General features: G+C 72.5%; 99 protein-coding genes, 2 pseudogenes and 1 riboswitch (1 of these 102 running past the window's edge). Of the genes and pseudogenes, 59 read left to right on the forward strand and 42 right to left on the reverse strand.

Annotation, left to right across the window (positions count from 1 at the left end):
• Positions 1-27 precede the first annotated feature (27 nt).
• Positions 28-1026, reverse strand: coding sequence for an NADP-dependent oxidoreductase (locus PT931_RS21195; RefSeq protein WP_456247495.1), 999 nt, complete (start codon positions 1024-1026; stop codon positions 28-30).
• A gap of 54 nt (positions 1027-1080) precedes the next feature.
• On the opposite strand from PT931_RS21195, the gene PT931_RS21200 reads away from it, so the two are divergent.
• Positions 1081-1509 carry a MarR family winged helix-turn-helix transcriptional regulator gene (locus PT931_RS21200; RefSeq protein ID WP_456247496.1) on the forward strand — a complete coding sequence of 143 codons (429 nt, stop codon included), beginning with the start codon at positions 1081-1083 and terminating at the stop codon, positions 1507-1509.
• Between the two features lie 221 nt (positions 1510-1730).
• On the opposite strand, the gene valS is transcribed toward PT931_RS21200, so the two are convergent.
• The 3 genes from valS to PT931_RS21215 form a co-directional block, all read right to left on the reverse strand.
• On the reverse strand, positions 1731-4205 hold the full coding sequence (gene valS / locus PT931_RS21205; protein WP_456247497.1) for a valine--tRNA ligase: 2475 nt from the start codon (positions 4203-4205) through the stop codon (positions 1731-1733).
• Between the two features lie 290 nt (positions 4206-4495).
• Positions 4496-5287 carry an ABC transporter permease subunit gene (locus PT931_RS21210; RefSeq protein WP_456247498.1) on the reverse strand — a complete coding sequence of 264 codons (792 nt, stop codon included), beginning with the start codon at positions 5285-5287 and terminating at the stop codon, positions 4496-4498.
• Positions 5277-6179: an ABC transporter ATP-binding protein gene (locus PT931_RS21215; protein WP_456247499.1), complete on the reverse strand. Its 903-nt coding sequence runs from the start codon at positions 6177-6179 to the stop codon at positions 5277-5279. Before PT931_RS21215 ends, PT931_RS21210 begins: the two co-directional genes overlap by 11 nt.
• 65 nt (positions 6180-6244) lie before the next feature.
• On the opposite strand from PT931_RS21215, the gene PT931_RS21220 reads away from it, so the two are divergent.
• Complete coding sequence (locus PT931_RS21220) at positions 6245-6757, forward strand: GbsR/MarR family transcriptional regulator (RefSeq protein ID WP_456247500.1); 513 nt, start codon at positions 6245-6247, stop codon at positions 6755-6757.
• Positions 6758-6820: 63 nt separating this feature from the next.
• Positions 6821-7993, forward strand: coding sequence for a TDT family transporter (locus PT931_RS21225; RefSeq protein ID WP_456247501.1), 1173 nt, complete (start codon positions 6821-6823; stop codon positions 7991-7993).
• Positions 7994-8042: 49 nt separating this feature from the next.
• Here the strand turns inward: PT931_RS21225 and PT931_RS21230 are convergent, their stop codons facing one another.
• The 4 genes from PT931_RS21230 to PT931_RS21245 all read right to left on the reverse strand — a co-directional run bounded on the left by PT931_RS21230 (position 8043) and on the right by PT931_RS21245 (position 11566).
• On the reverse strand, positions 8043-8780 hold the full coding sequence (locus PT931_RS21230; RefSeq protein ID WP_456247502.1) for a CbtA family protein: 738 nt from the start codon (positions 8778-8780) through the stop codon (positions 8043-8045).
• Positions 8780-9016, reverse strand: coding sequence for a CbtB domain-containing protein (locus tag PT931_RS21235; RefSeq protein WP_456247503.1), 237 nt, complete (start codon positions 9014-9016; stop codon positions 8780-8782). Before PT931_RS21235 ends, PT931_RS21230 begins: the two co-directional genes overlap by 1 nt.
• Positions 9017-9048: 32 nt before the next feature.
• Positions 9049-9246: riboswitch (cobalamin riboswitch) on the reverse strand.
• Between the two features lie 32 nt (positions 9247-9278).
• The gene (locus PT931_RS21240) at positions 9279-10514 is read right to left on the reverse strand and encodes an MFS transporter (protein ID WP_456247504.1); all 1236 of its coding nucleotides are present in this window, start codon (positions 10512-10514) and stop codon (positions 9279-9281) included.
• A 260-nt stretch (positions 10515-10774) separates the two neighbouring features.
• Positions 10775-11566 carry a GntR family transcriptional regulator gene (locus PT931_RS21245; protein WP_456247505.1) on the reverse strand — a complete coding sequence of 264 codons (792 nt, stop codon included), beginning with the start codon at positions 11564-11566 and terminating at the stop codon, positions 10775-10777.
• A gap of 382 nt (positions 11567-11948) precedes the next feature.
• Here PT931_RS21245 and PT931_RS21250 point away from each other — a divergent pair, with 382 nt between their 5' ends.
• Complete coding sequence (locus tag PT931_RS21250) at positions 11949-12974, forward strand: glutaminase (RefSeq protein ID WP_456247506.1); 1026 nt, start codon at positions 11949-11951, stop codon at positions 12972-12974.
• Positions 12975-13017: 43 nt separating this feature from the next.
• Here PT931_RS21250 and PT931_RS21255 read toward each other — a convergent pair whose 3' ends face one another.
• Positions 13018-13872, reverse strand: coding sequence for a PAC2 family protein (locus PT931_RS21255; RefSeq protein ID WP_363725840.1), 855 nt, complete (start codon positions 13870-13872; stop codon positions 13018-13020).
• Between the two features lie 85 nt (positions 13873-13957).
• Between PT931_RS21255 and metH the strand changes: the two genes are divergently transcribed.
• The 3 genes and pseudogenes from metH to PT931_RS21270 all read left to right on the forward strand — a co-directional run.
• Positions 13958-17491 carry a methionine synthase gene (gene metH, locus PT931_RS21260; protein WP_456247507.1) on the forward strand — a complete coding sequence of 1178 codons (3534 nt, stop codon included), beginning with the start codon at positions 13958-13960 and terminating at the stop codon, positions 17489-17491.
• A 192-nt stretch (positions 17492-17683) separates the two neighbouring features.
• Positions 17684-18190 (forward strand): hypothetical protein, encoded by a 507-nt coding sequence (locus PT931_RS21265; RefSeq protein ID WP_456247508.1) that lies wholly within the window; start codon positions 17684-17686, stop codon positions 18188-18190.
• A gap of 329 nt (positions 18191-18519) precedes the next feature.
• Positions 18520-19360, forward strand: a pseudogene (locus tag PT931_RS21270) (IS256 family transposase); the annotation flags it as partial.
• Between the two features lie 116 nt (positions 19361-19476).
• Here PT931_RS21270 and PT931_RS21275 read toward each other — a convergent pair.
• The gene (locus PT931_RS21275) at positions 19477-19743 is read right to left on the reverse strand and encodes a hypothetical protein (protein ID WP_456247610.1); all 267 of its coding nucleotides are present in this window, start codon (positions 19741-19743) and stop codon (positions 19477-19479) included.
• Between PT931_RS21275 and PT931_RS21280 the strand changes: the two genes are divergently transcribed.
• From PT931_RS21280 to PT931_RS21325, 10 genes are all read left to right on the forward strand, one after another.
• Positions 19669-20010 (forward strand): polymorphic toxin type 24 domain-containing protein, encoded by a 342-nt coding sequence (locus PT931_RS21280; RefSeq protein ID WP_456247608.1) that lies wholly within the window; start codon positions 19669-19671, stop codon positions 20008-20010. The two genes, PT931_RS21275 and PT931_RS21280, sit on opposite strands and share 75 nt — an antisense overlap.
• Positions 20011-20035: 25 nt before the next feature.
• Positions 20036-20464: a hypothetical protein gene (locus tag PT931_RS21285; protein ID WP_456247509.1), complete on the forward strand. Its 429-nt coding sequence runs from the start codon at positions 20036-20038 to the stop codon at positions 20462-20464.
• Between the two features lie 750 nt (positions 20465-21214).
• On the forward strand, positions 21215-21715 hold the full coding sequence (locus PT931_RS21290) for a Pycsar system effector family protein (protein ID WP_456247510.1): 501 nt from the start codon (positions 21215-21217) through the stop codon (positions 21713-21715).
• Entirely contained in the window at positions 21712-22344 is a 633-nt protein-coding gene (locus PT931_RS21295) for a Crp/Fnr family transcriptional regulator (protein ID WP_456247511.1), read from the forward strand. The genes PT931_RS21290 and PT931_RS21295 overlap by 4 nt, the downstream gene beginning before the upstream one ends.
• A gap of 94 nt (positions 22345-22438) precedes the next feature.
• A complete protein-coding gene (locus PT931_RS21300) occupies positions 22439-23188 on the forward strand; it encodes a hypothetical protein (RefSeq protein WP_456247512.1) in 750 nt (249 codons plus the stop codon).
• Entirely contained in the window at positions 23185-25326 is a 2142-nt protein-coding gene (locus PT931_RS21305) for a hypothetical protein (protein ID WP_456247513.1), read from the forward strand. Before PT931_RS21300 ends, PT931_RS21305 begins: the two co-directional genes overlap by 4 nt.
• A 14-nt stretch (positions 25327-25340) precedes the next feature.
• Complete coding sequence (locus PT931_RS21310; protein WP_456247514.1) at positions 25341-26495, forward strand: hypothetical protein; 1155 nt, start codon at positions 25341-25343, stop codon at positions 26493-26495.
• Positions 26492-27955 (forward strand): protein phosphatase 2C domain-containing protein, encoded by a 1464-nt coding sequence (locus tag PT931_RS21315; RefSeq protein WP_456247515.1) that lies wholly within the window; start codon positions 26492-26494, stop codon positions 27953-27955. The genes PT931_RS21310 and PT931_RS21315 overlap by 4 nt, the downstream gene beginning before the upstream one ends.
• The gene (locus tag PT931_RS21320) at positions 27952-29196 is read left to right on the forward strand and encodes a hypothetical protein (protein WP_456247516.1); all 1245 of its coding nucleotides are present in this window, start codon (positions 27952-27954) and stop codon (positions 29194-29196) included. Before PT931_RS21315 ends, PT931_RS21320 begins: the two co-directional genes overlap by 4 nt.
• A 20-nt stretch (positions 29197-29216) precedes the next feature.
• Complete coding sequence (locus PT931_RS21325; protein WP_456247517.1) at positions 29217-29894, forward strand: vWA domain-containing protein; 678 nt, start codon at positions 29217-29219, stop codon at positions 29892-29894.
• A 108-nt stretch (positions 29895-30002) separates the two neighbouring features.
• Here the strand turns inward: PT931_RS21325 and PT931_RS21330 are convergent, their stop codons facing one another.
• From PT931_RS21330 to PT931_RS21340, 3 genes are all read right to left on the reverse strand, one after another.
• Positions 30003-31160 (reverse strand): hypothetical protein, encoded by a 1158-nt coding sequence (locus PT931_RS21330; protein ID WP_456247518.1) that lies wholly within the window; start codon positions 31158-31160, stop codon positions 30003-30005.
• Complete coding sequence (locus PT931_RS21335) at positions 31157-31657, reverse strand: SigE family RNA polymerase sigma factor (protein WP_456247519.1); 501 nt, start codon at positions 31655-31657, stop codon at positions 31157-31159. Before PT931_RS21335 ends, PT931_RS21330 begins: the two co-directional genes overlap by 4 nt.
• A gap of 102 nt (positions 31658-31759) precedes the next feature.
• A complete protein-coding gene (locus PT931_RS21340; protein WP_456247520.1) occupies positions 31760-32284 on the reverse strand; it encodes a GNAT family N-acetyltransferase in 525 nt (174 codons plus the stop codon).
• Between the two features lie 269 nt (positions 32285-32553).
• Here PT931_RS21340 and PT931_RS21345 point away from each other — a divergent pair, with 269 nt between their 5' ends.
• Positions 32554-32862 (forward strand): hypothetical protein, encoded by a 309-nt coding sequence (locus PT931_RS21345; protein ID WP_456247521.1) that lies wholly within the window; start codon positions 32554-32556, stop codon positions 32860-32862.
• 113 nt (positions 32863-32975) lie between these two features.
• Positions 32976-33671, forward strand: a complete 696-nt coding sequence (locus tag PT931_RS21350; RefSeq protein WP_456247522.1) for an NUDIX hydrolase — start codon at positions 32976-32978, stop codon at positions 33669-33671.
• Positions 33672-33688: 17 nt separating this feature from the next.
• Here PT931_RS21350 and PT931_RS21355 read toward each other — a convergent pair whose 3' ends face one another.
• Positions 33689-34399 carry an NUDIX domain-containing protein gene (locus tag PT931_RS21355; protein WP_456247523.1) on the reverse strand — a complete coding sequence of 237 codons (711 nt, stop codon included), beginning with the start codon at positions 34397-34399 and terminating at the stop codon, positions 33689-33691.
• 386 nt (positions 34400-34785) lie between these two features.
• Here PT931_RS21355 and fxsA point away from each other — a divergent pair, with 386 nt between their 5' ends.
• From fxsA to PT931_RS21370, 3 genes are read left to right on the forward strand one after another with little or no spacing between them, the layout of a single operon-like run.
• A complete protein-coding gene (gene fxsA, locus PT931_RS21360) occupies positions 34786-34977 on the forward strand; it encodes an FxSxx-COOH cyclophane-containing RiPP peptide (RefSeq protein WP_456247524.1) in 192 nt (63 codons plus the stop codon).
• Positions 34974-36158 (forward strand): FxsB family cyclophane-forming radical SAM/SPASM peptide maturase, encoded by a 1185-nt coding sequence (locus PT931_RS21365; RefSeq protein WP_456247525.1) that lies wholly within the window; start codon positions 34974-34976, stop codon positions 36156-36158. The genes fxsA and PT931_RS21365 overlap by 4 nt, the downstream gene beginning before the upstream one ends.
• Complete coding sequence (locus PT931_RS21370; RefSeq protein WP_456247526.1) at positions 36155-37474, forward strand: HEXXH motif domain-containing protein; 1320 nt, start codon at positions 36155-36157, stop codon at positions 37472-37474. Before PT931_RS21365 ends, PT931_RS21370 begins: the two co-directional genes overlap by 4 nt.
• Before the next feature lie 5 nt (positions 37475-37479).
• On the opposite strand, the gene fxsT is transcribed toward PT931_RS21370, so the two are convergent.
• The 4 genes from fxsT to PT931_RS21390 all read right to left on the reverse strand — a co-directional run bounded on the left by fxsT (position 37480) and on the right by PT931_RS21390 (position 43863).
• On the reverse strand, positions 37480-40782 hold the full coding sequence (fxsT, locus tag PT931_RS21375) for an FxSxx-COOH system tetratricopeptide repeat protein (protein WP_456247527.1): 3303 nt from the start codon (positions 40780-40782) through the stop codon (positions 37480-37482).
• Positions 40783-41159: 377 nt separating this feature from the next.
• Complete coding sequence (locus tag PT931_RS21380; RefSeq protein WP_456247528.1) at positions 41160-42395, reverse strand: phosphorylase family protein; 1236 nt, start codon at positions 42393-42395, stop codon at positions 41160-41162.
• 32 nt (positions 42396-42427) lie between these two features.
• Positions 42428-42961, reverse strand: a complete 534-nt coding sequence (locus PT931_RS21385; protein WP_456247529.1) for a hypothetical protein — start codon at positions 42959-42961, stop codon at positions 42428-42430.
• Between the two features lie 14 nt (positions 42962-42975).
• A complete protein-coding gene (locus tag PT931_RS21390) occupies positions 42976-43863 on the reverse strand; it encodes a hypothetical protein (protein ID WP_456247530.1) in 888 nt (295 codons plus the stop codon).
• A 176-nt stretch (positions 43864-44039) separates the two neighbouring features.
• Here PT931_RS21390 and PT931_RS21395 point away from each other — a divergent pair, with 176 nt between their 5' ends.
• Entirely contained in the window at positions 44040-44423 is a 384-nt protein-coding gene (locus PT931_RS21395; protein ID WP_456247531.1) for a DnaJ family domain-containing protein, read from the forward strand.
• Between the two features lie 59 nt (positions 44424-44482).
• Here PT931_RS21395 and PT931_RS21400 read toward each other — a convergent pair whose 3' ends face one another.
• From PT931_RS21400 to PT931_RS21415, 4 genes are all read right to left on the reverse strand, one after another.
• Positions 44483-45001, reverse strand: a complete 519-nt coding sequence (locus PT931_RS21400) for a GNAT family N-acetyltransferase (RefSeq protein ID WP_456247532.1) — start codon at positions 44999-45001, stop codon at positions 44483-44485.
• A 69-nt stretch (positions 45002-45070) separates the two neighbouring features.
• The gene (locus PT931_RS21405) at positions 45071-46189 is read right to left on the reverse strand and encodes an alpha/beta hydrolase family protein (RefSeq protein ID WP_456247533.1); all 1119 of its coding nucleotides are present in this window, start codon (positions 46187-46189) and stop codon (positions 45071-45073) included.
• A 285-nt stretch (positions 46190-46474) separates the two neighbouring features.
• Positions 46475-48922, reverse strand: coding sequence for an endopeptidase La (gene lon, locus PT931_RS21410; protein ID WP_456247534.1), 2448 nt, complete (start codon positions 48920-48922; stop codon positions 46475-46477).
• Positions 48923-49078: 156 nt separating this feature from the next.
• Complete coding sequence (locus PT931_RS21415; protein ID WP_456247535.1) at positions 49079-49717, reverse strand: dienelactone hydrolase family protein; 639 nt, start codon at positions 49715-49717, stop codon at positions 49079-49081.
• A 70-nt stretch (positions 49718-49787) separates the two neighbouring features.
• Between PT931_RS21415 and PT931_RS21420 the strand changes: the two genes are divergently transcribed.
• Both PT931_RS21420 and PT931_RS21425 read left to right on the forward strand, forming a co-directional pair.
• Complete coding sequence (locus PT931_RS21420) at positions 49788-50441, forward strand: NAD-dependent epimerase/dehydratase family protein (protein WP_456247536.1); 654 nt, start codon at positions 49788-49790, stop codon at positions 50439-50441.
• 190 nt (positions 50442-50631) lie between these two features.
• Positions 50632-51090, forward strand: a complete 459-nt coding sequence (locus PT931_RS21425) for an NUDIX domain-containing protein (protein ID WP_456247537.1) — start codon at positions 50632-50634, stop codon at positions 51088-51090.
• A 151-nt stretch (positions 51091-51241) separates the two neighbouring features.
• Here the strand turns inward: PT931_RS21425 and PT931_RS21430 are convergent, their stop codons facing one another.
• The 4 genes from PT931_RS21430 to PT931_RS21445 all read right to left on the reverse strand — a co-directional run bounded on the left by PT931_RS21430 (position 51242) and on the right by PT931_RS21445 (position 54521).
• Positions 51242-51658: a hypothetical protein gene (locus tag PT931_RS21430; RefSeq protein WP_456247538.1), complete on the reverse strand. Its 417-nt coding sequence runs from the start codon at positions 51656-51658 to the stop codon at positions 51242-51244.
• A gap of 22 nt (positions 51659-51680) precedes the next feature.
• On the reverse strand, positions 51681-53162 hold the full coding sequence (locus PT931_RS21435; RefSeq protein WP_456247539.1) for a HAMP domain-containing sensor histidine kinase: 1482 nt from the start codon (positions 53160-53162) through the stop codon (positions 51681-51683).
• Positions 53159-53854, reverse strand: coding sequence for a response regulator transcription factor (locus tag PT931_RS21440; RefSeq protein ID WP_456247540.1), 696 nt, complete (start codon positions 53852-53854; stop codon positions 53159-53161). Before PT931_RS21440 ends, PT931_RS21435 begins: the two co-directional genes overlap by 4 nt.
• 67 nt (positions 53855-53921) lie before the next feature.
• The gene (locus tag PT931_RS21445) at positions 53922-54521 is read right to left on the reverse strand and encodes a hypothetical protein (protein ID WP_456247541.1); all 600 of its coding nucleotides are present in this window, start codon (positions 54519-54521) and stop codon (positions 53922-53924) included.
• Positions 54522-54952: 431 nt separating this feature from the next.
• Here PT931_RS21445 and PT931_RS21450 point away from each other — a divergent pair, with 431 nt between their 5' ends.
• Entirely contained in the window at positions 54953-56026 is a 1074-nt protein-coding gene (locus PT931_RS21450) for a LysR family transcriptional regulator (RefSeq protein WP_456247542.1), read from the forward strand.
• A 121-nt stretch (positions 56027-56147) separates the two neighbouring features.
• Complete coding sequence (locus tag PT931_RS21455; RefSeq protein WP_456247543.1) at positions 56148-59207, forward strand: BTAD domain-containing putative transcriptional regulator; 3060 nt, start codon at positions 56148-56150, stop codon at positions 59205-59207.
• On the opposite strand, the gene PT931_RS21460 is transcribed toward PT931_RS21455, so the two are convergent.
• Positions 59160-60437 (reverse strand): sugar ABC transporter substrate-binding protein, encoded by a 1278-nt coding sequence (locus tag PT931_RS21460; protein WP_456247544.1) that lies wholly within the window; start codon positions 60435-60437, stop codon positions 59160-59162. The genes PT931_RS21455 and PT931_RS21460 overlap by 48 nt on opposite strands.
• Before the next feature lie 247 nt (positions 60438-60684).
• Between PT931_RS21460 and PT931_RS21465 the strand changes: the two genes are divergently transcribed.
• Positions 60685-61098, forward strand: a complete 414-nt coding sequence (locus tag PT931_RS21465; RefSeq protein WP_456247545.1) for a hypothetical protein — start codon at positions 60685-60687, stop codon at positions 61096-61098.
• Positions 61099-61108: 10 nt separating this feature from the next.
• Here the strand turns inward: PT931_RS21465 and PT931_RS21470 are convergent, their stop codons facing one another.
• Positions 61109-64522: a tetratricopeptide repeat protein gene (locus PT931_RS21470; RefSeq protein WP_456247546.1), complete on the reverse strand. Its 3414-nt coding sequence runs from the start codon at positions 64520-64522 to the stop codon at positions 61109-61111.
• Between the two features lie 175 nt (positions 64523-64697).
• On the opposite strand from PT931_RS21470, the gene PT931_RS21475 reads away from it, so the two are divergent.
• The 11 genes and pseudogenes from PT931_RS21475 to PT931_RS21525 form a co-directional block, all read left to right on the forward strand.
• On the forward strand, positions 64698-65678 hold the full coding sequence (locus PT931_RS21475) for a glycosyltransferase family 2 protein (protein WP_456247547.1): 981 nt from the start codon (positions 64698-64700) through the stop codon (positions 65676-65678).
• On the forward strand, positions 65675-66652 hold the full coding sequence (locus PT931_RS21480) for a hypothetical protein (protein WP_456247548.1): 978 nt from the start codon (positions 65675-65677) through the stop codon (positions 66650-66652). Before PT931_RS21475 ends, PT931_RS21480 begins: the two co-directional genes overlap by 4 nt.
• Positions 66633-67760: a glycosyltransferase family 4 protein gene (locus PT931_RS21485; RefSeq protein ID WP_456247549.1), complete on the forward strand. Its 1128-nt coding sequence runs from the start codon at positions 66633-66635 to the stop codon at positions 67758-67760. Before PT931_RS21480 ends, PT931_RS21485 begins: the two co-directional genes overlap by 20 nt.
• Before the next feature lie 95 nt (positions 67761-67855).
• Positions 67856-69172 (forward strand): aspartate aminotransferase family protein, encoded by a 1317-nt coding sequence (locus PT931_RS21490; protein WP_456247609.1) that lies wholly within the window; start codon positions 67856-67858, stop codon positions 69170-69172.
• Positions 69166-70206: an NAD-dependent epimerase/dehydratase family protein gene (locus PT931_RS21495; protein WP_456247550.1), complete on the forward strand. Its 1041-nt coding sequence runs from the start codon at positions 69166-69168 to the stop codon at positions 70204-70206. The genes PT931_RS21490 and PT931_RS21495 overlap by 7 nt, the downstream gene beginning before the upstream one ends.
• The gene (locus PT931_RS21500) at positions 70184-71128 is read left to right on the forward strand and encodes a UbiA prenyltransferase family protein (RefSeq protein WP_456247551.1); all 945 of its coding nucleotides are present in this window, start codon (positions 70184-70186) and stop codon (positions 71126-71128) included. Before PT931_RS21495 ends, PT931_RS21500 begins: the two co-directional genes overlap by 23 nt.
• Entirely contained in the window at positions 71125-72258 is a 1134-nt protein-coding gene (locus PT931_RS21505) for an endonuclease/exonuclease/phosphatase family protein (protein ID WP_456247552.1), read from the forward strand. The genes PT931_RS21500 and PT931_RS21505 overlap by 4 nt, the downstream gene beginning before the upstream one ends.
• A 128-nt stretch (positions 72259-72386) precedes the next feature.
• The gene (locus tag PT931_RS21510) at positions 72387-72773 is read left to right on the forward strand and encodes a VOC family protein (protein WP_456247553.1); all 387 of its coding nucleotides are present in this window, start codon (positions 72387-72389) and stop codon (positions 72771-72773) included.
• Positions 72774-72912: 139 nt separating this feature from the next.
• Entirely contained in the window at positions 72913-74064 is a 1152-nt protein-coding gene (locus PT931_RS21515) for a lactonase family protein (RefSeq protein ID WP_456247554.1), read from the forward strand.
• A 166-nt stretch (positions 74065-74230) separates the two neighbouring features.
• On the forward strand, positions 74231-75445 hold the full coding sequence (locus PT931_RS21520) for an ATP-grasp domain-containing protein (RefSeq protein ID WP_456247555.1): 1215 nt from the start codon (positions 74231-74233) through the stop codon (positions 75443-75445).
• Between the two features lie 69 nt (positions 75446-75514).
• Positions 75515-76405 (forward strand): annotated as a pseudogene (locus tag PT931_RS21525) (ADP-ribosylglycohydrolase family protein); the annotation flags it as partial.
• 108 nt (positions 76406-76513) lie between these two features.
• On the opposite strand, the gene PT931_RS21530 reads toward PT931_RS21525, so the two are convergent.
• The 3 genes from PT931_RS21530 to PT931_RS21540 form a co-directional block, all read right to left on the reverse strand.
• The gene (locus PT931_RS21530) at positions 76514-76663 is read right to left on the reverse strand and encodes a hypothetical protein (protein ID WP_456247556.1); all 150 of its coding nucleotides are present in this window, start codon (positions 76661-76663) and stop codon (positions 76514-76516) included.
• Positions 76664-76753: 90 nt separating this feature from the next.
• Positions 76754-77314, reverse strand: coding sequence for an NADPH-dependent FMN reductase (locus tag PT931_RS21535; RefSeq protein WP_456247557.1), 561 nt, complete (start codon positions 77312-77314; stop codon positions 76754-76756).
• Positions 77315-77531: 217 nt separating this feature from the next.
• Positions 77532-78650: an MFS transporter gene (locus PT931_RS21540; RefSeq protein WP_456247558.1), complete on the reverse strand. Its 1119-nt coding sequence runs from the start codon at positions 78648-78650 to the stop codon at positions 77532-77534.
• 110 nt (positions 78651-78760) lie between these two features.
• On the opposite strand from PT931_RS21540, the gene PT931_RS21545 reads away from it, so the two are divergent.
• Positions 78761-78946 carry a hypothetical protein gene (locus tag PT931_RS21545; RefSeq protein ID WP_456247559.1) on the forward strand — a complete coding sequence of 62 codons (186 nt, stop codon included), beginning with the start codon at positions 78761-78763 and terminating at the stop codon, positions 78944-78946.
• Between the two features lie 173 nt (positions 78947-79119).
• Here the strand turns inward: PT931_RS21545 and PT931_RS21550 are convergent, their stop codons facing one another.
• Positions 79120-79893, reverse strand: coding sequence for an IclR family transcriptional regulator (locus tag PT931_RS21550; protein ID WP_456247560.1), 774 nt, complete (start codon positions 79891-79893; stop codon positions 79120-79122).
• Positions 79894-80019: 126 nt separating this feature from the next.
• On the opposite strand from PT931_RS21550, the gene PT931_RS21555 reads away from it, so the two are divergent.
• Genes PT931_RS21555 through PT931_RS21570 form a run of 4 tightly spaced genes read left to right on the forward strand, consistent with a single transcriptional unit; the run spans position 80020 to position 84630 of the window.
• Positions 80020-81294, forward strand: a complete 1275-nt coding sequence (locus PT931_RS21555; protein ID WP_456247561.1) for an extracellular solute-binding protein — start codon at positions 80020-80022, stop codon at positions 81292-81294.
• On the forward strand, positions 81291-82190 hold the full coding sequence (locus PT931_RS21560) for a carbohydrate ABC transporter permease (RefSeq protein ID WP_456247562.1): 900 nt from the start codon (positions 81291-81293) through the stop codon (positions 82188-82190). The genes PT931_RS21555 and PT931_RS21560 overlap by 4 nt, the downstream gene beginning before the upstream one ends.
• On the forward strand, positions 82187-83023 hold the full coding sequence (locus PT931_RS21565) for a carbohydrate ABC transporter permease (RefSeq protein WP_456247563.1): 837 nt from the start codon (positions 82187-82189) through the stop codon (positions 83021-83023). The genes PT931_RS21560 and PT931_RS21565 overlap by 4 nt, the downstream gene beginning before the upstream one ends.
• Positions 83023-84630 (forward strand): beta-N-acetylhexosaminidase, encoded by a 1608-nt coding sequence (locus tag PT931_RS21570; RefSeq protein ID WP_456247564.1) that lies wholly within the window; start codon positions 83023-83025, stop codon positions 84628-84630. The genes PT931_RS21565 and PT931_RS21570 overlap by 1 nt, the downstream gene beginning before the upstream one ends.
• An 85-nt stretch (positions 84631-84715) precedes the next feature.
• Here the strand turns inward: PT931_RS21570 and PT931_RS21575 are convergent, their stop codons facing one another.
• Entirely contained in the window at positions 84716-85210 is a 495-nt protein-coding gene (locus PT931_RS21575; protein ID WP_456247565.1) for a helix-turn-helix domain-containing protein, read from the reverse strand.
• A gap of 56 nt (positions 85211-85266) precedes the next feature.
• On the opposite strand from PT931_RS21575, the gene PT931_RS21580 reads away from it, so the two are divergent.
• Positions 85267-86184, forward strand: a complete 918-nt coding sequence (locus tag PT931_RS21580; protein WP_456247566.1) for a S41 family peptidase — start codon at positions 85267-85269, stop codon at positions 86182-86184.
• A gap of 111 nt (positions 86185-86295) precedes the next feature.
• On the opposite strand, the gene PT931_RS21585 is transcribed toward PT931_RS21580, so the two are convergent.
• Genes PT931_RS21585 through PT931_RS21595 form a run of 3 tightly spaced genes read right to left on the reverse strand, consistent with a single transcriptional unit; the run spans position 86296 to position 90563 of the window.
• Positions 86296-86829 carry a type II toxin-antitoxin system PemK/MazF family toxin gene (locus tag PT931_RS21585; protein WP_456247567.1) on the reverse strand — a complete coding sequence of 178 codons (534 nt, stop codon included), beginning with the start codon at positions 86827-86829 and terminating at the stop codon, positions 86296-86298.
• A gap of 9 nt (positions 86830-86838) precedes the next feature.
• Positions 86839-87912: an ATP-dependent DNA ligase gene (locus PT931_RS21590; protein ID WP_456247568.1), complete on the reverse strand. Its 1074-nt coding sequence runs from the start codon at positions 87910-87912 to the stop codon at positions 86839-86841.
• 8 nt (positions 87913-87920) lie between these two features.
• Positions 87921-90563 carry an MGH1-like glycoside hydrolase domain-containing protein gene (locus PT931_RS21595; RefSeq protein ID WP_456247569.1) on the reverse strand — a complete coding sequence of 881 codons (2643 nt, stop codon included), beginning with the start codon at positions 90561-90563 and terminating at the stop codon, positions 87921-87923.
• A gap of 66 nt (positions 90564-90629) precedes the next feature.
• Between PT931_RS21595 and PT931_RS21600 the strand changes: the two genes are divergently transcribed.
• Genes PT931_RS21600 through glgB form a run of 3 tightly spaced genes read left to right on the forward strand, consistent with a single transcriptional unit; the run spans position 90630 to position 95998 of the window.
• Positions 90630-92597 carry an amylo-alpha-1,6-glucosidase gene (locus PT931_RS21600; protein ID WP_456247570.1) on the forward strand — a complete coding sequence of 656 codons (1968 nt, stop codon included), beginning with the start codon at positions 90630-90632 and terminating at the stop codon, positions 92595-92597.
• A gap of 12 nt (positions 92598-92609) precedes the next feature.
• Positions 92610-93917 (forward strand): glycosyltransferase family 4 protein, encoded by a 1308-nt coding sequence (locus PT931_RS21605; RefSeq protein WP_456247571.1) that lies wholly within the window; start codon positions 92610-92612, stop codon positions 93915-93917.
• A complete protein-coding gene (gene glgB, locus PT931_RS21610; protein ID WP_456247572.1) occupies positions 93914-95998 on the forward strand; it encodes a 1,4-alpha-glucan branching protein GlgB in 2085 nt (694 codons plus the stop codon). Before PT931_RS21605 ends, glgB begins: the two co-directional genes overlap by 4 nt.
• A gap of 146 nt (positions 95999-96144) precedes the next feature.
• Here the strand turns inward: glgB and PT931_RS21615 are convergent, their stop codons facing one another.
• Complete coding sequence (locus PT931_RS21615) at positions 96145-97062, reverse strand: alpha/beta fold hydrolase (RefSeq protein WP_456247573.1); 918 nt, start codon at positions 97060-97062, stop codon at positions 96145-96147.
• Positions 97063-97294: 232 nt separating this feature from the next.
• On the opposite strand from PT931_RS21615, the gene PT931_RS21620 reads away from it, so the two are divergent.
• The 4 genes from PT931_RS21620 (at position 97295) to PT931_RS21635 (ending at position 105374) form a co-directional block, all read left to right on the forward strand.
• Positions 97295-98830: a chitinase gene (locus tag PT931_RS21620; protein WP_456247574.1), complete on the forward strand. Its 1536-nt coding sequence runs from the start codon at positions 97295-97297 to the stop codon at positions 98828-98830.
• A 67-nt stretch (positions 98831-98897) separates the two neighbouring features.
• On the forward strand, positions 98898-100760 hold the full coding sequence (locus PT931_RS21625) for a chitinase (protein WP_456247575.1): 1863 nt from the start codon (positions 98898-98900) through the stop codon (positions 100758-100760).
• Between the two features lie 144 nt (positions 100761-100904).
• Positions 100905-102128, forward strand: a complete 1224-nt coding sequence (locus PT931_RS21630) for an alginate lyase family protein (RefSeq protein WP_456247576.1) — start codon at positions 100905-100907, stop codon at positions 102126-102128.
• Between the two features lie 96 nt (positions 102129-102224).
• Positions 102225-105374, forward strand: a complete 3150-nt coding sequence (locus PT931_RS21635; protein ID WP_456247577.1) for a glycoside hydrolase family 3 N-terminal domain-containing protein — start codon at positions 102225-102227, stop codon at positions 105372-105374.
• Positions 105375-105412: 38 nt separating this feature from the next.
• Here the strand turns inward: PT931_RS21635 and mgrA are convergent, their stop codons facing one another.
• Positions 105413-106447, reverse strand: a complete 1035-nt coding sequence (mgrA, locus tag PT931_RS21640; RefSeq protein ID WP_456247578.1) for an L-glyceraldehyde 3-phosphate reductase — start codon at positions 106445-106447, stop codon at positions 105413-105415.
• A gap of 143 nt (positions 106448-106590) precedes the next feature.
• Between mgrA and PT931_RS21645 the strand changes: the two genes are divergently transcribed.
• Positions 106591-107250, forward strand: a complete 660-nt coding sequence (locus PT931_RS21645) for a hypothetical protein (protein WP_456247579.1) — start codon at positions 106591-106593, stop codon at positions 107248-107250.
• A 14-nt stretch (positions 107251-107264) separates the two neighbouring features.
• Here the strand turns inward: PT931_RS21645 and PT931_RS21650 are convergent, their stop codons facing one another.
• Complete coding sequence (locus PT931_RS21650) at positions 107265-108185, reverse strand: NADP-dependent oxidoreductase (protein WP_456247580.1); 921 nt, start codon at positions 108183-108185, stop codon at positions 107265-107267.
• Positions 108186-108250: 65 nt separating this feature from the next.
• On the opposite strand from PT931_RS21650, the gene PT931_RS21655 reads away from it, so the two are divergent.
• Together PT931_RS21655 and PT931_RS21660 are read left to right on the forward strand one after the other, a co-directional pair.
• Complete coding sequence (locus PT931_RS21655; RefSeq protein WP_456247581.1) at positions 108251-108613, forward strand: winged helix-turn-helix transcriptional regulator; 363 nt, start codon at positions 108251-108253, stop codon at positions 108611-108613.
• Positions 108614-108762: 149 nt separating this feature from the next.
• The gene (locus PT931_RS21660) at positions 108763-109461 is read left to right on the forward strand and encodes a phosphatase PAP2 family protein (protein ID WP_456247582.1); all 699 of its coding nucleotides are present in this window, start codon (positions 108763-108765) and stop codon (positions 109459-109461) included.
• Between the two features lie 118 nt (positions 109462-109579).
• Here the strand turns inward: PT931_RS21660 and PT931_RS21665 are convergent, their stop codons facing one another.
• From PT931_RS21665 to PT931_RS21675, 3 genes are read right to left on the reverse strand one after another with little or no spacing between them, the layout of a single operon-like run.
• Complete coding sequence (locus PT931_RS21665) at positions 109580-110560, reverse strand: aldo/keto reductase (RefSeq protein WP_456247583.1); 981 nt, start codon at positions 110558-110560, stop codon at positions 109580-109582.
• Complete coding sequence (locus PT931_RS21670; RefSeq protein WP_456247584.1) at positions 110557-110871, reverse strand: L-rhamnose mutarotase; 315 nt, start codon at positions 110869-110871, stop codon at positions 110557-110559. Before PT931_RS21670 ends, PT931_RS21665 begins: the two co-directional genes overlap by 4 nt.
• Positions 110871-111581: a FadR/GntR family transcriptional regulator gene (locus PT931_RS21675; protein WP_363724411.1), complete on the reverse strand. Its 711-nt coding sequence runs from the start codon at positions 111579-111581 to the stop codon at positions 110871-110873. Before PT931_RS21675 ends, PT931_RS21670 begins: the two co-directional genes overlap by 1 nt.
• 188 nt (positions 111582-111769) lie before the next feature.
• Here PT931_RS21675 and PT931_RS21680 point away from each other — a divergent pair, with 188 nt between their 5' ends.
• The 4 genes in view from PT931_RS21680 to PT931_RS21695 are tightly spaced (each overlapping or abutting the next) and all read left to right on the forward strand, a layout consistent with a single transcriptional unit that may run on beyond the window.
• Entirely contained in the window at positions 111770-112606 is an 837-nt protein-coding gene (locus tag PT931_RS21680; protein WP_456247585.1) for a fumarylacetoacetate hydrolase family protein, read from the forward strand.
• Positions 112603-113904 (forward strand): enolase C-terminal domain-like protein, encoded by a 1302-nt coding sequence (locus PT931_RS21685; protein ID WP_456247586.1) that lies wholly within the window; start codon positions 112603-112605, stop codon positions 113902-113904. Before PT931_RS21680 ends, PT931_RS21685 begins: the two co-directional genes overlap by 4 nt.
• Positions 113901-114671: an SDR family NAD(P)-dependent oxidoreductase gene (locus tag PT931_RS21690; RefSeq protein WP_456247587.1), complete on the forward strand. Its 771-nt coding sequence runs from the start codon at positions 113901-113903 to the stop codon at positions 114669-114671. The genes PT931_RS21685 and PT931_RS21690 overlap by 4 nt, the downstream gene beginning before the upstream one ends.
• Positions 114668-115343, forward strand: the 5' portion of a protein-coding gene (locus PT931_RS21695; protein WP_456247588.1) for a sugar ABC transporter substrate-binding protein. The gene runs 365 nt beyond the window's last position; only the first 676 of its 1041 coding nucleotides appear in the window; the start codon lies at positions 114668-114670; its stop codon lies beyond the right edge, outside the window. The genes PT931_RS21690 and PT931_RS21695 overlap by 4 nt, the downstream gene beginning before the upstream one ends.

Consider the following 115343-nt stretch of genomic DNA (forward strand, 5'->3'; position numbering starts at 1 on the left):
ACTCCCGGGCCGGCCTCACCGCGCTGTCTACAGTCGGACCAACATCTTGCCGGTGTTGGCGCCCTTCATCATCCCGAGGAACGCGTCGACGGCGTTGCCGATCCCGTCCACGACGGTCTCCTCGGCCTTCACCTCGCCGCTCGCGAGCCACCCCGCGACCTGCTGGACGAACTGCGGGGCGAGGTCGTTGTGGTCGCCGACCAGCATGCCGCGCAGGGTCAGCCGCTTGCCGATCGCGAGGGCCAGGTTGCGCGGCCCGGGCACCGGCTCCGTGGCGTTGTACTGGCTGATCGCCCCGCACAGCGCCGCCCGGCCGTGCACGTTCAGCGCGCCGATCGCGGCCTCGAGGTGGTCGCCGCCGACGTTGTCGAAGTACACGTCGATGCCGTCCGGGGCGGCCTCGGCCAGCTGTCCGCGCAGGTCACCGGCCCGGTAGTCGATGGCGGCGTCGAAGCCGAAGTCCTTGACCAGGCGGGTGGCCTTGTCGGGGCCGCCGGCCGAACCGATGACCCGGCCCGCGCCGAGCAGCCGGGCGAACTGGCCGACCAGGCTGCCGACCGCGCCGGCCGCGCCGGACACGAACACCGTCTCGCCGGCCTGGAACCCGGCCACGGCGAGCAGGCCCGCGTACGCGGTGAGGCCCGGCATGCCCAGCACCCCGAGGTAGGCCGAGGCGGGGGCCAGGGTGGCGTCGACGACACGGACGCGGGCGGCGTCCACCAGCGCGAACTCCCGCCACCCGAGGCCGTGCAGCACCGTCGCGCCGACCGGCACGTCGGGGGAGTCGGACGCGACGACCTCGCCGACCGCGCCGCCGTCCATGACCGCGTCCAGCGCGAACGGCGGGACGTAGGACTTCACGTCGTTCATCCGGCCCCGCATGTACGGGTCGACGGACATGAACGTGTTGCGGACCACGACCTGGCCGGGGCCCGGCTCCGGCACCTCGGCGGTGACCAGGGCGAAGTCCGAGGGCTTCGGCTCGCCGACCGGACGGGACACAAGGTGGATCTCACGACTCAGCATGTGACCGACAGTAGCACAGTTGCGTGCGCACGCACATACATCTAGGCTGGGGTGATGTTCGATACGGAGGAAGACCGGGCCTTCTACGGGCTGATCTGGGCCGGCAACGCCCTGACCTGCCTCGTGGACAAGGCGCTCACCACCACGCACGCGATGCCCCTGTCCTGGTTCGAGGCGCTGTTCTGGCTCGACCAGCAGAACGGCCCCGTCAGCCCCACCCACCTGGGGGAGGCCGCCATGCTGTCCCGCAGCCGGCTGTCCCGGGTCCTCGACGAGCTCGCCGCCCGGGGCCTCATCGACCGCCAGCCCAGCCCCACCGACGCCCGCGCCGTCACCGTCGTCCTCACCGACGCCGGCCGCGCCCTCTACGCCGCCGCCGACGCCACCCGCCGCGCCGCCGTCGCCCCCTACTTCACCGACAAACTGGACGCCCGGGACACCGCCGACCTGATCCGCGTCTGGCGGAAGATCCGAAACCCCTAGCCGGTTACGGGTGCCGGAGCCCCCGGCAGGCATCAGCCACCCCTGCCACCGCCACCCCCGGCGGGCGCTCCGCACCCACCCCGCCCCACCGGGCATGCCCGCCCGGAGCCCCCGGCGGGGGCGCTCCGCACCCCCGCCCACCCCGGCATGCACCCGCACCGCGCCGTCGGGAGGCCGTCACCCACACCTCGGGCCACCGACCTCCCGCGCGCCGCCCCCGCCTACAACCGCACCTCCACCGCCGGAGCCCCCGACCGGAACGTCACCCTCTCCACCTTCCCGGCGGCCACCACGTCCGCCACCAGGTCCTCCGCCAGCTCCATCCCGGTCAGCACGAGCTCCGCCACCGGCGCCCGCATCGACACCCGCGCCGTCGACTTCGCCTTGCGCACCGCCGCGATCAGCTCCGCCGCCACCACGAGCCCGGCGTCCCCCTCGGAGCCCCCGGCCGGCGCACGACCCCCGCCGGAGCCTCCGGCCCCGGCCTCCCCGGCCCCGGCCTCCACGGCCCCCCACAGCCCCCCGGGCCAAGCCGCCCGATGCACCGACCCCTCCCGCCACCACGACCACACCTCCTCCGTGGCGAACGGCAGAAACGGCGCCAACAGCCGCAACACCCCGTCCAACCCGGCCCGCAACGTCCCCACCGCCGACGCGTCCCCCGAGTACGCCCGCTCCTTCACCAGCTCCAGGTAGTCGTCGCAGAACGTCCACAGGAACGCCTCCGCCGCGTTCAGGGCCCGGGTGTGCTCATAGGACTCCAACGCGGCCGTGCACTCGGCCACCGTGTCCCGCAGCCGCGCCAGCAACGCCCGGTCCAACGTCGCCGTCGCCCCCGGCAGGTCACCGTCCGACGACCCGGCCCAGGGCAGCGACAACACGAACCGCCCCACGTTCAGCAGCTTCGTCGCCAGCCGCCGCCCCACCTTCATCTGCGCCGGGTCGAACAACGTGTCCACCCCGAGCCGCCCCTGCGCCGCCCAGTACCGCGCCCCGTCCGGCCCGTACTCGTCCAGCAGCCCGAGCGGCCCGAGCGCGTTGCCCACGGACTTGCCCATCTTCTTGCGGTCGGGGTCGAGGATCCAGCCGGAGATGGCCGCGTGCTTCCACGGCAGCCGCTCCGGGTCACGCAGCACGGACGTGAACAGCCAGGTCCGGATGATCTCGTGCGCCTGGGCGCGCAGGTCCATCGGGTACGTCCGCGCGTACAGGTCCTCGTCGTCCACCCAGCCGCACGCGATCCGCGGGGTCAGCGACGACGTGGCCCACGTGTCCATCACGTCCGGGTCGGCCACGAACCGCACCCCCCGGTCGGCCTCGGTGAACCCGGGCGGGCAGTCCGTCGCCGGGTCCACGGGCAGCTCCGCCTCGGACGGCACCATGGGCCGGGAGTGGTCGGGCCGCCCGTCGGCCCCGAGCGGGTACCACACCGGGAACGGCACCCCGAAGTGCCGCTGCCGGCTGATCAGCCAGTCGGAGTTCAGCCCGGCCACCCAGTGGTCGTACCGCACCCGCATGTGCGCCGGGTGCCATTCCAGCTCCCGCCCCCGGGAGGCGAGCCAGTCGGCGTGCGCCAACGTCCGGTAGAACCACTGCCGGCTGCTCACGATCTCCAGTGGACGCTCGCCGTTCTCGTAGTACCGCACCGGGTGCGTGATCGCCCGCGGCTCCCCGAGCAGGTCCCCGGACTCCCGGAGCAGCTCCACCACCCGGGTCCGGGCCTGCCGCACGGTCAGCCCCTCGAACGGCGCGCCGAACCGCCCGTCCCTGCCGATCAGCACCCGGGTCTCCAGCTTCAGCTCCCGCCACCAGATCACGTCCGTGGCGTCGCCGAACGTGCACACCATCGCGATCCCGGTGCCCTTCTCCGGGTCGGCCAACGGGTGCGGGTGCACGGTCACCGCCCGGCCGAACAACGGGATCTCCACCTGGGTGCCGAACAGGTCCTGGTAGCGCTCGTCGGAGGGGTGCGCCACGAGCGCCACGCACGCCGGCAACAGCTCCGGCCGGGTCGTCTCCACCACGATCCCGGACCCGAACCGCAGCGTGTGGTACGCCCCCGGCACCTCCCGGTCCACCTGCTCCGCCTGCGCCACGGCCGTCCGGAAGTCGGTGTCCCACGCGGTGGGCGCCTCCGCCTGGTACGCCTCGCCGGCCGCCAGGGCCCGCAGGAACGCGCGCTGCGCCACCCGCCGCGCCCGGGCCCCGATCGTCGTGTACGTCAGCGACCAGTCCACCGACAGCCCCAGCCGCCGCCACAGCTCCTCGTACGCGCGCTCGTCGGCGGCCGTGATCTCCTCGCACAGCTCGATGAAGTTCCGCCGGGACACGGCCACCGGGTGCTTCGGCGGGGCGGCGGGCGGGGTGAACGCCGGGTCGTAGGGCAGCGCCGGGTCGCAGCGCACCCCGTAGTGGTTCTGCGCGCGGCGCTCCGTCGGCAGGCCGTTGTCGTCCCAGCCGATCGGGTAGAACACCTCCCGGCCGCGCATCCGCTGGTACCGGGCGAGGATGTCGGTGTGGGTGTAGCTGAACACGTGGCCCACGTGCAGGGTGCCGCTCACGGTGGGCGGCGGCGTGTCGATCGAGTACACCTCGGAACGCGTCTTGGATCTGTCGAACCGGTAGGTGCCGGCGGCCTCCCACCGGGCGGACCACTTCGCGTCCAGGGCGTCGAGGGACGGCTTCTCGGGAATCATGGTGGAACCTCTCGCGGGCATGCGTCGCGACCAGCACCGCGCGGCACCGGGGCGGCCGGGTCGGGACACGACACGGGGCCCGCCGGTGCGCGGCGACGGGTGGGGCGCGGAAACGGGAAAAGGACGAGCTGGGGGAGCGGGTGCTACCCGCCCACTACTCGCCGCATGCCCAGGGAACGGTGACGTGACGTGGTGATGGTCATCGGTCCTCCCTCAGGCGAGATCCACACGGTGGTGCCCGCCATCATACCCGGCGGGCACCACGTCCTTGAAGCTCACGCGTCAGGGGGTCACGTGTTGATGTCCCGCCGGTTGAACGCCCACAGCCCGATCCCGACGAGGACCAGCGACGCGGCGGCCAGGATCCCGGCGTCGGCCCACTGGAAGCCGTTCTTCAGCGGCGACCCGCCCAGGTAGTAGTAGAACGGGGACACGTTCCGGGTCCAGCCGAGGCCGAGCTGCGCCCCGAAGCTGTTCGCCGCGTAGGTGAGCACCCCGACGGCGGCCGTGGTCGCGAACACCAGCCCGCGCCGCCCCACGATGCTCCCCGCGCACAGCGCCAGCGCCCCGAACAGGATGCCCAGCAGGGCCAGGTTCAGGCACTGCGCGGCCAGATGGGTCACGGACACCGACCCCAGCTCCGCCGCGCCCCGGATCGCGACCAGCCCCGCGAACACCAGCACCGCGATCCCGGTCGACCCGGCGACCAGCGCCCCGAACCGTTGCAGCACCAGGCTCGTGCGGCTCAACGGGTGCGCCAGCAGCAGGTCGAGCTGGCCGGACTCCTCGTCCCCGGCGACGGCCCGCGCGCCGGTGGACGCGCCGTAGAACAACACGAGGAGGGGTACGACGATGCCGAAGGTGTTCGCCCCCAGGTACCCGGCGGCGGAGCCCAGGTCGTCGAGGTGGAAGCCCTCCTTCAACGCGTCGGGGAGGTTCTTCAACGCGTCGGCCATCGCGCCGCCGGACATGGAGGGGAAGAAGCTCGCGTACATCAGGGCGACCAGGGTCGTGCCCACCGACCAGCCCAGCAGGGAGCGCCGGGCGTCCCACAGGGTCTTCGAGAAGACGTTACGCGACATGGCCGGACCCCTCGTGCTGGTAGTAGGTGAGGAACAGCTCCTCGAGGTCGGGCTCCTCGCTGAGCAGCCCGGTGACGGTGTGCCGGGCGGCGGCCTTGACCAGCGCGTCCGGACTGCCGGCGACCCGGCAGGTCAGCACGTTGCCGTCCACGACCAGGTCGGTGACCCCGGGCAGGTCGAACTCCGCCGGGGCCACCGGCGCGTCGAACGTCAGCGTCACCGTGCGCACCGCGCGTTCGCGCATGTTCTCCACCCGGTCGAGGGCGACGAGCCGGCCTTCGCGCAGGATGCCGACCCGGTCCGCGACGGCCTGCACCTCGCTCATGATGTGCGAGGACATGAACACGGTCTGCCCGTTGTTGCGGGCCTCGGTGACCAGCTCCAGGAACGTGCGCTGCACGAGCGGGTCCAGCCCGGACGTCGGCTCGTCGAGGATCAGGAGCTCGGGGGCGTGCATGAACGCCTGCACCAGCCCGACCTTCTGCCGGTTGCCCTTGGACAGGCTGTGGATCCGCGCGGTGAGATCGAGGTCGAGCCGGTCGGCGAGCGCCGGGATCCGGGCGGCCGCGCCGTCGCCGCGCAGGGCCGCGAGGAACGCCAGGCACTCGCGGACGGTCTGCCGGCCGTCGACCACGAAGTCGCCGGCCAGGTAGCCGAGCCGGCGGTGCAGGGCGACCGCGTCGGCCCGGGGATCGAGGCCCAGCACGCGGGCGGTGCCGCCGGTGGGCCGGATCAGGTCGAGGAGGAGTCGGATGGTGGTGGACTTCCCGGCGCCGTTCGGCCCGAGATATCCAAATATTTCGCCACGCTGTACGTCGAGGGTGAGCTCCGTGAGCCCCCGCCGGCGTCCGTAGGTCTTGGCCAGCCCGTCGAGCTGGATCACCGTTTCCATAACTCGGACACTACTGAAGTTTCACAAACTTGTAAAGCTTCCGAAGCGTGTGGGAAGCTGGGATCATGACCGAGACCCGCCGGCCAGCTGACGCCGAGACCCGCCGCCCCGTGACCGCGCTGCACGACGCCGCCGAACGGCTCGCGCTCGTCTTCGTCGAGAACGGCATGCAACGCATGGCCGCCCGGGTCTTCTGCGCCGTCCTGTTCGCCGAGCGGGAGACCGTGACCGCCGGGGAGATCGCCGAACAGCTCGACGTGAGCGCCGGCGCGGTGTCCGGGGCGATCAAGACCCTGATCACCGTCGGCCTGATCCAGCGGGTGCCCGCGCCCGGCAGCCGCCGCGACCACTTCCGGTTCCAGACCGACGCGTGGGCCACCCTGCTGACCAGCAAGAACAACGTGCTCGACGTGATGCGGCAGGCCGCCGACGAGGGGATCGCGGCGGCCGGCATCGACAGCCCCGCCGGGGAGCGGTTGGCGGAGATGCGCAACTTCTACGCGTACATGCTCCAGGAGACGGAGCAGATGCTCGACCGTTGGCGCGAGTACGAGGCCCGGGGCCGAGCTATAGGGTAGCCCTATGTCCCGGTAGGCAACGGACACCTACCGACCTGCGGAAACGCGGCCGAGACTGGGTGCATGAGGAACTTCGGCCCGAACTGGTTCGCGTCCGTGATGGGCACCGGCATCGTCGCCACCTCGGCGGCCACCCTGCCGTACGCGGCCCCGGCCCTGCGCCCCGCCGCCGTCGCCGTCTGGTTCCTCGCGGCCCTCACCCTCACCGCCGTCACCACCGCCCACCTCAGATCCCGCCGCCGGGCCACCGGCACCCGGGGCGACCGCACGACGAAGGCGAACATCGCGGGCCACTCCCGCGCCGTGGCCTCCCCGGACCCCACCGCCGACGGGGGCCGGCCCGGATCCGATGTCGGCGGACCGGTCGACCACGCCGCCGCCCAGTTCTACGGCGCGCCCCCCATGGCCCTGCTGACCGTTGGCGCCGGCGCGCTCCTCCTCGGCCGCGACGTGCTCGGCACCGAACTGGCCGTCGCCGTCGACGCCGTACTGTGGACCGTCGGCACCCTGTTGGGCCTGGCCAGCGCCGTGGCCGTCCCGTACCGGATGATGAGCCGCCCCGGGCCGGCCCCGGCCTCCCCGACCTGGCTGCTGCCCGTCGTCGCCCCGATGGTCTCCGCGTCGACCGGCGCGCTCCTCGTACCGCACCTGCCCGCCGGCCAACCCCGCCTCGACCTGCTGCTCGCCTGCTACGCCCTGTTCGGGGTCAGCCTCGTCGCCACGCTCGCGATCCTGCCGCAGATCTGGGCCCGGCTGGTCCGGGAACCGCTGGCCGCCGCGGCCGTCCCGACCCTGTGGATCGTGCTCGGCCCGCTCGGCCAGTCCGTGACCGCCGCGAACCTGCTGGGCGACGCCGCGCACACCGCCGTGGCCGGCCCGACGGCGCACGCACTGGAGCTCTCCGGCCTGCTCTACGGCGTACCCGTCTTCGGCTTCGCCCTGCTCTGGATCGTGCTCTCCGGCCTGCTCACGGCGCGCGCGGCCCGGGCGGGACTGCCGTTCACGATGACGTGGTGGAGCTTCACGTTCCCGGTGGGGACCTGCGTGACGGCCGCGACGGGGCTGGCGCACCGGACCGGCTCCCACGCGTTCGCCGTGCTGGCCGTGGCGTTGTTCGTGCTGCTGGTGGCGGCCTGGGCCACGGTCGCGACCCGCACCGTGCACGCCCTGCTCCGCCCCGGGACACCCTCGGCCGGGACCGTCCCGCAGCCCCGGGTGCTGGAACACTCCCGCTGAAACGGGCGCGGCCCCCGTCAGGGAACCGCGCCCGCGGGCACTGCTCGTACTAGGAGGCCGCGACGGCCTCGGGAGCCTTGGCCCGGGCCGGAACGCGCAGCCCGGTCAGGCCGAGCACCGCGCCCATCCCGATCCACAGGATCACCATCGTGCCCGCCGCCAGGACCCGGAAGTCCCACAGCAGCTTCGGCGACACCTCGATCGCGTCCGGGTTGTTCGGCAGGATCACGAACATCAGCACCAGCGCCAGCACGGGTACCGCCGCGACGACCAGGTGCCGGACCGGGGTGGCCGCGCCCCGGCTGACCAGCCAGGAGTGCAGCAACAGCGCCCCGGCGACGGCGACGAGCCCCATCACCGTGGCGGCGAGCCAGGCGTCGGTCCGACCGTCCACCGTGTCGCCGTTGCCGACCCCGGGCGGGTTCGCCGGGTAGCGCAGGAACGGCAGCAGCCAGACGCCTACCAGGCCGGCCGTGGCGAGCCGCAGCGAACGGCCCCACACGTCGGTGTCGAGGTCGGAGCGGTGCACCAGGAAGTACACGAGGCCGAACAGGGCGCCGAGGGCCAGGCCGACGGCGAGCAGCGCCACCATGAGGCCGAAGTGCTGCTCACCCCGGGTGAACACCTCCTCGCCGACCTCGCCGGCCGCCGCCGAGCGGGCGGACTCGATGTCGACCGCCCGGTCCATGACCGGCTCGGCGACCAGCCGGGCGAACCCGCCCGCGAGCACACCGGCGGCGCCGCCGGCCAGGAGTCCCCGGCCGAGCAGCGACAGTACGGAGGCCATCAGTGGCAGGGGGCGCCGGCGACGTGCCGGGCGTCGTGGGCGAACTCGTGCACGAAGTTGCTGTCGAAGGACAACTTGCCGAGCAGCGGGGCGAGCAGCGCGCCCTGGTCGATGAACACCGCGTACAGCGTGAGCAGCGCGAACACGACCGCCATGGTGACGATGATCCCGTCGCGGACCGGGCGCAGGGCGGCTCCGGTGTCGGCGACGGCACCGGGAGTGGTCAAGGAAGCCATCTGGTACTCCTCCCCGGGGTGTCCCCGCCCCGGTATCGGGAGAACGACGGGTCAGTGTCCTGACTCCCGGATCGTCGTCACCCCTCGGCCTTCCCGCCCGTGGGGCAGTGGCCGCGTACGAGGGAGAACTCCCCGGTCACAGTGGCGGGACCGTCCCGGATTCACACCGGAGTTCCTGCGCACCGTCGTCTCATTGTTAATTTGTGCGCACCCAGCATCGACGCAGAGTGCTCCACAGTCAACCCGAACGTAGTGCTGTTCATCACATCCGAACGTGCGCGGATTCCCGTTCCCGGCCGAGCCTCCGCACGCCGCGCACGGCGAACAGCGCCAGCGCCGACGGCACCCCGACCAGCGTCATCACCATCAGCGTCGGATGCAGCCCGAACGCGTCGGCCGCGGGCCCGGCCAGCGCCATACCGACGGGCATCGATCCCACGGTGACGAGGAGATCGAACGACGTCACCCGCGACAGCGACCCCTCCGGAATGTGGGTCTGCAACGCCGTCTCCCACAACGTGAAGAACAACGACACCGCCACCCCGGTCACGCCCTCCAGCACCGCGATCACCACCAGCGACCCGCCCCCGCCGATGATCAGCGCCTGACACGACGCGACGGTCAGCGCGGCGGCCGCCACCAGCAGCGGACGGGCCGGCCGCCAGCGCAGCGCGATCACGTCGCCCACGATCGACCCGACCCCGAACGCGGCCACCACCACCGCCCAGCCCTTCGCCCCGCCCAGTTCCCGCTCGGCGAGCACCGGACCCAGGACGAAGACCGAGGGCAGGACGACCAGGTGGTACACGGCGGCGGCGGTCAGGGTCGACCACACCCAGGACCGGGTCCGCACCGCGCGGAACCCGTCGCGCAGCTCCGCCAGGAAGTTGCCGGCCTCCTCCACCGTCCCCGCCCGGGGCCGCAACCGGGCCAGGTACACCGCGCTGATCGCGAACGTCAGCGCGTCGACCGCGAGCGCCCCGCCCGGCCCGAACGCCACCACCAGCCCGCCCGCGACCGCCGGCCCCGCCACCAGCCCGGCCGACATCACGAACCCGCGCAGCGCGTTGGCCTCCTGCAACCGCTCCGGCGACACGGTCAGCGGCACGAGCCCGGACATCGCGGGACTGAAGAAGGCGTCGGCGGTACCGAAGATGCCCATCAGCACCACCAGGTGCCACACCCGCGCGTCCCCGGTGAACAGCAGCACCGCGGCCACCACCTGCGTGCCGCACCGCACGATGTCGGACACCAGCATCACCCGGTGCCGGGGCAGCCGGTCCGCCCACACCCCACCGACCAGCGTGAACAGCAGGAACGGCACCGTGGCCGCCGCGATCACCCAGCCCACGTCGGCCGCGCTCCCGCCGATGGACAGCACCGCGAACGGCAACGCCACGAACGTCACCCGGTCACCCAGGCTGGACCAGGCCTGCCCCGCGAACAGCAGCGCGAACTGCCTCTCCTCACGCAGGACGGCGGGCCACGGAATCCTCATGGCGGGATTCTCGCCGGCCCACCCCCACCGGGCCACCGGTTTAACCCCAGATCAACCCCCTCATCTGGGTACGGATCCCCGGGGCCTTCCGCGACGCCGGCACCGCGCCCGGCGGGTGCTGACCTGTGCCGGTCCGCGCGCGGGCGCCGGGGGCCGGCCCGGTCGGGGACCGGGGACGGAGATGTGGGAGAGGTGCCGATGCGCGGTGGTCGCCGCCCCACTCGTAGCCATATAAGGGTTTGGAGGGGTTGACCTGGGGGTCAGGCCAGGAAGACGTCGGGGCCGTCCGGGAGTTGGGCGCGCGGGCCCGGCACCTTGTAGTCGTCGGTGAGCAGCGTCGTCGGGCCCGGCCAGGTCGACTGGGTGACCTCGATGGTGCGCCGGTCCCCGTCGAACGCGGTGTGCAGCAGGGTCAGCACCGGGGTGTCGGCGCGGATCTGGAGCGTCTCGGCCTCCTCCCGGGTGGGCAGCCGGGCGCTGAGCTGGTCGGTCGCGTAGACGTAGCGCCGGCCGCTGGCCTCCTCCACCTCCTGGTAGAGCGGCCGGGTCAGCGGGGTCAGCCCGTCCAGCGGACTGCCCTGGACCTCGGTCGGCCGCAGCCAGCTCGCGCTGACCTCCACGACCTGGTCCTGGCTCGTGACCAGGGACCGCCGGACCAGCAGCTCCGCGCCGTCGGGCAGCCCGAACGCGCTGGCCACCTCGTGCGGGGCGGGGGAGCGGCCGACCAGGGTGACCTGCTGGCGGTAGTGCCCGTTGGGGTCGGAGTGGTAGCCGCGGGTGGTGCCGTAGCGGCCCCGGGCCAGGCGGGCCAGCTTGCGGCGCACGCCCCGGACATAGGTGCCGGAGCCGGGCCGGGTGATCAGCAGCCCCTCGATCCGCAGCTGGTCGATCGCGCGCTGGGCGGTCTGTTTCGCCACGCCGTAGATCTGGCCGATGTCGGGGATGGACGGCAACTTCTCGCCGGGACCCCAGTCACCGTGCTGGATCTTGGCACGGATCTGGTCGGCGATCTGGCGGTGGGGCCACTCGGCGGCCCCGGGGTTGACGGACACGGGCGCCTCCCTCGCAGGTTCCTAGGATGCCACAGATGTGTGACCGATGCCACGACGCAAGGGATTTCTCCCTATCGGTGGGTGGACAACCGGCCATAGCGTGGCCGTACCGCCGACCCTCGGCGTGACCTCCACCGCGCCGGGGCGTCAGGTCCCCGGCGGGCCGGGCCGGGCCTCGCGGGCGGTGCGGGTCCCGGCCCGTGGGCTGGACGTTCACTCGGCTGTCAGGGGTCGGTCAGGTGACGTTCCGCAACGTGCTGTCCGACCGGGACACCGTGGTCGGCGTACGCCACGGGTGGGTGGCGCGCGATACCACTCTGAGGGGGGTGGGAGGAGGGGACGGGTCCCGACCCGTCCCCTCGCCACCCACGGTGGGGACACAATGACCGACATGGAGTACCCGCAGATCCTGGAACAGGTCCGCGCGCAGATCGCCGGCGAGATCGGCGGTGGCCGGGTCGCCGACTACATCCCGGCGCTCGCCGCCGTCGACCCCGGCCGGTTCGGGATGGCGGTGGCCACCGTCGACGGCGCGGTGTACGGGACCGGGGACTGGCAGGTCCCCCTGTCCGTGCAGAGCGTGACCAAGGTGTTCAGCCTGGCCCTCGTGCTCCGGGAGGACGGGGAGAGGATCTGGCGGCGGGTGAGCCGGGAGCCGTCCGGGAACCCGTTCAACTCGCTCTTGCAGCTGGAGCAGGACCGGGGGATCCCGCGGAACCCGTTCATCAACGCCGGGGCGCTGGTCGTGACCGACCGGTTGCTGACGTTGACGGGGGACGCGCGGGGGGCGGTGCGGGACTTCCTGCGGGCCGAGGGCGGCACCGGAGGTGGGTCCGGCGGCCCGGCGTCACCAGCGGGGTCCGCCGGAGCCGGGGACCCGGGCGCCGGCGCCCGGAGCTGGGCCGGTTCGGGGCTGGCCGGGGTCGGGCCGAGCATCGACTTCGACCTGAAGGTGGCCGCCTCGGAGGCCGAGCACGGGCACCGCAACGCCGCCCTCGCGCACCTGCTCGCCAGCTACGGCAACCTGGAGAACCCGGTCGCGGACGTCCTGGAGCACTACACCTGGCAGTGTTCCCTGGTCATGACGTGCGAGGAGCTGGCGCTGGCGGGGCGGTTCCTGGCCCGGCACGGTACGGCCGCCGACGGGACGCGCCTGCTGTCCCGCAGCGACGCCAAACGGCTGAACGCGACGATGCTGACCTGCGGGACGTACGACTCGGCGGGGGAGGTCGCCTACCGGGTCGGGCTGCCCGCGAAGAGCGGCGTCGGCGGGGCGGTCCTGGCCGTGGTGCCGAACCGGTGCGCGCTGGCCGTGTGGGGGCCGGGACTCGACGCGAGCGGGAACTCGGTGGCGGGGTTGGCGGCGCTCGACGCGTTCACGACGCTGACCGGGTGGTCGGTGTTCTGACCGCGGGGCCGGCGGTGGGCGCGCCGGTACCCGTCGAAGGTTTTCAGGCCTGGGTCGGGCCGCCGCGACGGCGCAGGTACTTCTCGAACTCCTTGGCGATCTCGTCCCCGGACAACGGCCGCAGCCCCGCGTCACCCTCGCGCTGCTCCAGCTGCCGGACGTAGTCGCCCAGCTCGCTGTCCTCCTCGGCCAGGGCCGTGATCCGCCGCTCCCACTCGGTGGCCTCCTCCGACAACCCGGCCAGGGGCACGGGCAGGTCGAGGAGCTCCTCGATGTGGTGCAGCAGGGCCAGGGTGGCCTTGGGGCACGGCGGGTTGGAGGCGTAGTGCGGGACGTGCGCCCAGAAGGACACGACGTTGAGCTCGGCGCGGGTGGCGGCCTCGTGCAGGACGCCGACGATGCCGGTGGGGCCCTCGTAGCGGGCGCCGACCAGGCCCAGGCGCTCGGTCTCGGCCGGGTTGGTGGAGGTGCCCGACACGGGGAGCGGCCGGGTGTACGGCACGTCGGCGAGCAGGGCCCCGAGCAGCACGATCCGCTCGACGCCGAGGCTGTGGCACATCTCCAGGACGTCCTCGGAGAAGGCCTTCCAGCGCATGTTCGGCTCGATGCCCCGGATCAGCACGATGTCGCGCTCCAGCTCCGGCGGCGTGGCCACCAGGAACTGGGTGGTCGGCCAGTCGATCCGCCGGGCCTCGCCCTCGACGAGGGAGATGACGGGGCGGGTGACCTGGAAGTCGTAGTAGTCGTCGGGGTCCACGGCCGCGATGGGTCGCGCGTCCCACACGGCGTCGAGGTGTTCGATGGCCGCGGTCGCGGAATCCGCCGCGTCGTTCCACCCCTCGAAGGCGGCGATGGCGATGGGCGAGCGGAGCACCGGCAGGCCGTCGAATTCGGTCACCTGGTCAGACTACGTCGCCCGGGTGGGCTGGAAGTCACGCAGGTCCGTGAGGCGCCGAACTATTCCGCTCCACTAACCTGGACGGGTGACTGATTCTCTTCTCTCGGCACTGGGTTCCCGGGTCCTGGTCTGCGACGGCGCCATGGGCACCATGCTGCAGGAATACGACCTCCCGTTGGAGGATTTCCAGGGCCACGAGGGCTGTAACGAGATCCTGAACGTCACCCGGCCCGAGGTGGTCCGCGAGATCCACGACGCGTACTTCGCGGCCGGCGCCGACTGCGTCGAGACAAATACCTTCGGGGCGAACTACGGCAATCTCGGCGAATACGGCATCGTCGACAGGTCGTACGAGCTGGCGGAGTCCGGCGCCCGGATCGCGCGGCAGTCCGCCGACCACTGGTCGACCCCCGAACAGCCGCGCTACGTGCTCGGCTCGGTGGGCCCCGGTACGAAGCTGCCGACCCTCGGGCACGCCCCGTACGCGCTGCTCCGCGACTACTACCAGCAGTGCTGCGAGGGCCTGATCCACGGCGGTGTCGACGGCATCCTGGTCGAGACCTGCCAGGACCTGCTCCAGACCAAGGCCGCCATCGTCGGCGCGAAGCGGGCCATGGCCGCCACCGGCCAGCGGGTCGCGCTGATCTGTCACGTGACGGTCGAGACCACGGGCACGATGCTGATCGGGTCCGAGATCGGCGCGGCACTGACCGCCCTGGAGCCCCTCGGGATCGACTACATCGGGCTGAACTGCGCCACCGGCCCCGCCGAGATGAGCGAGCACCTGCGCTACCTGTCCCAGCACGCCACGGTCGGCCTGTCCGTCATGCCGAACGCCGGCCTGCCGGAACTCGGCCCGCGCGGCGCGGTCTACCCCCTCGGGCCGGCCGAGCTGGCCGAGGCGCTGAAGCGCTTCGTCGTCGAGTACGGCGTGGGCCTGGTCGGCGGCTGTTGCGGCACCACCCCCGAGCACATCCGGCAGACGGCCGACGCGGTCCGCGGCCTCACCCCCGCCGCGCGCACCCCGGTCATCGACGCGGGCGTGTCGTCGGTGTACCACCACGTGCCGTTCGTCCAGGACGCCGGCGTGCTGATGGTCGGCGAGCGCACCAACGCCAACGGCTCGAAGGCGTTCCGCGAGGCCATGCTCGCCGGGGACTGGCAGAAGTGCGTCGAGACCGCCCGCGAACAGATCCGGTCCGGCTCGCACATGCTCGACCTGAACGTGGACTACGTGGGCCGCGACGGCGCCGGGGACATGGGCGAGCTCGCCGGCCGGTTCGCCACCGCCTCCACCCTGCCGATCATGCTGGACTCCACCGAGCCGAACGTGATCGAGGCCGGCCTCGAACGGCTCGGCGGCCGGTGCATCGTCAACTCGGTGAACTACGAGGACGGTGAGGGGCCGGAGTCGCGGTACACCCGGATGATGCACCTGGTCAAGGAGCACGGGGCCGCCGTCGTGGCGTTGACCATCGACGAGGAGGGCCAGGCCCGGACCGCCGAGTGGAAGGTCCGGGTGGCCACCCGCCTGATCGAGGACCTGACCGGCAAGTGGGGGATGCGGATCCAGGACATCATGGTCGACTGCCTGGTGTTCCCGGTGTCCACCGGCCAGGAGGAGACCCGGCGCGACGCGATCGAGACGATCGAGGCGATCCGGCGGATCACGGAGCTGTACCCGGGCATCAACTTCACCCTCGGCCTGTCGAACGTGTCCTTCGGCCTGAACCCGGCCGCCCGACAGGTGCTCAACTCGGTGTTCCTGCACGAGTGCGTCGAGGCCGGCCTGACCAGCGCCATCGTGCACGCCAGCAAGATCCTGCCCATGTCGAAGATCCCGGACGAGCAGCGCTCCGTCGCCCTCGACCTGGTCTACGACCGGCGGACCTACCACGCCGACGGCAGCGTCGACTACGACCCGCTGTCCAAGCTCCTCGACCTGTTCGACGGGGTCGACGCGGCCTCCGCCCGGGCCTCGCGCGCCGAGGAACTGGCCGCCCTCCCATTGGACGAGCGCCTCCAGCGCCGGATCATCGACGGCGAACGCAACGGCCTCGAAGCCGACCTGGACGCGGCGCTCGAGAACCGCACCGCGATCACGATCATCAACGACACGCTGCTGGAGGGCATGAAGACGGTCGGCGACCTGTTCGGCTCCGGCCAGATGCAGCTGCCGTTCGTGCTCCAGTCCGCCGAGGTCATGAAGACCGCCGTCGCGTACCTCGAACCGCACATGGACAAGGCCGACACCACCGACAAGGGCACGATCGTGCTGGCCACGGTCAAGGGCGACGTGCACGACATCGGCAAGAACCTGGTCGACATCATCCTGTCGAACAACGGCTACACGGTCGTCAACATCGGCATCAAGCAGCCGATCAACGCCATCCTCGACGCCGCCGCCGAGCACAACGCCGACTGCATCGGCATGTCCGGCCTGCTCGTCAAGAGCACCGTCATCATGAAGGACAACCTGGCCGAGATGCTCCAGCGCGGCATGGCCTCCCGCTGGCCCGTCATGCTCGGCGGCGCGGCCCTGACCCGGTCCTTCGTCGAGGACGACCTCCGCGACATGTACGACGGCGGCGAGGTCTACTACGCCCGCGACGCCTTCGAGGGCCTGTCCCTGATGGACCGCGTCATGACCGCCAAGCGCGGCGGCGCCCCGGTCCTCACCGCCGAGCAGCTCGCCAAGACGGCCGAGCGCAAGGCCCGCCGCGAACGGCACCGCGCCATCGTCCGCGAGGCCGAGCCGGCCCTGGACGACACCACCCGCTCCGACGTGGCCTCCGACCAGGCCGTGGTCGTGCCCCCGTTCTTCGGCTCCCGGGTCATCAAGGGCATCCCCCTGGCCGACTACGCCGCGCTGCTGGACGAACGGGCCACCTTCCTCGGCCAGTGGGGCCTCAAGGCCGCGCGCGGCGGCGAGGGCCCGTCCTACGAGGAGCTGGTGGAAACCGAGGGCCGACCCCGGCTGCGGTACTGGCTGGACCGGCTCACCGCCGACCAGGTCCTCGAGTCGGCCGTGGTCTACGGCTACTTCCCGGCGTACTCCGAGGACAACACCCTCGTGGTCCTCGACGAGAACGGCCACAGCGAACGCGCCCGGTTCACCTTCCCCCGCCAGCGCCGCGACCGCCGCCTGTGCCTCGCCGACTTCTACCGCCCCCGCGGCTCCGGCGAACTGGACGTCGTGGCCATGCAGCTGGTGACGGTGGGCAACCCGGTCAGCGAGTACGCCAACAAGCTCTTCGCCGCCAACGCCTACCGCGACTACCTCGAGGTCCACGGCCTGTCCGTGCAGCTCACCGAGTCCCTCGCCGAGTACTGGCACCGCCGGATCCGGTCCGAGGTCACCCTGCCCGGGGGCGGGTCCGTGGTGGAGGCGGATCCGGCCTCGCTGGACGGACTGTTCAACGTGGACTACCAGGGCTGCCGCTACGCGTTCGGGTATCCGGCGTGTCCCGACCTGGAGGACCGGGCGAAGGTCGTGGAGCTGTTGGGGGCGGATCGGATCGGGGTGGAGTTGTCGGAGGAGTTCCAGCTGGTGCCGGAGCAGTCGACCGACGCGCTGATCACGTTCCACCCGGAGGCGAACTACTTCAATGCCAAATAACCGACAGTTACGAAATGCCTGGCGCGGTCTTCACGGTCTGTGACCAGGCGCCCGTAAATTCTGAGGTGAACGCCGGATCTGTGTGGTGTCAGCGGCCAGTTCGATTTCTCCACAGGCATCCAGTTAGCGGGGAGCCATCTGGCCGCGATAGTCACGGACCGTTGCCGCCAGTCGCGCTGGCAGACTATGGGGATGATCCGTTGGCTGCGTGGGGAAAGTGCTACGGCCCGTCCGCCGCTGGTCGGACTCGATCGGCTCGATTGGGCGCGGATGCGGGCGAACGACGGTCACGACGCCGGTGATATCCCGGAGTTGCTCTCAAGGCTCGCCTCGGCCCACGAGGGCAAGCCGCGCCGCTGGGCCGGTGCGCTCCTGGACGTCGTCCTGCACGGCCATTCCGGCCTGTACATGGAGCCGGCCGAGCACGTCCTGCCGTTCCTGATCGCGTTGTGCGGCTCTGCGAGCGAGGACGTAGCGGAAGCAGCCATCGAGGTGCTGTTGGAGATCGCCGACAGCAGCGCCTTCCACTCCCCGTCACGGCGGCCCTACGACAGCCACGAGCTCGCCGCGTTCGAGGCCCGGGTCCAGGCCGTCCTCACCGCTGGCGTACCCACCTACCGGCTGCTGAGTTCTTCGCGGCCCCCGCTGCGGGCATCCGCCCAAGAGCTGCTCGACATTGTGGAAGCCCACGAGCAATAGCCCTCGACCAGTCCACGAACCATGCCAGCCGAACATCGGCGACCACGGGCAGGGCATCCAAGATCGACTACATGCCGTGACATCACACCTGGCCGTACCTGGGGAATTCCCAACTGGCCGCTGACAGTGTGGCCCAGCCGTCTCACTCGGATGGACAGTGACCACCGCCGTCAACAGGTCATGCCAGAGTCGAAGTCCAACTCTTTGCGCGGATGCTCTCGCGGGACCACCATCTAGAGCTCGAACAAGGCCCCAATAGCACTTTGATCGGGACTGTAAAACCAACGGTGTAACTCCTGATCTTGGAGCAGCGCCTGATGTCTGATGTGATGATGGGCGGGACCGATACTGGCCTGGTGGAGGTCGAGAACGTGAAGCAGTCTGGGGTCGGCGGTGTGGATGCCGATCTGGTGGACCGTCTGGTGGAGCAGGCCCGGGCCACGGGCTTGCAGTTGACCGGCGAGGGTGGGCTGCTGCAGCAGCTGACCAAGCGGGTTCTGGAGTCCGCGCTTGAGGGTGAGATCACCGACCACCTCGGCTATGACAAGCACGACCCGGCGGGCAGGAACGGTGGCAACTCGCGCAATGGCGTGCGTGGAAGATGGTGCTGACCGAGGTCGGCCCGGTGGAGATCTCGGTCCCGCGTGACCGTGAAGGCAGCTTCGAGCCGCAGATCGTCAAGAAGCGCCAACGAAGGTTGTCCGGTGTCGAGGACATGGTGATCTCGTTGTCCGCGAAGGGATTGACGACCGGGGAGATCTCCGCTCACCTGGCTGAGGTCTATGGCGCTGAGGTGTCGCGGCAGACGATCTCCACGATCACCGACAAGGTCGTCGAGGGCATGGCCGAGTGGCAGAACCGGCCTCTCGACCCGGTCTATCCGGTGATCTTCCTGGACGCGATCCACGTGAAGATCCGTGAGGGAAGGTCGCCAACCGGCCCATCTATGTGGCATTGGCGGTCACGGTCGACGGCACCCGCGACATTCTCGGCTTGTGGGCCGGTGACGGCGGTGAGGGTGCGAAGTTCTGGCTCCAGATCCTCACCGAGCTGCGCAACCGGGGCGTGGCCGACGTGTGCATGGTCGTCTGCGACGGCCTGAAAGGCCTGCCGGACGCGATCGGGCAGACCTGGCCGCTCACCGTGACGCAGACGTGCGTGATCTACCTTTGGGCGGGGTAGCGGTGTGCCCCGTGTTCGTCGAATTTCACACGATAGCTCCAAGGGGTGATGGTCCCATGATACGGGGCCATCACCCTCGTATTTGGATCAATTCAATTCGACAATCAAGGTGCACGAATCAACAATGTGGGCTGGTTGTCGGTGGTCAGGCACTTGTTGCGTTCCGCCCCAACCAGCTCCACACGCCTAACGGTCAAACCCAACGCGTCACCGCAGCCCGCAACTACCAAGGCTCCCAGTAGATGCGCGACTTCACCGTCGCAGACATCCACACGTACTACGTCGTCGCGGGTAGCATGCCGGTGCTCGTGCACAACGATAATGCTTGTGCAGTTCCACTTGACGACGATGGGCTTCCAGTTGGTGGTCACACGTCAGGAACTGAGAAGGCCCCTGGAACTGGCGGGACGCCGAATTCAGTTCATACTCGAACGGGCCAGGCTGGAACCCCGGTCCAGAACACTATCTACGACGCAGATGGCAACGCAGTTGGTCACTGTGATTTCAAGTTCCATGGAACCGGCGGACCGCACGGACACGTTCTCGACCCGCCGGGTAACCTCGGCTCGGGGCACGGCCCAGGAGCAGAACATATTCCGGGCGACGAACTTCCGCCAGGCTGGGACCTGACACCGTGACCTGGCATCGTGAAGAGGGGTTGTAGTGGCGATGATCGAAGTTGGTGAAGCATCAGCGTTCGTTGACAGATTTCTCGGATTCGAGGATGCTCTCGTCACCGAAATGCGGCTCCACCTGCCAGTATTGCCCGCCAGTGAACGCGCCCTGGTAGTCGATATTCAGGCGATGGACACGACGCGCAAGAGCGAGGGACTGCCGGGAACCCGCTTGTATGAATGGTGCCTTGTTCGCCTGACGATCGGTGGCATATTGGAGTATCGCCTTGCTCAGCGTGAGAGGTACTTCAATACAGTCCTGTCGGACGGATTGCATCTACTATGCGATGAAGGGCGCTGGATTTTGGACCTCGATCCTAGCCCGGATGAATGGTCTGTTAAGCAACTATTGAGGTCTGAGCAGTATGTGATTGGCTCTTCGTGTGAGTACGAGGTACTCGATATTCCGACTCCCTGACAGTTGGTTTATGATTCGGCTCGTCGAGGCGCGGACCATCGCTTTGACGAGTCGAATCACACTTTCAACTCTAGAAAGACAACAGTCACGATGAGTGACGGGTTGTGTGGCACCGGCCGTCGCTGGGCTTGTGCAGTTCCGCTTGGAGACGATGGGCTTCCAGTTGGTAGTCGCACGTCAGGGGCCGGAAAGCCGGTGGAAGCGCGACAGGACGCAGCGCCGTGCGCGCGTCGCCCGTGCGACACGTGGTCCATAGGCGCGCCGAAGGATGCTCGCGCGAGGGAGAAGCCCATCACGCGAGCCCCCGTGGCATCGACATATTCGGAATTGTGTAGGTCGTGGCCCGGTCATCAGATGCTCGCTGTGGTCCACCATGGTTCATGGGTCGGGGCTCATGAAAGCGCTGGTAGTTCCGGACTTTCGCTGTTCACCGCGGCAGGCCCCGACTCCCTCTCCACTTCAACGCCAAGTAGCCATCGCGAGTTGTTCGCCCGGGCACGGTGCCGCTCGCCGCACCGTGCCCCGCAGCGGCGGTTTCCCGGACACTCCGACGGCGACACTGTCCGAAGTCTGTCAGTCCACACCACCCCAGGCGCCCGCCGCCCGCCCCGGACGCACGTCACCCCCGGGGACAAATAGAAGCGATCCGGGCCATGTCGGCCCCCAGGTAGCCACTGGCGCACCCAGGCACGACCCACCCACGCGGGGACGCAAGGGTTGATCTTCGTCAATCATGTCTAGGATCACGCCATGAACCTGGAACGCTCATGGGCGTCCCTGCAACAAGTCATCGAGTCCCAGAAATTCGCCGACACCAAGGCCGGAGCGATCCTGGCGGCGGACGGCCTCCTGGGTGGGTTCGTGCTCGCGGCGATGCTGCCACCGAACTCCCTCAGCGCGTCTCCGGTGCGGTTCGTGCTGCTCAGCGGCACGCTGGCGGTGGTGCTCGCCAGCATCGGCTACTGCCTGCGCACGTTGATCCCCCGGATCGAGGGCGGTGTGCCGGACTCCCTGCTGTACTTCCGCCACGTCGCCCGCGCGTTCCGGTACGACCAGCACGGGTTCACCCGGAGGTACCGGGAACTGATGAGCGATCCCGAGCTGATCGGCGCGGAGATCGCCCAGCAGTTCTGGGCTAACTGCCTGATCGCCCAACAGAAGTTCGCCGCGACGGCGCGCGCGATCAGACTGCTGGCGGCGGCCCTCGTCCTCGCCGGCACCGCCCTGGTGGCAGGTGGACTCGGATGGTGACCGGGGACGGATCGCTGTCCGTCGAATCCCGTCAGCTGCTCCGTGACGCCGGGGTCCGGGTCCGGTATCCGCGCAACACCGCCCTGTTCCACGAGGGCTCACCGTCCACCCACGTCCTGCTGCTGGAGACCGGGGACGTGAAGGTGACCAGCTCCTCGCCAACCGGTTACGTCTGCCTGCTCGCCATCCGGGGGCCCGGCGAGATCGTCGGGGAGTTCGGGGCCGCCGACGGCAAACCCCGGGCGGCGTCGGTCACCACGATCACGCCGGTCACGGCGTTCTCGGTGTCGGCGGACCGGTTCCGTGAGCTGCTCACACTGCCGGGCGTCGCGTTGGAACTGCTGCGGCTCGTCTCCGAGCGGGTCCGGGAGTCCGACCGCCGCCGGCTCGAGTTCGGGGCCTATCCGGCCGCTGAACGGATCATCCGGGTCCTGTTGGACCTGGCCGGCCGTCACCAGAGCCTGACGGTGACGACCTACCAGCACGACCTCGCCGGCGCCGCCGGCACCTCCCGTGAGTCGGTCGCCCGTACGGTCCGTGACCTTCGGCGACTGGGCGCGATCACCACCCACCACGGCCAGATCTCGATCTCGCATGTGGACGTGCTGCGCAAACTCATCGACCACTGAGCTCGACTCTCACCGTGTGTCACCTGACATACCAGGCTGGCCGCGTGCGGGATACACCTGTGCCACGACCACGGCGACCGCAGGAAGGTGACCTATGGAACTCATGCCGACCGCAGCAGGAATCGCGGCTCTCGACATCGAGGGTTACGGCCGACGAACAGAGACTGAGCAGGCAAGACTGCGCACCGCGATGTACCGGGCCACCGAGGCGGCCGTCACCGGGGCGGGGATGGACTGGGACGCGTGCGTGGCCCTCGACCGGGGTGACAGCATCATTCTGCTGTGCCCGCCGAGCGTCTCGCCGGTCCTGCTCGTCCAGGGGTTCCAGCAGCAGCTGCTGCTCGCGCTCCGTGAGCACGCCGCCGACCCGGACGCGCCGGCCATGAGGATGCGGCTCGCGTTGCACGTCGGCTTCGTCAGCGCCGACCCGCAGGGCTGGGTCGGCAACGCGATCAACGCGGCCTGCCGGCTGGTCGACCTGCCGAGCCTGCGCCGGGTGCTCGCCCAGGCCACCGCCTCCCCGCTCGCGGCGATCCTGTCGGACTCGCTGCACGAGGCCACGGTCGCCCAGCACCACGGCGGGCTGGACGCCGGCGCCTACCACCCGGTGCCGGTCGTGACGAAGGAACTGCGGACGACGGGCTGGGTCACCGTGCCCGGCTACCGGGTGCCGCCGGGCCTCACGGACCCGCCGGCGCCGCCCGACGCCCCGGCCGCCGGCGTCGCACCGACCGGTCCGGCGGCCCACTACGCCTCTGAGGGAGCCATGTTCAACGGACCTGTCACGATCAACGACACCGGTGTGCTGATCGGCCGGGACCAGTACCAGGGTGGTGTCCGGTGACCGACGAGACCCTGACGCCGACCGCCCCGGAGGCCGACCAGGTTCCGCGCGACGTCCAGGCCGCCGCGAAGGACCTGGAGTCCGGCGCGCACACCCCGGGCAGCGTCAGCATCACCAACCGGATGCGCCGGTCGGCCGGTGCCATGTTCAACGGCAGCGTGGACATCGACGGCGGGACACTGATCGGCCGCGACCAGCACAACTACTCCGTGCACCTCGGGGCGGAGGTGAGCCTGAAGCTGCTGCCGGTGGCCGCCTCCGAGGTCGACCTGCTGCGGCAGACCTTCCTGCCGCCGACCGGATACGACCGGCTGCTCACGATCGCCCGGAGCCGCCGGCTGCTGATCCTGCAGGCGCCTCCGGGCCACGGCCGGGCCACGACGGCGCTGCGGTTGCTGTGGGACCTGGGCGTGCGGGACCTGCACCGGGTGGCGCCGGGAGGGGACCTCAGCCAGCTGCGCCGGGACCAGATCCGGGCCGGATCCGGGTACCTGCTCGCCGATGTCTCCGATGCCGACGCCAAAGGGCTGCAGGGCGACCTGCTCCGGGGGATCGACGCGATGCTGGAGGCGGCCGACGCCCGGATGGTGCTCACCGTGTCCGCGCACGCCGCGGTGTCGGCACCCGAGGTGCAGTCCCGGCTCGTTCCGCTCGGAGCGCCCGCCGACGGGTTGGACATCGTCCGCCAGCACCTCCGGGTCCGGGTCGGGCAGCAGGTGGCCGACGCCCTGCTCGCCGACCGCGCCGCGGTCCACGCCCTGCAGGAGCTGCTCCGCGACGACCGTGGTCTGGGGCGCGCCGCCCGCCTCGCGCTGATCTGCGTGGAGGAGCGGACCGACTCCGCACTCGTCGTCGACCGGATCCGGGAACGCGCCGCCCGGGAGGAGAGCGCGGACTTCGCCGCCTGGTTCGACGACCTGGCCGACATCCAGTTGCGGTGTCAGGCCATCTCGCTGGCCGCGTTCCACGGTCTGGCGTACGGGTCGATGGCCGCGCTGGCCGAGTCGTTGCGGAAGGCGGTGGAGCGCCCGAACCAGGTGACGGGGGCGGTGGCCGGCTCGTCGGGCGGGGCGATGGACCCGTTCGGCCGCAGCAGGGCCACCCGGATGAGGCTGCTGCGCGCGCGGATCACCCAGGGCAGCATCCCCACCCTGCACGGGGACGTGCCGACGGAGGTGGTCACCTACCTCAATCCGCGGTACCCGGGTGCTCTGCTCCAGCGGATCTGGCACGAGTACGACGGCCTGCGCACTCCGATGTTGGAGTGGCTGCGCAACGCCGGCGGGCATGCCGACGAGTCCGTCCGGATCTGGGCCGCCGAGGCCGTCGGGCTGCTCGCGCACTTCGACTTCTCCTGGGTGCTGCGGTCCGTGATCACGCCGTGGGCCGCCAGCAGGGACGCCCGGCGGCAGGAGGCCGCGGCGTTCGCCCTGGCCCTGCCGGCGGCCGTCGACTTCTACGACCAGGTGTCCAGCGTGCTGCAGTCGTGGAGCACCGAGGACGCGAAGACCGGGTTGCAGATCACGGCCGCCCGTGCCTACGGGGCGAGCGTCGGCCGGAAGGCCCCCGAGCAGGCGCTGCGTCAACTCGCGGCCCTGGTCCGCAACGACAACTTCGACGTGGCGCTGGCTGTGGGCCGCAGCCTCGCGGATCTCATCGACCACCAGCGGTCCCTTGCGCCGCAAGTACTGTCCACATTGGACCGATGGGCCAGGGGTGGGAGTCAGCAGCAGCTCAACGCCGCGCAGCTGGCGTTCCTGATCGTCGCGGGGGAGACGGTCACCACCGACGACGAGGCGACCCCGTGGCCGTTGCTGCTCCGCCTCGCCGACGAGGACGACACGCTGCGCGGCACCGTCGCCGGTCTGTGGCGGACCGCCCTGAACGGCACCGTTCTCAACCGGCCCGCCCGGGCCGTGCTCGGCGAGTGGGCGGCCGCCGTGGAGCGGTACCCCAGGCCGCGCGCGGCGTTCGGTCGGCTCTGCTGGTCCATCGCCGCGGATCCGCGGTCGGCCGCGCTGGCGGTGCGTACCAAGAAGATTCTCTTCGTTCTCGCCGACTCCTGGTCGGGGGACGCCTCCGGCACCCGCGGGCAGGCACCCCGCGCCGCCGCCGCCCTGCGCGCGAACCTCTCCTGAAAGGACCACCCACCATGACCAACCCGCAGCCGGATCCTCGCCGGGCGCCCGCTCTGGCACCCCTCATCGTGTACCGCGAGGACCTGACCCAGCCCGGTTCCACCGGCGGCCGGCGGCCGATGGACCAGGCCGCCACCGCCGTCTACGCCAAGCGTGACAACACCTTTGTGCCCCTGGGGCGGTCCCTCCGGCCGATGGAACACACGTTCTCCGGCTACAAGGTCCGCTGCGACGTGAGCCTCGCCGAGCACGAGTTCAACAACGTGGACATCAGCTCGGCACTGCACAGCGCGAACGACGCGCTCACGTTCACCGGGAGGATCAGCTTCGGTTTCCGGGTGCACAACCCGGTGGAGATCGTCAGACGCGACATCACCGACGGGTACGAACGGGTGCTGTCCCGGCTCCGGGACCGGCTCGTGATGATCAGCAGCCGGTACACGATCGAGGAGTACGCGCAGGCCCAGCAGGACATGAACCGGACGCTGGGCGGCAGCCCCCTGGTACTCGACGAGGGCATCACGATCTACCGCTTCTTCGCGCACATCGTCCGGGACGCCACCACCCTCGAAGCCGCGAAGATGGCGGATGCCGCGCTCCGCCAGGTGGTCGTCGTGAAAGCGGAGCACGTGCTCAACACGACGACGCAGAGCAACAAGCACGCCCTCGAACAACAGGAGATGACGGCGGTCGGCCAGGCCCTCCAGGGCGACTACGGGCCACTGAGGCTGATCCTGGCCCGGAACCCCGACAACGTGCTCGGCATCATCAGTGCGCTGTCGGAGAGCCGCCAGGCCAGCGCGCAACAGCGGCTCGACGTGCTCAAGCACATGATGGACAACAACCTCATGCAGGACGTGGACATCGCCGAGTACCGCGAGCAGCTGGTCGCCCAGGTGATGGCCGCCGGCCGGGGGACGACCATCGGCCTGGACGCCGCGCTCGGCGGAGCCACCCAGCACGCGGCGCTGCCGCCGGCACCGGTGCCGGCACCGGCCGGCGGGCACAGGGTCGTGGAGTCCGTGCTGGTCGACTCCGGATCGACCGGCACGGCGGGGCAGGCCGCCGCCCACCCGGCCGCTCCCGCGGGTGCGCGCGGCGACAACGTGGTGGGCAGCCGGCCCCGGCGTGGCGCCCAACCGACCGCGCCCGACGGGTCGCAGCGATGACGCGGCAGGACGAGCGCGGACCCCGGCAGCCGGGGGTGATCCACCGGCTGGTCGACGGCGTGTGGTCGATCGTGCCGCGGGTGTGGAGCGTGCTGCGGGCCCCCGCGGAGGACGGCGAGGCCCGCGACGACGACCGTCGCGAACCGGTCGGGCCGCGTGGCCGCACCACCCGGGACCGGAGCCATGACGGGTACGGCCAGCGCGGCGACCTCGGTGGAGACCCTGACCGCGAACGCGGGTACACCCATCGGGACGGGCACCGCGGCGGCTACACCCAGGGCGCCCCGTATCCCCGCCCCGACCGGGACCGCGACGGTGGCAAGCGCCGGGACCGACCCCACGATGACCGGGACCACCGCCCGGGTCGGGTCGGGCGGGTCGACGGATTCCGCGAGCCGCCCGCCCGTGGCTCGGCGCCCGCGCCGCGCGTCGAACAGTTCCCCGACACCGGTCGGTCCCCCGGCCGCCCCGGCCCCTGGGGCGACGGGCAACCGGTACGGCCCGGGCACCAGGGCGGACAGCCGCCCGGCCCGGCCGTGTCCCCGGGGCCCGGCCCGGACGCACCGCGCCCACGTCCGTCGCGGAACCTGGACCCGCCGGTACTCGGCGAGGAGTCCCCGCTGGCGCGCGCGGCGTGGCGCCTGCCCCTCGAGCCGTCCCAGCCGGGGATCTCCGCCGACGAGGGTCTGCTGGGCGATGTGACGGTGCGGGCGGCCTCGGTCGTGGGGCCGGGGCACCGGCACAGTGAGGCGACCAAGCCGCGGCAGGACGCGTACCGGATCGGCCGGACCGAGGACGGCAGGTACCTCATCGCCGCCGTCGCCGACGGCATGTCCGACAGCGCCCGGGCCGACCTCGGCGCGACGGTCGCGGCCACCACCGCCGTGTCCTACCTCCGTACCCGGCTGGCCCAGGTCGACCACCTGTCGGAGCTGGACCCCGACGAGGTGTTCACGTACGTCGCGGGTGCCATGGTGCAACAGGCGAAGGCCCGCCACCTGTCCGAGGGCGACATCCGTACGACCCTCGTCGTCGCGGTCGTGCCCGCCACGGCCGGCAGGGACGGCGGCCGCGTCGTCTGGCTGGCCGCGGTCGGCGACTCGGCGGTGTGGCTCCGTCAGGGTGACGAGTGGGAGCTGGCGGCCGGCGACGCCAAGTCCACCGACGGTGACAACAGCGTCGCCTGTTACCTGCCGCACCGACCCAGCGGAGCGGACCACGTGGTGGCCACGTTCGCCGTGGGCTCGGTGCTGGCGCTGCTCACCGACGGCGTCGCCGACGCGTTCCACAAGTTTCCCGGCGCCGAGCGGTACTTCGCCGAGAGGTGGTCGCGTCCGGTACCCGCGACGGCGGTGCTGATCGACGTCAACTACGAGGCGCGCACGGCCCAGGACGACCGGACCGCCGTGGTCCTGTGGCTCGGCGAGCGCCCGGTCCTGGCGAAGGAGCCCCCGCGATGACCAGCCCGTTTCCGGCCATCGTGGAGAAGTCGGCCCTCGGTCCGCTGGCGGAGTCGATCACCGGGGCGAACGCCGGTGGAGAGAGCCTCGCGATCCGGCCCCTGGTGACCCACCCGGAGCTCTACGCGAAGTTGTACAACCCGCAGAGGCTCGTCCGGGCGGACATCGGCACCCTCGACCGGCTGGTCGCCTTCCCCGACACGTTGACCGTGACGGACCGGACCCGGCTCCGACGGCGGACCTCCTGGCCGGTGTCCCGGATCGTGGAGCGCGGCGTCACGGTCGGGGTGCTGATCCCGCGCGCGCCACAGGAGCTGATCACCCAGGTCAAGTCCCGGGTCAGCGACAAGATCGAGGTCCGGCGGGTCGACATGGACCTGCTCGCCCAGCCCGACGCGTACCTGTTGGGCCGCGGGCTGCCGCCCCAGGGGCTGCACGGCCGGCTCGCCATCGCCCGGCGGCTCGCCTCGATCGGGGCGATCCTGGAGCGCGGCGGGATCGTGTACGCGGACTGGTCCTACACCAACGCGTTCTGGGGGCCGAAGGACCAGTCGGCGTTCCTGATCGACCTGGACTGCTGCTCGTTCGGACCCCGGGGGCACGTGTTGACCCCCGGGTTCGAGGACCCGTTGACGCCCAAGGGTGTCCCGGTGGACAACGCCACGGACCGGTACCGGCTCGCGCTGCTCGTCAGCCGGTGCGTGACGGGCTGCCGGACGCTGCCGGACGTGCTCGGCGCGCTGCTGAAACCGCCGTCGGAGGCGTTCGCCCCGGCGTACGACACCCTGCGGGGCATTCTGCTGGCGACCGACCGGCGGCGCCGGACCAGCCTGACCGAACTGTGCCGCGCGTTGTCGGCCGCCGGGTCCGGGCAGAGGGTCAGCCCCCCGACGTCGGGGTCGCGCACACGCCGCCCGGCGCAGGCCCCGGCGTCCGGCGGCGCGCCCCCCGACAACGTGACCGGCTGGCGCCCCCGGAACCCCCCGCCGGCCCGGCCGGCTCCACCGCCGCCCGCCCGACCGGCGCCGCCGCCACCGCGGGTCCGCCTGCCGCCACCCCCCGCGCCCGCACCGGTCTTTCCGCTCAGGCGCCCGTCACAGTCCGGGCGGACGCCCACGCCGCCGGCTCCGGCGGCCCCCGCACCGCAGCGGCCGACCACGCCCCGTACCGGCGCGGCCGCGTCGCAGGCCACCACCAAGACGTCGTTCCTGAGCCGGCTCCGTCGGTTCTTCAGCGGCTGAGTACCCGAGAGGACCCACCGATGACCGACCCGTCTCCCACGATCCACTCCGACTGCCTGCCGACCTACATCGTCCTCGACACGTCCGGCTCGATGGGCAAGCACGAGCAGCTACTGAACGACACCCTGGAGTACGTGATCGAGTCCGTGGCCAACAGTCCACGGGTCGCGGAGTTCGCGCACATCTCCATCATCAGTTTCAACGACGACGCGCACGTGGTCGTCTCCATGACCGACGTGCAGAAGCTGGCGATGATCCCCGAGGTGAAGTGTGACGGGCTGACCGAGTACGGCAAGGCGTTCCGCCTGATCAAGAATCAGATCAACATCGACGTTCCCGCGCTGCGCGCCCAGGGCCGGGGTGTGCTGAGGCCGACGGTCTTCATGCTCACCGACGGCGGTCCCAGCGACAAGAACTGGGAGCAGGACTTCGCGGACCTGACCGACCGGCAGTGGCCCCGGCACCCGCACGTGGTCACCTTCGGGTTCGGGACGGCGCCGGCCGCCATCATCGGCAGGATCGCGACGAAGAAGGCGTTCATCGCCCAGGACGTCCTGGGCGGCAGCACCGCGATCACGACGTTCCTCGGCGAGCTGCTCAACACGCTGGTGAAGAGCAGTGAGCGCGGCCAGGTGGAGCTGCCCGCCGAGGTCGCGAACTTCAAGACGATCGTGCTGCCCCACGAGCACGTCGACTAGCGGTACGCGTCCGTGACCGCGGGCCGGTGAGCACCGGTCGAGGTCTCGCGGCCGCGCGTACCGGCGGGTCCCGGCGCCCGTCGGTACGCCGCCGGGAGCCCGGGCGGGTCAGCCCGGTCGCCGCACCGGCCGGGCGATCGTCGGATCCACCCCCGGCGCGCTCACCACCCCGGGCTTCGCGGAGTCCAACCGCAACCGGACCAGCCCGGTCCCGTCGTTCCCGAGGAGCGTGCCGTCGCCCTCCCAGGCCACCTCGTAGCTGCGCGGGTACACCACCACCGGCTCGGGCGTGTCCCACACGGTCGTCAGGTCGAACACGGCGGTGTGGGACGCCCCCGCGGTATTGGGCGCGAGGTACTCCGTCGCGAGGTAACGGCCGTCGGGGGACACCGGCCGGTCCCGGACCGGGTTGACACCGGTGCCACAGACCGATTTCACGGTGCGCAGCCCGTCCAGCGGGTCGAGCAGCACCAGACACCTGCCGGGCCGGACCGCGAGGAACTTCCCGTCCGGGGTGGGCGCGAGCACCGTGGTCTGGTCGCCGACCTGCCCGGGCGTGGACGTGTAGGCACCCCGGGCCGGGACCCAGATGTCGTGCCACTCCATGCCGCCGTTGTTGGGCCGCCCCAGGTAGACGGCGTCCCCGGTGTACGCGAGCGGGCCGCCCTCGGCCGGCGCCGGTGTCGAGTGTTCGACGACCAGCTTTCCGCCGCTCAGGGTGCCGGTCGACAGCAGCCCGGCGGCGCGCCAGGCCACCCGCCGGCCGTCGGGCGCGACGACGACGTAGGAGATGTCGGCGGGGAGGGGGACGCGCTCCAGGGTGGACCGTACCCAGAAGGAGGGTTCCGGGAGTCCGTAGTCGCCGAGGGTGAGCCAGCCGTCGGTGACCTTGACGACGTGGGCGGGGGTCTTCGGGAGCACGATGCCCCGCTTCTCCGCCGACCACAGGGAGATGTCCCCGTCGCCGCGGGGGAGCAGCACCAGGTCGAGGCGGGGCGAGTCGGTCGACGGCGGGGTCGGGCTGACGGTGGGGGCCGGGTCGGCGGGCGGCAGCGGTACGTGCCGGGAGCCGGCCCGGGTCGCCGCGAACACCCCGCCGGCGGCGAGAACCAGCACGGCGGCGCCGACGGCGAGCGCGCGGCGGCGGCGGACGGTCCGGGCGGCCCCGATCGCCCGGTCGGCACGGCCCTGGGTTCCGGGGGCTGTGGGTGGGACCGCCACCTGGCGGTTGAGTGAGCGGCGCAGGTCGTCCTCGGTCGGGGTCATCGGTCCATTCCTTCCGGGATGCGCGTGCCGAGCTGGACCCGCAGGGTGCCCAGGGCGCGGGAGGCCTGGCTCTTCACGGTGCCCACGCTGACCCCGAGCAGCCGGGCGGTCTCTGCCTCGGACTGGTCCTCGTAGTAGCGCAGCACCAGGACCGCGCGCTGCCGGGCGGGCAGCCGGCGGACCTGCTGCCACAGTTCGTCGCGGACCACGAGGGCGTCGAGGCCGTCCGGGCCGGGGGTGTCGGGCAGGTCCGCCGTCGGCCGCTCGCCGGTCCACCGGCGGCGCCACCAGCTGGTCGCCGTGTTCACCAGGACCTTGCGGGTGTACGCCTCCACCGCCCCGATCTCCCCGAGCCGGCGCCACGCGAGATACGTCTTGGTCAGCGCCGTCTGGAGCAGGTCCTCGGCCCGGTGCCAGTCGCCGACCAGGAGGTACGCGGTCCGCAGCAGCGCCGGGGACCGGGCCGCGACGAAGTCACGGAAGTCCTGTTCGTTCATCGAACCCTCTCTCGCATGGGTGTCCTGCGGTGGGACGCGCTGGCACCCCGGAAAGGTTGGCATCCGGGCTGGTCGAATGGGTGGCGGCCCGCCGGGAACGGGTCAGCCCAGTTCGATCCAGTAACGTCGCACCCGGTGGCCGAGCGCGTTGACGCGGATGCCCTCGAGGACGCCGCCGTTGCGTTCGATGGTGCGGGCCGAGGCGAGGTTGTCCGCGAGGCAGGGGATGAGGACGCGGTCCAGGCCGAGGGTGACGCGGGCCTGCTCGAGCATCTCGCCCAGGGCCCAGCTGGCCAGGCCCCGGCGGCGCGCCGACGGACGCACGCCGTAGCCGATCCGGCCGACCGTGTCGTCGAAGTGGTGCCGCAGGGCGATTCCGCCGAGGACCTGCCCGTTCTCGACGATCCACCGGGGTGAGCCGTGCGGCCCGTCCGGGCAGGGCGATCCGGCCGGGTGGTCGCCGCGGGTCCGGGCGTGGATCCAGGCGGCGAACCCGGCGGGGGAGTCCACGTCGTCGTCGACGGACAGGCCGAAGCCGTCCTCGTGGTCGACGCCGCGGCCCCAGTCGTCGCGGCAGTCCAGGAAGGCGGTGTGCAGGCGGGTGGTGGGCGGGATCAGCTCAGGCATGCGGCCAAGGTAGCCGCGCGTCGACAGCCGGACGAGCCCCTTCCGCCCGACCGCGATCACCTCCAGAGCCCGACTCCGCCCCGAAAACCCCAACACCATTCAGGGGAGTACGGGTCGGCACTCCCAGCCGCTTCCCTGCGGTCCTGGGGTGTTCTGCCGGCGACCTGGGCGCGGTGGAGCGCGAGCTTTCCGCGTCCTCGTCTGTGATCTGCGTCACCGGGTAGCCGGCGGGGGCGCGCCCGCCGTGTCGGCTTGACTTGTGCGTACACATGTTCGAGTATTTCGGGGTGGAGATGACGACGACGGCGCACTGGTGGAACGGCAAGCGGGCGGAGTTCGAGCGGGCGGAGGTGTTCGTCCGGTTCAACCCCTCCGGCGGCCGCTACGAGGTGCAGGTGACCGTCGCCGGGCAGAACAGGCTGGTGGAGTGCCTGGCCCGGGAGCGCGCCGACAACCTCGCGACGCTGCTCACCGCGGGCCCCGGCTGGGTCCGGCTGGACGACCCCGGCCCCGCCGCGCGGCCCGTCCGCCCGGAAGGGGCGGCCCGGTTGGCCGCGACCGGCGCGGTCGGCGTCTGACCCGGTGGCCGTCGCCGACAAATCGTCCGGATGACCAAAAGTTTTATGTAGGCGTGACCCTGGAGGCCGGGCTGCTTCGTGTCAGCCCGACTTTTAGTCGATAACCTGTAGGCATGAGTAAGAGACCGCTGGCGAAAATCATGGTCGCCGTGGACCTGGTGATCCTGACCGTGCGCGAGGGGCAGTTCCAGGTGCTGCTGATCGAGCGCGACAACGAGCCCTTCCGGGGGATGTCCGCGTTGCCCGGCGGGTTCATCCGCCCCGGCGAGAGTCCGGACGTCGCGGCGGTCCGGGAGCTGGAGGAGGAGGCCGGGCTCTCCGGGCTGCACCTGGAACAGCTCCGCGCCTACGGCGAACCCGACCGGGACCCGCGCGGACACATTCTGTCCGTGGCCTACCTGGCGATCCTGCCCAACCTGCCCGAACCCGTCGCGGGCAGTGACGCGGCGGGTGCCGTCTGGGCGTCGGTGGACCGTGCGCTCGCCGGGAGCCCGCTGGTGGCGTTCGACCACCGGACGATCCTCGCCGACGCCGTCGAGCGGGCGCGGACCAAGCTCGAACGCACGACGCTGGCGACCCGGTTCTGCCCGGACGTGTTCACCATCGGGGAACTCCGCCAGGTGTACGAGGTGGTGTGGGGGGCCGAGTACATCGACCCGCGCAACTTCCACCGCAAGGTCGTCGGCGCGGAGGGTTTCGTCGAGCCGACCGGGGAGAAGCGGTCCCTGGAGACCGGCCGCCCCGCCAGCTTGTACCGCCGCGGCACCGAAGAGATCCGTGACCTGTACCCACCCATGCTCCGGCACTAGCGAGCCGCTCCGACGGATCAGCGGGCGCCGCGCGGTTCCGCCGGGGGCGGCGGCACGGCATGGCGGGGGATCGGCGGGTTCAGGGTGCCGGCGGGGCCCCGGCGGAAGGTGCCGCCGGGCCCGCCGCAGCGTTCGACGAACCCGGGTGCCCCGGTGACGCCGATCCGGAACCGGTCCGGGTCGAGCGCCGCGTCCCAGACGGTCTCGTAGACCCGGCGCAGGTCCCGCAGCGTGAACACGGGCGGGCAGAAGCTGGCCGCGATCGTCGAGAACTGCAACGTGTCGCGCACGTGCCGCAGCGCGTCCCCGATCATCAGCCGGTGGTCGAACGCCACCGGTCGGGTTCCGTCGACCACCTCGGCCACCGGGACCCACCGGGCGGCGGCCGCGTCGCTCCCGGCGGTCGGCGCGGCCACGTCCGGGGAGAAGGCCACGAAGCACACGCTGATCATCCGGCCGCGCGGGTCCCGGCCGGCCGCGCCGTAGACGGAGAGCCGCTCCAGGCGCAGCGGTCGCGCCTCGAGGCGGGTCTCCTCCCGCAGTTCCCGTTCCGCCGCGACGTCCGGGCACTCGCCGGCCTCGACGAACCCGCCGGGGAGCGCGAGGGCGCCCCGGAACGGCGCCTTGGCCCGCTCGACCATCAGCACCTGGACGATGTCGTCGAGCAGGGTCAGGACGGCGAGGTCCACGGTGAGGGCGACCCGGGGGCGGCCGGCGGTGCTGGTCATGACACCACGTTATCTTTTCGTCACACTGACATCAAGTACCCTTCGAGAATTTGATGTCATGTTGACGAGAACGTGTCCGCATCGCTAGGGTGACGCTGACGGGAAGGTGGTCGCCCGACGGCGGGGGCGGACGCCCCGTGGACCGGTCGCCGGGGAGGGGCGTGGGGAGACGCCGCCCCGATGATCGCTGAGCGTGACTTTCCCCCTCTGTGAAAGTGAACGCCGCCGCAGTATCGTACATAGACGGGCATGACTCAGGAACTGCCCGCCGGGCCTGTCGGGAGAGGGCCCGTTCTCTGACCCCTACGCCCTTGGGTCGCGCGTCGTGGGCGGTGCGACCCGCGCACAGTCCTGGGCTGCCCTGTCTTCTAGTAGGAGGCCAGCGGATGCGTGACACCACCGACGACGAGGTCGTCCTTGCTGCCCGGGACGACGTCCTGATAGACGTGACCGATCTGCCCCTGCCCGAACTGATGGCCGCGGGGAACACGGTGCTGGCGAACGCGCTGCGACGGGTCCTGCGGGAGCTGGAGAGCCCGGTCGACGTCAGCGCGGGTTTCCAGAGCCATCAGCGATGAGCGAGCCGGCACCGGACACCGTGGACCGTGGACCGCCGGTGGGCTGGCGGCCCACGCCGTTCGGGGAATTTGTGCTGAAGGTGCACCAGCACTGCAATCTCGCCTGTGACTACTGTTATGTGTACACAATGGCAGATCAGTCCTGGCGGGACCGGCCGGCGGTGATGTCCGAGCCGGTGTGGACCGCCGCCGTGCACCGTGTCGCGGAACACGCCGCCACCCACGGGCTCGCCGAGGCGACAGTGGTCCTGCACGGCGGCGAACCCCTGATGGCGGGCACGGCCCACCTGGTCCGGCTGACGGACGCCCTCCGCCGGGCGGTGCCGTCCAGCACCCGCCTCGGCGTCTCCCTCCAGACCAACGGGGTGCTCCTCACCGAACCCATCCTGCGCGCGTTGGCCGACGCGGGCGTGCGCGTCGGCGTCAGCCTGGACGGCCCCGGCCCCGACAACGACCGGCACCGCCGGCACCTCGACGGCCGGGGCAGTGCCGAGGAGGTCCGCCGGGCCGTGGGACTGCTGTCGACGCCCCGCTACCGGCCACTGTTCACCGGCCTGCTGTGCACCATCGACCTGGCTACCGATCCGGTCGCCTGCTACGAGGCGCTGTTGGAGTCCACCCCGCCGGCAGTCGACTTCCTGCTTCCCCACACGAACTGGTCCGCCCCGCCCCCGCCGGGCGCGCGCTACGGCCACTGGCTGGCGCGGGTCTTCGACCGGTGGTACGGCGCGGCCCACCAGGAGACGGCGGTCCGGTTCTTCGAGGAGATCATCAATCTGGTACTGGGCGGGGACAGCCGCTCCGAGCAGGTCGGCCTGAGCCCGGCGAACATGGTCGTGATCGAGACCGACGGCGCGATCGAACAGGTCGACTCCCTGAAGTCCGCCTATCCGGGCGCCGCCGCCACCGGCCTGTCCGTGCTGACCGACCCGCTCGACGACGCCCTCCGCCACCCCGGCGTGATCGCCCGCCAGATCGGGCTGGCCGCGCTGTGCGCGGAGTGCCTCGCGTGCCCGGTGCACCAGGTGTGCGGCGCGGGGCACTACGCGCACCGGTACCGGGCCGGCACCGGCTTCCGCAACCCCTCGGCGTACTGCGCGGACCTGCTGTTCCTCATCCGGCACATCCAGCGCCGGCTCGGAACCGACCTGGCCGCGCGGTCCCCGGGGGGCACGGCATGATCGCCCGGCACCGGATCTCGCCGCAGGCCTTCGCGGCCCTGCCCTCCGGCGGGAACGACACGCACGTCGTCGAGGCGCTGCGCGATGTGGCCCTCAGTGAGAACCTTCTCCTGCTCCGCTTCCTCGCGCTCTCCAACCCGGGCGTGTCCCCGGCGGCGGTCGAGGTCCTGACTGAGGCGCAGCGGACCGCACCGGCCGTCGTGGCGCACCTGTTCGCCCGGCCCTGGACCGGGGCCTGGTTGGCCCGATGCTCACGACGGCTGCGGGGGACCGTGCGGATGTCCGGCCCCGTGCACGCCGATCTGGCCCACCTCGGCGCCCTCGCGGCGGTTGCGGCGTTCCGCAGCAGGTTCGACACCGATGTCGAGTCGAGTGTGCGCGGCGGGCTCGTCGTACTGCCCGACCTCGGCGCGGTCGCTGTCGAGGCACCCGAGTTCAGCCCGGCCCGGATCGCGGTCCGGGGCGAGCAGATCACCGTGACCACCGTCGACGACAAGCTGACCGTCCCCCGCGACCTGGGGAAGGAAGCGGGGCGCTGGTACCCGCTCCGCCGGCTGCGCGCGGACTGCGACGGCCGTGCGTTGACCGTCGACCTGGACGACCTGGACCCGTTCCGGGCCTGCCACGGCCATCCCGTCTCGGACCGGATCAGTCCTGGGGAGTTCGACCGGTGGCAGGGGCTGCTCGAGGAGGCCTGGCTGCTCCTCGTGCGCCATGTGCCCTGGCGCGCTGACGAGGTGGCCGCCGGCGTCTCGTCCCTCGTGGCGTTGACCCGGTACTCGGAGGGGCCGGTACTGAGCGCCACCAGCAGGGACGCCTTCGGCGGGCTCGGCATCACCCGCCCCGACGACGCGGTGGGCCTGGCCGCGACCCTCGTCCACGAGTTGCAACACTCGAAGCTCTACAGCCTGCTCCGGGTCGTCCCGCTGTACGGGGCGACCGGCTCCCAGCTGTATTTTTCTCCGTGGCGCCGCGACGCCCGTCCGCTGAAGGGCCTGTACCAGGGGGTGTACGCCTTTCTCGGCGTAGCCGACGTACTGGGCCGGCTCCGGTCGACGCCGCAGGCCGGCGCGACGGTCACCCAGGAGTTCGCCGACGTCGGGGAGCAACTCGCCCATGCCATGGACTCCCTCGAGGACTGCGGGCACCTCACCGCGGCCGGAACGTTGTTCCTGAACCGGATGCGCACGACGCTCGACCGTCTCGCGGACCCCCCGTTGCCCGCCGACGTCGTCCGGCGCGCGCGCGACACGTTGCTCGAGAACCAGGCCCGCTGGCGGTTGGCCAATCCCGAGGTGGCGTCACGACACCGGTGACCGCGTCAGATCGACGGGGCCTCGATGTCGCACTCGGCCCGCTTCTCCTGCCGCGCCTGCGACGTCTCCGGGTGGTCCGGGCCGAGGAGGACGCTCAGCTTGGCCACCGCCTCGGCGTGCAGTTCCTCGCCGGCCTCGACATCGCCGGTGGCCTGCATGTCCAGCGCCGCGTTGACCTGCAGAGCCAACGTGTACGGATGGTCCCCGCCCCGCAGCCGGGTGGCGGTCTCCAGGTTGGCCGTGCTGAGTACCCGTGCCGCGTCCAGCTTGTGGTCGTTCGCCAGGTTGTTGGCGACGCTGTTCGCGGCGCACAACGTGAACGGGTTCATCGCGCCCAGTACGTCGATCATGGTCTTGTGGGTCTTCTCGTCCCGCTGCCGGGCCCCGCGGCGGTCACTGGTCGCGCGCAGGATGATCCCCAGATTGACGGCGGCCATCAGCGTCAACGGGTGATCCGGGCTGAGAACCCTGCCGTAGGCGTCCACCGTCTCCGTGGCCAGGCTGAGCGCCTCCTGGAACCGGGACACCGCCCGCAGGGCGTTCGCGTAGCTGATCGCCGCGGCGAGCGCGTTCTGGTTGTCGGGTCCGAAGTGGGCGTGGTAGGAGTGGTACAGATCCCGCGCCTTGCGGACCGCCTCCTCGTGCCGCCCGGTCTTGCGCAGGCACATGACCTCCGTGCGGGTCGCCAGCAGGACGTCGTTGTGGTTCGCGGTCAGTAGCGCGCGGTGCGTGGGCAGGACCGCACTCTGGATCTTCAGCGCCTCGTCGTACCGGCCCAGCCGGTAGAGGTCCCGGGCCAGTCTGCTCACCGACCACAGGGTGCTCGCGTCGTTCGGCCCGAGGGTCTCCCGCTTGAAGCGCAGGGTCTCCGCGTCGATCTCGTAGGCGCCCTCGAAGTCGCCCAGTGCCTGTTTCGCCGCGGCGACGTTGGTCTTCGCGTTCAGGACGACCCGGTGGGTGTCGTCCCGGTAGACCCTGCGCGCCCGTTCGAAGTTCTCCAGGTCGCGCTCCAGCGAGGTGCGGAAGTCGCCCTCGATCCGCAGGCTGAAGCCGATGCCCAGACCGACGTCGACGGTGTGCTCGTGGTCCTCGCCGAACTCGGGACTGGTCCGGAGCCGTTCGAAGGTGTCCTCGAGAAGCTGGCTGGCCTGTTCGTGCGAACCGAGCTGCCGCAGGGCGTTGGCGAGGTGCCGGTTGGCGAGGAGGGTGTCGATGTGGTCCGCCCCGAGGCCGCCTTCGGCCTCCGGCGCCGACCAGCGCACGGTGGCCTGCTCGGCGAGCTCGCGGCTGGCCCGGTAGTCGCCGGTCACGTAGAGGTAGCGCATCTGGTCGAGGACGACCTGGCGGGCGTCCTTCCACGGCGCGCCGATGAGGTCGGCGGGTCCGATGTGCGGCCCGATCTCGGCGTGCGCCTGCCAGGTCCGGTCCTCGTCGGGGGAACCGGGATTGGCGGCGGCCAGGATGCGGCGGACGTTGGCCAGTGCGGAATCCTGGCGGTCGCCGCGCAGCTCGGTGCGCAGCACCATCTGGACGAGGCGGTGGACCTGGAGTCGCTGGCGTCTCGTGTCGACCCTGGCCAGGCTGTGGTGACCCAGCTCGCGGATCGCCCGGCCCATCTGGATCTCGTCGTTGAGGGCCGAGGCGAGCGGTTCGGTCACGTGCGCGCCCCGTCCGGCGCGCAGGGAGCCGGCCGAGATGGGGTCTGGGCTGAGATAGGCGAACAGTTCGAGGAGCTGTCCGGCCGCCGGCACGTTGCCGGCCCGGAGCTTCTCGAGCGCCACGCTGAGGATCGCCGACATCGTGGTCGGGTAGTCGGAGGACTTCTCCTGCATCAGCTCGTGGAGCCGGGCCTCGAGGAGTTCGACGTACCGGCCGACGGGCATGCCGGTGTTGCGGAGCCAGCCGGCGGCCTGGGCGAGCGCGAGGGGGAGGTCACCCAGGCGCTGGGCCAGCAGGTCGGCCTCCTCCTGGGTGATGCCCGTACTGCGCTTGCCGACGAGTTCGATGCTCTCCGCGCGGTCGAAGACGGTGACCTCGATGCCCTTGTAGACGTCGGCCCACTCCCGGTTGCGGGAGGTGATGATGACGTGCCCGCCGGCCGAGGGCAGCAGTTCGCGGATGTCGCTGTGCTCGTCGGCGTTGTCGTAGACCAGCAGCCACCGGCGTGGGGACGTGGCCAGCGCGTCGAGGACCGACTTGGCGGTCAGGTGCATGTCCTCGTTGGGTTGCAGGGCCAGCTTGTCGCCCAGCATCGCCAGGGACGCCCGGATCATCGACGGCTGCTCCGCGGGGATCCACCAGACGAGGTCGTAGGAGTCGGTGTGCTGGTAGACGTACTCTGCGGCGATCTGGGTCTTGCCGACCCCGCCCATGCCGTAGAGCGCCTGTGGCACGACGGCGGCCTTCGAGTAGTTCACCAACTGCTGCCGCAGATCGGAGATCATCGTGTCCCGACCGGTGAAGTCCATGTTCCGGGAGGGGACGCCTCCGCGAATCGGATCCTGACTCTCCACAGTCTGGGTAGATGTGATGACAGTCGTGCGGTTCACTACATCATCTCCCGACTGCTGCGAGCCGGCACCCGACGGGGCTGTCTCGATCTCGACACTTATGTCCGTATTGCTATCAAATAGTACTGTGGAATGCTGGGACTCGCCCAAGATTGCGCCTTGTGGAGCCTCGATGTGCAAAGTGATGCACAGCCTGCGGAGGGTTGACGGCTCGAGCCCCGCGGCGAGTCCGACAGAGACCATCCACCCGTGCATGTCCTCGGAGAGGTGTGGATTCTCCGTGCCGTGCGCCAGTCGGTCGATCCACATCAGGAACGGGGGCAGGCCGCCGCGCGCGGCGACGGAGAGCTCGGCCCTTTTGATGACGGCCAGGGTGTCGAACCAGTCCGGGGGCTCGCCCTCGGAGGGGGCGCCGATCCGGTCGTGGAAAGAATCCCGCAGCAGGGTGAGATCGACGGCGCCGATCAGGCCGGCGAGTGCGCGGCGCGCGTCCGAGGCCAGGATCAGCGGATCCAGTTCCTCCAGGAGCTGGTCGGCCTCGGCGACGGCGGAGTGCTCCTGGTTCAACTCCCGGACGACCTTGAAGAGGGCGTCCAGGGTGGCGCGGTCCTCGCAGCAGGCGTCCAGCAGGAAGAGGAGCGCCCACTTGGGGGACGAGTGGGACTTCACCGTCAGCGGTCGACCGAGGCTGGCCTGAAGATAGCTGATGTGGAACTGCCGAATTTCAGGATCGTGCAGATCCTTGATCTTGAAAAGGGCGTCCCCCAGCTTCGTCTTCAACTCATTGGAAATTTTCACGACACCCGTGTCCGCCCGTTGTCGTGATCCCCGGCAGTGAAATCACGGATTGGTAACGAGTGTCCGCGCGAGTGAGGTGTCGGCTGGCCGTCAGTGCTGGCGTCGGAATGCCGACACGGCGGACTGGACGGTGGGGTGGTGGTGGGCCGCAGGCATTCCCCGACTGGCGGACGGACGGGGAACTCCGGTGTGATCATCCTTGGGCGCCGTTCCCGAAAAAAAGGGGGACTGTGCGTAGGGTATCCACGATATCGCAGGCTGTCGATGACCGGGACCCCCTCGCAGATGCTGATTCTTCACACACAAAGGAAACTGCCCACCCCTGTGGGGGAGGACAGTTCCCGCGGTCCCATCAGACACCACAATGGACTCTGTTGTCACCCCTCTGAATGGGCGTCGTTCGGCCACAGTTCCTCGATCAACAGAACGGCTCTCGTCGATGCCAACGATTCCTCCGGCACGATCATGCGCAGGGCCTGCAGAAGTCCCGCTTTTCCCGCACGGTGCTGGGCGCAGGAGCGCACGATCGACATGGTGTGGATCAGTGGCCGGGGATTGTGCGCGACGGCCAGGGAGATTCCGCGCGGGAGGGCCGAGACGAACGCGCGGCGGTCGCCCTCGTCGCGGATCTGCTCGATGTCGAGGAGTGCGTCGACGATCAGCCGGAGACTCTCGTGCGACAGGTCCGCGCCCGCCGCCCGGACCGGTGCCGGTGCCGAGGGGCCCGGGAAAGGGTGGCACGCCGCGAGCAGGGCGCGGACGTAGGCGGCGGCGGTGAGTGCGGCGTACGGGTGCCAGAGGTCGTTCTTCAGGGCGTGGTCGCAGTAGTCGGCGATGCCGCGGACGGCGTACCACTGGGCGGAGCGCAGGGCGGCGCCGACGGCGATGCCGGAGGATTCCATCTCCACGGCGCGGATGCCGTGCCGGGCGGCGAGCGCGTCGCGGCGGACGACGTCGCGCAGTAGGCGGTCGGCGCTGCCGATGGCGCCCCGGTGCACGCGGGGCAGGCCCGGGGTGCGGCCGTACGCGCCGTCGTCGGGGTGCGGTACCACCCGGCCGGCGTGCAGCAGGACGTCGGTGTCGGCCGGTGGGCGGGCGAACCGGGCGGGCAGGGTGCCGCCGGCCAGCCACGGCTCCCACGGGCGGGTGCCGCCGAGCTCGGCGGCCTGCAGTTCCCGGTCGGCGCGCAGCAGGTCGGTGGACAGGCCGCTGACCGCGCGGCGGAGGTGGTCGGTGCCGTTGACGGTACGGACGTGGTCGAAGTCGACGACGCCCTCGGTCGCCGAGATGACGTCACCCAGGCGGACGTGCCGGGCCGGCGCGCCGGGCGCGGGCACCCCGCCGGCGATCCCGGCCATCACCACGCACCGCACACTGGGGAAGCTGCGCAGCAGGTCCGCGCAGATCGCCGCCGCGTTGCGGGTGCCGTCCTCGGGGAGCACGGTGACGACCACCCGGTGCGGGCGGCCGGGGTCGGAGCTCGGCAGCGTACCCGTCTGGTAGTGGTTGCGGTCGTTGTCGATCCTGCGGGGCAGCAGGTCCTCGACCAGGAGACGCATCGCGGCGTACTCGACGGGGAGTGCCGTGACGATGCCGACGCTCGCTGTGGCCATGCCCCATTCTCCCCCCGGCGCGGGGTATTCACTCATGTCCGATCACCGACCTCGTCGACCTCCGAGCCGTTGACGATGTGCCCGACGAGGACGGCCACGCCCGCGAGTTCGGCGAGGGCCAGGGCGACCAGGGGTCCCGCGCCGCCGTCCAGCACCGCGTAGGCGAGCGGGGCGAGCAGTCCGGGCAGGCAGAACACGAGCAGGTTCGCCGCGAGCTGACCGACCTTGCGGGTCCGGGCCCGGCGGTCGGTCCGGTGCACGGTCTCCCAGGTGAGCACCTCGCCGTCGAGCAGCCGGGTCAGCTGGGGGGCGATCACCAGCGTGATGTGGGCCCGGATGGCCGACACCTTCTGGTCGTGGGCGACGAAGTTGATGCCCAGGACCAGGGCGAGGGGCGGCCACAGGAGCAGGAGCGCCAGGGAACGGACCTCCAGGACGGCGCCCCCGACCGCGACCATCGCGGCGACCGCGGCGGACACGAGGTTGTCGCGGGTGGCGATCCGCAGGCGCTGTTCCTCCTTCAGGTGCTCGTACTCGCAGATCAGCAGGGGGGCGGTCGTCGACATCGGGTGCACTCCTCTCAGGGCTGGCGCGGGCCGTCGAGCTGTCGCCGGTACAGGTCGGTGACGGAGGCGAGAGCCCAGTCGATGACCCTGACCCGGTGGGCCGAGCCGAGGTCGGCCAGGGTGCGCAGGTGGGCGGTGCCGAGGCCGGGACTGTCGGTGGCGGGCAGGTCCACCTCGATCAGGAGGCGCACCGCGGCCAGCGGCCGGCCGTTCACGACGCGCAGCCCGGCGTCCGACACCTGGGAGGTCGCCGACCGCAGCGCCTCGGCCAGCGCCCGGATCTCCGAAGGGGACAGTTTGGAGCGCGGCAGGGAGCGCGCGGCGATCAGGAGCCGGTGCAGGGCACGGCAGCGGACGCGGGCGGTCCGGTACATCCCGGTGGCCAGCCCCGCCAGCCGGGGGTGCTCCGACAGGGGCGGGGGAGGGCGCAGGCTTCCCGCCGGGTCGGGTTCGCCGAGCGGTGGCCGGGCGGCGGCCAGGACCACGGCGGCGGTCACCGCGTCCGCGCGGTCGCCCGTGTGCGCGTAGAGCACGGTGCGCGGCTCGTCGACCTCCAGGAGCAGGCGCATGCTCTCGGCGACCAGGGCCCGGTCGGTGACGGACTCGTGCGGCCGGGTGGTGAGGCGGACGACGGCCCGGTGCACCCCGGACGCCGCCCGGTCGATCCGGACCACCGCGTCGAGGACGTCGCGCCCGGCGGCCCGGAACGTCGAGGGGGACCGCCGGAGTTCGGCGTCGAGGATCGCGCGCACCCGGGCCAGCACCCGCGCGGCCCTGGCGCGGCGGCGGTGATGCCAGCCGACGCCGATCGCGACCAGCGCCACGACCACGGTTCCGAGCACCCACCAGCCCATCGCTCTCGCCTCCGACCTCTTGGGGGAGTCGCCGAATAATATCGTCACGTTGACGATAAGGCGTCGGGATGGTTATCGTCAAGGGGACGAATACCTCCCGGATGTCGGGGTTCCGTCAGGCCCCCGCGGAGGGGGTCCGCCCCCCGTGGCCGACGGTCGCCGCTCCCTGCGGGCCCGCGAAGATCGAATACACTCGGGGGTACCCGAACGAGGCGGTGACACCCATGGACAGGCACGAGCTGCGCGTGGACAAGCAGATCCGTGAGGCCGAGGAGCGCGGCGAGTTCGCGAACCTGCCCGGTGCCGGCAAGCCCATCCCCAACCTGGGCACCACGTACGACGAGAACTGGTGGGTCCGGGAGTACATGCGCCGCGAGAAGCTCAGCTTCGTCGGGCCGCCCGCGCTGGCCCTGCGCAAGGAGGCCGAGGACATCCTCGACACGGTCGCCAAGGAGTACTCGGAACGGGCCGTCCGCGGCATCGTCGCCGACCTCAACGCGCGCATCCTCGAGGTGCGCCGGGGCGCGGTGGAGGGGCCGTCGATCGTGGTGAACACCCTCGACGAGGACGAGGTCGTGGCCCGCTGGAAGGAACACCGGGCCGGCTGAGGGCGGCGGTCAGCGGCGGGCGGCGGTCACCCGCGTGGGGCGGGCCGGCCCCGGGGCGCTCAGAGGTCCCGGACCATCACCTGACCCGGCCAGACCGCCCCGGACGGCAACGTGAACTCCACCGCCTCCGCGTGCGTGAAGCCCTGCCGTTCGTAGTAGGACACCAGGGCCCGGTCGTCGCCGCCGTAGCAGTCCAGCCGGACCCGGGTCACGCCCCGCGCGCGGGCCACGTCGGCCGCGTGGTCCAGCAGGCGCGCGCCGATCCCGAGACCGGCGTGCGCGCGGCTGGCGAGGAGGAACAGCACGTACACCTCGGGGACCGTCGCCGGGGGCAGGGTGTCCGGCACGTCGCCGAGGACGAGCGCGCCGACGGGAGTCCCGTCGAGTTCGGCCAGGTACAGCCCGCCGTCGCGGCCCCAGGACTCCGCCTGGCGGAGCCGCCGGGCACTCGTCGACTGCCGCCCGGTGCCCCACTGGCCGGGCCGGCCCTGCTCGACCAGCCACTCGGCGGCGCGATCGAGCAGGGCCAGCACGGTGGGTACGTCCCCGGGGCCGCCGGGCCGGATCGTCCACGTCACGGGTACCACTCTAGGAGCCGCGTACCCGTCGAAGGGGTTCCGTGGCACGGCTCTCCGCCCTGTCGCGATTCACGGCACCCGGGTCAGTTCCGGCCAGCCCGGTTCGTCGAGCGGCCAGCCCGGACCGCCCGACAGGAACCCGTCGAAGAACGCCCGCAGACACGCGCGCTGGGCGGCCACCGCCCGACCGTGACCGACCGTGCCGACCACCCGGTCGAAGAGCGGCCCGGGCAGCCCCGGGGACCCCTCGGCCGCCCGGTAGATCGTCGGGAAGTCGGTGAAGCCGTGGTGGGTCCCCCCGGACAGGGTCAGGTCCCGCTTCCAGCCGCGGTGCCGGGCCCAGAAGTCCGCCCAGCCCGGGTCGCCGCCCGGGGCGTGGCTGCGGGCCCGGTGGCCGCCCGCGCCGTCCGGACGGGACAGCGCCGCGCCGAGCAGCAGGAACGGGCGGTCGTGGCCGTGCCGGGCGACGTTGGCGGCGGGCATCGGGTTGCCGGGCGACGCGCCCAGCGGGCCGTCCAGGTCGGCCCCGGCGGCGAACCGGGCGTCCAGCGCCATCGCCTCGCACGCGGCGGTCCCGCCCAACGAGTGCCCGAACACCCCGACCGCTGTTCCCCCGCCGGTCAGCGCCGGCAGGCTGTCCAGGACGAACGACAGGTCCGCGACCCGGGCGTCCAGGGCGCGCCCGATGTACCCGGCCATCCCGGCCGGGTCGGCGACCATCTCCTCGGTGACGGCCCCGTCGGCGCGCACCCGGCCGTCGGGGAAGGCGACCGGCGACCCCTCCCCGGGATGGTCGACGGTGACGACCGTGTAGCCGTGGCTGGCCAGGTCGGAGACGAGCGCGGTGGTGGTGCCGCGGGCCATCCCGAGCCCGGGGGAGAACAGTACGACCGGGCCGTTTCCGGCGGCCGGGGCATCCCGGTGACCGGCGGTGGGGGAGGTCCAGTCCACGACGCCCGCCGGGAAGCCCCCGGCCGCCACGAGGGTGTCGAACAATCCCGCCGCCCCGCCCGGCAGCCACGGGGCCCGGGGCCGGCCGGTGACGTCGCCGGCCGGGTACCAGACGCTCACCATCAGCTCCCGGGCCAGCTCCGGCAGCCACGGGTCCGGCCGGGCGGCGTCGGTGAGGTGCGCGTCGGTCACGCCGACCGGGTGCGGTCCGGTCGGGGCGGGCAGAACGAACTCCATCGGGTACTCCGCTCTCGAAGGGTGCCGGCAAAGGTACCGGTTACGGATCAGCCTTCGCGGGTATCCGGAAGTTGTGCCGCCGCTCGCGCCCCCCGTCGCGGGCGGCGGCCCTCAGCGGCACGCCGAAGGGCGACAACCCGGCAAGGTTGTCGCCCTCGGTGGTCCCTCCGCCGTGCCGATCCGGAGCACGCCCGGCCGTCCCCGGCACCCGTGCGTCCTGTCCCGCGGTCCCCGGCACCCGCGCCGTCCGGGCACCCTGTCCCGCGGTGCCCGGCGACGTCGGGGTCAGGCCGCGTGCGCCAGGGTGGCGGCCTCCGCCGGCCGCAGCGCCAACCGCACCACGTCGGCGACGTCCGCCACCACGTGGATCGTCAGCTGGTCGCGGACGGCCGCCGGCAGGTCGTCCAGGTCCGGCTCGTTGCGGGCCGGCACGATCACCTCGGTCAGGCCCGCCCGGTGCGCGGCGAGCAGCTTCTGCTTCACGCCGCCGATGGGGAGTACCCGGCCGTTGAGGGTCACCTCGCCGGTCATCCCGATCTCCGGGCGGACCGGCCGGCCGGTGGCCAGGGACGCGAGCGCCGTGACCATCGTGATGCCGGCGCTGGGGCCGTCCTTCGGGACCGCGCCCGCCGGCACGTGCAGGTGCAGCCGCCGGTGCAGGGCCGCCGGGTCGACGCCCAGCTCGGGGCCGTGCGAGCGCAGGTAGGACAGCGCGATCTGCGCGGACTCCTTCATCACGTCGCCGAGCTGGCCGGTCAGGGTCAGCCCCGGCTCGCCGTCGGCCAGGGCGGTGGCCTCGATGAACAGCACGTCGCCGCCCGCGCCGGTGACCGCGAGACCGGTGGCCACGCCGGGGACCGCCGTGCGTTCGGCGGACTCCGGGGTGAACCTCGGCCGGCCCAGGTAGTCCTTCAGGTTCGCGAGCGTCACGTCCACGGTCGGGGATGCGGGCACGACGGCGTCCGGCGACGGCGCGGGGTCATCGGCCACTCCGGCTGCGAACCCGAACGGCGCGACCCGGGACTCCCCGGCCCCCTCCGGCGCCGTGCCCCCGGCGGCCGGACCGGCGCCCGGCCCGGTCGACAGCTCGACCGCCACCTTCCGCAGCACCCGCCCCAGCGCCCGTTCCAACTGCCGCACCCCGGCCTCCCGGGTGTACTCCGACGCCACCAGCCCCAGCACCTCGTCGGTCACGGTCACGTCGTCCGCCGTCAGGCCGGCCCGGTCGAGCTGCCGGGGCCACAGGTGCCCGCGCGCGATGGCGACCTTCTCCGCCTCCGTGTACCCGTCGAGCGTGACGACCTCCATCCGGTCCAGCAGCGGCCCCGGCACCGTGTCGGCGACGTTCGCCGTGGCCAGGAACAGCACGTCGGACAGGTCGAGGTCCACTTCGAGGTAGTGGTCGCGGAACGTGTGGTTCTGCGCGGGGTCGAGGACCTCCAGCAGCGCGGCGGCCGGGTCCCCGGCGTATCCGGCCGACAGCTTGTCCACCTCGTCGAGGAGCACGACGGGGTTCATCGAGCCGGCCTCGCGGATGGCCCGGACGATCCGCCCCGGCAGCGCCCCCACGTACGTGCGCCGGTGGCCCCGGATCTCGGCCTCGTCGCGCACCCCGCCGAGGGACACCCGGACGAACTTGCGGTCCAGGGCCCGGGCCACGGACTCGCCGAGGCTGGTCTTGCCGACTCCGGGCGGCCCGACCAGGGCGAGCACCGCGCCGGAGCCCCGGCCGCCGACCACCTGGAGGCCGCGGGCGGCGCGCCGGTTGCGGACCGCCAGGTACTCCAGGATGCGGTCCTTGACGTCGTCGAGCCCGGCGTGGTCGGCGTCGAGCACCTCGCGCGCGGTGCGCAGGTCGGTGTTGTCCTCGGTGCGGACCGTCCACGGCATCTCCAGCACCGTGTCGAGCCAGGTCCGGATCCAGCCGGACTCCGGGGACTGGTCGCTGGCGCGTTCGAGCTTGTCGACCTCGCGGATCGCCGCCTCGCGGACCTTGTCGGGCAGGTCGGCGGCCTCGACCCGGGAGCGGTAGTCGGCGCTGCCCTCGGGCTCGTCCTCGCCGAGTTCCTTGCGGATGGCGGCGAGCTGCTGGCGGAGCAGGAACTCGCGCTGGGTCTTCTCGACGCTCTCGCGCACGTCCTCGCTGATCTTCTCGGACACGTCCAGCTCGGCCAGGTGGTCGCGGACCCAGACGGTCAGCTTCTCCAGCCGCTCGGCCACGTCGAGGGCGGCGAGGAGCTCGGCGCGCTGTTCGAGGGACAGCCAGGGCGCGTAGCCGGCGGAGTCGGCCAGTTCGGCGGGCTCGGTCATCCGCTCGACCGCGTCGATCACCTGCCAGGCGCTGCGCCGCTGGAGCAGGGCGACGACCACTTTGCGGTACTCCGTGGCCAGCTCGCGGACCCGGTCGGTCACCGGCGGCTCCTCGAACCGGGTGACCTCGACCCACAGGGCGGCCCCCGGCCCGGGCACCCCGGAGCCGATCTTCCCCCGGGCCAGGCCCCGGATCACGGCGGCCGGTTCGCCGCTGGACAGCCGGCCGACCTTCTCGATGACGGCGACGGTGCCCACCGGCCCGTACTCGCCGTCGAGGCGGGGGACCGCCAGCAGGGTGTCGTCGCCGGCCGTGCGCGCCGCGTCGACGGCGGCCTGGGTCGCGGCGTCCAGGGTGACGGGGATGACCATGCCGGGGAGCAGGACGGACTCGGCCAGGGGGAGGACGGGAAGTGTAGCCATGAGGTCACCTCTGTAATCACGTAAACATGAGTCTCTTCGGCTCAAGTTCACGGGGGCCTCCGGTGTTCCCGGTGTGACGGCCGCCACGGAGGATTTCCGCCCCGGTGGGCGCGGTCCGCCCCGACGTGTCGGGCCCCGGTGGCCGCGCGGCCCGGGCTACTTCCGGCCGTCCGGCAGGTGCTCCACGAACCAGGCCGCCGCCCAGTCCGCCGCCTCCGCCAGGGTGCCCGGCTCCTCGAACAGGTGCCCGGCGCGGGCGATGACGGCGACCTCGCTCTTTCCGCCCAGTTCCCCGGCGGCGCGGCGGTTGAGCTCCAGTACCTCGGTGTCCAGCGCGCCGACGATCAGCAGGGTCGGCGCCCAGACCCGGCCGAGCAGCCCGGCGGCCAGGTCGGGCCGACCGCCCCGGCACACGACGGCCGCGACGTCCCCGGGTCGTTCGCCGGCCGCGATCAGGGCCGCCGCCGCGCCGCTGCTCGCCCCGAACAGCCCCACCGGCAGGCCGGCCAGCTCCGGCCGTTCCCCGACGGAGCGCACCAGGGCGGCGACCCGGCCGGCGAGCCGGGGGATGTCGTACCGGGCCTCCTCGGACAGGCTGTCGACCGGGGTGAGCAGGTCGACCAGCAGGGTCGCGAACCCGGCCCGGTGCAGCCGCTCCGCGACCACAGTGTTGCGCGGGCTGTGCCGGGAGCTGCCGGCACCGTGCGCGAACAGCACGACGCCCGAGGGATAGGCCGGCACGGAGAGGTCGGCGTCGAGGGCCACCCCGCCCGCGTCGATCAGGATCGAGGTCATGCCTCGATGCTGGCAGCCCCCACCGGCCCGCCGGGCGGGAATCGAGGACCTTGTCTGGTACTTGTTGACGGTGAAGATCATTCTGTTCGGCGCCACCGGCATGGTCGGCCAGGGCGTGCTCCGCGCGTGCCTGCTCGCCGACGACGTGGAGTCCGTGCTGGTCGTGGGGCGCACCCCGACCGGCCGGCACGATCCCAAGCTCCGTGAGCTCCTCCAGCCGGACCTGACGGACCTGTCGGGGGTGGCGGACCAGCTCGCCGGGTACGACGCGTGCTTCTTCTGCCTGGGCGTCACGTCGGCGGGGCTGAACGAGGCGGAGTACACCCGGGTCACCTACGACCTGACGATGGCCGCCGCCCGCCCGCTGGCCCGGCTGAACCCCGACCTGACGTTCGTCTACGTCTCCGGCGCGGGCACCGACTCCACGGAGCGCGGCCGGTCGATGTGGGCCCGGGTGAAGGGCCGCACGGAGAACGCGGTCCTCGACCTGTTCCCGAACGGGTACGCGGTCCGGCCGGCCGCCATCCAGCCGGTGCACGGCGAGCGCTCGAAGACCCGGTGGTACCGGCTGGCGTACGTGGTCGCGAGGCCGCTGTTCTGGCTGCTCCGCGCGGTCGCGCCGAGGTACGTGACGACGACGGAGGAGCTGGCCGGGGCGATGCTCGGGCTGGCCCGGGACGGGTATCCGCGCCGGGTGCTGGAGAGTGTCGACTTCCGGCAATGACTGAATTGGGTGTTTACAAGATGAATTAGTTGGATAAAATAAGTAATGGTTGTGTTGCAGCACAACCCTGAGGTCGCCCGGACGCCGTCGTGGTTGAGGGGCTGCGATGAGCGCGGCGACCTCGCCCGGCCGGGGGTGGCGTCTCAGGGGTCAGACGCCACCCCGCCCGCAGGGCCGGCACAATCAGGGCGTGGCTGACAGGCGAAGCGCGGGAATTCTGGTGTACCGGCGGGCCGGCGACGACGTCGAGGTCCTGCTCGGGCACATGGGCGGCCCGTTCTGGGCCCGCAAGGACGAGGGCGCGTGGTCGGTGCCGAAGGGGGAGTACACCCCGGAGGAGGAGGCGGTCGACGCCGCCCGGCGCGAGTTCCGCGAGGAGCTGGGGCTGCCCGTCCCCGAGGGGGACCTCGTCGCGCTGGGCGAGGTCCGGCAGGCCAACGGCAAGATCGTGACCGTGTGGGCCGTCGAGGCGGACCTGGACCCGGCGGACGTGGTGCCGGGGACGTTCACGATGGAGTGGCCGAAGGGGTCCGGGACCCTGCGGGAGTTCCCGGAGCTCGACCGGGTCGCGTGGTTCGGGGTGGCCGACGCCCGGACCCGGATCGTCGCCGCCCAGCGGGAGTTCCTGGACCGCCTGGCCCGGCTCTGACTCCCGAGGCGTGGCGACTGCCGAGGCGTGGCGACTGCCGAGGCGTCGCCGGCTCCGGATGGGCGCGGTCGGCGCTGGTCGCGGGAGCGGGCGACCTGATCCCGGGCGACGTGCGGGGACCAGCCCGGGTGGGCCGGCCCCCGCTCGCCCGTCAGGACGTCGGTGACGGGGCGGGCGACGCCGGACGGTTGGGGGCCGGGAAGGCCGGCCCGTCGCCGGGCCGACCGGGCTGGACGTGGCCGCGCCGCTCGTCGCGCCGCTCCTCCCGGTGCGAGTCCCGGCGGTCGTCGTCGAACCGGCTGACGCCGGGGCGGTCGGGTCCGCCGTGGTGGCCGACCGCCGCGCCGACGGCCAGGCCGGCCGCCCCGCACAGGCACGCGCCGAGCAGGAACGCGCCGATCAGGGCGCCGATCACCTTGCCGGAGGGCCGGCGGCGGGGAGCGGCGGGTGCCGGCGCGACCGGGGGCGCCGGGGGCGCCGGCGGAGCGGGGGACTCGGCCACCGGTGCGGGCTCGGCCGCCGCGGCGGGCAGCTGCGTGGTGGGCTGGTTCTCGGGCTCTGTGGTCATGTTCCCACCCTGACGGCGTTCCCTAAGGGTGGCCGCCGGGCTCTCTAAGAAAATCCGATGAGTCCGGGCCGCCGGGTGCGGCCGTCGGCAGGGTCACGGTCAGCAGCGCCCCGCCCGTGGCCGCCCGCCCTGCCGCGACCGTCCCGCCGTGCTGCTCGACGGTCTGCGCGACGATCGCCAAACCCAGGCCGGAGCCGGGCATCGACCGCGCCGCCAGGGCCCGGTAGAACCGTTCGAACACCCGGGGCAGGTCCTCCCGGTCGATCCCGGGCCCGGCGTCCGCGACGGTCAGGGTCGCCGTTCCGGCCGCCCCCGCGAGCCGGACGTCCACAGTGGCCCCCGGCGGGCTCCACTTCGCCGCGTTGTCCAGGAGGTTCAGCACCATGCGCTCCAGCGCGGCCGGCCGCCCGGCGACGGTCACCGGCTCCAGGCGGGTGGCGAAGACGACCCCCGTGCCCCGGGCCCGGACCCGTTCGACGGCGGCGGCCACGACCTCGGAGAGATCCACCGCCTCGACGGGTACGGGTCCCGGGTCCTCCCGTGCCAGCTCCACCAGTTCGTTGGTCAGCTGGGTCAGCTCGACGACCTGCACCTCCAGGTCGCGCAGCAGCCGGGACCGGTCGTCGGCCGACAGGGTGCGGCCCGGGGTGGCCTCGGCGCGGACCAGCAGTTCGATATTGGTACGCAGGCTGGTCAGCGGGGTGCGCAGCTCGTGCCCGGCGTCCTCGACGAGCATCCGTTGGGCGGTCCGGGACGCGTCCAGCGCGCCGAGCATCGCGTTGAACGACCGGGCGAGGCGGGCCACCTCGTCCTCGCCGTCGACGGGGATCGCGGCCTGGAGGTCCTTGGTGACCGCCACGTGCTCCACGGCGCGGGTCAGCCGCTCGACGGGGGCCAGCCCGGCGCGGGCCACGCTGCGGCCGAGCAACCCGGCACCGGCAACCCCCGCGAGGCTGCCGACGGCGAGCAGCGCGCCCAGCTGGCCGAGGGTGCGGTTCACCGGTTCGGTCGCCTGGGCCACCTGGACCGCCCCGCCGCCGGGCAGCCGGACGGTGAGCATCCGGTAGCTGTCCCAGCCGATGCCGACCCTCTCGCGGTGCTGGGGCAGGCCGGCCACCGCGACCCGCCGGGCGCCCTCGGTCACCGGCAGCACGGGCCGCACCCCGACCCCGGTCCCCGCGCCGTACGGGACGCCGGCGGGGTCGAGGAGCTGCCAGCGCGGGCCGAAGTCCTGCTGGTGGAACTGCCGGGGTCCGCGGCCGGGCCGGTGTTCGTCGTCGTCGCTGTCCGGGATCCTCGGCGGCTGGACGGTGTCGCGCCACCGTTCGGGCTGGGCGGCGATGGTGCGCGCGTCGGTCTCCAGCTGGCCGTCGAGCTGCCGGTACAGCTCGGTGCGGACCACGAGCCAGGACAGCACGCTGACCCCGACGACGGCCACGGCCACCGCCGCGGCGGCCAGCAGGGACAGCCGGGACCGCAGGGTGAGGCGGCGCCACCGGTTCACAGCGGCTGCTCCCGGAGCACGTACCCGACGCCGCGGACCGTGTGCAGCAGGCGGGGCTCGCCCTCGGACTCGAGTTTGCGGCGCAGGTAACCCAGGTAGACGTGCAGGCTGTTGGAGGACTCGCCGAAGTCGTACCCCCAGACCTGCTCGAACAGGGCCTGGCGGGTCAGCACCTGGCGGGGGTGGCGCAGGAACGCCTCCAGGATCGAGAACTCCGTCCGGGTCAGCCGGACCAGCCGGCCCGCCCGGCGCACCTCCCGGGTGGCCGGGTCCAGGGTCAGCCCCGCGAACCGCAGCTCGCCCTCGCCGGTGTCCGGCACGGCCCCGACGTGCAGGGTGCGGCGGAGCAGCGCCCGGAGCCGGGCCAGCAGTTCCTGGAGCGCGAACGGCTTGACCAGGTAGTCGTCGGCCCCGGCGTCGAGCCCGGCGACCCGGTCGCCGACGCTGTGCCGGGCGGTGAGCATCAGCACGGGGAGCAGCAGGCCCTCGGCGCGCAGGGTCCGGCACGTCTCCAGGCCGTCCAGGCGGGGCATCATCACGTCGAGCACCACCGCGTCGGGTTCGCCGCCCCGGACCAGCTCCAGGGCGCGGCTGCCGTCCTCGGCGGTGGTGACCTCGTACCCCTCGAAGCGCAGGCTGCGTGACAACGAGTCGCGGACCGCCGCGTCGTCGTCGACCACCAGAATCCGCACCGGCCCACCCCCGCTCCCAGCATCGCCGCACGAGCCGTGCGGTGTCTAAGAGAATCGTAGGAGCCGGCTAAGAAGTTCCGGCCCGGGCCGCGTAGTCCAGGTTGCCGGACAGTTTGCCGGCCCGGTGCGCGAGGTAGCGCAGGCCGGCCGGGTCGGCGTGCCGGGCGACGTCCTCGGCCTCGGTCATCAGCCGGACGGCGAGCGCGACGGCGCCCTCGGGGCTGGGGTCGGGGTTCGGGGGAAGGTCGGGGAAGGCCGCTGTCGCGGCGGGGCCGGCCGGGGGTCGGAGTGCCGCCCGGTCGGGGCCGGGCTCCCGCCAGGCGGGGGCCTCCCGCGCCGCGCCGGGCTCCCGCCAGGCGGGGAGTTCCCGCGCCGTGCCCGGCTCCCGCCAGCCGGGGGACCCCTGGTCGTCCGGCCCCTGGGTGTCGCGCCTGTCGGCGTTCCGGGACCGCCGGTCGCCCGCCGTCAGCCGGTTGACCACGGTCGCCGAGGCCAGGGCGAGGACCGCGCAGCCGCCGTAGACGGCGGTCACGGTGGCGGGGCCGGCCCCGGGGTGGTGCTCGGGGAGGTAGCCGAACGCCGCGTGCGCGAGGGCGGCGAAGTACATCAGGGCGTGCAGGCTCGACCGGTTCACCGCGAGGCTGACCCTTCCGGAACCCTTGTCCATGCCGAATCTCACGGGCAGGGCTAGGTGCCACTCGGTGGGCGGCGTAGGTTTGTGGTGGGACATCGGGGCTCCTCCGTTGGGCTCCGTGGTCTTTCCGTGGTCGGGTCCGTCTGCATCGGACCCGACCACTCCCGGTTCCGCCGGGGGATTCTGTGTAACAGCTCCGCGTCGTTTCGGATATGTGCGCCCCCCGTCCCTGGGGAACTGTTAGGTGCCTTGACGATGCGCTCGGCGTAGCGGGCGTTCACGGTCAGTCAACCTGTCGTTCGGCAGCGCGCACAGTGGACACTCGTCCTCACGCAGCGTGAGGATTTTTGCTCTCGGTGACCTAAATCACACACCTATAGTCCAAGGTCCAGTGGGGACGCGAATCTTGTCGCCTTCTGGACGACCACTGTTGGTGACCGGATCCCCGCGCCTACGCTGCGTCCGTGGGCACCCGTGACGACAGCGCACCCGACGAGTGGGAGTGCCGGCAGTTCATCGCCGTCGCCGAGCACCAGGGATTCATGAAGGCCGCGGACGAGCTGCGCCGGGAGACCGGCCGGCCCGTGCAGCGCCAGACGATCAGCCGCACCGTGGCCAAGATCGAGGAGTGGTACGGCGAGCGCCTGCTGACCCGGGAGGGCCCGAAGCGGCGGCTGTACCCGACCGGGCCCGGCCAGCGGTTCCTGGACTCGGCCCGGAGCGTGCTCGCGGAGTACCAGGTGATGCGGGGTGGGGAGTCCGCGACCGGCGGCCCGCGCACCCTGGCCTGCCTGCCGCACCACACGGGCTTCGTGGCCCGGGCCGAGGACCTGCTGCTCGAGCGGGGCGGCCCCGGGGTGCGGGTGGTCTACCTCGACCAGGCGAGCCGGGGCGACGCGGGCTTCCACGAGAACGCGCTGAGCCGGCTCCGCGAACGGCGGTACGCGTGGATCATCGGCCCGGACGTCCGCGACCCGGTCTGCGCGTCGGTCCGGCTGTACACCGCGCAGCTGGAGGCGATGGTCCCGGCGGACTACGACGGGGACGCGATGACGGTCACCGAGCTGGTCAACGAGCACCAGATGCTCGCCCCGCCCCGGGACATGCGGTCCCGCCGGCTACTGGAGGAGAGCATCCGGCGGTGGGGCATCGCGGATCCGGGGCCGAGGGTGCGGGTGCTGAGCGAGACGTACGAGAGCGCCACGAGCGTGATGCGGATCCGCAACGAGCACCACCGGCCGGGCCGGCCGAGCAGGGTCGTGGTGGTGCCGTCCGACGTGGCGCTCGCCTACAAGCGCGGGCGGGAGTTCGCCGGGCTGAACGCGGACAAGTTCCGCTGGGTGCCGCTGTACCACCGCGACGACGCCGGGGCGGACCACCTGTTGACCCTCGATGTGTTCGTCACGACCACCCGCAGCCGGGAGCCCGAGGTGCTCCGGGTGGTGGAGGCGCTCCGCGAGGCGGTGCGCGCCGTCGACGGGAGCGGCGAGGTCGGGCTGTCCGGGGAGCCGTTCAGGGTCCCACCAGCGGTTCTTTGAACAAACTTAACTGGGGGCTATGCGGCCTAGCGCCGGTTGGTTAGGCTACGCGTTATGGATCATGGTGGTGGGTGTTTCGTACCCCCAGGTCCGTGAAGTTCGGGGGAGCGGGGGGAAGCACGTGCAGGTTCGCGTCCTGGGACCGCTGGAAGTCCTGGTCGGGGGCGAGCCGGTGCCACTCGGCGGCCGCCGTCCGCAGATCATCCTGGCCATGCTGGCGCTGGAGGCCAACCGGGTCGTGCCCGTCGACCGGCTCGTGGACGCCGTCTGGGACGAGAGCCCGCCGTCCACCGCCCGGGGCCAGGTCCAGATCTGCGTGTCCGCGCTGCGCCGCGCCCTCGGCGTCCCCGACGCGATCGGCACCCGGCCGCCCGGCTACCTGCTCGCCGTCGGCGACCGGCAGCTCGACGCGCACGTCTTCGAGGAACGCCTGACCGCCGCCCGGCTGCTCGCCGACGCCGACCGGCTGGCCGAGGCCGCCGACCAGCTCCGCGAGGGCCTGGCCCTGTGGCGGGGCCCCGCGCTCGCCGGGGTCGACGGCCGGCTGCTGCGCACCGCCACCACCCGGCTGGAGGAGAGCCGGCTGACCGCGACCGAGGAGCGGATCCGGCTCGACCTGGCCCTCGGCCGGCACGACGAGCTGGTGGGGGAGCTGTTCGAGCTGGTCGCCGCGCACCCGCTCCGCGAACGGCCGCACGCGCACCTGATGACCGCGCTGTACCGCACCGGCCGCCCCGCCGAGGCCCTGGAGGCCTTCCGCCGGGCCCGGGCCGTCTTCGTCGAGGAGCTCGGCATCGAACCCGGCGAGGAGCTGCGCCGGCTCGAACACGCCGTGCTGTCCGCCGACCCGGCCCTCGACCCGCCGAGCGCCCCGCGGGCCGTCGTGACCGCGCCGGCCGGGACGCCGCGCCAGCTGCCCTCCGACACCGCCGACTTCGTGGGCCGCAGCCGCAGCGCCGCCCTGGCCGCCGACGTGCTGTCCGGGGCCGACGCGCCCGCCGTGCCCGTCCTCGCGATCACCGGTCCCGGCGGGGTCGGCAAGTCCGCGCTCGCCGTGCACCTCGCGCACCGGGCCAGCGCGGACTTCCCCGACGGCCAGCTGTACGCCGACCTGCGCGGCGTGTGCTCCCCGCCCGTCGGGCCGGCCGAGATCCTGGCCCGGTTCCTGCGCGCCCTCGGGGTGGCCGGCACCGCGATCCCGGACGGCCTGGCCGAACGCGCCGAGCTGTACCGGACCCGGGTCGCCGGCCGCCGGATGCTGATCGTGCTCGACGACGCGGCCACCGAGGAGCAGGTCCGTCCGCTGCTGCCGGGCTCGGCGGGCGCCGCCGTGGTCGTCACCGCCCGGGGCCGGCTGTCCGGGCTGGCCGGCGCGCGGCACCTCGCCCTCGGGGTGCTCGACCGGGACACCGCGCTCGGCCTGCTGGCCCGGATCGTCGGCCCCGAGCGGGTGTCGGCCGAGCCGCGCGCCGCCGAGGCCCTGGTCGACCTGTGCGGCGGCCTGCCCCTGGCGCTGCGGATCGCCGGCGCGCGCCTGGCGTCCCGGCCGCACTGGCGGATCAGCCGGCTCCTCGACCGGCTCCGGGACGAGACCCGCCGGCTCGACGAGCTGGAACACGGCAGCCTGGGCATCCGGGCCAGCATCTCGCTGAGCTACGAGGGCCTGGCGCCCCCGGCCCAGCGGCTGCTGCGCCGGCTGGCCCTGCTCGACGCCCCGGACGTCGCCGGCTGGGTCGGCGCGGCCCTGCTGGACACCGGGGTCGAGGAGGCCGAGGACCTGCTCGAACTGCTCGTGGACGCGCAGCTGCTGGAGGTGGTGGGCGGGGCGCGGTACCGGTTCCACGACCTGATCCGGGTCTTCGCCCGCGAGCGCGCCCTCGCCGAGGAGTCCGTGCCCGAGGTGCTGGGCCGGGCGTTCGGCGCCTGGCTGGGCCTGGCCGAGAGCGCGCACCGCCGCGAGTACGGCGGGGACTACACGGTCCTGCACGGCCCCGCCCCGCGCTGGTCGCTGCCGGCGGCCACGATGGACGACCTGCTGGTGGACCCGGTGGCCTGGTTCGACTCCGAACGGGCCGGGCTGGTGTGCGCGATCCGGCAGTCCTGCGCGCACGGCTGGGCGGACCTGGCCTGGGACCTGGCGATGACCTCGGTGACCCTGTTCGAGGCGAAGAGCTACTTCGACGACTGGCGGGACTGCGCGGAGAGCGCGCTGGCCGCGTGCCGGCTGGTCGGGGACCGGCGCGGGGCGGCGGCGATGCTGCACACCCTGGGCGCGCTGCACGTCTACCAGCGCAACTTCGCCGACGCGGACACCCTGATCGGCGGGGCGCTGCGCACGTTCGAGGAGTGCGGCGACGGGCACGGCAGGGCGCTCGTGCTGCGGAACCTGGCGTACCTGGACCGGATGCTCAGCCGGCCGGAGTCCGCGCGGGCCCGGTACGCCGACGCGCTGACCGGGCTGCGGGCCGCCGGGGACCTGATCGGGCAGGCGCACGTCCTGAGCAACATGGCCGGCCTCAGACTCGACGCGGGGGAGCCCGAGGCGGCCCGCGACCTGCTGGAGGAGTCCCTGGCGATCTGCCGGGACGTGGGCAGCCGCCGGGTCGAGGCCCAGGTGCGGCACCGGCTCGGGGAGGTGGCCCTGTTCCTCGGCGACCTGGACCGGGCCGCGCAGGACTTCCACTGGGTACTGCGGATCGTCCGGCACGCCGGCGACCGGGTCGGCGAGGCGTACGCGCTGTACGGGCTGGGCATGGTCCGCAGCCGCGAGGGCCGGTACGAGCAGGCCGAGGCGTCGCTGTCCCAGGCCAGGCTGATCGCGGAGGCCGTGGACGAGCGGCTGATCGTGGGCCGGGTGCTGCACGCGCTCGGCGAGCTGGAGGCCCGGCAGTTCCGGCACGAGCCGGCCATCGAGCGCCTGGCGGAGGCCAGAGACCTGTTCCGGGCGATCCCGGCGGTGATCTGGGAGGCCCGCAGTCTGCTGTCCCTCGGCGAGGTGTACGCGGGAGCGGGCGACCTGGCCTCCTCGGAGCGCAGCTACGACGAGGTGATGGAGCTGCTGTCCGGGGTGGACTCGGCGGAGGCGGAGCGGGTGCGGTCCCGGTTGGGGAGACGCCCCGCCCCGCCGCGACCGCTACTCCTTCATCCGCCGGGTGATCTCCGCGCTCGCCTCCGCCGCTAGCGCGTCGAGGTCCCCGCCCTTCAGTACCCCGATCATGTACTGCCGGATGATCTGCGGCTCCTCCTCCACGGCCGCCCAGCGCGGGTCGGTCGGCGGCACCTTGCCGAGCTTGGCGGCGGCCACCACGATGTTCATCACCGGGTCGTTGGCCACGGCCGCGCCGAGCGCCAGCTTGTTGGGCACGTACCAGTTGCCGGCGGACTGCACGAGCCGGGTCTGCCACTTCTCGCCGGTCATCAGCTTCACGTACTCGTAGGCCAGGGCCTGGTTCTTCGAGCTCTTCGGCACGGCGACGTTCGAGCCGCCGACGAACACGGAACTGGTCCGCTCGGCGGTGCGGCCCGGGATGGGGAAGACGCCGAGCTTGCCGTCCAGGGACGGGTCGGCCGCGATGGACTCCTTGTAGTACAGGGGGAGGGACAGCATCATCGCCGTCTTCCCCTGCGCGAACACGTCGGAGCTGCGCGGGTGGTCCTCGGTGCTGTCGGGCGCGAGCTTGGAGTACCTGAAGAGATCCTGGTAGTACTTCATGCCGGCCTTGGCCTGCGGGGTGTCCAGCGAACCCTTCCACGCGCCGCCGGAGTCCCGGACGGCCAGCTCGCCCCCCTGGTCCCACACGAAGCCGGCCAGCGCGAACCAGTAGGAGCCGGGCAGCAGCAGGGGCTGGAAGTTCGGGTCGCCCGCCGCGAACGTGTCCTGGAGCTTCTTCGCGACCGCCAGCCACTCGTCCTGGGTCTTCGGCGGGGTCACGCCGGCCTTCTCGAACATGTCCTTGCGGTACACGACGACCCGGTTGGACGCGTAGAACGGCACCCCGTACTGCCTGCCGTCCCACTTCCCGGACTCCGCGAGCCCCGGCAGCCAGTCCTGCCCGCCGAGGTCGGCCACCTTGTCGGTCAGGTCCGACAGGGCCCCGGCCTTGGCGAACGCGGCGTTCTGGGTGTTGCCCGTCTCGAACACGTCCGGCCCGGTGCCGTCCGCGAACGACTTCGTGAGCTTCTGCTGGATCCCGGTCCAGTACTGCATCTCGTACTTGACCTTCACGCCGTGCTTCTTCCCGAACTCCTCGTTCAGGTCCTTCATGATCTTGTCCGGGACGGAGTCCTCCATGAACCAGACCTTCAGCGTGCCCCCGCTGGCCGTGGCCTCGCCGGACCCCGCGTCGCCGCAGGCCGCGACCCCCAGCAGGGTCGCGGCCAGCCCGGCGGCCAGCAGCGCGCGGCGCCTCACCGCCGGCCCCGCAGCATCGGCGCGCTGCCCCAGTGCGTCTCATCGCGGAACATCGGTACTCCCTGTGTGTCGTCCCAACTGATCGGACACAGTGCACAACCCGGGACCATCGGCTCACTATCGTCCGGCTTTCGCGGGCCGCGATGGCCCGGCGATAGCGGATTGATACGGGTCACTGGGAGGGTCGCGAGTTCCGGGAGCCGGCGGATGGCCGCACCGTCCCGCCGCGTACCCGGAGGTCTCACCCATGCCCGACGCGTGGTCCCTCGTCGCGGCCGCCCGCGCGCTGCTGCCGCCGGGCGTGCACACGGTCGGCGTCCTCGGCCCGGCGCGGTCGACCCTGCTCCGTGCGCTGGTCAGGGGCCTGCCGTCCGTCACGCACGTCGCGTGGTTCGATCCCCCGCCGGGTACGCCGCCCCCGGCGCTCCTCGACGTGTTCCGGTGCCGGGGGGTCGGGCTGTGCGTCGCGGGCCACCCGCGCGAGGCGGTCCTCGGCGCGGACCTGGTCCTGCTGGCCGCCCCGGTGCCCCTGTGCCGGACCTGGCTGCTGCCGGGGGCGGTGCTGGTGACGTGCCCGACGGAGCCGGGGTCGGCGGGGCCCGGCCGACCGGGGACGGCCGCCGTCGCCGGTGTGCCCGGTGGCCCCCCGGCTCCGCCCTGAGCGGCGCCGGTCAGCCGTCCGGGTCGGATTCCGCCTCGAGGAGGGCGAGGTTCCCCCGGACGATGTCCAGGTTCGAGGTGTCGCCGAACTCCGTCAGGATGTCGATCGCCTGGCCGAACAGGCGGCGGGCCTCGTCCACCCGACCCCGCTGGTGCGCGACCAGTGCGAGGTTGTGGTACGACTTGCCGGCTCCGTAGGTGTCCCCGAGGGTCAGGCGGATCTCCAACGAACGCCGGTACCGCTGCTCGGCGTCGTCGAACCTTTCCAGGTCCGCGAGCATGTTGCCGAGCTGGCTGTAGGTGGTCGCGGCGTTGCGCCAGTCGCCCTGGGCGATGTCGATCTCCAGTGCCCGGTGATAGTGCTCCTCGGCCTCGTCGAACCTCTCCCGGAGGTTGGCCAACTCGCCGAGCTGGGCGTAACTGTGGGCGATGGTCCGGTGGTCGCCGAGGTCCAGGAGGGTCGCCAACGCGTGGCGGTAGTGCTCCTCGGCCTCGTCCAACTGGCCGCGGAGCTGCGCGATCGCACCGAGCCTGTGTCGGGCGACCGTCGTCCCGAACCGGTCGCCGAACTCCAGATAGAGCTCCAGCGACTCGGCCGTGTACCGTTCGGCGTCGTCCAGGTGCCCTTCCTCGAACGCGATCTGCGCGAGTCGGCCGTACGTGTTGGCGTAGGTGGACCGGTCGCCGACGGCCTGTTTGAGGGCGAGTTCGGCGCGGAAATGGGCTTCGGCGTCGCGGAGGCGGTGCTGGAGGATGGCGGTGCTGCCCGCGAGGTTGTGCAGATCGTAGAGCTCGAACCGCTGCTGGTCGGTGGTCGGCTCGGGACAGCTGGCGATCGCGTCCTCCAGGAACCGCCGCCGTGCCTCCGGTCGCTCGGCCTCGTTCAGGTAGCCGGCCACCGCCTTGACGATCACGTTGGCCGGCTGGCCGGTACGCATCGCGTGCGCGGCGGCGGAGGTCAGGTTCGGGTAGAACAGGTGTGCCAGTCCGGCCCCCGGGGCCCGCTCCTCGGCGACCTGCCGGGAGATCAGACTGTCCACCAGGTTGGCCAGGGCGACCATGAACCGGTAGTGCGCGTGGGTCGCGGCCTCACGGAGGGCGGGGTCGTGCTCCAGCCGGGTCCGCAGGAAGTAGGGCAGGACCGGAACGACCTGCACCGCCAGCGCGTTCATCCGGAGGGCGGGAGTGGCGAGGCCGACCCGGACGAGTTCGGCGACGGCCGTCTCGAGGTCGGTGAGCGCCGGAACCCCCGCGTCCCCGTCGGCAGCGAGGAACCTGTGGTACTCGCGCAGCAGCTCGCCGGTCGGCACCGTGCCGGTGAACGGCGCGAGGAGGAGCAGGGCCCTCTGCACGGCAGGGTCGAGCTTGCCGTGGCTGTACTCGACCGCCCGGCCGATCAGCCCCACCGGGTCCGCGTCGGTCCCGCCCTCGCTCAGGTCCGCGAGTACCCGGGTCGGGGTCAGCGTGGCCAGGGTGGGCAGCACCACGGTCATGGGCAGCGGGTAGCCGCCGAGCGAGGCGATCAGCGTCTTGAGCGCGTCCCGCTCGACGGGGTCCTCCTGGTGCCTGGTGGCCCCGTGCCGGCTCAGGATCCGCTCGGCGAGCACGGACGCGGCCTGCGGGTCCAGCCCGGGCAGCGGGTGCACGTTCCCCGCGAACGTCCCGTCGGCCAGCCAGGACTCGGCCTCCCGGGACCCGTAGAGCACCAGGGTCCGGCCGTCCCGCAGGCTCGACAGGAACGCGAGCAGCCGGCGCTGGTCGGCCCCGGTGAGCGCGTGCGGGATCGCGGTCGGGGCCGCCGTGACCGATTCGACGTTGTCCAGCACCAGCAGGTACGGCTCGGCCCGCAGCCTCCGGGCGACCCGCTCGGCCCGGACCGCCTCGGGATGGGAGTCGAAGTCGGCCAGCTCGGCGGGGGTGAGCAGGTCGCCGGCGATGGCGCGCACGATCTGGTCGCCCGTCCAGGCCCGGTCCTCGTAGCTGAACCGCCACACCCGGCGCACGAGGCCGGTGCGCTGCCACCACCAGCCCAGGTGCGCCAGCAGGGTGGACTTCCCGGCCCCCGCCATCGCCTGGACCAGCAGCTGGTTCGGCGAGCCCGGGGTGAGCAGGCGCCGTTCGACCCGCTGGATGTCCAGGTCCCGGCCGACGAAACCGTAGGTCGTGTGCGGCTCCTGGCCGATCGCCGCCTCGCGGGCCAGGAACGAGGCCTCCTCGGGTCCGCTCATCGTGGCCGGCCGCAGCTGGAGCGGCTGCTGCTGGAAGGCCACCGGCAGCAGCCAGTCCTCCAGCTGGATGTCCTGGTCGAAGTAGGCCCGGCGGGACCGGTCGTCGTGCAGGGCCCGCCGGGCGGCGTGCACCGCGGCGAGCGGTTCGGCCCCGGCGGCGAGCCGGCCGTAGAACACGGGCATCGCGCGTTCTGCGGCCGACACCGTCACCGAGTACGCCATGCCGACCGCCACGGGCACGCCCGCCCCGACCAGCTGCTGGGCGAGGCTGGCCTCGTCGCCGGTGTCCATGGCCGACTGGCAGGCGTTGAGCACCGCCACCGGGACCCGGTGCTCGGCGAGCAGCTCCGCGACCTGGTCCGCCGAGATGGGCTCGGCGCTGCCCTCCACCGCCGTCTCGAAGTGCAGGAACGCCCGGCTCGCCGGGAACGGCGCCGGCGCCCCGGACGGGAACAGCAACCGGCCGGCCCGCATCCCCGCCTCCATCGCCGGGTGGTCGCCGATCCCGCCGTGCAGGTCGAAGTGCACCACCTGGTACCAGCCGGTGCCGTGCTCGTCCGTGGCCGCCCGCAGCCGGTCCCGCAGCGCCGCCCAGGTGCCGGGCCGCACCAGGTCCACGGTCACCGGCAGCCGGGCCTGGCGCAGCGCGTCCAGCAGCGGGCGGGAGATCGTCCGGTAGCCCACGTCCCGGGCCCCGTCCGGGCGCGCGGTCACCACCAGGATGTTCAGGGTCGGCCGGGCCGGTGGCACGTCGAACCGGGCGGGTTGCCGGCGGACCCGGCGCACCATCGGCAGCCGGACGGCCAGCGCGGACCGGTCCGCCGGGTCGCGCAGCGCCTCCCAGTGCAGCCGGTGGAACTCCGCCGAACCCGACACCACGAGGCGGCAGCCGTCGAAGCCCGCGCGCCGCAGCACCTGGAAGTCGACGTGGGCGGGGCCGGTGAACACCTGGGCGAACAGGGCCTCGCCGTAGTGGGCGAGGTGCGCCACGGAGGCGTCGCGGCGGTCGTGGTCCAGGAACGGGTAGCGCAGGTACTCCTCGAAGTACCAGGTCAGTTCGCGTTCCACCGCGGGGCCGGCCGGATCGGTGACCCGCGCCTCGTACTCGGCGCCGTCGCCGAAGCCCACCCGCACCGTGAAGGAGCCGTCGGCCAGCCGGTCGTGCTCGGCGATCGTGACCGTCCGGGGTTCCGTCACGACCGCACCCGCCGCACCCGCCGCACCCGCTCCACGGTGTCCACCTCTCGCCGGCAACGCACACTGCACCGTCCACCCTAGATACCTCCGGCCGGCCCCCGCCGACAGCCGGGAGACGCATGGGCGACAGTGCCGCGATAACGGGCCGATAGCGGTGGGGCTTCCACTGGGTGGCGTGAAGACCGTTTCGGTGGTGATCCCCAACTACAACTACGCGAAGACCCTCGCGCTGTGCCTGGACTCGGTGTACGCCCAGAGCCACCCGCCCGCCGAGGTGATCGTCGTGGACGACGGCAGTACGGACGGCTCGCGGGACGTGATCCGCCGCTATCCGTGCACGCTGCTGGAGAGCCCCGGCAACCAGGGCGTGTCGGCCGCCCGCAACCGGGGGGTGGCCGCCAGCTCCGGGGAGGTGCTGTTCTTCCTCGACTCCGACGAGGCCCTCGCCCCCGACGCCCTGGCCAACGCGGTCGAGCTCCTCGCGGCCGACCCCGGGCTGGGCTGCGTGCACGGCATCCTCGCCGACACGCCGCTCGTCGACGACGGGCCGGTGGAGGCCTACAAGGTGCTGCACTCGCACTTCTGGCGGGCCCGGGGCGTGGGGGAGACGGCCACGGCGTTCTTCGCCCAGGCGGCCGTGCCGCGTGCCGTGTTCGACGCCGTCGGGCCGTTCGACGAGCGGCTGCGGGACTCGGAGGACCTGGAGTACAGCGAGCGGCTCGCGGCCCGGTACCGGATCCTGCTCACCGACCGGATCGTCGCGTTCCACGATGACGAGGACCGGCTCGGGCCGCTGCTGCGGGAGCAGTTCCGCCGGTCCCAGCAGCTCGTGCCGACGGTCCTGGCGGCGCGCCGACAACGCTCGGCAGGACTCAGGGCCAACAAGCCCCTGGGGGTACTCGCGGTCGGGCTCGCCCTGGTCACCCTGCCCCTGGTCGGCACCGCGCTGTGGTGGGTGCCCCTCCTCCTCGTCGGGCTCTTCGTCCTCGCCGACGTGGGGCTCGCCCGGTTCGTGGCGCACCGCAGGGGAGCACTGTTCCTGGCGTACTTCCTGGTCCTGCACCTGCTGACCCATGTCGCGCTGGTCGCCGGGGCCGTGGTCGGGGCGGTCCGCTGGGCCGCGCCGAAGCCGGGCCGGGTCCCGGTGCGGACATGACGGGCCCGGTCGGCGCGCCGGGGGCCGGGGCGGTCGGGTCCCGGCTCTCGACGGTGCTCCGGAGCCGCGCGTTCCGGCTCCTCGCGATGGCCGTCGTGCTCGCCGCCGTCGGGTACGCGCTGTGGTCGGCGCTGCGCCGGGACGGCCCCCGGGTCCTCGACCTGTTCGGCCGGCCCGGGGCCGCGCCCCTGCTGCTCGCCGCGTGCGCCGCGAACATCGCCGGCCTGGTGCTGGGCATGGCCTCCTGGCGGGCGCTGCTCGCCGACCGGATCGGCCCGGTACCCGGCGCGCGGATCTTCTTCCTCGGCCAGCTCAGCAAGTACGTGCCCGGCCGGGTGTGGGGCGTGCTCACCCATGTGCAGCTGGGAAAACGGCTCGGTGTCCCGCCGTCCCGGATGGTCGGGGCGTACGTGGTCAGCCTGGGCGTCACCACCCTCACCGGGGCGGCCGTCGGGCTCCTGGTCGGGCCGGCGGTCGGGGGCCGGAACGCGTTCTGGCTGCTCGCGCCCGCCGCGCTGGTCGTGGCCTGCGTGGTCCGGCCGGGGATCCTGCACTGGGCGCTCGTCCGGGCCGCCCGGCTGTTCCGCCGCGAGGAGCCGGCCCCCGCGCCCGGTACCCGGAAAGCCCTGGTCGTGGCCACGGTCTCCTGGCTGGTGTCGGGCCTGCACCTGTGGGCGCTGCTCCTGCTGCTCGGCGCGGAGCCGCTCGCCAGCCTGCCCGTCGGGGTCGGGGCGTTCGCGCTGGCCACGGTCACCGGCAGCCTCGCGCTGATCCTGCCCGACGGGTGGGGGGTCCGCGAACTCGTGATCATGGCGGCCCTGGCCACGGTCGTGCCGTGGTCCGTCGCCGGAGTCGCGGCCGTGGCCAGCCGCCTCATCTGCGTGCTGTGCGAGGTGCTGACCTCGCTGGTCGCGCTCGGCTGGGCCCGCGCCGTCCGTCCTGAAAGGAGTACCCGTGTCGTCGAAGCGGTTTGATCTCGCCGTCGTCCTGAACTACTACGCCCCCTACGTCAGCGGCCTGACCGAGGCCGCCCGCCTGCTCGCCGAGGGCTTCGCCGCCCGGGGCCGCAAGGTGGCGGTCGTCTGCCAGCGGCACGACCCGGCCCTGCCCCGGCACGAGGTGATCGCGGGCGTGGACGTGTTCCGCGCCCCGGTCAGCTTCGGGATCAGCCGCGGTCTGATCAGCGCCGGGTTCCCGACCCTGGCGGCGCGGATCGCCCGGGAGTCCGAGGTCGTGCACCTGCACCTGCCGATGCTGGAGGCCGGCGCCATCGCGCACCTGGTGGGCCGGACCCCGATCCTCACCACCTACCACCTGGACCTGTGGCTGCCCGAGGGGATCGTCTCCTCCGCCGCGTCGGCCGCCACCGACCTGTCCGCCCGGATCGCCCTGCGCCGGTCGGCGGCCGTCGTGGTGAACAGCGACGACCAGGCCCGGCACTCGCGGATCCTGCCCGCGCTGGAGAGGTCCGGCTGGCACGCGATCCCGGCGCCCAGCGTGGACCGGCGGGGCGGCGCGCCCGCGCTGCGGGAGTCCGAGGGGCTGCACATCGGGTTCATGGGGCGGGTGGCCGAGGAGAAGGGGATCGAGTACCTGGTCACGGCCTTCCGGCGGATCCCCGACCCCGACGCGCGGCTGCTGATCGCCGGGGACTACGAGAACATCGCCGGCGGCAGCGTCATCGACCGGGTACGCGCGGCGGCCGGCGACGACGGGCGGGTCCGGATCCTCGGGCTGCTCCGCGGCCGGCGGATCGACGACTTCTACGCCTCGATCGACCTGTTCGCGCTGCCCAGCCTGTACGAGTCCTTCGGCATCGTCCAGGCCGAGGCCATGATCGCCGGCGTACCCGTGATCGCGGCGGACGTGGCCGGCGGCCGGGTACCCATCCAGCTCACGGGTTTCGGCCTGCTCATCCCGCCCCGGGACCCCGACGCCATCCTCGCGGCCGTCGAGACCCTGCGCGCGACCCCGCCCGAGCGGCGCGCCGAACTGTCCGACCGGGCCACGGCCCTCTTCGGGGTCGAAGCCGGCCTCGACGCGTACGAACGACTCATCGACAAGATCAGGAGCAACGCATGACCGGGTTGATGACAGTGGAGGCCGCCGAGGCCCTCGACGTCAGGCAGGTGCACGACCTGTACCGCAGCTATGTCAACAGGTCCCAGGTGTCGCTGATGACCTCCTTCGGCTTCGGCCGGGAACTCGTCGACCACGCCGAGGGCGCCTACCTGCACCTGCGCGACGGCCGGAAGGTGCTCGACTTCACCGGGGGCGTCGGGGTGCTCAACCACGGGCACAACCATCCCCGGATCCTGGCCGCCCGGCGGCGGTTCCAGGAGAACCAGCGGATGGAGGTGCACAAGACCTACTTCTCGCCGTACCTGGCGGCCCTCGGGCACAACCTCGCCCAGCTGCTGCCCGGCGACCTGAGCATGTCGTTCTTCCCGAACTCCGGGGCCGAGGCGGTGGAGGGGGCGGTGAAGCTGGCGTACAAGTACCACGGCGGGAAGCGGAACACGATCCTGCGCTCCGACATCAGCTTCCACGGCAAGCTGCTCGGCTCGGGCTCGCTGACCGGCTCGTCGCAGAACAAGTTCGCCTTCCCCGGCATCCCCGGCGTGCAGGTGTTCACGTACGGGGACCTGGCCTCCGTCGAGGCGCTCGTCGCCGCGCACAGGGGCGACATCTACGCGCTGCTCATCGAGCCGTTCAGCGCGTCCACGATCCGGTGGTGCTCGGAGGAGTTCCTGCGCGGGGTGCGCGAGATCTGCACCCGGGAGAACATCGTGCTGGTCTTCGACGAGATCTACACCGGCTGGGGGAAGACGGGCAGCCTGTTCTACTTCATGCGCTACCCCGGACTCGTGCCCGACGTCGTCACCACCTCCAAGTCCTTCGGCGGCGGCAAGTCCTCGATCTCGGCGTTCGTGGCCCGCGAACCGGTGTTCCGCAAGGCCTACGACAACCTCAACGACTCCCTCGTCCAGTCCACCTCGACCACGTACTACGGCTTCGGCGAGGAGTGCGCCACCGCGATCGAGGCGGTCAACGTGGCGGTGGAGGACGACTACCCGGCCCGGGCCCGCGACCTCGAACGGGTCCTGAAGCCCGGCCTGGAACGGATCGCCAAGGCCCACCCCGACAGCGTGTCCTCCGTCGCCGGGGCCGGCGCCCTGTGGGGCGTGTTCCTCGACGGCGGCCCGAAGCTCCTGGACCTGGTGGCGAAACTCGCACCCGGCGGGATCGCGAAGGACCCGCAGTTCCGGACGAAGTTCATCACCACCTCGGTGATCAACGCGCTGTACACCGACCACGACATCTTCACCTACTACACCCTGAACGGGAAGAACCCGCTGGTCGTGGCCCCGCCGCTCGTCGCGACCCCGGCCGAGGCGGAGCGGTTCGTCGACGCGCTCGACGAGACGCTGTCGCAGGGCCTGGCCAAGCTGGTCCGCCGGTTCGTCACCCAGAAGGTGGGCTCGCTGTGGTAGCCCGGATCCTCGTCACCGGCGCGGCCGGCATGCTCGGCTCGCACCTCGTCCAGAGACTCGTTGCCGACGGGTACGACGTGATCGGGCTCGACCTGCGCCCCGCCGACGACCCCGGGCTCCGGCACGTGGTCGGGGACATCCGGGACGCCGCGCTGCTCCGGAAGCTGCTCGCCGAGGGTGCGGTCGACGCCGTCGTGCACTGCGCCGCGGCCCTGCCCAGCTACCCGGCCGAACAGATCCGCTCGATCGTGGTCGACGGCTCCACGGCCGTACTCGAAGCCGCGCACGCCGCCAAGGTCGACCGGTTCGTCTACATCTCCTCGACGGCGGTCTACGGCCTCCCCACGGTGGTCCCGACCCCGGAGGACTACCCGTACCTGCCCGTCGACCACTACAGCCGGGCCAAGGCCGAGGCCGAGCAGCTCGCGCTGTCCTACCGGGACAGAGGGATGCTGCTGCCCGTCCTGCGCCCCAAGACCTTCCTCGGGCCGGGCCGGATGGGCCTGTTCGCCATGCTGTTCGAGTGGGCCGAGGAGGGGCGCAACTTCCCCGTCCTCGGCAGGGGCGACGTCCGGATCCAGATGTTCGACCTCGCCGACCTCGTCGACGCCGTCGTCACCGTGCTCCGGGCGCCGGACGAGATCGCCAACGACACCTACAACGTGGGGGCCGCCGAGTTCGGCACCCTGCGGGAGGACTTCCAGGCCGTCCTGGACGCCGCCGGGCACGGCAGACGCGTCGTGTCCCTGCCGGCCCGCCCGGCGCTGGCGGCCCTCTCGCTGCTGGAGAAGTCGAAACTCTCACCCGTGTACGGCCGGCTGCTGCACAAGCTGATGGCCGACTCGTACGTGAGCATCGACAAGGCCCGGGACCGGCTGGGCTTCTCCCCGAAGTACTCCAACGCCGACGCGATCCTGCGCACCTACGAGTGGTGGCGGGAACAACGGACCGAGGTCCGCCCGCGCGGCAGTGGCCGAACCAGTCGAGATCCGTGGAAGCAGGGGGCCCTCGGTGTCGTCAAGTTCCTCTTCTAGCACCGTCCTGGAGCTGCCGGGCGACCCGCCCCGGGTCCGGCTCGGCACCGACCTGCTCGCCCTGATCCGCCCCGCCCAGTGGCCCAAGAACCTGCTCGTCGTGCCCCTGGCCCTGATCGACGCGCCCGCCTGGCACCTCGCCGGCCTGACCCGGCTGGCCTGGGCCGTCGCCGTGTTCGTCGCCGCCTCCGCGCTCGTCTACATCGTCAACGACATCGCCGACCGGCACCGCGACCGGGGCCACCCGCGCAAACGGGACCGGCCGGTGGCGTCGGGCCGGATCTCCGTACCCGTCGCCTGGGGTTTCGCGGGGGTGGTCGGCGCCGGACTGGCCGCACTGCTCGCGCCGCACCCCGCCCAGGCCTGGCCCGTCGTCGTCTACCTCGTCCTCAACGTCGCCTACAGCGCCAAACTCAAACACCTGCCCCTGCTCGACGTGTTCGTCGTGTCCGCCGGCTTCCTGCTCCGGATGGCCCTGGGCTACGTGGCCCTCGACGTCGCCTACTCCGGCTGGCTGCTGGTCTCCGTCTTCACCCTGTGCCTGCTGCTCAGCCTGGGCAAACGCCGCTACGAACTCGTCGTCGCCAGCCGTAACCACCGCCCCTCGCTCAGCGGCTACTCCCTGCCCCTCATCGACAACCTGCTCCTCCTCAACGCCGGCCTCACCGGCATGGCCTTCCTGCTCTACATGCGCGACGAGGCCCCCGTCGGGGCGCACGGCCAGCTCGCGATGCTGTGCTCCGTACCGTTCGCGCTGTTCGGACTGTTCCGCTACCTCCAGGGCGTGCTCGTCCGGCAGTCGGAGGGCGACCCCGTGCGGGCGCTGCTCCGCGACCGGGTGCTCGTCGTCAACTCGCTGCTGTGGGGCCTGCTGCTCGCCGGGTTCCTCGTGGCGGCCCGCTACCCGGAGCTGCTGTCGTGACCGCTGTCCTGTCCCAACCCCCGCGCGCCGGGTCCCGCATGCGCCGCGCGACCGCCCCGCCCCGGAAACGGAGGCTGGTCGGGCTGGTGCCGGCCCTCGCCACCTTCTGGTTCCTCTACGTCCTCGCCCACTGGGCCTTCAGCGGCACCTTCTGGGTGTGGCTCCTGTTCGACATCGCCCCGCCGATCGGCTTCGTCCTCGTACCCGTCGTCCTCCTCGGGCTGGTCCGGTTCACCGCGCGCCGCCGCAAGGTGGTCCTGCTGGCCGTGTTCTCGCTGCTCCTCGGCCTCCCGCACAGCGGGCTCAACCCGCACGCGGTGCTCGGCGGCGGCGACGGCCCCGCCCCGCCCGGCGCGCTCAAGGTGTTCTCCTGGAACACCGAGTACTGGAACCAGGCCGACGGGGCCGACGAGTTCTACGCCTTCCTCAAGAGCCGGAAGGCCGACGTGTACCTGCTCCAGGAGTACCTGAACTGGGACTTCCGGCCCGGCGTCGACGGGCTGTGGCGGGGCGCGCGCTCGGCCGCCGACCTGCACCGGCTCCGCCAGGAGTTCCCCGGCTACCACCTCGTCATCCGGGGCGAGCTGCTCACCATGACCAGGCTCAAGGTGCTCGGCGTCCGTCCCGTCGGCCCCGACCCGGGCGAACTGCCCGACGAGGACTGGTGGCAGGTGTTCGAGGCGGCCAAGGTCCTGCGCACCGACCTGCTGTACAACGGCTCGGCGCTGTCCGTCTACAACGTGCACATCCCGATGCACCTCAGCCAGCGCACCCTGGTCTCCCCGGGCTTCTACCTCGACGTCAACGACAACGACCTCAGACGCCGGGCCCAGTTCGAGGGGCTCAGCGCCGACGTGAAGGCCAACCCGCACCCGTCCCTGGTCGCCGGGGACTTCAACACCACCCCGGCGATGGGGGACATGCGGTGGCTCACCTCGGTGGCGACCGACGCGCTGCGGGCGAACCGTTCCGTGTACCCGGTGAGCTGGCGCGACGACTCCTGGATGCCGTTCTGGCGGCTGGACTGGGCGTTCACCCGGGGCGGGGTGAAGGTGCACCGGTACGAGTTCGGGGATCCGCGGGAGATGAGCGACCACCGGACGCAGGAGTTGACCGTGTCCGTGCCGTAGCACCGGGGCGGGCGCCGTGCGCGCGGCGCCCGCCCCGGGTCCCGGCCGCGCCCGCGCACCGCCGGGTCCGCCCGCCCGGTCCCGTCGACGGGTGGGCGCGCGGCCGTCCCTGCGGGGACAATCCTGGTATGCCGATCGAGTTGAACCACATCATCGTCAAGGTGCACGACAAGCGCCGGTCCGCCGCGTTCCTCGCCGACCTGCTCGGCCTGGAGGTGGGCCGGCAGTGGGGGCCGTTCATCCCGGTCCAGACGGGCAACGGGGTCACCCTCGACTTCTGGGACAACGATCCCGCCGAGGTCGTCGAGCAGCACTACGCGTTCCTGGTGTCCGAGGCGGAGTTCGACGCCATCCTGGGGCGGATCGAGCGGGCCGGCGTCACGTACTACGCCGATCCCGAGCGCCGCCAGGCCGGGCGGATCAACCGGAACGACGGCGGCCGGGGCGCGTACTTCCTCGACCCGAGCGGGCACAACATGGAGATCATCACCCGGCCGTACGGCAGCGGCGGGTAGCCGGGACCGCGTACCGTGGCGCGTACCCGTCGAGGCCGGTTTTCCGTCAGGCGGAAAGCGAGGGCCGGGCAATTCTGGGGCATGTTAGACACCGGGGGCATTCCATGCTGATCGTGACACCTCTGAGAGGACCGGTCCGATGCCCTCCACCGAACTGTCCCGCCGCGCCCTCCTCGGCACCGCCGCGGCGGGCTCCGCGCTCGTGGCCGGGGGCGCGCTGATGCCCGGCCCCGCCCACGCCGCCCCGGCCCCGGCCCCCGACGCCGCCCCGGCCCCCGACGCGCCAAAACCCACCTTCTACCTGGGCAGCTACACCTCCGACGGCGGCCACGGCCTGGGCGCCGGCACCCTCGACCCGGCCACCGGCACCCCCACCGTCACCGGCTGGCTCGACTCCGTCCCCGACCCGTCCTGGCTCGAACCCGCCCCGGACCGCCGCACCCTGTACGCGATCAGCGAGTCCGCCGGCACCCTCCACTCCTTCCGCCTGGACGCGGCCGGCCGCCCGACCCCGCTGAACGAGCAGCCGACCGGCGCGGGCCCGGCGCACATCGCCGTGCACCCGTCCGGCCGGCACCTGTTCGTGTCCCTGTACGGCGGCGGCGCGGTCGTCACCCACCCGCTGGGCCCCGACGGCCGGGTGGGCCCGCGCACCGACGTGGCGACCCACGTCCCCGGCCCGGGCCAGCCGGCGGCCCGGGCGCACCAGATCGTGCCCGACCCGTCGGGGCGCTGGCTGCTGTCCGTGGACCTGGGGCTGGACTCGATCTACGTGTACACCCTGGAGGCCGGCCGGCTCCGGCAGCGGAGCCAGTTCCGGCTGCGGACCGGCGCGGGCCCCCGTCACCTGGTGTTCCACCCGCGCGGCGGGTACGTCTACGTCGCCAACGAGCTGGACTCCACGGTCGCGGTGTGCCGGTGGCGGTCCGGGGAACTGTCCGTCGAGCAGGTGCTGGACCCGCTGCTCGCGCCCGCCGGTACCCGGAACTATCCGGGCGAGATCGCCGTGTCCCGCGACGGCCGGTTCGTCTACGTCACCAACCGGGGCGACAACAGCGTCGCCGTGTTCGGAGCCACCCCGCAGGGCCACCGGCTCCGGCTGCTCGCCACCCCGTCCTGCGGCGGCAACTGGCCCCGGCACCTGGCGCTCGACGCGTCCGGCCGGTGGCTGCACGTGGCCAACCAGCGCTCCGGCGACGTGACCTGGTTCCCCGTGGACCGCGCGTCCGGCCTGCCGGGCCCGCTCGCCGGCCGCCTGGCCGCCCCGGCCGTCACCCAGTTCCTCGCCTGAAACCCCAACCCCGATCAGAGGGTTACGGTGGGCCCCGACCCGGCCAGCGCCCGCGCGCCCAGGGTGCCGAGCACGGGGCCCCCGCACCCCTCTGATCGGGGGTTTTGACAGTCGGTGGACGGTGCCGCCAGGATGGCCGGGGTTCCGGTTCCACTGTGGAGGCATCGTGTCGCACGTCATCGTGATCAACCGTTTCACCGGCCCGTTCGCCGACTACGCCGCCTACCTCGACCACGACACCCAGCACGTCACCTACGTGACCCTCGACGCGTACCTCTCCGCCGTGCCGCCCACCGCCGCCGAGGTCCTCCTCGTCGCCGACCTGCACGACCACGCCACGGTCCGCGCCGCCCTCGACCCGGCCCTCGACAAGTACGGACCGCCCGCGCTGATCGTGGCCCTGCACGAACAGAACCACGCGGTCGCGGTCCTCCTGCGCGAGGAGTTCGACGTGCCCGGCCCGCGCACGGCCGACGTGCACCGCTTCCTCGACAAGCACGACATGCTGCGGGCGGCCGAGGCGGTCGGCGTGCCGGTCCCGGAGCACGCCCTGGTCACCTCCCGGGCGGAACTCGACGCGTTCGCGGCCCGGGTCGGCTGGCCGGTGATCGCGAAACGGCTGCGCGGCGCCGGCAGCACCGGCGTGACCCGCCTCGACGGGCCGGACCAGGAGATCCACGCGAGCCCCGACTCCCCGCTGGTCGTGCAGCGCTACCTGCCGCACACCGTGTTGCATGTGGACGGTTACTACACCGGCGAGAAACTGGGCCCCTGGCTGGCTTCGGAGTACATGAACGTGCCGGGCTCGGCGACCGTCGGCCCGCTGGCGTTCACCCTCGGCGAGGCGGTCGGGTCCGTGGAACTCGACGACCCGGTGCGACTCGCCGCCGTGGAGGCGTTCCTGGGCCGGATCATCCCGGGGATGTGCGCCGAGCCGTGGGTGTTCCACCTGGAACTCTTCCTCACCCCCGACAACGAGTGCGTCTTCCTGGAGGTGGCCCGGCGGCCCGGCGGCGGGGAGATCCCGTTCGTGTGGCGCGAGGTGCACGGGATCGACCTGATGGAACTGGAGTTCCGGCTCCAGTGCGCCGAGGTGCCCGAGGTGCCCGAGTTCGGGCCGGCCGAGCGGATCACGGGCCAGCTGCTGGTGCCGGCGCTGGCGGACGTGCCGTACCGGGTCACGGCCGCCCCGAGCATGGCCGGTGCCCCGGGGCTGTACGCCGAGGTGGTGCCCCCGGTCGGCACGGTGGTGTGGAACAAGATCTCGTACATGTACGCGGGGGGACGGTTCCGGTTCGTCGGCACGGACTCGAAGACCGTCGCGGTGCAGGTGATGGACGTGGCGGCCCGCTACACGGTGTCCAGCGAACCGGCCGACTAGCCGCGCCCGCCCGGGCCGGGACCCTGCGGGGTGGCGGCGGCCGGCCCGTGCGGGCATGATGGCCCGGGTATGACCGCATCCGATCCCGCCCGCGACTCCCTGGACGGCCTGTCCGTCGGCGACGCGCTGGGCGCCCAGTTCTTCGTTCCCGGCAGTTCGCTGCCCGACCTGCTCGCCGGCCGCCCACCAGCACCCCCGTGGGAGTGGACGGACGACACCGAGATGGCCTGCTCCGTGTACGCCGAACTCCGGCACCGGGGCGCCATGGACCGCGACATTCTGGCGAACGTGTTCGCCGACCGCTGCGAACCGTACCGGGGCTACGGCGGCGGGGCCGTCGTCGTCCTGCACCAGATCCGCGACGGGACGCCCTGGGCGGAGGCGGCCGGCGCGCTGTTCGGTGGCCGCGGCTCCTGGGGCAACGGGGCGGCGATGCGGGTCGCGCCGCTCGGGGCGTACTTCGCCGGGGACCCGGACCGCGCCGCCACCCAGGCCGCCCTGTCCGCCGAGGTCACCCACCGGCACCCGGAGGGGATCGTCGGTGCGATGGCCGTCGCGGTGGCCGCCTGCCACGCCGCGTCGACCAGGGGGACCGTCCAGGAGCCCGGCGCCCTGCTGGACGCCGTCGAACCGTATCTCGCCGACGGCCTGACCGCCGACGGCGTCCGCCGGGTCCGTGCGCTACTGGGCCGGTCCGTGGCCGAGGCGGCGTACGAACTGGGCAACGGGGCGCGGGTCACCGCCCAGGACACGGTGCCGTTCACGCTGTGGGCCGCCGCGACGTTCCTGACGGACTACCCGGCCGCGATCCTCGCCTGTGTCGAGGCGCGCGGTGACGTGGACACGACGGCGGCGATCGTCGGTGGCATCGTGGCCGCGCACACCGGCATCGGCGAGGCGCCCGGGGTGCGGGGCGTACCCGGAGCCTGGCTGGCGGCCAGGGAGCCGCTGCCTACCTGGGCGACGCCGGACGAACCGGTGCGGGAGGCGCCGGCGCCCGCGAAGGGGCTTCCGACACCTCCCGCCGAGGGTGGTGCTGTCGGGCCGTGAGGTCCCGGGTGCCGTGGGTCAGCCGCCCGACTGGAGGGCCTGGTCCCGGGTCGGGTTCACGTCGTCGGGGAGGTCCCGGGTGGCCCGGGTGTCCTTCGTCTCGACCATCTCCTCGGGGCGGATCCGCTCCGGGAGGGTGCTGAAGTCCCGCTCAGAGTTGGTTGTCATCCTTCGATCCTAGCCACGACCAGGGACGACGCCGGTCACGGTCGGGCCGGGGCCGGCCGCGAAGGTGACCGGCCCCGGGTCACGACCTGATCAGGCGCCGTACGGGCGGAGGGCCCTGGCGTCGCGGAGGGCCTCGCCCCACCAGGCCAGCTGGTCGAGCATCACCTTCGCCGCGCCCTCGGCGGCCGTGGGCTCGGCGAGCTGCCCCTCCGCGTCGAACAGGCTCCACACGCCGTGGAAGCTCACGGTGTCGCGGACGGAGACGGCGTGCAGTTCGGTGAACACGAGGCGGAGCTGCTCGACGGCGCGCAGGCCGCCGGAGACGCCGCCGTAGCAGACGAAGCCGACCGGCTTGGCCCGCCACTCGGGCTTGTGGGCGTCGATCAGGCTCTTCAGCGGGCCGGGGAAGCTGTGGTTGTACTCGGGCGTCACGACCACGAACGCCTCGGCGGCGTCGATCCGGTCGGCCACGGATGTCGGGCCGCCGCTCATGTCGGCGGTCACCGCGACGTCGGCGACGTCGATGAGGTCGATCTCGAACCGGGTGGACAGGGTCGCCTGCTCGGCGAACCAGCGGGCGACGGTGGGGGAGATCCTGCCTTCACGGGTACTGCCGATGATGACGGCGAGACGGATCGGGGACTGCGACATGCGGGCTCCTCGAACGGGGGGTGGGTCGGGAGCCACCGTAGAAGTTCAACCGGACTGGAAGTCAAGCCGGCGACCGGCACCGGGTGACCGGATCCGCGCCGCCGGTGCCGCGTCCGCCGTGACCGGTACGGCCGACGGGGGCCGTCGCCGCAGGTCACGGATCCGGGACGGGAGGCCGGGGCCCGCGCTCCGACCAGGTGCGGAGGACCCGGGCCGGTCAGGTGCGCAGGACGCGGGCGGACAGGGCCACCACCGCCACCAGTCCCGTGATCACCACGAACGACACTGTCAGCGAGGTCACGTCCGCGAGCCCGCCGATCACCCCGGGCGCGGCGAGCCCGGCGCCGTACGCGATGGTCGCCACGCCCGCGATCGCGTGGGTGCCCGAGGCGCCCGCCCCGCCCGTGCGCCCGGCGGCGGAGAACGCCAACGGCACCACGGTCGCGATCCCCAGTCCGATCAGCGAGAACCCGGTCACGGCCACCCAGGGCGCCCAGGCGACGACGACGAGTACGCCGCCGAGGGTGCCGACCGCGCCCGCGACCGCGGTGGTGCGGACGGGGCCGAACCGGTGCACGACGGCGTCCCCGGTGAAGCGCGCGAGGGTCATGGCGGCGGCGAACCCGGCGTAGGCGAGGGCGCCGGCGGCCTGGTCGGAGCCGAGTACCCGGACCAGGTAGATCGCGGACCAGTCGGCGGTGGCGGTCTCGGCGAACACGGCGCAGAACCCGACGAGCCCGATCGCGAGGACGGCGCCCCGGGGCAGGGCGAACGCGGTCCGTTCGCGGGTGGCCGGGCCCGGGGGCAGGGACCGGCCCGCGACGAGGCCGAGTACGACCAGGACCGCGCCGAGGACGGCGAAGTGCGCCCGGGCGTCGACCCCGGCGCGGGCGAGCAGCGCGCCCAGTCCGCCCGCGAGCAGGCCGCCGACGCTCCAGCCGCCGTGCAGGCCGGACATGACGGGCCGGTCGAGGAGCTTCTCGACGGCGACGCCCTCGGCGTTCATGGCCATGTCGGCGGTGCCGGCGCACATCCCGGCGAGGAGCAGCGCCGCGCACAGGGTGACGAGGTTCGGAGCGAGGGCGGGGAGTACCAGGACGGCGGCCCACGCGGCGATCAGCAGCTGGGTGGCGCGCCGGCCGCCGAGCCGGGCCACGATCCGGCCGGCGAACGGCATCGCGGTGAGCGCGCCGACGGCCGGCATGGTCAGGGCGAGTCCCAGTTGTCCGGGGCCCGCGCCGACGTGTTCGGCGATCCACGGCATCCGGGCGGCGAGGCTGCCGGACACGGTCCCGTGCACCGCGAACACGGCCAGCACCGCCCACCGGGGACTCATGCCGCACCCCGCCCGTTTCTCCGCATGCCCGTGACGATACCCAGCCGATCATTTCGGAGTTCGCGTCATTCGTACCTCATGCCCCGTCCTGTGGCGGTAGCCTCCGCACCATGACCGCCGACAGGGTCCCGGAACCGGTGGAGGTGCTCATCGCGGACATCGAGGCGCGCTGGGCGGCGGCGGATGACGCGCGCCGCCGCCGTCGCCGACGGTTACCGCCGCCCCGGCACCCGGTGGCACTACCCCTGGCCTGGTGGCCGATCCCTTCCCCCGCACCGAATCCGGCCCCGTCCTAGGGCCCCGGACGCGCCCCGGGCACGCGGGCTCATCCCCGTCCGCAGGTTCGCCGATCTCGACCCGCGCGTCCAGCCGGGCCCTCCGGGCTGTCGCCGCGCGCACCGCCCCGTTGGGCATCCCCGAATTTGGACACTCCGGCGGACCGTCGGGAACCGGTACCCGTCAAGGGGTTCTAGCGGGTCGAGCCCAGCCCCCGGGAGATCCGCAGGCACGCGGCCGTGACCGTCGCCCCCAGCTCCCGGGCCCGGGTCGGCGTGATCCGCGACGTCAACCCGGACACCGACATCGCGGCGATCACCATATTGGAGTGATCGAAGATGGGGGCCGCCACGCACCGGACCTCCTGCTCGTTCTCGCGGTCGTCCACGGCGTACCCCCGGGTGCGGATCTTGACCAGTTCGGCGCGCAGCGCGGCGGGGTCGGTGATGGTGTGCGGGGTGAGCGGCGGCATGCCGGCGGCGACCACGGGGGTCATGGCCTCGTCGGGCAGCCAGGCCAGGATCGCCTTGCCCACGGCCGTGCAGTAGGCCGGCATCCGGCTGCCGACCCGCGACGCCATCCGCAGGTTCGTCTGGTTCTCCACCTTGTCGATGTAGACGACGTTCGGGGCGTCGTAGACACACAGGTGCACGGTCTCGCGGACCTCGCGCATCAGCCGGTGCGCCTCCTCGGACGCGATGGCCCGCAGGTCCAGTGTGGAGAGATAGGCCTGGCCGAGGACGAGCGCGCCGTGCCCGAGCCGAAACGCCCCGGTGTCGCGGTCCCGGGCGAGCAGGCTGGCCTCCAGCAGGGGCGTGGCCAGGCGTAACACGGTGCTCTTGGACAGGTCGAGGGCCTCGGCCAGCTCGGTCAGCGACACCCCGCGGCCCACCCCGGCGTGCTCGCGGACGTGGCTGAGCACGGCGAGCGCGCGGCGGAGCGAGGAGGACTGGTTGCGCTCGGTCATGCCAGGACCCTACTTCCTCGGCACCACGTTTTGCATAGCAGAACGATTGAGGCAGAACCTTGTCCGTGCCGGCGCGGGGTGTCTAGGTTTCCGCCCAGCGGAACGACGCCCCCCTGGAGGTACCCCGTGAAGATCGTGAGATGGGCCGCGCTGGCCGCCGCCGGCGCCCTGCTGGCCGCCTGCGCCCCGCCCTCGGCCGCGCCGCAGAAGGACGCGGGGGTGGACGAGAAGACCGGGGCCCTGCGGGTGTGGCTCTTCCAGGAGCCCAACCAGCCGCCGAAGGAGAAGGTCGTCAAGGAGGCGGTCGACGAGTTCACGGCCGCGCACAAGGGCGTCACCGTCGAGATCACCTACATCCCGACCAACAACACCCGGCACGAGAAGTTCAAGGGCGCGTTCAGCGACCCGGCGAGCGCCCCGGACGTGGCCGAGTACGGCAACACCGACGTGGCCGACTACGTCGCGGCCGGCGGGTTCGCGGACCTCACCAAGGACGTCACCGGCGGGGACATCTCCAAGGACCTGCTGGGCAGCGCCACGATCGACGGCAAGCTGTACGGCATGCCGTGGTACGTCGGCCTGCGCGCCCTCTACTACCGCACCGACGTGTTCACCGAGCTGAACATCGCGCCCCCGACCTCCTACACCGAGCTCGCGGCGGCGGCCACCAGGATCCGCACCGCCAAGCCGGAGCTGTACGGCATCGCGGTCGGCGGCGAGTACACCTTCGGGGCCCTGCCGTTCGTCTGGGACGCCGGGGGCGACGTGGCCGCGAAGAAGGACGGCAAGTACACCGGGGCGATCAGCTCGCCGGAGTCGCGGGCCGGGGTCAAGGCCTACACCGACCTGTTCGCCACCTGTCCCGCCCAGGCCTGCGCCGGGCTGACCGGCGGCAAGACGGCCGAACTGTTCGCCACGGGCAAGGCCGGCATGGCCATCCTGGGCAACTTCAACAAGGGCGCGGTCGAGGCCGGCGCGGCCAAGGGCAAGTACGCGGTCGTGCCGCTGCCCGGGGCCAAGCCCGGCTCGGTGGCCCCCGCGTTCGCCGGCGGCAACAACCTCGGCGTGCTGAAGGGTACGAAGAAGCGCAGCCTGGCCGTGGAGTTCACGAAGCTGCTCGGCGGGCAGAAGTACCAGACGAAGATGTACGAGGCCATGGGCAACCTGCCGACCAGCTCCGCCGCGCTCGCCGACGTGGCCGGCAAGGACGCCTTCCTCAAGCCGTTCCTCGCCACCGCCTCGGCCGGCACCCGGTTCGTGCCGCTGGACCCCGCGTGGGTGAAGGTCGACAGCCAGAAGGTCATCCCGACGATGCTGCAGAAAATCGTCACCGGGCAGGCCAGCGTCGACAAGGCCACCGAGGAGGCCAACACCGCGATCAACGGCGCCTTCGGCCGATGACGACCGCGGTCCGGGTGGGTAGCAGGCGGGGGCGGTTCCTGCCGCTGCTGTACCTGCTGCCCACCGCCGTGGTGCTGGTCCCGCTGTTCGGCTACCCGCTGTACCAGCTGGGCCTGATCTCGGTCTTCGACTACCGCCAGCCGCAGGTCTCCGGCGGGCAGCCCGCCGAGTTCGTCGGCGCGGACAACTACACGACGCTGCTGTCGGACCCGCAGTTCTGGAACGTGCTCAGCACCACGGTCTGGTTCGCGGCGGCCTGCGTGCTCGCGACCCTGGCGGTCGGCGCGGCGCTGGCGGTCCTGCTCACCCGGGTCGGCCGGATCCCCCGGCTGTGCCTGTCCCTGGCGGCGATGGCGGCCTGGGCGGCCCCGGCGATGACCGGCTCCACGGTGTGGCTGTTCCTGTTCGACACCGACCTGGGGCTGGTCAACCAGACCCTCGGGCTCGGCGGGCACAACTGGCTCTACGACCGGTACTCCGCGTTCGCGCTGGTCGGGGCCACGGTCGTCTGGCACTCGTTCCCGTTCGTGATGGTCAGCCTGTACGCCGGCATCAAGGCCGTCCCCGAGTCCGTGCTGGAGGCGTCCCGGATCGACGGGGCCACGGTGTGGCAGCAGTTCTGGAAGGTGGTCGTGCCGATCCTGCGGCCCATCATCACCATCGTGGTCATCCAGTCCGTGATCTGGGACTTCAAGATCTTCACCCAGATCTACGTGATGACCGGCGGCGGGATCGCGGGCCAGAACCTGGTGCTCAACGTGTACGCGTACCAGAAGGCGTTCGGCTCCTCCGAGTACGGCCTCGGCTCGGCGATCGGCGTCGTCATGACCCTGATCCTGCTCGTCGTCACCCTGTTCTACGTCCGCGCGATCCGCCGTCAGGGGGAGGAACTATGAGAAGTCGCCCCCTGGCCAACACGGCCGCGATCCTCGTCGCCCTGGTCACCGTGTTCCCGATCTACTGGATGCTGCTGTCCGCGTTCAAGCCGGCCGGCGAGATCACGTCCACGGCGGTCCGGCCCTGGACCTGGCACCCCAGCCTGGACAGCTTCACCCGGGTGCTCAGCCAGGAGAACTTCGGCCGGTACTTCGTCAACAGCCTGATCGTCGCCGTGTCCGTCGTGATGCTGTCCGGGGTGGTCGCGTTCCTGGCGGCCGTCGCGCTCACCCGGTTCCGGTTCCGGGGCCGCACCACCGTGCTCGTGATGTTCCTGATCGCGCAGATGGTGCCCGTGGAGGCCCTGACCATCCCGCTGTTCTTCCTGATCCGCGACCTCGGCGGCACCGTGCCCGGCGTCGGCCTGAACACTCTCGGCGCGCTGGTGATCACGCACCTGGCGTTCTCGCTGCCGTTCGCGATCTGGATGATGCGCGGGTTCGTCGCCGCCGTCCCCGAGGCCGTCGAGGAGGCGGCGCTCGTCGACGGGGCGAGCCGGTTCACGGTGCTGTGGCGGATCACGTTCCCGCTCGCCGCGCCCGGCCTGGCCGCGACCAGCGTGTTCTCCTTCATCACGGCGTGGAACGACTTCATCTTCGCCCGGACGTTCATCATCAGCGCCAAGGACAACCAGACCCTGCCGGCCGCGTTGCAGATGTTCGTCAAACCCGACGAGAACGACTGGGGAGGCATCATGGCGGCGTCCACCCTGCTGACCATTCCGGTACTGGTCTTCTTCGTGCTCGTCCAGCGCCGGCTCGTCTCGGGCCTCGGCGGGGCGGTGAAGGACTGATGCTGCCGCTGCCGGGTTCGGTCACCTGGGGCCAGGGCGAGTTCGCGCTGACCCCGTGCGTCGCGCTGTCCGTGGGGGAGGGGCTCGACGGGGTCGCGCACTGGCTGCGCGGGGAGCTGGGGCCGGCCCTGGGCTGCTGGCTGCCGCCCGCCGGGGCGCTCCCGGACTCACCCGGCCGGGCGGTTCCCGGGCGTCCGAAGATCGCGCTGGCCCTCGACCCGGCGCTGCCCGCCTCCGGGTACCTGCTGGTGGTCACGCCCGACGGGGTCACCCTGCTGGGCGGCGACCCTGCCGGCGTCTTCCACGGCGCCCAGACCCTGCGCCAACTGCTGCCGCCCGCCGCCTTCCGCCGCGCCCCCGTGGCCGGCGGACCGTGGCACGTGCCCGCCGTGACGGTCCGGGACGCGCCCCGCTTCCCGTGGCGCGGCTGCATGCTCGACGTCGCCCGGCACTTCATGCCCAAGGCCGACGTGCTCCGGTTCGTGGACCTGCTCGCCGCGCACAAGCTCAACGTGCTGCACCTGCACCTCACCGACGACCAGGGCTGGCGGTTCCCGGTCGCGAAGTACCCGCTGCTCACCGAGGTCGGCGGCTGGCGCACCGAGAGCATGGTCGGCTCGCGGCAGCACGGCCGACACGACGGCCGACCGCACGGCGGGCACTACACCGCGGAAGACCTCAGGGAGATCGTCGGGTACGCGGCCGCGCGGTTCGTGACCGTCGTCCCCGAGATCGACCTGCCGGGCCACACCCAGGCGGCGGTGGCGGCATACCCGTGGCTGGCCCACGGGACCACGGCCCCCGGCGAGCCGGCGGAGGCCGTACCCGTCAGAACGGGGTGGGGGTTGTCCCCGCACGGCATCGCGCTCACCGAGGAGACGCTCGCGTTCTGCCGGGACGTGCTCGACGAGGTGTGCGCGCTGTTCCCCGGCACCCTGATCGGGATCGGCGGCGACGAGTGCCCGCCCGACCAGCCCGCCGACGCCCGCCGGGCCTTCGTGCGCGGCCTCGTGGACCACCTCGCCACCCACGGCCGGCGCGCCTACGCCTGGGACGAGATCCTCGAGGGCGGCGCGCCCGGGGACGTCACCGTCGCGGCCTGGCGGGGCCCCGGCGTCACCCGGTCCGCCGCCGAGGCCGGCCACGACGTCGTCGCCTGCCCGGACCTGTCCACGTACCTCGACTACCGCCAGTCCGCCCACCCGGACGAGCCGATCCCGGTCGGCACGGTCCTCACCCTCGACGACGTGTACGCCTTCGACCCGGCCGCCCTGGCCCCCGCGCACCCGGACCGGATCCTCGGCGCCCAGTGCAACGTGTGGACGGAGCACATGCCGGGCACCCGGGCCGTGGACTACATGGTGTTCCCCCGGCTGTGCGCGCTCGCCGAGGTGGTGTGGAGCGGGGCGGGCCGGGACCTGGCGGACTTCCGGACCCGGCTGGCCGCGCACCTGCCCCGGCTGGAGGCGCTCGGAGTGGAGTACCGACCCGAGGACGGGCCGCGGCCCTGGCAGCGCCGGCCGGACGCGCCCGGCTGGCCGAGGGACCGCGCCGACCGGGAGTCCGAACTGGACGTGATGGTCAACGGACCCCGCCCTCCGGCGTGACCCGGCAGCGCACCTGCGGGGCGCAGGGAGCGGCCCGACGCCTCCGGCGCACCGTGCGGCCAGCCGCGCGGGACGCCGGGGCGGCTCACGCGCGCGGGTCCTTCTCCCGGTACAGGCTGATCAGCAGGCCGTGGCGGGCCTCGGACGGGTCCGCCGGCTCCAGGCCGGTGGCCAGCTCGGTCAGGGTCGCGCGGAGCCGGTCCGCCTGGGCGGCGGTGAGCCGGATGTGCCGGAGCATGAGCAGCGGGTCGTCCTCGGCGGCGGCGAGCTCCTCGGCGACCGCGCCGAACATCGCCGCCGTCGGGCCGGGCTCCTGGGGCGGCAGGTCGAACCGGCGGGCGGCCCGCTGGAAGTACTGCTCCGTGCCGCCCCGGACCCGCCGGGTCGCCACGATCACGATCATGCCCGCCTCGCGGAGCACCTTGAGGTGGTGGGCGACGTTGCCCTTCTGGGCCCCGAGCCGGTCCGTGAGCTGCCGCAACGTCGTCGGCTCGCCGAGTGCGAACATCAGCCGCTGCCGGAGCGGATGCCCGAGCGCCTTGAACTGCTCGGCCGAGGTCACCGCCATCGATTCATGCATCCTGCAAGTGTCTACGTCTCTTGACGCTTGGTCAAGCCCATGATCTACTTCCCGGCATGCGACCCGAAGAGATCGACAACATCGTCAGGGAGAGCGCTGCCCTCGTGACCGGCAGCTACGTGTTCCCCGAGATCGGGGCACGGCTGGGCGAGCTCCTGGCGGACCGGCTCGCGGCGGGGCGGTACGCGGGGGCCGACTCCGCGGAGGCGCTCGGCACCCTGGTCACCGCGGACCTCCGGGAGGTGAACGGCGACGAGCACCTGCAGCTCAAGTACCACGAGAAGGAACTTCCCGATCTGCCCTCCGACGGGCTGCTGGCCGCCCAGGTGGCCGGGATGGCGGCCAGCACGCTCGGCGGCATCGGCAGGATCGAACGGCTGCCCGGCAACGTGGCGCTGCTGGAACTCGGCCCCGTGCTGCTGCCCGCCGAGGTCGTCGGCGACGTGTTCGGGGCCGCGCTGACCATCGTCGCCCGGGCCGACGCGCTGGTCCTGGACCTGCGCGGCACCGTCGGCGGCGAACCGGGCATCGTCGCGCTGATCTGTTCCTACCTGTTCGACGGGCGGGTGCACCTCAACGACGTCTTCGAGGCGGACAACGACCGCACGGTGCAGTCCTGGACGCTGCCGTACGTCCCGGGGGCGAAGTTCGGCGGCCAGAAGCCAGTGTGGGTACTGACCAGCTCCGCCACCTTCTCCGGCGGCGAGGAACTGGCCTACGACCTGCAACAGCTCGGCCGGGCCACGCTGGTCGGCGAGCGCACCCGGGGCGGCGCGCACCCCCGGATCGGGGTCCGGCTGCACCCGCACCTGGAACTCACCCTGCCGGTGGCCCGTTCCGTGAACCCGGTGACCGGGGGGAACTGGGAGGGCACGGGCGTGATCCCGGACATCGAGTGCCCGGCGTCCTCGGCGTTGGAGATCGCCCTGGCCACGCACTCGGCGCGGGTCACCGGGCAGCCGGCCGCCGCGTAGCCGTCGCTGTCCCGACGCCGTCGGGGCCCGGGCGGCGGTGGGGCCTGGCCAGCGGTGGGACTGGGCGGTGGTGCCGGTCACCCCGTGGGTGACCGGCACCGGAAGGTGTGGTTACGCCCAGCCGTAGTTGTCGCGGAGTTCGCGGGCGACCTGGTCGAAGCGGGACCTGTCGAGGACCGCGCCCTCGCGCCGGATCCCGGCCTCCGGCACGTCGAGGACCCGGTCGAGGCGGATCCAGCTCGGGCGCTGCTCGCGGTCCCAGTTGCCGGGGCCGAGGGCCAACCAGCCGCGCTGGCCGTCGCGTTCGCTCTGGCTGGACAGCATCAGGCCGAGGAGCTGGTCGCGGTCCCGGCCGACGACGAGTACCGGGCGGTCCTTGCCCTGCGACGGGTCGTCCTCGTACTCGACCCAGGTCCACACGATCTCGCCCGGGTCGGCCTGGCCGTCGAGCTGGGGGGCGTAGACGAGCTTGCGGCCCCGGGCGGGCACGGGACCCGGGCGGGACTTCGCGCGCTGCCCCGCGCCGGGCACGGTCCCGGGCGTCGGACCCGGCTTGGCGGCCTTCTCCGGCCTGGTCGCGGGCTGGGCGGCCGGCGCGGTCTTCCGGCGGAACGGTGCGGTGACGGCTTTCCACAGGGTGCGCATGGCGGCACCCTATCGGGAACCGGCGGCGAGCACCTCCCGGAGGTCGTACCGGACGGGTTCCTCCAGCTGGGCGTACGTGCACGAGCGCGGGTCGCGGTCCGGGCGCCACCGGCGGAACTGGGTGGTGTGCCGGAACCGGAGCCCCTCCATGTGGTCGTAGGCGACCTCGACGACCCGTTCGGGGCGCAGCGGGACGAAGGACAGGTCCTTGGTGGCGCTCCACCGGCTGCGTTCGGCCTCCAGCGGGGTGCGGGTGCCCGACTCCTGGGCGGCGCGGGTCCACGGGTGGTCGGAGGCGTCGGTGACCAGCGGGGCGAGCTCCTCGAACAGTTCGCGGCGGCGGGCCATCGGGAACGCGCCGATCACACCGACGGAGGCGAGGGTGCCGTCGGCGTCGTACAGGCCGAGGAGCAGGGAACCGACGACGCCCGGGCCGGAGGTGTGCACCCGGTAGCCGGCGACCACGCAGTCGGCGGTGCGTTCGTGCTTCACCTTGGACATCAGGCGCTTGTCCGGCTGGTACCCCAGATCGGGTCTCTTCGCGATCAGCCCGTCGAGCCCGGCCCCCTCGAACTGCTCGAACCAGCGCGCGGCCACCGTCTCGTCGGTGGTGGTGGGGGTCAGGTGCACCGGACCGTCGAGGCCGGCCAGGGCGTCCTCCAGGGCGGCGCGGCGGGCGCTGAACGGCTGGTCCATGAGGCTGGCGGAGCCCAGGGCGAGCAGGTCGAAGGCCACGAACAGCGCCGGGGTCGTGCCCGCGAGGAGCTTCACCCGGGACGCGGCCGGGTGGATCCGCTGCTGCAACGCCTCGAAGTCCAGCCCGGAGTGCTGGGTGGACGCCACGATGATCTCCCCGTCGAGCACGCAGCGCGCCGGGACCTGGGCCAGCACGGCCTCGACCACCTCGGGGAAGTACCGGACCATGGACTTCGTGTTCCGGCTGCCGATCTCCACCTCGTCGCCGTCCCGGAACACGATCGCGCGGAAGCCGTCCCACTTGGGCTCGTAGTACTGGCCGGGCGGGATCTTCGGCACGGGCTTCGCCAACATGGGCAGGAGCGGCGGCATCACGGGCAGGTCCATCGGTGCTCCTACCGTCGTCGGGTCAGGATCAGGTCGGCGATCAGGGCCGTCCAGCCGGTCTGGTGCCACGCGCCGAGGCCGGCCCCGTTGTCCCCGTGGAAGTACTCGGGGAAGACGACCAGGTCCCGCCAGTCGGGATGGCTCTGGAACAGCTCGCACGCACCGTACATCGGGCGGCGGCCGTGCGCGTCCGGAACGAACAGGCTGATCAGCCGGTCGGACAGGTCGTCGGCCACGTCGTCGAGGGTGACGGTCCAGCCGCTGCCGGTCGGGTACTCCACCTCCAGCTCCTCGCCGAAGAACTCGCCGAACCCGCGCAGCGCCCCGATCAGGAGATAGTTCATCGGCATCCACAGCGGGCCGCGCCAGTTGGAGTTGCCGCCGAACAGGCCGCTGCTCGACTCGGCCGGCTCGTACCCGACGGTGTAGTCCGTGCCGCCCAGGGTCACCGAGAACGGGTCGGCCAGGTGCCGGCGGGACAGGGTACGCAGGCCGTGCGGGCTGAGGAACTCGTCCTCGTCGAGCATCACGCTGAGGATCCGGGTCAGGTTCGTCGGCCCGACCACGGACAGCAGGCGCTGCTGGTGCCCGGCCTCGTACGCGCGGTGCACCCCGATCAGGTCGGCGTACTCGGGCCGGTTCGTCACGAACCACTGCAACCGGGCGGCCAGGTCGGGCAGCCGGGACACGGTCACCGAGTCCAGGGTGGTCGTCGCGCACAGCGGCAGCAGGCCCACCACCGAGCGCACCTTCAGCGGCAGCCGGCTGTCGTCGGGCAGGTGCAGCACGTCGTAGAAGAAGCCGTCCTTGTCGTCCCACAGGTCCTGGTGGTACGCGGCGGCGGCGATGTACGCGAAGTGCTCGAAGAACTTCGTCGCGATGTCGGTGTACGTCGCGTCGCGCACCGCCAGGAGGAGCGCCATGTCGAACAGGTTCAGCGCGTACATGGCCATCCAGGCCGTGCCGTCGGACTGTTCGAGCACCCCGGCCGTGGGCAGCGCCGCCGACCGGTCGAACGGGCCCACGTTGTCCAGGCCGAGGAAGCCGCCCTCGAAGACGTTGTTGCCGGTGGTGTCCTTCCGGTTCACCCACCAGGTGAAGTTGATCAGGAGCTTGTGCATCACCCGGGCCAGGAAGTCGTGGTCGCGCGCCCCGTCGAGGTGGAAGACCTGAAGGGCCGCCCACGCGTGTACCGGCGGGTTCACGTCGTCGAACGCCCACTCGTAGGCGGGGATCTGCCCGTTGGGGTGCATGTGCCACTCGCGGAGCAGCAGCAGCACCTGTTCCTTGGCGAACGCCGGGTCGATCCGGGCGAGGGTGACGCAGTGGAACGCCAGGTCCCAGGCCGCGTACCACGGGTACTCCCACGGGTCGGGCATCGAGATGACGTCGGCGGAGTGCATGTGCCACCAGTTGACGTTGCGGTGCCGGCCCTCCGGCGGCGGGGCCGAGGTCGGGTCGCCGGTGAGCCAGCGCGCGACGTCGAAGTGGTAGAACTGCTTGCCCCACATCAGGCCGGCGAACGCGGCCCGGGCCACGGCGCGCTCCGGGCGGCTGGCGTGCGGGGGGATCAGGGCGTCGTAGAAGGCGTCGGCCTCGGCGAGCCGGTCCCGCAGTACCCCGTCGAAGCCCTTGCCCAGGTCGCAGTCGCGGTCGCCGGGGGTGCCGGTCAGCGCGCCGGTGAGTTTGAGCCGCAGCCGGATCCGGGTCTCGCCGCCGGCCGGCACGGTCAGCGTGTAGTGCAGCGCCGCCTTGGTGCCCTCCTGCTCCGGGTTGACGGTGTCCGCGCCGTGCACGACGTGGTCGTTGATGCCGTCCTTCGGGTACGCCGTCCGGGGCTCCTGGCCCCACAGCCGGGGCGCGTTGGACTCGTTGTCGCAGAACAGCCGGCCCGGGTCGCCGTCCCCGGCGAGCGTGATCTCGCCGAGCAGCTGGTGGCGGCCCACGAGCCGGCCGTCCTCGCCGGAGATGGTCGGCACCCGGTCCCGGAACGGCGTGCCCCAGGACCACGTGTTGCGGAACCACAGGGTCGGCAGCACGTGCAGGGTGGCCTCCTCCGGCCCCCGGTTGGCCACGGTGACCAGCACGCAGAGGTCCGTGGGGGAGTCCTTGGCGTAGTCGACGGTGACGGCCCAGTACCGGTCCTCGTCGAAGATCCCGGTGTCCACCAGCTCGTACTCGCTGTCCTCGCGGCCCCGGGCGTGGTTCACCGCCACCAGGTCGTCGTACGGGAACGGCCGCTGTGGATAGTGGTACCGCCAGCGCATCCACGAGTGGGTGGGCGTCGAGTCCTGGTACCACCAGTAGTCCTTGACGTCCTCGCCGTGGTTGCCGCCGTCGCCGCCGACCCCGAACATCCGCTCCTTGAGGATCGGGTCCACGCCGTTCCACAACGCGAGGGCGAAGCAGAACCGCTGCCGGTCGTCGCAGACCCCGGCCATGCCGTCCTCGTTCCACCGGTACGCGCGGGACCGGGCGTGGTCGTGCGGCAGGTACTCCCAGGCGTTGCCGTGTTCGCTGTAGTCCTCGCGGACCGTGCCCCAGGCGCGTTCGGCCAGGTACGGGCCCCAGGCGCGCCACGGGACCCCGGCCTCGTCGGCCTCGGTCAGCCGGCGGCGTTCGGCGAGCTGCACGTCGTCGGTGAAGGTCACCCACTGAGTTTGCCTGGTATTGCGGTAAGAATGTGGATTGTTCGCTTTTCGGATTGCGGGGGTCACGTGCTGTCGATCGGATTCGGAACCCAGGTCTGCGGCGACCTCGCCGAGGGCGGCACCCGGGAGTGGCTGGTCCCCGACGGGCTCGGCGGCTACGCCATGGGCACCGTGTCCGGGCTGCGCACCCGCCGGTACCACGGACTGCTCGTCGTCCCCGGCGCCCGCCCCGGGGCCCGGCACCTCGGGCTCGCCGCCCTGGACCCCGTGCTCACCTGGCCCTCCGGTACGCGGGTCCGGCTCGGCAGCCACGAGTGGGCGTCGGGGGCGGTCGAGCCGGCCGGGCACGCGTACCTGGAGAGCTTCGCGCTGGTGGACGGGCTGCCGTGCTGGCGGTGGCGGATCGGGGACGTCCTCCTCGAACGGACCCTGGCGATGGAGACCGGCCGGTCCTCGCTCGCCGTCCGGCACCGGCTGCTCGCCGGCGGGCCGGTGCGGCTCGTGCTCGACGCGCTGTGCACGTGGCGGGACGCGCACGGCGAACGCACCGCCGGGGGCCCGCCGCCGGAGGTGGAGCAGGTCGCCGACGGGGTGCTGGTCGACGGGGCCTACCGGCTGGCCGGGCCGAGCTGGGCGTCCGCCGGGGACTGGTGGCGCGGCGTGCACCACCGGGAGGAGAAGGCCCGGGGGCTGGCGGCGGACGAGGACCTGTGGCACGCGGGCACGTTCACGGCGGACCTGGCCGGGCCCGGGGCGGTGCTGGACGTGTCGGCCTGGGCCGGGGAGGAGAGCGGCGGGGCTGTGGGCGGCGCGGGCGCCTTCGGGGGCCTCGACGTGCGCCCGCCGCCCGCCGAGGTCGTCCTCGACACCGCCCGCCGCCGGCTCCGGGCCATCGCGGCCGGCGCGGCCGGCGACCCGGTGGCCGCGACCCTGCGGGTGGCCGCCGCGTCCTTCATCGTCACCACCCCGACCGGCCCCGACGTGGTCGCCGGCTACCCCTGGTTCGGCCCGTGGACCCGCGACACCCTGACCTGCTACGAGGGCCTGTTCCTCGCCACCGGCTGGACCGCCGAGGGCCGCGAGCTGCTGACCTCGTACGCGGCGACCCTGTCCGAGGGGATGCTGGCGAACACGGCCGACACGGGGGCGGTGGAGTACAACAGCGCGGACGCGAGCCTGTGGTTCCCGCACGCCGTGGCCCGGCACGTGCACGCCACCGGGGACCTCGACCTCGCCGCCGAGCTCGGGCCCGCCCTGCGCGCGATCGTCGAGGCCCACCTCGCCGGCACCCGGTACGGGATCGGGGTCGACCCGGTCGACGGCCTGCTCCGCCAGGGGGCGCCCGGCGTGGCCCTGACCTGGATGGACGCCAGGGTCGACGGGGTGCCCGTGACGCCCCGGACCGGCAAACCCGTCGAGGTCAACGCACTGTGGATCAACGCCCTCGCGGCGGTCGCCGACCTCGCGGCCCGGGTCGGGGAGGCACCCGGGCCGGCGGGCGCCGCACACGCCCGGGCGGTCGCCTCGTTCACCCGCAGGTACCCGCGCCCCGACGGGCTGCTGTACGACGTCGTGGACGGTCCGGCCGGCGACGACCCGAGCGTCCGGCCCAACCAGCTGCTCGCCTGGTCCCTGCCCGACGGGCCGCTGCTCCCCGAACCGGGCCCGCTCGCGGCGCTCGGCGCGCGCCTGCTCACCCCGCTCGGCCTGCGCAGCCTCACGCCGGGCGCGCTCGACTACCGCCCGGCGCACCGGGGCGGCCCGGGGGAGCGGGACGCCGCCTACCACCAGGGCACCGTGTGGCCCTGGCTGCTGGGGCCGTACGCGGGGGCGTGCGCGCGGGCCGGCGTACCCATCAATGATCTTTTTGGGGGTGTCGAAAAGCATTTGTCGGAATTTGGACTAGGCTCGATCAGCGAAACCACGGACGGAGATCCGCCCCACCGAGCCACCGGCTGCCCCTTCCAGGCCTGGTCGGTCGCCGAAGTGCTGCGCACCCGTCCGTGGCGCTCAGCTGACACTCGACAGTCGTAGGGGAACCGCGTCATGACGCCCGAAACGCCGACCGTGCCCACCGGACCGCTTCGGGTTCTGATCCTGGCCTGGGAATACCCGCCCGTCATGGTCGGCGGCCTCGGCCGGCACGTGCACGCCCTCGCCACCCAGCTCGCCGTCGCCGGCCACGAGGTCACCGTCGTCACCCGGCACGCCCCCGGCCTGCCCGTCGACGAGATGCGCGGCGGGGTCCGGGTCGTCCGCGCCCCCGAGGACCCGCCGCCCTTCCCCCTCGCGACGTCGTCGCTGCTCGCCTGGACCATGGCGTTCAACCACGCCCTGACCCGGGCCGCCCTGCGCGCCGCCGCCACGGCCGAGTACGACGTCATCCACGCCCACGACTGGCTCGTCACGCACACCGCCGTCACCCTCACCGAACACCTCGGCCTACCGCTGGTCGCCACCATCCACGCCACCGAGGCCGGCCGGCACCAGGGCTGGCTGCCCGAGGAGATGAACCGCTGCATCCACGCCGTCGAATGGTGGCTCGCGCGGGAGGCCAGCCGGGTACTGGTGTGCTCCGAGTACATGAAATGGGAGGTCACCCGCCTCCTCGAACTGCACGACGCCGCCGTGGAGGTCATCCCCAACGGCGTCGACGACCGCCGCTGGCGCGCCCCCCGCAAGGCCGTCGAACGCGCCCGCGAGCGCTTCACCGCCCACGACGGCCCGCTCGTCGTCTACGCCGGCCGCCTCGTCTACGAGAAGGGCGTCCAGGACCTGGTCACCGCCCTGCCGGTACTGCGGGACCGGCACCCCGGCCTGCGGCTCGTCATCGCCGGCGACGGCCCGCACCGGCCCGAACTCGCCGAGCTGTGCGCGCGGCTCGGCCAGGACGTCGAGTTCTGCGGGTTCATGGAGGAGGTCGACCTGGCCGCACTGCTGGCCGTCGCCGACGCCGTCGTCGTCCCCAGCCTGTACGAGCCGTTCGGGATGGTGGCGCTGGAAGCCTCCGCCGCCGGGGCGCCGCTCGCCGCCGCGGCCACCGGGGGGCTGCTCGCGATCGTCCAGCACGGCCGGACCGGGCTCGCGTTCCCGCCAGGAGACGCCGCCGCGCTCGCCGACGCCGTCACCCGGCTGCTGGAGGACCCGAAGGCCGCCAAGCGGATGGTCGCCAAGGCCCGGGCCATGATCCGCAAGCACTACCTGTGGCCCACCATCGCGGCCACCACCGCGCAGGCGTACGCCGCCGCGATCGACGAGGCGTCCGTGCTCAGCCCGCGGGTGCCGCCGATCGGGGAACGGCCACCCATCGTGGTACCCGAGGGGAACCTGCTCGCCCTCACCACCACCCCGTGACGACGGCGCACCGGCCGCGCGGGCCGAGGACGGCCGACCGGGTCAGCCATCCGGAACCGGCCGAGGTGGCCGCCCCGGACAGCGCCGGGCCGGCGGTGCCCGGCGACGCGGCGAGCGCTGCGGGGGTGCCCGGCGACGTGGCGAGCGCCGGGCCGGAGGCGCTCGCGACCAGCCACGCGCGGGACGCCGAGGCCCCTCGACTGCCGGAGTGGGCGGCCGGGCCCGGGGACCTCGACCTCTACCTGTTCGGCGAGGGCCGGCACGAACGCCTGTGGACGGTCCTCGGCGCGCACCCCGACGCGCACGGCTGCCGGTTCGCCGTGTGGGCCCCGCGCGCCCGGGAGGTCCGGGTCGTCGGCGACCACAACGGCTGGGCCCCGCACGACGGCGTCCGCCTCGAACCCCTCGGGACCAGCGGCGTGTGGGCCGGCCACGTCGCCGGGATCAGCCCCGGGCAGCGGTACAAGTACCGGATCCACGGGGCCGACGGCTCCTGGCGGGACCGGGCCGACCCGATGGCCGCCGCCACCGAATGCCCCCCGCACACCGCCTCCGTCGTGCACGAGTCCCGGCACACCTGGGGCGACGCCGACTGGCTCGCGGGCCGCACCGCGGACCACCACGCACGACCCCTGTCCGTGTACGAGGTGCACCTCGGCTCCTGGCGCCCCGGCCTGTCCTACCGCGACCTCGCCGAGCAGCTCGTCGGCCACGTCAGCCACCTGGGCTTCACGCACGTGGAGTTCATGCCCGTCATGGAGCACCCGTACGGCGGCTCCTGGGGCTACCACGTCACCGGGTACTTCGCCCCCACCGCCCGGTTCGGCGACCCCGACGACCTGCGGTACCTCATCGACCGGCTGCACCAGGCCGGCATCGGCGTCCTCCTCGACTGGGTGCCCGCGCACTTCCCCGCCGACGACTGGGCGCTGGCCCGGTTCGACGGCGAACCCCTGTACGAGCACCCCGACCCGCGCCGGGGCACCCACCCCGACTGGGGCAGCCTGATCTTCGACTACGGCCGCCCCGAGGTCCGCAACTTCCTCGTCGCCAGCGCCCAGTACTGGTGCGAGGAGTTCCACATCGACGGCCTCCGGGTCGACGGCGTCGCCTCGATGCTCTACCTCGACTACTCCCGCGGCCCCGGCGAATGGGAACCCAACCACCACGGCGGCCGGGAGAACACCGACGCCATCGGCTTCCTCCGCCAACTCAACACCGCCGTCTACCAGGGCTCACCCGGCGTCGTCATGATCGCCGAGGAGTCCACCGCCTGGCCCGGCGTGTCCCGGCCCGTCGAATGGGGCGGCCTCGGCTTCGGCCTGAAATGGAACATGGGCTGGATGCACGACACCCTGTCCTACCTGGCCCGCGACCCCGTGCACCGGCGCTACCACCACGACGACGTGACCTGGCCGTCCGTGTACGCCTTCGAGGAACAGTTCCTCCTCGCCATCAGCCACGACGAGGTCGTACACGGCAAGGGCGCCCTGCTCGCCAAACTGCCCGGCGACCGGTGGCAGCGCCTCGCGGGGGTACGCGGACTGCTGGCCTACATGTGGGCGTACCCCGGAAAGAAGCTGCTCTTCATGGGTTTCGAACTGGGCGCCGAGGGCGAGTGGAGCGAACACCTCGGGCTCGACTGGTCCGGGGCCGACGAGCCCGGGGCGGCCGGCGTCCGGGCCCTGGTCCGCGACCTGAACCTCCTCTACCGGGACCGCCCGGCGCTGTGGGCGCGCGACACCGACCGGGACGGCTTCCAGTGGATCTCCTGCCAGGACCGGGACAGCAACGTGCTGGCGTTCCTGCGCTGGGGGCCGGACGGGTCGGTCGTCGCGTGCGTCGTCAACTTCGCCGGGACCCCGCAGGCCGACCACCGGGTGGGGCTGCCGTTCCCCGGGCGGTGGCGGGAGGTGCTCAACACGGACTCCCGGCTGTACGGGGGGTCCGACGTGGGGTGCTGGGGGAGCCTGCTCGCCGCGCCGACGCCGTGGGACGGGCAGCCGGCTTCGGCGTTCGTGCAGCTGGGGCCGCACGCGGCGGTGTGGCTGGTGCCGCACCGCGAGACCGCCGGGGCGTGAGCTGAGCCTGGCGGGCGTGGCCTGAGCCAGGCTGGTCGGCCGCCGACCGGGGCGCCGTGCCCGCCCACGCGCGCCGCCGCGCCACGGGATCCGGAGAGAATCTCGTGACGCGGCGCGGCTCGCGGGCCAGCCCGGCGGTGACGGACCTAGACGCCCGCCGCCCGGTTCACCACGTCCCGGATCGCCGCCACCACCGCGTCCGCCCGCTCGGTGATCAGCTGGCTGTGGTTCGTGTCCGACAACACCCGCTGCTCACCGTGCGTGACCTGGCCGACCAGGTTCGCGTCCAACCGCGACTTCCCGTCGTGCACCTTCCGCAGCGTCTCCTCCGACATCAACGACGCCTGCACCGGGTCCACCCCCAGCGGCGTCAGCGCGATCACCGGCACGTCCGGCACGGCCGGCCCGGCATTGAGCTCGGCGGCGAGCGCGGTCGTCGAGGCGCGCTCGACGATGCCGACCTCGATCCACCGGTCGCTCACGTGGTACTCGACCGCCGCCTCCCGCACCTCCGCCGGGAAGTCCACGAACATCGCGCCGACCATGTCGCGGATGAACGGCAACGCCTGCCGGAGCTGCTCCTCGGACGGCGCCATCTCCTCACCGGCGGCCAGGCTCGCCTCCGCCGGCAGGAACGCGTCCCACTCCCGGTGAAAGGCGTCCAACCAGACCAGCCCGGCGACATCCTGGGGGTACAGCTGCGCGAACCGGTGCGCGTAGGCCCCGCCGAGGGAGTGCGCCACCAGCACGTACGGGCCGGGGACGCCCTGGGCCGCCAGCAGCTCGCGCAGCTCCGTGGCGACCGCCGCACCGGTACGCGGCAGCTCGGCGTCGTCGCTGAAACCGGTGCCGGCGCGGTCGTACACGACGGCGGTGCCGAACTCCGCGACCAGCTGCTGGAGGCCGAAGTAGTCGAGGCCGATCGCGCTGGCACCCGGCAGGAACACGACGGCCGGTCCGCCGGTGCCGGAGCTGTGCACGAAGAGGCGGCGGCCGTCGAGCTCCTGGAAGCCTCCGACCGGCGGGGTGGTGGTCTGGGTCGAGGGGGTGCTGTTCTGCGTCATGCGGCAACTATCGGCGGCCGGTCGGACACGCCCCTGACACCGCCCTGACACGTCGCGAGGGCCGGTGTCCGGCGCGCCGAGCACCCCGGGCGATCCCACCGACGGGAAGGTCGGGCCGGCTCCGGGCGTACCCGTCGATCATGGATCTGGAATGTTGGTGCGCCAAATTGTTAACAAACCTTGCTGAGGGGAGGGATCATGTTCTTCTACCCCTCAGCCCAAGGAGCATCCCGTGCGAAGAGCGACACTCGCCACCGCGGTCACGGCGGCGGCCCTCGCGGTCGGCCTCGCGATCCCGGCCCTCGCGTCGACCGCCGCCCCCCTCGCGGCCCCGCTCGCGAACAACGTCACCAACCCCGGCTTCGAGACCGGCACCCTGGCCCCGTGGACCTGCGACCCGGCGGCCAGCGTCGTCACCGGGCACGCGAACTCCGGCACCTACGCCCTGGCCGCCGCGGCCGGGGGCACCACCGCCGAGTGCCGGCAGACGGTCTCCGTCGCGCCCAACACCAGCTACACGCTGTCCGCCCAGGTCAACGGCTCCTATGTCTACCTGGGGATCACCGGCGGCGCGTCCACCTGGACCCCGGGCACCGGCGGCGCCTACAAGCCCCTGTCGCTGACCTTCACGTCCGGCAGCGCCACGACGGTCACGGTCTACCTGCACGGCTGGTACGGGCAGGGCACCTACTACGCGGACGACGTGAACCTCGCCGGGCCGGGCGGGCCGTCGCCGACCGCGAGCCCGAAGCCGACGGCCACGGCCAGCCCGACGAAGAGCCCCACGCCTAGCCCGAGCCCGACGAAGTCCCCGAGCCCGAGTCCCACTCCGACCCCCACCCCGACCGGCAACCCCGACCCAGGTCCACTGCCGAAACACGCCCTCACCGGGTACTGGCAGAACTTCACCAACGGCGCGCGTCCCCTCAAGCTCGCCGACGTGCCGGTCAGCTACGACCTGGTGGCGATCTCCTTCGCCGACACCGACCCCTCCAAGCCGGGTGGCGTGACCTTCACCCTCGACTCCGGACTGTCGAGCGCGCTCGGCGGGTACACCGACGCCCAGTTCCGGGCGGACGTCGCCACCCTGCACGCCCGGGGCCAGCACATCGTCCTGTCCGTCGGCGGCGAGAAGGGCACGGTGTCCGTCAACAGCGCAGCGGCGGCGACGAACTTCGCGAACAGCGTGACGTCGATCCTGACCCGGTACGGGTTCGACGGGGTGGACATCGACCTGGAGAACGGGGTGAGCGCCACCTACATGGGGCAGGCGCTGCGCTCGATCCGGGCGTCGGTCGGGGCCAACCTGATCATCACGATGGCCCCGCAGACGATCGACATGCAGAGCACCGGTTCCGAGTACTTCAAGCTGGCGCTCACCATCAAGGACATCCTCACGGTCGTGCACACCCAGTTCTACAACTCGGGCGCGATGCTCGGCTGCGACCAGATGGCCGCGTACAGCCAGGGCACGGTGAACTTCGTGACCGCGCTGGCCTGCATCCAGTTGCAGAGCGCGCTGCGGCCCGACCAGATCGCCCTCGGCCTGCCCGCGACCACCTCGGCGGCCGGCGGCGGGTACATCTCGCCCGGGACCATCAACAACGCCGTGGACTGCCTGGCCAAGGGCACGAACTGCGGCACCTTCAAGCCGCCGGCGACGTGGCCGGGGCTGCGGGGCGTCATGACGTGGTCGATCAACTGGGACGCGTCCAACGGGTACGCGTTCGCCAACTCGGTCAAGCCGCACCTGAACACGCTGCCGTAGCAACCGCTTCTGACCGGTGCGGGGCGGCCTCGCGGTCGCCCCGCGCCCCCTCCCGAGAGGAAGCACCATGCGTAGGAAACCCCTGGCGGTCCTCGCCGCCCTCGTCCTCGGCGCGGCACTGTCGCCGGCCGCCACCGCCACCGCCGGCCCGTCGGGCGCCCCCGCCCCGGGAGCCGCGCCAGCCGGGGCCGCCCCGGCCGGCGCGCTCGCCGCCAACCTCGCCACCAACCCCGGCTTCGAGAACGGCCTGACCGGCTGGTCCTGCCCCGCCTCCGCCCGCACCGTCACCACCCCCGTGCACGGCGGCACCTCCGCCCTGGAGGCCACCCCGCAGGGCGGCGACTTCGCCCGCTGCCAGCAGTCCGTCCGGGTCAAGCCGTCGTCGACCTACACGTTGTCGGCGTGGGTCCGGGGCGCGTACGTGTTCCTCGGCGCGACCGGCACCGGCACCACCGACGTGAGCACCTGGGGCCAGCCGGGCCCGACCTGGGCGCAGCTGTCCACGTCGTTCACCACGGGCGCGACCACGTCCACGGTCACGATCTACCTGAACGGCTGGTACGGCACCGGCGCGTACCTCGCCGACGACCTGGTGCTCGACGGGCCGCCGGTGGCCGCGGACACCACCCCGCCCACCGTCCCCGGCACCCCGGCGGTCGGCGGCGCGACGTCGAGCACCCTGGCCGTGAGCTGGGCGGCGTCCACCGACGACTCCGGCGCGGTGCGCTACGACGTGTCCCGGGACGGCGCGGCCCCGACCTCGGCCGGTGCGGCCACGAGCTTCACGGCCACCGGGCTGACCGCCGACACGACGTACCGGTTCAGGGTGCGGGCGTGTGACGGGGCGGGCAACTGCTCGGCGTACACCGCGGAGAGTTCGGGAAAGACGAAGCCGACGGGTACGCCGCCCAGCGGTGACCTGCCCAAACGCGTACTCGTCGGGTATCTGCACGCGTCCTTCGCCAACGGTTCCGGCTACATCCCGATGCGCGACGTGCCGGCCGAGTGGGACTTCGTCAACCTGGCGTTCGGCGAGCCGACGTCGGTGACCTCGGGCGACATCCGGTTCCGGCAGTGCCCGGCGACCGAGTGCGCGAACGTGGAGAGCCAGGCCGACTTCCTCGCCGGCATCCGGGCCAAACAGGCCGCCGGCAAGAAGGTGCTGATCTCCATCGGTGGCCAGAACGGCCAGGTCCAGCTCACGACGACGGCGGCGCGCGACACGTTCGTCACCTCGGTGGCCGCGATCATCGACACCTACGGGCTCGACGGGCTGGACATCGACTTCGAGGGCCACTCGCTGTCGCTGAACGCCAACGACACGGACTTCCGCAACCCGACGACCCCCGTGATCGTGAACCTGATCTCCGCGCTGAAGACGCTCAAGGCGCGGTACGGGGCGAAGTTCGTGCTGACCATGGCGCCGGAGACCTTCTTCGTGCAGCTCGGGTACCAGTTCTACGGGCCGGGCACGAACGGGGGCGACGCGCGGGCCGGCTCGTACCTGCCGGTGATCCACGCGCTCCGCGACGACCTGACCCTGCTGCACGTGCAGGACTACAACTCGGGGCCGATCATGGGGCTGGACAACCAGTACCACACGATGGGCGGGCACGACTTCCACGTGGCCATGACGGACATGCTGCTGGCGGGCTTCCCGGTGAAGGGGAACGCGTTCCCGGCGCTGCGGCCCGAGCAGGTCGCGTTCGGGCTGCCGGCGGCCTCCCAGGCGGGCAACGGGTACACGACCGTGGCGGAGACCCAGAAGGCGTTCGACTGCCTGGCCAAGGGCACGAACTGCGGTTCGTACCGGCCGCGCGGGGTGTATCCCGGCCTGCGCGGGCTGATGACGTGGTCGGTGAACTGGGACCGCTTCAACGGGTACGAGTTCTCCCGGAGCCACCGGGCGTACCTGAACGCGCTGCCGTAGCCGGGGCGGCGTTCCCGGGCGCGCCGCGGGTCGGCGGCGCGCCCGCCAGTGGCATGCCCTCGGGCGTCCCGGGGGCGTGCCACCCCTTTCCGCAGGGCGGGAACCGCTGTTGACCCAGCGGAACATCCGCTCGCATTCTCAGGCATGGCACGCATAACGCACCTGGTCACGGCCGTCCTGGCGACCGCCACCCTCCTCCTGCCGACCCCTGCCGCCGCCCATCAGGCATCGGCCACGCACTCGACACCGGGCGCCGCCCCGGCCGCCGGACAGCCCTCGGCCGCCGCCTTCCAGCACCCCGGCGTCCTCCTCTCCCGCCCCCAACTCGACCTGGCCCGCTCCAAGGCCCTCGCCGGCGCCCAACCCTGGAAGTCCGCCTACGACGCGATGCGCACCAGCTCCTACGCGTCCCTGTCCTGGACCCCGAGGCCGCGCGCCGTCGTGGAGTGCGGCTCGTCGTCCAACCCGAACAACGGCTGCTCGGACGAGCGCGAGGACGCGATGGCCGCGTACACCCAGGCGCTGCTCTGGTATGTCACGAAGGACCCGAAGCACGCGCAGAAGTCGATCGCGATCATGGACGCCTGGTCGGCGGTGATCCGGGACCACACGAACACCAACGCCCCGCTGCAGTCCGGCTGGGCGGGGGCGAACTTCTCCCGGGCCGCCGAGCTGATCCGGCACACCTACACGTCGTGGCCGCAGGTCAACCGGTTCGCCTCGACGCTGCGCACCGTCTACCTGCCCGAGGTGACGAGCAACGTGGGCTGCAAGAACGGCAACTGGGAGCTCATCATGACCGACGCGGCCATCGGGATCGCGGTGTTCCTCGACGACCGGGCCGTCTTCGACCGGGCGGTGGCGACGTGGCGGGCCCGGCTGCCGGCGTACATCTACCTGGCCTCCGACGGCGCGCTGCCCCGCTACCCGGCCAACTGTCCGTCGATCGACACCAGGAGCGAGCTCATCGGGTACTGGCAGGGCCAGTCCACCTTCACCGACGGCCTGGCCCAGGAGACGTGCCGGGACTTCGGCCACACGGGCTGGGGCCTGGCGGCCATCGCGCACGTCGCGGAGACGGCCCGCCACCAGGGCCTGGACCTGTACGCGGAGGCCCAGCCCCGGCTCACCCAGGCCCTGTACTTCCACGCCCGCTACGAGCTGGGCACGGCCGTACCCGCCTCGTTGTGCGGGGGCTCGGTGAAGAAGGGGCTGGGGCCGGTGACGGAGGTGGGGTTCAACGCGTTCCACACCCGGTCCGGGTTGGACATGCCGACCACGCAGCGGTACACGGAGTCGAAGCGGCCGGCCGGCGTGAGCCACTTCCTCGCGTGGGAGACGTTCACGCACGCGAACAACCCCGCCTGACAGCGAACGGCGTCAATGCTTGACCGGTGGGTACGGGGACCCCTACTCTGCGCCAGAGAGCGCTCTCTCACTCTGGTACCCGGAGAGGTGTGTCCCATGTATCCACGTATTCCCGCCCGGCGACGGCTGGCGGCCGCGCTGGCCGGCGCCGCCCTGGTCGCGACACTGGTCTCCTCGGTGCCCGCCCAGGCGGTGCCGGCCCCGGCCGTGGTCGCCGACTTCGAGGGCACGCCGCCGATCACCGAGACCAGCCCCGGCATCTTCCCGTTCGGGGCCGACGCGGCCAGCCGGCCCAAGCTGACCCAGGCCCCCGCCGCCGACCGGCCCGGCGCGGGGGCCGACAACCACGCGCTGAGCGCCGTCTACACCGTCGGCGCCTGGGGCGGGTTCAGCCACAACCTGCCGGCGTCGGGGGACTGGACCACCTACGGCGGCTTCAGCTTCTGGGTGAAGGGCACCGGCTCGGGCCAGCGGGTCGAGTTCGAACTGAAGGACGGCGGGACCGACGGCGAGCACTCGGAGCTGTTCCAGGCCTGGTTCACCGACACGGCCGCCGGCTGGCAGCAGGTGAGGGTGCCGTTCGGCGGGTTCGTGAAGCGTACCGACTACCAGCCGTCCGGCGCGCCGACCGACGGCAGCCTCACCCTGACGGAGATGTGGGGCTACGCGGTCAACCTGCCGGGCGGCAGTACCGGTGAGCTGCTGTTCGACGAGGTCGCGCTGTACGGCTCGGCGGTGTCCAGCGTGGGCGTGGCCACCGACGCGTACGTGACCGACGCCGGGGGGACCGTCCAGGTCGGGGTGACCGTGACCCAGCCCGGCGGCGGCCCGATCGGCGGGGACGTGACCGTGCGCTACGTCCTCGGCGGCGGTACGGCCGTGCCGGGCGTCGACTACACGGCCGGCGACGGCACGCTCTCCTTCCCCGCGGGCACCCCGTCGGGGACCACCCGCACCGTGCCCGTCGTCACCACGGCCGGCACCCCGGCCTCGATCGGGAAGACCATCCCGGTGACGCTGACGGCGACCGGCGCGACGCTGGGCTCCGGCACCGCCACGGTGGTGATCAACGCGCACGGCCTCCCGTACCTGGACCGGAACCTGCCCGTCGGGCACCGGGTCGCGGACCTGATGTCCCGGATGACCCTCAAGGACAAGGTCGGCCAGATGACCCAGGCCGAGCGCGCGGCCGTCGGCAACGGCGGCGACATCGTCACCTACCGGCTCGGTTCGCTGCTGTCCGGCGGCGGCTCGGTGCCCAGCCCGAACACGCCGGTCGCGTGGGCCGACATGGTGGACGACTTCCAGCTGCACGCCCGCGCCACCCCCTTGCAGATCCCGCTGATCTACGGCATCGACGCCGTGCACGGCAACAACAACCTGCTCGGCGCGACCGTGTTCCCGCACAACCTCGGGCTGGGCGCGACCCGCGACCCCGCGCTGGTCAAGGAGACCGGCCGGGTCACCGCGACCGAGACCCGGGCGACCGGGGTGCCGTGGGCGTTCGCGCCGTGCGTGTGCGTGACCCGCGACGAACGCTGGGGCCGGTCCTACGAGGCGTTCGGGGAGGACCCGGCGCTCGTCCAGCAGCTGGCCACCATCATCGACGGGTTGCAGAACGACGGCCGGCTCGCCGACCCCACCGCCGTACTCGGCACCGCCAAGCACTTCCTCGGCGACGGCGGGACCGCCTACGGCTCCTCGACCACGGGCACCTACACCACGGACCAGGGCGTCACGCGGGGTACGGCCGCGCAGCTCGACGCCGTGCACCTCGCGCCGTTCCGCACCGCCGTGGACAAGGGGGTCGGCACCGTGATGCCGTCCTACTCCAGTCTCCAGGTGCTCGGCACCGACGCCGCCCCCGTGAAGATGCACGCGCGGGCCGACCAGATCACCGGCGTCCTCAAAGGGGATCTGCGGTTCAAGGGTTTCGTGATCTCCGACTGGCAGGGCATCGACCAGATCCCCGGCGACTACCGCAGCGACGTGAGGACCAGTGTCAACGCGGGCATCGACATGGTGATGGTGCCCTACGCGATCAAGGACTTCACCGAGAGCCTCACGGCCTTGGCGGGTACGGGTGAGGTGTCCGGCGCGCGGATCGACGACGCGGTGGCCCGGATCCTGACCCAGAAGTTCGCCCTCGGCCTGTTCGAACAGCCCTACGCCGACCGGACCCACCTCGGCGAGATCGGCAACGCGGCGCACCGCGACGTCGCGCGCCGGGCCGCCGCCGCGTCCCAGGTGCTGCTGAAGAACGACGGCGTGCTGCCCCTGTCGAAGACCGCCAAGGTGTACGTGGCCGGCTCCAACGCCGACGACCTCGGCAACCAGACCGGCGGCTGGACCCTGACCTGGCAGGGCGGGTCCGGCAACGCCAACCGGGGCACCACCATCCTCGCCGGCATCCGCCAGGTCGCCCCGAAGGCCACCGTCACCTACAGCCGCGACGCGTCGGCCCCGACCACGGGGCACACGGTCGGCGTGGTGGTCGTCGGCGAGACCCCGTACGCCGAGGGCCTCGGCGACGTCGGCAACGGCCACTCGCTCCAGCTCTCGGTCGCCGACCGGGCGGCCGTGGACACCGTGTGCGCGGCCATGAGGTGCGTGGTCCTCACCGTGTCGGGCCGGCCGCTGGACATCACCGGCATCGTGCCCGCCGCCCGGGGTGTCGTGGCCTCCTGGCTGCCCGGCAGTGAGGGCGCGGGCGTCGCCGACGTGCTGTTCGGGGACCGGCCGTTCACCGGAAGGCTGCCGGTGACCTGGGCGCGCAGCGAGAGCCAGCTGCCGTCCAATGTGGGCGACGCGACGTACGACCCGCTGTACGCGTACGGCTGGGGGCTGCGGACCGACCCGGCGAAGGACCGGTTGCGGAAGGTGCGCGACCAGCTCGCCGGAATCCATGGTGACCGGGACATCGCCACCGCGGTGAAGGCCCTGGACCAGGCGCTGAAGGCCCGGCTGTGGAACTCCGACGGTTCGGTGCGCACGCCGAAGGAGGTGCTGGCGGCGCTGCGGGACGCCGGGGTGGCGCTGAACCGGTCCTCGCGGGACTCGTTCGCGCAGGACGACGTGGTGGTGTCCGTGGCCCGGGACGTGGCGCAGAAGGCCATCGCCGAGGGCGGGCCGGCCGCGATGCCGTCGACGGCGAAACTCACCTCGGACGCGGAGCACGCGGTGCTGGTGGGGCGGGTCGACCAGGCGGTCACCTGGTTGACGGAGGCCTACAACGAGGCCCGGTAGTGGTTGTGGGGCACGCCCGTCAGGACGTGCCCCACACCTCATGCGTCGCTGGACTCCTGCCACAGGTTCGCCCGGTCGGTGGCGTGCCGGTCGATCTCCGTCAGCTCCTCCGCCGTCAGCTTCGGCCCCCGCACCGCCGCCAGGTTGTTCTCCAACTGGGCCACCGACGACGCCCCGATCAGCGCCGAGGTCACCCGGTCGTCCCGCAGCAGCCACGTCAGCGCCAGCTGGGCCAGGGACTGCCCGCGCCGCTCCGCGATCCCGTTGAGCGCCCGCAGCTTGCCGATCATCGCGTCGGTCAGCGCGTGCGGGTCGAGGGACTTGCCCTGGGCGGCGCGCGAGTCCCCGGGGATCCCGTTCAGGTACCGGTCGGTGAGCAGCCCCTGCTGGAGCGGCGCGAACCCGATGCACCCGGCGCCCACGTCCGCGAGGGTGTCCAGCAGCCCGTCGTCCTCGATCCAGCGGTTCAGCATCGAGTACGACGGCTGGTGGATCAGCAGCGGCACCCCCAGGTCGGCGAGGATCGCGGCCGCCTCCCGGGTCCGTTCGGCGCTGTAGGAGGAGATCCCGACGTAGAGCGCCTTGCCCTGCCGCACGGCGGTGGCCAGCGCGCCCATGGTCTCCTCGAGCGGGGTGTCCGGGTCGAACCGGTGCGAGTAGAAGATGTCCACGTAGTCGACGCCCATCCGGGCCAGGGACTGGTCGAGGCTCGCGAGGAGGTACTTGCGCGAGCCCCACTCGCCGTACGGGCCGGGCCACATGTCGTAGCCCGCCTTGGTGGACAGCACCAGCTCGTCGCGGTAGGGCCGGAAGTCCTGCGCGTACAGGTGCCCGAAGTTGGCCTCGGCGGCCCCGTACGGCGGCCCGTAGTTGTTCGCCAGGTCGAAGTGCGTGACCCCGAGGTCGAACGCGCGGCGCAGGATCGCCCGCTGGGTGTCGAGGGGCTTGTCGTCGCCGAAGTTGTGCCACAGGCCGAGGGAGACGGCGGGGAGCTTGAGGCCGCTGCGCCCGGTGCGCCGGTACTCCATCGTGTCGTAGCGGTTCTCGGCGGCGCGGAACGGCGCGGGAATCATCGAGGGGCCCTCTCGTCGGCGGTCATCGCAGCCCATTGTCCCGGCTGAGGCGTGCCCAGTTCCCCTCTCTCCCATACTTCATCACGCCGCAGAACGGAAAACAAGACTTGATCTTCGCAAAAGCGCTGGTCAGAATCGTGCCCATGACCTGGGACCCCTTCGGAACACTTGGCCGCGCCCTCTGGATCGGCGGCGGCCAGTGGGCCGGCAAGTCGACCGTCAGCAACCTGCTCGCCCACCGCTACGGCCTGTGCGCCTACCACTTCGACTACCCGAACATCCGGGGCCACCAGGACCGGCTGGCCGCCCGGGGCCTCGCCGACCTCCGCACCGACGACGAGATCTGGGTGGACAACACGCCGGAGCGGATGGCGGCCGAGGTGCTGGCCGGGTTCCCGACCCGGTTCGAGTACACCCTCGACGACCTGCGCGCCCTCGTCTCCGGGCAGCCCGTCCTCGCCGAGGGCTGGGGACTGCGCCCCGAACTCGTCGCCCCGATCGTCGCCGACCTCCGGCAGGTGCTCGTCATGGTGCCCACGGAGGACTGGCGGCGGCACCAGCTCGTCCACCTCGACCGGGCCCGCGAGTTCACCCACGACGTCGCCGACCCGGAACGCGGCCAGCGCAACCGGATCGCCCGGGACGCGCTGATCACCGCCGACGCCGTCGAGCGGGCCACCGCGCTCGGCATCCGGGTCCTGGAGGTCGACGGCTCCCGCGACGCGGAAGGGGTGGCCGACCTGGTGGCCGAACACTTCAACCCCTTCCTTTCACGGGTACCGGGCCCGGCGGCGTCTCGATGATCCCCGCCGCGCCGTCACAGGGTCAGCACGAGCTTCCCGCGTACCCGGCCGGTGGCCAGCGCCCCGTGTGCCAGGGCGGCCTCCGCCAGCGGGAACACCCCCGCGAGCTCCACCCGGAGCGCCCCTGAGTCCACCAGGGCCCCGAGCCGGGCCAGCCCGTGGCCGTCCGGGTGCACCAGGTGCGCGGCGATCCCGATGTCGCGGGCCCGCGCGGCGGCGGCCAGCTCCTCCGACACGTCCACGTGCAACCAGCCGAACACCCCGCCGTCCCGGACCGCCGCCACCGCGCCCTCGGCCCCGGCCGCGTCGAGCACCACGTCGGCGTCGAGGCCGTCGAGCGCGCCGGGCACCGTGTAGTCGACGGGTTCGTCCACGCCCAGCGACCGGAGGAACCCGTGGTTGACGGCCCGCGCGGTGCCCAGCACGTACGCGCCCCGGGCCTTCGCCAGCTGCACCGCCAGGTGCCCGACCCCGCCGGCCGCCGCGTTGACCAGCACCCGGTGGCCGGCGGACACCCCGGTCAGGTCCAGCAGCTGGAGCGCCGTGAGCCCGGCGAGCGGCAGGCCGGCGGCGTGCGCGTGGTCCAGCCGGGCCGGTTTCGCGGCGAGCTGGTGCGCCGGCGCGGCCACGTACTCCGCGTAGCCGTGCGCCGGGGCCGGGAACCGGGGCATGCCGTACACCTCGTCGCCGACCCGCCACGACGCCACGCCGGGGCCGACCGCCGCCACCGTGCCCGAGATGTCCCAGCCCCAGACGTGCGGGCCGGCCCCGTAGAACTCCGCCGACTCCCCGGCCCGGGAACCGAGGTCCGTCGGGTTGAGCCCGGCCGCCGCCACCCGGACCAGCACCTCGCTCAGGCCGGGGACCGGAACGGGCAGGTCGACGAGGTGCAGGACGTCGGGTGGGCCGTAGCTGTCGGCCTGGATCGCGCGCATTCCCCCATCCTCGGGTCCCCGGTCACTCCTGGTAAGGAGGCACAAGATTGTGCTATGGGTACCGGATGGAAACCACCTGGGACGACAGCTACCGGGAGGACTGCCCGGCGCGGCTGGTCCTCGGCATGGTCGGCGACAAGTGGACCCTCCTGACGATCAGCGCCCTCGGCGACGGGCCGGTCCGGTTCGCGGACCTGCGCCGCCGGCTCGACGGGATCAGCCAGAAGGTGCTGACCGCGACCCTGCGCGCCATGGAACGCGACGGGCTCGTGGACCGGACCGTGCACCCGACGACCCCGCCGAGCGTCGAGTACGCGCTCACGGAGCTGGGCCGGGGCGTGCGGGTACCCCTCGAGGCCCTCCAGGTCTGGGCCGAACACAACACGGCCGCCGTGGAGGCCGCCCGCACCCGCTTCGACTCCCGCTGACCTGCACTGATCCAGCCCGGTGCGGCGGCCCCGGCCCGCTGGTCGCCCGACGGGGCGGCCCCGACCCCGTCACTGGGCGCGCGCTGCGGGACACGCGCGGATTCCGCAACCTCCACCCCTCTACCAGGGCGAATCGGGAGGATGGGGGGATGGACAGGCGCAGCGGGGCCCGGGTCGCGGTCTCGGCGGGCCTGGCGGTGCTGTTCCTCGCGGTGTGGGTGTGCGTCCGCGCCGACCTCGGCCCGGCCCGCCTCGACGTCCCGGTGCTGGACTTCCTCGCCGGGCACCGCACCGGCCCGCTGACCGCGCTGATGACGGTCGCCACCACCCTGGGCAGCATCTACTTCCTGATCCCGCTCGGGATCGCCGGCGCCGTCACCCTGAGCCGGCGGGCCCGGTCCTGGTGGCCGGCGGGGCTCGTCGCGCTCGCGGTCGGCGGCAACGCCCTGCTCACGTTCGCGGTGAAGGTCCTCGACGGGCGGGCCCGGCCGCCGTTCAGCGAGGTGGACGTGACCGGCCCGGACTTCTCGTTCCCGTCCGGGCACACGTCCAACACGACGGTCACCCTCGGGGTGCTCCTCTTCCTGGTGTACCGGCAGGTCGGGCCCTGCCGGGCGCGCACCGTGCTGTCGGTGGGCGCGGCGGTCCTGGCGTCCACGGTCGGCCTCAGCCGCCTGTACCTGGGCGCGCACTGGCTCACCGACGTCCTCGCCGGATACCTGCTCGCCGGCTCCTGGCTCGTCCTGGTCCTCGTCGCGGCGGACCGGCGCGCGGGCGTCCCGGACCACGGCGCGTTCCGCCCGCACGAGGACCCGGCCCGGACCACGGAGGCCCGGCACCTGCCGTGACCAGGTCCGCACCGCGCAAGCCGTGACCGTGCCGGGCCGCACCGCCGTGCAGCGCGGTGGCGGTGCCGGGCCGCACGGTTGTGCGGGGGCAGCGACCGACCGTGACCGCGTCGAGCCCCTACGGCGTCGGCACGCCCTCCGGCAGCAGCCCGGCCGTCCGCAGGTCCCGCCACAGCCCCTCGGGGATGTCCATGGCGAACATCGCCGCGTTGTCGTCGACCTCCTCCGGGGTGCGCGCCCCGACCACCACGCTCGTCACCGCCGGGTGCCCGAGCGCGAACCGCAACGCCGCCGCCCGGAGGGGCACGTCGTGCCGGGCGCACACCTCCGCCATCGCCAGCGCCCGGTCGAGCAGGTCCGCGGCGGCCGGCCCGTAGTCGTACCGGGCACCGGGGCGCGGATCGGCCAGCAGGCCCGAGTTGTAGACGCCGGCCGCGAGCACTCCGACCCCCTGCCCGGCGCACAGTGGCAGCAGCTCGTCGAGGCCGGACTGGTCGAGCAGCGTGTACCGGCCGGCGAGCATCACGCAGTCCACGGCCATCTCGCGCACGAACCGGGCGAGCATCGCGGCCTGGTTCATCCCCACGGACACGGCGCCGATCACCCCGTCGGCCCGCAGCTCGGCCAGGGCCCTGAACGCGCCGGCCACCGCGTCGTCGTAGTGCTCGTCGGGGTCGTGCACGTGCAGGACGTCGATCCGGGCGAGGCCGAGCCGGTCGAGGCTGGCGGCGAGCGAGTCGTGCACGCCGGTGTACGAGAAGTCGATCCGGGGCGCGAGGCCGGTGGGCGGGCCGGCCCAGAACTCCTGGGTGTCGCCGCCGCCGGGGACGAGGAGCCGGCCGACCTTGGTGGCCAGCACGTACTCGTCGCGGGGGCGGGGGGACAGCGCGCGGCCGGCGAGCTGTTCGGAGCGGCCGTAGCCGTAGAGCGGGGCGGTGTCGTAGAGGCGCAGGCCGTGCTCCCAGGCCCGGTCGACGGTGGCGAGGGCCTGTTCGTCGGGGACGGCGGTGAACAGCCCGCCGATCGGGGCGAGCCCCAGCCCGAGCCGGGTGACGCTCAGGTCGCTGTGACCGAGCCGGACCCGCTCGCCCGGGTTCACGGCAGCTTCCATGCGACCGGAAGGCCGGCGGCCGCCCCGTCGGCCGAGTAGTCGTGCGCCACGTCGAGCAGCTCCGCCATCCGCGCCTGCCACGCGATGTTCACCGGCAGCCCGGCCAGCGAGCGGAGCAGCAGGTCGTAGTCGGCGCACTCCACGAGGTGGAACAGGTCGAGTCCGGAGCGCCAGATCGTCCACTCGGTGGCCCCGGCGGCGCGGATGGCGGCGAGCAGCTCCTCCGGTACCCCCTGATGGGCTCTGAGGTATTCCTCCTCGGCACCGGGCCGCAGCCGGGTGTGCAGGGCGACCCGCATCAGTGCTCGCCCTCCGCGGCGACCTGCCGGCGGACCCACTCCTCGACGGAGGTGATGTGCACGGCGGCGGCGGTGCGGGCGTCCTCGGGGTCGCGGCTGGCCAGGGCGCGGTAGATGTGCTCGTGCTCCTCCAGGGTGCGCGGGATCGCGCCCTCCTCGCGCCGGCCGCGCCAGACCCGGGTCCGCAGGGTGCGGCTGCTCAGGCCGCCGAGGATGGCGGTGAGCACCGGGTTGCCGGCGGCCTCGTTGATGATCCGGTGGAAGGTCAGGTCGTGGCCGATGAACTCCTCGGCGGTGTCGACCCGGGCCATCGCGGCCATCTCCTCGCGGAGCCGGGCGAGGTCGACCTCGGTGATCCGGGCGGCGGCGGTGGCCACGGCGGCCGGTTCCAGGATCTTGCGGACCCGGACCAGGTCGAGCAGCGTGGCGCCCTGGGAGATCTCGGCGACCACCCCGAAGGCCTCCAGGAGGTCGGACGGGCCGAGCTTGGTCACGTAGACCCCGGCGCCGTGCCGGGCCTCCAGGATGCCCAGGACGGTCAGGGCGCGGATGGCCTCGCGCATGGAGCTGCGGGACAGCCCGAGCGCCTCGGCGAGGTCCTTCTCGACGGGCAGGCGCTGGCCGGGCTCCAGCTCACCGCTGGCGATCATCTCCTTGATCCGCGCGAGCGCCCGGTCGGTGACGGTCGTGCGGGCCTGGTCCTCGGTCACTCGGGTGCTCCTTCGCTGGATGGTCTGCCCATCATCCTGCCTGCCGCCAAGTCATCTGACCAGTTACCTCAATGTAACGAATTTATTACGGGGTCTTGCGCTCAGAGGCCTGGTAGGTGCTTGGATGATGCCATCAAGACATCAGATGACTTGCCAAGTGATCGGATTACTCAAAGGAGGCCCTCCCCGTGAAGTTACTCCGCGTGGGACCCAGCGGCGCCGAACGCCCCGCGCTGCTCGCCGAAGACGGCCGCCTGCTGGACCTCTCCGGCCTCACCGGCGACATCGACGGCGCGTTCCTGGCCGGCGGCGGCCCCGACCGGGTGCGCGCCGCGCGTTCGCTTCCGGAGATCACCGGCCCCGTGCGGTACGGGTCGCCGGTCGCCCGCCCCGGCAAGGTCGTCTGCGTCGGCCTGAACTACCGCGACCACGCGGAGGAGAGTGGCGCTGCGATCCCCACCGAACCCGTCGTGTTCATGAAGGCCGCCAACACGGTGGTCGGGCCGGACGACGAGGTGCTCGTCCCGCGCCGCAGCCGCAGGACCGACTACGAGGTCGAGCTGGCCGTCGTGATCGGCGCGACCGCCCGCTACCTGGAGCCGGGCGCCGCGGCCGGCGTCATCGCCGGGTACGCGGTCAGCAACGACGTCTCCGAGCGCGAGTTCCAGCTGGAGCGCGGCGGCACCTGGGACAAGGGCAAGTCCTGCGAGACGTTCAACCCGCTCGGCCCGTGGCTGGTCACCGCCGACGAGGTGGGCGACCCGCAGGACCTCGGCATGCGGCTGTGGGTCGACGGCGAACTCCGCCAGAACGGCAACACGAAGAACATGATCTTCGGGGTGTACGAGGTGGTCGAGTACCTCAGCCAGTTCATGGTGCTCGAACCCGGGGACGTCATCAACACGGGGACGCCCGCGGGGGTCGCCCTCGGCATCGGCGAGTCCGCGTACCTGCGCGCCGGCATGACCGTCGAGGTCGAGATCGACCGCCTCGGCCGGCAGCGCCAGACGGTGGGCCAGGCATGAGAGTCACCGTCACCGGCCTCGATGTCCGCGACATCCGGTTCCCCACCTCCCGCGAGCTGCACGGCTCCGACGCGATGAACCCCGACCCCGACTACTCGGCCGCGTACGTCGTCCTGCGCACCGACGCCGGCGAGGGCCACGGCTTCTGCTTCACCATCGGCCGGGGCAACGACGTGTGCGCCGCCGCGATCCACGCCCACGCCCCCCTCGTCGTCGGCCGCGAACTCGACCTCGACGACCTGGGCGAGTTCTCCCGCCGGCTGACCGGGGACTCGCAGCTGCGCTGGCTGGGCCCCGAGAAGGGCGCCTCGCACATGGCCGTCGCCGCCCTGGTCAACGCCGCGTTCGACCTCGCCGGGGTCGTCGCGGGCAAGCCGGTGTGGAAACTGCTCGCCGACTACTCCCCGGAGAAGATCGTCGACCTGGTCGACTGGCGCTACCTGACCGACGCGCTCACCCCGTCCGAGGCCCTGGACCTGCTCAAGAGCCGGGTCTCCGGGCGGGCCTCCCGGGAGGCCCGGCTGCGGGCGACGGGCTACCCCGCCTACACCACCACGCCCGGCTGGCTCGGCTACACCGACGACAAACTGGTCCGGCTGGCCCGGGAGGCCGTCGCCGACGGGTACACCCAGATCAAGCTCAAGGTCGGGGCCGACCTCGACGAGGACCTGCGCCGCCTCGCCCTCGCCCGCGACGCCGTCGGCCCGGACATCCGGATCGCCGTCGACGCCAACCAGCGCTGGGACGTCGACCAGGCCATCGAGTGGGTGGAACGCCTCGCGCCCTACGACCCGTGGTGGATCGAGGAACCCACGTCCCCGGACGACATCCTCGGGCACGCCGCGATCCGCCGGGCCGTCGCCCCCGTCAAGGTCGCCACCGGCGAGCACACCCACAACCGGGTCATGTTCAAGCAGCTGCTGCAGGCCGGCGCCGTCGACGTCGTGCAGCTCGACGCGTGCCGGGTCGGCGGGGTCACCGAGAACGTGGCGATCCTGCTGCTGGCCGCGAAGTTCGGGGTGCCGGTGTGCCCGCACGCCGGGGGAGTGGGCCTGTGCGAACTGGTCCAGCACCTGTCCATGTTCGACTACGTGGCCGTGTCGGGCACCGTCGAGGACCGGGTGATCGAGTACGTCGACCACCTGCACGAGCACTTCGCGGACCCGGTCCGGATCGTCGACGGGCACTACCTCGCGCCGACCGCGCCGGGGATGTCCGCGCGGATGCTGCCGGAAGCCCTGGCCACCTACTCCTACCCGGACGGCGCGGCGTGGCAGCTCGGCGGGGAGGCCCGATGAACGACTTCGCGGGCCTGTCCGCCCTGGTCACCGGCGGCGCGTCGGGCATCGGCCTGGCCACGGCGCTGCTGCTCGCCGAGCGGGGCGCGAACGTCGCCACCCTCGACCTGGGCACCGACGTCCCGGCCCCCCTGCTCGGCCTGCGCGCCGACGTCGCCGACGACGCGTCCGTCCGGGCCGCCGTGGCCGCCGCCGTCGCCGCGTTCGGCGGACTCGACATCGTGGTCAACAACGCCGGCATCGGCGCGGCCGGCACCGTCGAGGACAACGACGACGCCGAGTGGGCCCGGGTGTACGACGTCAACGTGACCGGCATGGTCCGGGTCTCCCGGGCGGCCCTGCCGCACCTGAGGGCGTCGGCGCACGCCGCGATCGTCAACACCTGCTCGATCGCGGCCACCGCAGGCCTCCCGAACCGCGCCCTGTACTCGGCCACCAAGGGCGCCGTCCTCTCGCTCACCCTGGCCATGGCCGCCGACCACGTCCGCGAGGGCGTCCGGGTCACGTGCGTGAACCCGGGCACGGCGGCCACACCCTGGGTGGAACGGCTGCTCGCCGCCGCGGCTGACCCCGAGGCGGAACGAGCGGCGCTGGCCGCCCGCCAACCCAGCGGACGGCTCGTCACCGCCGAGGAGGTCGCGCACGCGATCGCCTACCTGGCCAGCCCGGCCGCCTCCGCCGTCACGGGGATCTCCCTCGCCGTCGACGGCGGCATGGCCGGACTACGGATCCGCCCCACCCCGCCCCCCGAAGGAGCACGATCATGAAACGCATCGCGACAGCGGTACTCGCCGCCTTGGCTCTCGTCGTCACCGGCTGCGGCAACTCCACCGACAAGGCCAGCTCCGGAGGCTCCGTCGTCGGGGTCGACTACCCGCGGTCGGACTCCGACTTCTGGAACTCCTACATCAAGTACGCCCCGGAGCAGGCCAAGTCCCTCGGGCTGGAACTGAAGACCTCCAACTCGGAGAACGACGTCGCCAAGCTGGCCGCCAACATCCAGGCGCTGATCAGCCAGGGCGTCAAGGGCGTCGTGATGGCCCCGCAGGACACCGCCGCCATCTCGCCCACCCTCGCCCAGCTCAAGGCGAAGAAGATCCCGGTGGTCACCGTCGACACCCGGCCCGACGTCGGCGACGTGTTCATGGTGGTCCGCGCCGACAACCGCGCCTACGGCACCAAGGCCTGCGACTTCCTCGGCGCGAAGCTCGAGGGCAAGGGCAAGGTCGCGATGCTCCAGGGCGACCTTGCGTCGATCAACGGCCGGGACCGGACCGAGGCGTTCAACGACTGCATGAAGAAGAAGTTCCCGAACGTGCAGGTCATCGGCCTGGCCACGGACTGGAAGGGCGACGTCGCGGCCAACAAGCTCCAGACCACGATCGCCGCGCACCCCGACCTCAAGGGCATCTACATGCAGGCCGGCGGCGTGTTCCTCA

This window comes from Longispora urticae (assembly GCF_053902585.1).

Coding starts and splice junctions, on each gene's coding strand:
- PT931_RS21345 (WP_456247521.1), top strand. CDS start 32,554: ATGTTCGAGTATTTCGGGGTGGAGATGACGACGACGGCGCACTGGTGG.
- PT931_RS21330 (WP_456247518.1), bottom strand. CDS start 31,160: ATGACCCCGACCGAGGACGACCTGCGCCGCTCACTCAACCGCCAGGTG.
- PT931_RS21405 (WP_456247533.1), bottom strand. CDS start 46,189: ATGGAGTTCGTTCTGCCCGCCCCGACCGGACCGCACCCGGTCGGCGTG.
- PT931_RS21625 (WP_456247575.1), top strand. CDS start 98,898: ATGCGTAGGAAACCCCTGGCGGTCCTCGCCGCCCTCGTCCTCGGCGCG.
- PT931_RS21530 (WP_456247556.1), bottom strand. CDS start 76,663: ATGACAACCAACTCTGAGCGGGACTTCAGCACCCTCCCGGAGCGGATC.
- PT931_RS21535 (WP_456247557.1), bottom strand. CDS start 77,314: ATGTCGCAGTCCCCGATCCGTCTCGCCGTCATCATCGGCAGTACCCGT.
- PT931_RS21230 (WP_456247502.1), bottom strand. CDS start 8,780: ATGGCCTCCGTACTGTCGCTGCTCGGCCGGGGACTCCTGGCCGGCGGC.
- PT931_RS21395 (WP_456247531.1), top strand. CDS start 44,040: ATGGACAGGCACGAGCTGCGCGTGGACAAGCAGATCCGTGAGGCCGAG.
- PT931_RS21630 (WP_456247576.1), top strand. CDS start 100,905: ATGGCACGCATAACGCACCTGGTCACGGCCGTCCTGGCGACCGCCACC.
- PT931_RS21550 (WP_456247560.1), bottom strand. CDS start 79,893: ATGACCGAGCGCAACCAGTCCTCCTCGCTCCGCCGCGCGCTCGCCGTG.
- PT931_RS21365 (WP_456247525.1), top strand. CDS start 34,974: ATGAGCGAGCCGGCACCGGACACCGTGGACCGTGGACCGCCGGTGGGC.
- PT931_RS21540 (WP_456247558.1), bottom strand. CDS start 78,650: ATGAGTCCCCGGTGGGCGGTGCTGGCCGTGTTCGCGGTGCACGGGACC.
- PT931_RS21370 (WP_456247526.1), top strand. CDS start 36,155: ATGATCGCCCGGCACCGGATCTCGCCGCAGGCCTTCGCGGCCCTGCCC.
- PT931_RS21355 (WP_456247523.1), bottom strand. CDS start 34,399: ATGACCAGCACCGCCGGCCGCCCCCGGGTCGCCCTCACCGTGGACCTC.
- PT931_RS21635 (WP_456247577.1), top strand. CDS start 102,225: ATGTATCCACGTATTCCCGCCCGGCGACGGCTGGCGGCCGCGCTGGCC.
- PT931_RS21415 (WP_456247535.1), bottom strand. CDS start 49,717: ATGACCTCGATCCTGATCGACGCGGGCGGGGTGGCCCTCGACGCCGAC.
- mgrA (WP_456247578.1), bottom strand. CDS start 106,447: ATGATTCCCGCGCCGTTCCGCGCCGCCGAGAACCGCTACGACACGATG.
- PT931_RS21645 (WP_456247579.1), top strand. CDS start 106,591: ATGACCTGGGACCCCTTCGGAACACTTGGCCGCGCCCTCTGGATCGGC.
- PT931_RS21490 (WP_456247609.1), top strand. CDS start 67,856: ATGACCTCCTTCGGCTTCGGCCGGGAACTCGTCGACCACGCCGAGGGC.
- PT931_RS21340 (WP_456247520.1), bottom strand. CDS start 32,284: ATGCCTGAGCTGATCCCGCCCACCACCCGCCTGCACACCGCCTTCCTG.
- PT931_RS21605 (WP_456247571.1), top strand. CDS start 92,610: ATGACGCCCGAAACGCCGACCGTGCCCACCGGACCGCTTCGGGTTCTG.
- PT931_RS21220 (WP_456247500.1), top strand. CDS start 6,245: ATGACCGAGACCCGCCGGCCAGCTGACGCCGAGACCCGCCGCCCCGTG.
- PT931_RS21570 (WP_456247564.1), top strand. CDS start 83,023: ATGCTGCCGCTGCCGGGTTCGGTCACCTGGGGCCAGGGCGAGTTCGCG.
- PT931_RS21660 (WP_456247582.1), top strand. CDS start 108,763: ATGGACAGGCGCAGCGGGGCCCGGGTCGCGGTCTCGGCGGGCCTGGCG.
- PT931_RS21565 (WP_456247563.1), top strand. CDS start 82,187: ATGAGAAGTCGCCCCCTGGCCAACACGGCCGCGATCCTCGTCGCCCTG.
- PT931_RS21320 (WP_456247516.1), top strand. CDS start 27,952: ATGACCAGCCCGTTTCCGGCCATCGTGGAGAAGTCGGCCCTCGGTCCG.
- fxsA (WP_456247524.1), top strand. CDS start 34,786: ATGCGTGACACCACCGACGACGAGGTCGTCCTTGCTGCCCGGGACGAC.
- lon (WP_456247534.1), bottom strand. CDS start 48,922: ATGGCTACACTTCCCGTCCTCCCCCTGGCCGAGTCCGTCCTGCTCCCC.
- valS (WP_456247497.1), bottom strand. CDS start 4,205: ATGATTCCCGAGAAGCCGTCCCTCGACGCCCTGGACGCGAAGTGGTCC.
- PT931_RS21560 (WP_456247562.1), top strand. CDS start 81,291: ATGACGACCGCGGTCCGGGTGGGTAGCAGGCGGGGGCGGTTCCTGCCG.
- PT931_RS21480 (WP_456247548.1), top strand. CDS start 65,675: ATGACGGGCCCGGTCGGCGCGCCGGGGGCCGGGGCGGTCGGGTCCCGG.
- PT931_RS21545 (WP_456247559.1), top strand. CDS start 78,761: ATGACCGCCGACAGGGTCCCGGAACCGGTGGAGGTGCTCATCGCGGAC.
- PT931_RS21580 (WP_456247566.1), top strand. CDS start 85,267: ATGCGACCCGAAGAGATCGACAACATCGTCAGGGAGAGCGCTGCCCTC.
- PT931_RS21240 (WP_456247504.1), bottom strand. CDS start 10,514: ATGAGGATTCCGTGGCCCGCCGTCCTGCGTGAGGAGAGGCAGTTCGCG.
- PT931_RS21315 (WP_456247515.1), top strand. CDS start 26,492: ATGACGCGGCAGGACGAGCGCGGACCCCGGCAGCCGGGGGTGATCCAC.
- PT931_RS21515 (WP_456247554.1), top strand. CDS start 72,913: ATGCCCTCCACCGAACTGTCCCGCCGCGCCCTCCTCGGCACCGCCGCG.
- PT931_RS21655 (WP_456247581.1), top strand. CDS start 108,251: ATGGAAACCACCTGGGACGACAGCTACCGGGAGGACTGCCCGGCGCGG.
- PT931_RS21510 (WP_456247553.1), top strand. CDS start 72,387: ATGCCGATCGAGTTGAACCACATCATCGTCAAGGTGCACGACAAGCGC.
- PT931_RS21575 (WP_456247565.1), bottom strand. CDS start 85,210: ATGCATGAATCGATGGCGGTGACCTCGGCCGAGCAGTTCAAGGCGCTC.
- PT931_RS21685 (WP_456247586.1), top strand. CDS start 112,603: ATGAGAGTCACCGTCACCGGCCTCGATGTCCGCGACATCCGGTTCCCC.
- PT931_RS21670 (WP_456247584.1), bottom strand. CDS start 110,871: ATGCGGGTCGCCCTGCACACCCGGCTGCGGCCCGGTGCCGAGGAGGAA.
- PT931_RS21335 (WP_456247519.1), bottom strand. CDS start 31,657: ATGAACGAACAGGACTTCCGTGACTTCGTCGCGGCCCGGTCCCCGGCG.
- PT931_RS21430 (WP_456247538.1), bottom strand. CDS start 51,658: ATGACCACAGAGCCCGAGAACCAGCCCACCACGCAGCTGCCCGCCGCG.
- PT931_RS21250 (WP_456247506.1), top strand. CDS start 11,949: ATGACCGACATGGAGTACCCGCAGATCCTGGAACAGGTCCGCGCGCAG.
- PT931_RS21195 (WP_456247495.1), bottom strand. CDS start 1,026: ATGCTGAGTCGTGAGATCCACCTTGTGTCCCGTCCGGTCGGCGAGCCG.
- PT931_RS21290 (WP_456247510.1), top strand. CDS start 21,215: ATGAACCTGGAACGCTCATGGGCGTCCCTGCAACAAGTCATCGAGTCC.
- PT931_RS21590 (WP_456247568.1), bottom strand. CDS start 87,912: ATGGACCTGCCCGTGATGCCGCCGCTCCTGCCCATGTTGGCGAAGCCC.
- PT931_RS21215 (WP_456247499.1), bottom strand. CDS start 6,179: ATGGAAACGGTGATCCAGCTCGACGGGCTGGCCAAGACCTACGGACGC.
- PT931_RS21265 (WP_456247508.1), top strand. CDS start 17,684: ATGATCCGTTGGCTGCGTGGGGAAAGTGCTACGGCCCGTCCGCCGCTG.
- PT931_RS21650 (WP_456247580.1), bottom strand. CDS start 108,185: ATGCGCGCGATCCAGGCCGACAGCTACGGCCCACCCGACGTCCTGCAC.
- PT931_RS21385 (WP_456247529.1), bottom strand. CDS start 42,961: ATGTCGACGACCGCCCCCCTGCTGATCTGCGAGTACGAGCACCTGAAG.
- PT931_RS21350 (WP_456247522.1), top strand. CDS start 32,976: ATGAGTAAGAGACCGCTGGCGAAAATCATGGTCGCCGTGGACCTGGTG.
- PT931_RS21235 (WP_456247503.1), bottom strand. CDS start 9,016: ATGGCTTCCTTGACCACTCCCGGTGCCGTCGCCGACACCGGAGCCGCC.
- PT931_RS21200 (WP_456247496.1), top strand. CDS start 1,081: ATGTTCGATACGGAGGAAGACCGGGCCTTCTACGGGCTGATCTGGGCC.
- PT931_RS21225 (WP_456247501.1), top strand. CDS start 6,821: ATGAGGAACTTCGGCCCGAACTGGTTCGCGTCCGTGATGGGCACCGGC.
- PT931_RS21690 (WP_456247587.1), top strand. CDS start 113,901: ATGAACGACTTCGCGGGCCTGTCCGCCCTGGTCACCGGCGGCGCGTCG.
- PT931_RS21585 (WP_456247567.1), bottom strand. CDS start 86,829: ATGCGCACCCTGTGGAAAGCCGTCACCGCACCGTTCCGCCGGAAGACC.
- PT931_RS21615 (WP_456247573.1), bottom strand. CDS start 97,062: ATGACGCAGAACAGCACCCCCTCGACCCAGACCACCACCCCGCCGGTC.
- PT931_RS21380 (WP_456247528.1), bottom strand. CDS start 42,395: ATGGCCACAGCGAGCGTCGGCATCGTCACGGCACTCCCCGTCGAGTAC.
- PT931_RS21310 (WP_456247514.1), top strand. CDS start 25,341: ATGACCAACCCGCAGCCGGATCCTCGCCGGGCGCCCGCTCTGGCACCC.
- PT931_RS21280 (WP_456247608.1), top strand. CDS start 19,669: ATGCCGGTGCTCGTGCACAACGATAATGCTTGTGCAGTTCCACTTGAC.
- PT931_RS21210 (WP_456247498.1), bottom strand. CDS start 5,287: ATGTCGCGTAACGTCTTCTCGAAGACCCTGTGGGACGCCCGGCGCTCC.
- PT931_RS21445 (WP_456247541.1), bottom strand. CDS start 54,521: ATGGACAAGGGTTCCGGAAGGGTCAGCCTCGCGGTGAACCGGTCGAGC.
- PT931_RS21300 (WP_456247512.1), top strand. CDS start 22,439: ATGGAACTCATGCCGACCGCAGCAGGAATCGCGGCTCTCGACATCGAG.
- PT931_RS21325 (WP_456247517.1), top strand. CDS start 29,217: ATGACCGACCCGTCTCCCACGATCCACTCCGACTGCCTGCCGACCTAC.
- PT931_RS21465 (WP_456247545.1), top strand. CDS start 60,685: ATGCCCGACGCGTGGTCCCTCGTCGCGGCCGCCCGCGCGCTGCTGCCG.